Here is a 115343-nt window from a genome sequence, read left to right as displayed (position 1 = left end):
GTCGGCACGCTTCGCGCTCTCTCACAAGATCCCGATTGGGAGAGCAAAGTGGCTGCTCTCACGGAAGGTCTATTTGGTTTGACCAGGGATGAGCAAATACTGGTTGATGACGCGATCAATTTTACGCTTGACTTTTTCCGGTGGAAAGGCAATTCAAAGGCGGTAAAACCGACATTCAGCCAAACGGAGGGCGATCGCCTACTCAAAGAGTATCTCGATGTGATGATCTACACGCTTGAGGGATCATTTGGAAAACCTTTTACTACCACGATTTTCGAGCATGGTGATTCTCCCCTGAGAGTTGTTGCGGTGAAACTGTCCGAGACGGGTGAGTCAGGTATTCCCAGAATCACGATCGAAGGCTCTCAACCTGCACTGGATTTGGCTTTGCAGAAGGCAGATGAATTTCTCAAAGAGCGTCGCTTGCCAAATGTATTCATACAGCGCAATGTCAGAGCTTACATCGGGAAGACCATTTACGTGGTGAAGCCGGATCAGCAGCGATATTGGACAAGAGCAAGCGCCTTGAGAGACGCTGATGAGATCTATGTAGACATCATGCAGGCATGGAGGCCATCTTTATGAGCCTCCACGATCTCATTGGCCCCCAACCACTGCAACCAATCGAGCTATCGCGAGCGCTTGGCCCCGATGGGGTGAAACGACTCCTGGAGCTAATTCGTGATGCCTACTTCGATCTCGTCCAATCAAGAAAGATCAACCGATCCATGGACGAGAACCAGATAACCGAGGAGTTATGCATCCACATTCAGAAATGCCAGCGTCTGAGCGGAATCTTGCCCTCGGTTTATGTTATTCACGAAAAGCAGGATAGGACCCAAGCGAAGAATACAGGGAAGGCTCCTACTGTGGACTTTTGTTTCCGCGGGGAATGGCGGGATGATGTCTATTTCGGGGCTAAATGCAAAATAGTCGAGGCAGATAACAAAAAGTTGTGTGAGGAGTTTGTCTCGAACGGTGTCATGAGATATGTAGCAGGCAAATATGGGCAGGCGTTTCAAGAAGGCGCCATGCTCGGGTACATTCGCAGTACCGAATGCGAGGCTGTTGCCGCCGAACTACGCACTCGGATGGAACAGCTCGATGGTTCTCCATCGCTGCATCGGTCAGACCTCCTATTGCCCTTTCAAGATTACCATACTTCATGCCATCAGCGAGTGGTCGGTATCACGCCTCTTTTTACGATTCATCACCTTTTGTTCTTGTTTGCGACTTGAGCCCATTTTGCACCAATAGCCAGAGGCGTGTTTTTGGCAAATGAAAGCTCGGCCAGGAATACCCGGCGCCCATCGTGGATCATGGCGCGGCGCGTGAGCGGACGCTGGCCGCGTATCAACGGGCGACCCAGGTCGCAGCAACGGCTACGAAGCCTGCCCGGCCCAGGCTAACGCACTTGCAAGCGCCGGATGCAAAAGGTCAAAGGACGTACGATGTTCAAGATGGCACCCTGCACCACAGGCATGGGCAAAGTCGAAGCCACAAGCATCGGCTGGCGTCTGCGCCTGCCGCCGACGACCAACGGGGTGTACAGCAACGCGCAGCTCGATGATTACCAGGGACGCCCGCGACGCGCCTTCCCCTGGCGCCCGCCGTTGACGTTGACGATCCGCGCGCGCTTTTCGCACGAAGCCGGTGAGCTGCGCGGCACGGCCGGCTTTGGCTTTTGGAACAGCCCCTACCCCACCGCAGACGCCAGACTGCCCGCGCTGCCACGGGCCGTCTGGTTTTTCTACGCCTCCCCGCCCTCCAACATGGCGCTGGCGGCCGGCGTGCCCGGTCATGGCTGGAAGGCCGCGGTGATGGATGCGCAGCGCCCGCTGTTTTATCTGCTGGCGTCCGCGGCGCCGGCCGGATTTGTCCTGATGCGCTTTCCGCGCCTCTACCGCGCCCTGTGGCCGCTCGGTCAACGTGCGCTGGGGGTTGCAGAAGCCGAGGCGCGGGTTAGCCTGACCGCCTGGCACACCTACACCGTGGCATGGGGCGCGCAGCAGACGCGCTTCCTGATAGACGGTGCGGAGGTGTTGCAGACGCCCAGGTCGCCGGCCGGCCCGCTCGGCCTGGTCATCTGGCTCGATAACCAATACGCTGTCGTGACGCCGCAGGGGCGCTTCCGCGGCGGCCTGCTCACCACCGTGGCCGAGCAGTGGCTGGATGTCGAAATCAGTTAGCCGCGGCGGGCGGTACATCGGCCAGTTCAGCGTAGATACGCACCGTCCCCTCCTCCAGACTCCAGATCTGCGTGGCAAACTGCTCGATGAAGTAGCGGTCGTGAACGATCGCCAGCACCGTGCCGGTGAACGCGGCCAGCGCCTGCTCGAACCGGCTGCGCGACGGAATGTCCAGGTGATTGATCGGCTCATCCAACAGCAGGAAATTGCAGCCCAGCGCCACCAGGTGAGCCAGGGCGAGCCGCGTCCGTTCGCCAAAGCTCAGCAGATGCACCGGCGTAAAGACCGCATCGCCCGCGAAGAGAAAGTAGTGCAGAAAACTACGCACCTCGGTCTCGTTCATGGCCGCTACCCGGCGTATCGTTTCCAACGGCGTGCTGGCCGGGTCGAGCAGTTCCTGTTCCTGGGCAAAGTAGCCCAAGCGCACCCCCGCGCCCAGGCGCACATGACCGGCGCTGGGCGTCAACTGCCCCTGGATGATGCGCGCCAGGGTCGTCTTACCGCTGCCGTTAGGCCCAATCAGCGCCACACGTTCGCCGGCGCGCAGGGTCAGGTTGACGTCGTGAAACAGATCGTGGGCGCCAAAGCGTTGGCCCACGTCGGTCAACACCAACACCTCACGGCCGCTCTCTGGCTGCGCACCAAAGTCGAGTTTCATCTGCCAGGTCAGCGCCGGCTTCTCGATGCGCTCCTCTGAGTCGAGCAGACGCTCCAGCCGCCGGCGCTGCACCGTCATGCGGCGGGCAATGCCCAGGGCAATTTTGCGTGTGGCGAAGTCAATCGTCCCGTGCTCGATGTTGCGCGCGTGCGATTCCTTGTCCGCAATCGTCGCGGTCATCCGTTGGATGAACTCCTGCTGCTCCCTATACGCGGCCAGGTGTTTGGCCCGTGCGCTTTCTTTGGCCAACATATAATCGGTGTACGCACCGGGATAGGCGGTCAGGCGATGGGTCTGCTCGTCAATCTCCAGGATGGCGTTCACCGTGTGATCCAGGAAGGCGCGGTCGTGCGACACGATAATCACCGCGCCATCATAGCCAGCCACGAACTGCTCCAGCCATCGCAGCGCGCCGATGTCCAGATGATTGGTCGGCTCATCCAACAGCAGAAGGTCGGGGTACGTCAGCAGCAGGCACGCCAAGCCCAGCCGCGTCTTCTGGCCGCCGCTGAGAATCTGCACGGGGGTGGCCGCTTCCAGCGCGTGCAGGCCCAGGCCGGTCAACACCACCTGGATGCGTGTCTCGATGCTGTAGCCGCCCAGGCGCTCGAAATCAGCCAAAGCCAGGTCATAGGCAACCAGGATGGCGTCAAGTTCGGCGCCGGACGCCTGTCCCATGGCCGCGGCCAGGGTTTGGACCTGCTGCTCGGCCGCGCTGAGCGCGGCGCTGGCCTGCCTGAGCATATCGTCAACCGTGGCATCAGCGGTGTAGACCAGTGCCTGCGCCAGGTAGCCGACGCGCACTGTGCCGGGGCCCAGGCGTACGCTGCCGCTGTCGGGCGCCTCCTGGCCCAGGATGATGCGCAGCAGCGTGGTTTTGCCGCAGCCGTTAGGGCCGATCAGCCCGACGCGCCCGCCGCGGTTGATGGTGAAGGAAATGCCGGTGAGGATGACCTCGCCGGCAAAAGACTTACAGATATGACTCACTTGCAGCATCACAGCCCCCCTTGCGAGGGTGTCAATTCCCGCCCGATCGCGATCTCATGCCGCCGAGCTGGCCCGCTTGCAGAAGAGCTGATACTCGTCGCGGCTGCCGTAGAGCGCGCGACCCGCGCTGGCGCCGGCCAGTTCCCAGCCTTCGGCGCCGAGCTGATTGAGATAATCGTGCAGCAGCGGCTGATCTTCCCAATTGGCAATCTTCTCGCCGTTACGGTAGCGCGGCCGCCAGCCCCTGTATTCCTGGAACGAAATCACCAGGTATTCCCAACGCCGGGGCGCGATGGTGGCCTTTGGCGCCAGGCTTACAGGCTCTTTCGCCGCTGGTTGCGCGGCGGCCGCCGGCTGCGCAACAGCCGGTCTACTGGCGGGTTGCCGGCCAGTTGTGTCGCGCGGCGGGGGCGCGGCCACCACAGGCGTCGGCCCTGATGCACCTCCGCCCAGCAGTTCACCCAACAGGTCAGGGGTTTGTTTACGCTCGGTCATCACGTGTGATCCTTTCTACCAACGCCTGGTAATCCTCCGCGCCCGGTGAATGAGGCGCAAACTCGAAGATACTCTGCCCGTAGCCCGGCGCCTCCGACAGGCGCACGCTGTAGCGCACCGGCGCGCAGACCTGTTCGCCGTAATGGCTCTGCAGTTGCTCCAGGATTTCCGCTGACTTGCGCACACGCCGATCGAAAAACGTAGGCAAGATATAGGCCAGGTGCAGGGCCGGATGATACTTCTGGATGGCGGCCAGGCTCGTGCCGAATTCGATCAGCCCTTGCAGGGTCAGCACCTCCAGCGAGACCGGCGCCAGGACCTCGTGCGCATAGAACAGGGCATTGACGGTCAGTGCGTCCCAGCCGGGCGCGGTATCCAGGATGGCGAAATCGAACTGGTCTTCGTACACCGTCAGCGCCTCCGCCAGCACCTGTTCGCCGCCGAAGTCGCGGCGGGTGATCTGGCGCTTGAGTCCGGCCAGGGCACGACCGCCGGCCAACACCGCCAGGCGTTCACGCGCGGGAAGTAGCGCCTCTGCCGGAGTCGTCTCCCCAGTCACCAGGTCAGCCAGCCCCAGCATGGCCTGCACGCCCAGGGCCTTCGTCACCTGGCCCTGTGTATCCACATCCACCAACAGGACCCGCTGCCCGGCCAACGCCAACCCGGCTGCCAGGTTGACGGCCGTGGTCGTCTTACCCACACCGCCCTTGGAGAGGGCAACAGCAATTTTACGCATGCAGGATGCCTCCAGTTGAACAGTTACGGATAATTTTAGGGCTTGTCAAGAAACAACTTCCTGTTCTTGTCCGCATTTCGGTCAGGAAAATGCGGGAACCTATTCTTTGACGAGCCCTTAGTATACCACAAAGCAGGCCAACCCTTCAACAGCCGGCGACTGGAAGTCGCTGCAACCATCGCAAAGCCTGCCTGCGCAGGCTGGAAACGACAGCCGACGAAGGTCGGCTTCGCAACCGTAGCAGCGGTTTCAACCGCCGGTCGCCGGTCGCCGGTCGCCAAAAACAAAAACAGCCTGCGGGGTTTTGGAAACCCCACAGGCCGTTCTGTCAATTGTCTTGACAACTCAGCCTACCCGGGATAGAGACAGGATTGGTAACTGCTCAGGCGGCCCCCCTGCCCCCAATCCTGGGGGGAAAAGCATTCGGCTCCCCCAGGATTGGGGGGCAGGGGGGCACTTTTGTCTTGCCCACCGCAGGCCAAAAATCCTGTTCATCCTGTTCATCCTGTCCAGATCGGCCTACAAGGCATGTCTCATCTGTTCTACGGCGCGACGTAGTCCTCCGTCTCGCCGTAGCGGAAACCGCCGGCCGGCCCGTCGCCCACGCTGTTGAGCGCAAACGGCGCCTCGCTCAGGGTGATGCGCATCCACTGCGCCTTCGGCTCCGGTTTCCAGGCCCGGAAGGCCGGCGTGGTCAGCGTGTAGGCGCCCGGCCCCAGGGTCAGCGCCAGGTTCTGCACCGCCCACTCCGGCGCCGTGTTGTTACCGCCGCAGTTCATCGTATCGTCCCATGCGGCGTCGCGATTCCAGTCGAACCAGACATTGACGTAGCGCGTGCGCCAGCCGCCGGCCACCGTAACGGTGTAGGTAAAGCTCGTCAGCCCGCAGTGCGGCAGGTTGATGCTGGACGGTGTCACCCCCTCATCGTACTCATCCCGGTTGGACAACCCCGGCGGCGTCGGCGGGTCCAGATTGGGCCAGTCCGGGCCATCTTCGTCGGGAATCAGGTCTGCGTCATTTTCTTGGCTGACCCATGCGCCCAGCCAGGCGTCGGATCGTGGGTAGCGGTGCATGGGGCCATACGGCGCGCCCAAGTCCGGATCATACACCGTGGGGAACGCGGCGGTCACCGCGGGCGGGCCGGTGTAGGCCACCATGCTGGCGCCGTAGTGATTGGTGGAGTCGGGCGCATCGCCCACATCCCGATAGAGCGGCGCGGCCAGGGGGAACCACCACCACCAGCGGGAGGGCCACCACCACCAGGCGCCCCACCAGTTCCACCACCACCACGGGCGCCACCAGCCCCACCAAATCCAGTTCAGACCCCACCACCAGGGGCGCAAGGACCACGATGACCACCAGGGCCACCAGTTCCAGCCCCAAGACCACGGCCACCAAGCCCAGCCGCCCCACCAGTACCAGGGGCCCCACCACCAGGTGCCCCACCACCAGGAACGCCAGCCCCACCACCAGGGCCACCAGAAGCGGCCGCCCCACCAGGGCCACCAGCCCCAGCTGAACCACCAGGGCCACCAGAAGCCGCCCCACCACCAGGGCCACCACCACCAACCCCAGCCTTGCCACCAGGGGGAGCCCCATCCGCCCCAGTTGAACCACCACCAGGGCCACCAGAAGCCGCCCCACCACCAGGGCCACCACCAGCGCCACCACCAGCCGCACCACCAGCCCCATTTGAAGGGCCAGTACCACCACCAGTGCCACCAGCCGCGCCACTTGAACCACCACCAGGGCCACCACCAGCCGCCCCACCACCAGGGCCACCACCACCAGCCCCAGCCAAACCACCAGGGCCACCACCACCAGTTGCCCCACCACCACCAGGGCCAGCAGAAGTTACCCCACCAACCCCACCACCAGCCGGACCACCACCAGCGCCATTGCCACCACCACCAGCCGCCCCACCACGGGTTGGACGGCCACCACCAGCGCCACCACCACCAGCGCAGTCCGAACCAGCCCCAGGGGCCATACCACCAGCCCCACCAGCCGTACGGCCGATAGAACCAGGCGCCCACGCCCCACCACCAGGGATACCAGAACCACCACTGTTCGCCGGTCGGATCGTTGTACGTGGTCGGGTTGTTGCCCACGTAGGTGTACAACGGCATCACCGAGCGCAGCTCCAGCGGATGCTGCCAGCAGGCCGGGCATTGCGACAGGATCAAGCCTTCGTAGATCGGGTCGGGCTGCAGGAAGCGCCCTGCCGTCGGGTCATAGGTGCGCGTGCGGAAGTCGTAGCGATTACTGGTGCGGTCGAGCGGCCGGCCGGTGAACAGCAGGTTGTTCGGCGGCGCCGCGATCGTGCCCGCTTCGCTGTATAATTCGCCGAACGCCGTGTACTCATAGCGTTTGACCACCGCCCCCACCTGGTCAATGATCTGGCGCGTGGAGCCGAGCGCATCGCGCAGGAAGAAGTGAACCGTGGCGCTGCCGGGCACGATGCGCGCCACCTGCTCGTCAATCTCCTGGCCGAACAGATAACTGGCGCTCAGCGTGGGCATGCCGGTCGCGTTGCCATACTCGGCCACCACATTCGGCCCATCGTACAGATAGCCCGTGCAGTTGCTGCCCCCGCCGTTGCAGTCCAACACCTTATTGCCCAAGGCATCGTAGGCATAGGTGCGTGCGTCGCCGGCCAGCGGATTGGCGTAGGCGGTCTGACGGCCGCCGGGATCATAGGCAAACTGCTCCATCACGGCCGGGCCGAGCACCGACTGGCGCATCTGCAGATTGCCGCGGCCATCATACAGGTGCTGAATGATCTGCGTCGGCGGCCCCCCGCCCTCGTATTGTAACGTCTGCGCAATCTGATGCGCAGCGTCATAGAACGTATCGGTGCGCACACAGGTCGTGCCAGGGATACAGCCGCCGCTGATCTCCTCCCGGCGCACGCGGTTGCCCACGTTGTCGTAGGTGTATTGGGTGTCATAGGCGGTTGGGCCAGGCGGAATCACCTGCACGCGCGTCTCGCGCGTCAACCGGCTGTGAGTCAACGGGTCGTAAGTGTATTGCAGTTGCGTCGTCTGGCTGCCCTGCTCCACTGTCTCCTGCAAGCGGTTGCCGTTGGCATCATAGGTGTAGAGCAAGCGTGAGAGCTGCACCGTGCAGCCTGCATCCTGGCAATGACGCACCTGGCTCAAGCGGCCGGCGCCGTTGTAGCTGTAGACTGCATACCCCACCGCCGCGCCGTTCTTCCTGAAGACAGACTGCGTGACGCGGCCTTCCAGGTCGTAGGTCTTGCCCTCTGTTGTGGTCAGCGTGCCGCCGTTGTCGCTGCGCACCATCTGAGTCAAACGATTCTTCGCGTCCCAGGTCATATCCACCTGCGCGGGCGCGGTCAGCCCCGGCAGTTGATAGGTCTTGCGCGTTGGGTTGCCCACCGCGTCGTACTCATAGCCGATCATGGCTGCCAGCGTGGGCGAGATCACCTGCGCGGTTTGCACAACCCGGTTGCGCGCATCGTAGGTGAACGTGGTCTCCGTGGTCAAGGCGCCGCTGCCGTTGAAGTGCCGGGCCGCCGTGACATTGCCGACCGCATCATACGTCTGCTCATCGTGGCTGCCATCGCTGTAATCGGTGCGCGTGATGCGGTTCTGATTGTCGTAGGCGTAGTGGGTGATGCTGCCGTCTGGCGCGATCTTGTCGGTCAGGTTGCCGAGCAGATCATACTGATAACCCGTCAGCCGGCTGAGTGGATCCGTGCTGCTGGTCAGGCGCCCCAGGTCATCATAGCCATAGACCCACACCCCACCGTTGGCATCGGTCATCTGGGTGCGGCGCCCGCGGCTGTCATACTGGAACAGGGTAATGTACCCCCCCTCCACCTCCTGCACCACGCGGCCCAACGCATCGAGCGTGGTCTGGATGCTGTTGCCTAGCGGCGCGATCATCCCCGTCTGCCGACCGGCCGGGCTGTACTGAATCTGCGTCGTCTCCGGTGGGCCACCGGTCGCACGCGTGGCTTGGGTCAAACGGCCGTCGGTATCATAGACAAACTGCGTCGTCTGTCCCACCGCGTTGATGACAGCCGTCGTATGGCCGAGTGCATCGTACTGCAACTGCGTCATGCCGCCCAGGGGATCGTTCACCTGGGTCATGCGATGGGCGTAGTCATAGCTGAAGTTGGTGGTTTGGCCGCGCGCGTTCGTCAGCGCGGTCACGTTGCCGCCAGCGTCATACGCATAGGTCGTCGTCTGGCTCAGGGCATCGGTCTCGCTGAGCTTGCGCCCTGCAGCATCGTAGGCGAAAGTTTCCGTGCGGCTGAGCGGGTCGGTGACCTGAATGATGTTGCCCGCCAGGTTGTATTGGTAGACATTGGATTTGCCGTCCGCGTTCGTCACCTGTGTCACACGGCCGATGCGATCCAATTGAAAGGTCGTGGTCTGGCCGACTGCGTTCGTGATCGTGCGCGCCCGGCTGGCATCATCGTAAGCCAGAGTCGTCGTCTGCCCCTGCGGCGCCACCACCTGCACGGGGCGGTCGTGACCGTCGTAGGTCACCTGGGTCATCTGCCCGGCCGGATCGGTCATGCGCACCATGCGATTCGCGGCGTCGACCATGTACTGGGTGGTGTGGCCGGCCGCGTCCTTTACTGCCAGCTTGTTGCCGCGACCGTCGTAGGTGTACTCGGTCGTGCGGGCGTCAGGATCGGTGGCCGCGGTGAGATTGCCCAGCGCGTCGTACACCATCTGTGTCACGCCGCCCAGCGCGGCCGTGATGCGTGTCTGGCGGTCGAATGTATCATATTGGAACGTGGTGGCGCCGCCGCCTGGCTTGGTCTCACTCACGCGGCGGTTGAGGTTGTCAAAGGTGAAGGTTGTGGCATTGCCGCCCGCGTCCATCGCCTGTGTCAGATTCCCATCGCCGTCATAGGTATTCTGCGTGACCGCACCCAGCGTATCCACAATCTGCAGCGGCTGGCCGCGACCGTTATTGATGAACTGCGTCGTGTGGCCCAGCGGGTCGGTGGAGCTGAGCAACTGGCAGGTCGTGGCGCTGTAGGTGTTGCTGGTCACCGCGCCCTGCGCATCCTGCACCGACGTCTGGTTGTTGCACAGGTCATAGGTGAAACGAGTCTCCAGGCGCTCGGTCGCGGCCGGGTCCGGGTGTGCGGACTGGATGCGCAGCAGGCTGCCGCGGCTGTCGTACTCGTAGTGATTGCCGTCTCCGCCGCCCAGGTGCTGCAGGTTGCCGCGACTGTCATAGTCGTACAGGATGACCATGCCGGTGGCGCTGTTGCTCACCTGGCTGATGCGGCTGCTGGTGGGCGCGTACATCACCGTGGTCATGCGGCCCAGGGGATCGGTCACGTCGGTCTGGCCGACCGCATAATTGTAAGTTTGCGGCAGCAAGGTGTCCGGCCGCTGCAGCGAGATCAGGCGCGCCAGGCCATCGTACTGATACTGGGTCATTTTGCCAATCGCGTCAGTGTCGGTTTCCAGGAGATCAACACCGGTGTAGCCATAGGTGCGCCAGGCCGCGCCAAAGCGATTGACGCTGGCCAAATCGCCGCCGCCGCCGTAGTTGTAGTTGACCTGGCGGCCGGTATGATCGCGAGCCTGGCGCAGGGTGCCATTCGTGTTGTAGAGAAATTGCAGCGACATGCCGGAGGTGCTCTCGGCTTGGGTCAGGCGTCCGCTGCTGGGTGCATAAGTCAGCATGTAGCCATTGCCGCTGCGGTCCATCACGCTGGCCAGGTAGCCCGGCGCAACCAGATCGGCCAGCGGGCGGAACTGATAGATCAGGCCATCACGCGTGCGCAACTGCGGGCCGGCCGGGTCGGCGATGATCTCGCTGAAGACGCCATCGGCCTGATAGCCTGTCCACAGTTGATAGGCCGGCAGCACGTCCGTGCAGGGCAGTGCGAACGCCGCGGCCACGGTCTGCACATCCACGATATCGGTGCGGTTATCGGCCGGCAATTGCACGTCGAAGAAAACATCGAAGAAGGAGTCGCCAAGCTGCGTGCCCCAGCGTTCGGCGTCCAACTGCACATCGAGGACATCAATCGGCGTTGCCGTGCGGTTGACATCCTGGCGACAACTGTTCAGGTAGTCAATGGTCTCGCCATCGCCCTTGTGCAGGCGCAGACCGTTGCTGGTTGTTTCCAGGTAGACGTTGAGGCTGTGTGTCCATTTGCGCCCCATCGGCGCGAGGGTCGGCGCGGCCTGGCTATTGTAGGCCACCTGCAAGCCAAAGGTGGGGCCAACGCCGTTGAACTGGAAGTGCGTGTCGCTCAGGAGCAGGTTGCCGTTGGTGACATTGGCCCCATCCATCATCTGGATGGGGACGTCGGCCGGGTTGCCGTTCTCCTTTTGGCCCATGCCCAGGCCATTGCGGCCGGCCGGCGGCAACAGAGTCGGCAGCGTCGGTGCGGTAGGCATGGCGCGCACCGCTTGATCGGCCTGCGCCAAAGGGGTCATCGTCAACGTCAGAATCACGAGCCAGGTCAAGACAAGATAGATGCGGCGAGTGCGTTGAGACATGCGAACCTCCGAGAATCAATCCAGACTTCAGTAGAACCATCGGAATGAGCGGCACATCGGTGGGCATCGAGACGGCGAGCAGGGAGCACGAAGCGGGAGACCAGAGCTTGATGAGTGCGGGGAACAGGAAGGTATCAACCAGCAAGCGAACGGTCGAAGAGAAAGACAAGAAAATAATCAGTACGAGCGCAAATTCTGACGGCGGGCCACAAGTGTCTGTTACACGTATCTTTTCAATAATCCGGGGCAGGGGCATGGCCTTGCGCCTGCCCGCGTGGGCGACCGCAAGGGTGCGCTCCTACAAATTGAGAAGATACTGTTACACACCAGATGTGCTACAATGGCGTTCGCAGAGGCGTTAGCAGAAACGCCTGAGGACCGTAATAACCCGAAAGGAGCCACATCGAGAAGCAATGGCACCATGGTGGAAGAATCAACGTGGCGAGTGGTTTGTGATCATCCAGGGCGTGCTCTTTGCCCTGGTGGTGTTTGGCCCCAAAACAGCGCCGGGACTGCCGGCCTGGTCAGGCCGTTGGGCGGCCGGCCTGGCGCTGACGGGCGTGGCCCTGGTGATCGCAGGCGGTCTGTTGAGCAGCAGCGCCGTCTTGCGGCTTGGCTCCAACCTCAGCGCGCTCCCTCATCCGGTGGAGGGCGCCAAGTTGGTTGCCTCCGGGCCGTACCGATTCGTACGCCATCCGATCTACGCAGGCATCATCCTGGCGGCGCTGGGCTGGGGCCTGGTCAACCGCAGCACCCTCGGCGTGTTGTACGCGCTGGTGCTGTTCATCTTCTTCGACCTCAAATCCCGTCGCGAAGAATTCTGGATGCGGCAAAAACTGGCGAACTATGGCAACTACCAGGCACGCGTGTGCAAGCTAATCCCGTTTATTTACTAGCCGGGTGGGCAGCTGGGCAGGTGTATCCAAAATCTGCGGTTACCAGGCTGATGTCCACGACATTGACCACGCCGTTGTTGTCCAGATCGTAGAGCGGATCGTTGCTCAGCCAGCTCAGCGCGCTGGCTTGAATGTCGGCCACAGTGACTGCCAGATCATGATTGAAATCGCTTCTCAGTAGACACAAGCTCTCCACGGCGCCGCTATCACAACGCGCCGCTCCGTCGCCATCGCCATCGCGGGGGCGGACAATTCCCGTTTGATCAGTCGCTTCACAGGCGGCGCCGCCACTGCCGGGCGCGGCCGGATTACCGCGGTCAAGCAACCGGCTGCCGGCCAGCGGGGCATGGGTCAGGGTGGCGCCGCCGTGGTTACCCAATGGCCCCACTTTGGCATCGAGCGGACTGGCAAGCGTCCCAATCTGATCGCCGGGCGCCGCGGACAACGCGCAGCCGTTGTTGATGCCAATCACGTTATAGCCGAGCGACGTGGGTGAACCGTTGCAGTCTGGAATCAGGTCGGCCACGCCATCGTGATTGCCGGCAAGCACCGTGTTCTTCAGGGTCAAGGTGCCGGCAGAAATATGAATACCTCCGGCCCCGTTCCCGCCGCTGAGGTCCGAGTTGCCCTGGTTGGCCGTGATCGTGACGTTGCTCAACCTCACATTGCCAGCCATAAAAATCGCACCGCCAGCATTGGTGGCCCGATTGCCACTCAGAGTGCTGTTCTGCAACAACAGCAGGCCGCCAGCGCCGATGTTGATGCCGCCGCCAGATGCACTATTGATGGCGGTGTTGCTCAGGATGGTGCTGGCCGTAATGGTCACCGTACCTGAAGCGTCAATGCCGCCGCCGTTGCTTGAATCGGACGTGTTGAGTTCAATCGAGCTGCCGCTGATCGTCAGGTGCGAGGTATTCAGGCCAAAAATGCCGCCCCCGGCCGGACTCACGCTGTCGCGCACGACGCTGTCCACCAGCAGCAGGCGGGTGTTAGCCAGCAGCATAAAACCGCCGCCCGCCCCGGACAGCATGGCATCGCCATGACGTATCGTCACACCGCTGATCTGCATCGTGCTGCCGTTGGTCACGAGATGAAAGACCCGATCCAGCGCGCCGCCGTCAATGACAGTCGCCGCGGCCCCGGCGCCGATTAGCGTCAAGCTATCACGGATGTCAAGGTCGCCCGTGGCAGCCAGGTTTTCAGCAATACCAGGAATCGTGAGCGTGTAGGTGCCGGCGGGCAGCATAATGGTGTCCGCGCCGGCGAGGGCGTTGGTTTCCTGAATCGCCGCGCGCAAAGTACACTGGTCGTTCGGCTGCGCACTGGAATCACAACTGCCATCGCCGGCCACCAGATCCACCGCATCGTTCACGCTGTTCACCGTAAAAATCGCGGCCGGCACGCTGACCACCGTGCTACGCGGGGAATCATGCCAGCCAAACAAGGCGCCTAAAAGCGCCATCACCAGCAGACCGATCTTCATGGTATTCTCCTTTTATTGTCTGACGATTGCTTGAACTCACGCGATCTGGTAGGGCGGGCCATGGATAGTGCGCTGCCCGGCCGTCGCATCGGAGATGACAACCGTGAGGGGAGTCGCATGTGCCGCCACGCGTTCTTCGGGAAACCAGCGCCGCCCATCTTTCACCACGATCAGGAGACCGTGTTCATCACCCATGGCCGTGAATGTTGCGGTGGGATGCTGACGATACACCGGAAGGTGTATGCTTGTCTGTAATCTCTCTACAAGGTGCAGAACATTATCCACCGCCAGGCCGATCTCGCTGATGCTGAGCAGGCTGGTCGCGCCGAACGCGCGCGTCGCGGGGCTGGGCAGGTCATGGCGGGCAATGAACTCGCCGATGTTGCCGTCGCGGTCGGCAAAGTAGATGGCATGGGCGTTCCAGGCGCTGAAGTCGAATTCGTCCGCGCCGCTGGCGTCGGTGAGGAGCGGCACGCGCGCCGCCAGCCAGGCTTTGGCCTCGGTAAACTGCCCCTCGGGCATGTTGAAGGCGAAATGATAGGGTGCGGGCGTGGGTGTCGCCGCGGCCGCAAAGATCAACGTTGATGAGCCAACCTGCAGCGCAACCTGGTCAGCGTCAGCGGTCAGCAGGGGAAAACCGAGCAGGTGGTGATAGAAGTCCCGCTGCTCCTGCAGGCGATGGGTCAGCAGACGTAACTCGTGAATGATCATGCGTAGCTCCTCTTGCCACCTCAGACGGTCGTTGCCAGGTCCACCAGCATCGCGTTCAACAGCCTGAGCAGCGGCGCAACTGGCGCCAGGATGCCGGCGCCCTTCTTGCCCGCGCTGATTTCGATCTGATCGAAGAGGATGGCCGTTTCATCTACGAACACGTCATAATGCCGATCGAGCAGAGCCAGGGGCGAGATGCCGCCTTTCTCCAGGCCGGTGATGCGTTCCGCCTCCCTGTGCGGCGCCATCTGCATCTTCTTCTCGCCCGCGGCCGCGGCCAGCTTCTTCAGATCGAGCTGGCTGTCGCCAGGCAGCAGGACCAGGATCGGTTTGGCCGCCGGGCGATCTGGCATGACCACCAGAGTCTTGAATGTTTGCTCCGGCGGCAGGCCAATCACCGCGGCCACCTCCGCCGCCGACAGGTGCTCCGGCACGTCGTAGTAGAACGCGGTGTAGGGGATGTTGTGTCCCTCCAGCACGCGCATCGCCAGCGTTTTCTGATTCCTGGACATGATGCCCGCCGCCTACCGTCCCAGCAGGGTGCCCAGGCTGACGCCTGCCAGCACGCCCAGCAGCCCCAGGCCGGCGACGAGGCGCGTGCGCGACGCGCTGCGCACGTCGGTCATCACCTGCGGCCCGCTGAACTGTTGCGGCGGCGCGTACTCTGGCCGCAACAGTTCGCCCAGGATGAAACCGGTGGCCAGGCCGCCGATATGGGCGTAGTTGTCCACCACGCCGCTGGTGATGCCGTACACCAGATTGATGCCGACAACCACCAGCATGCTCTGCAGCATCTGTTGGCCCGGCTTGCCGAAGAGCGTGCGATAACGGCGCAGATAGGCGATGAACGCGCCAAGCAGCCCAAAAATGGCGCCCGAAGCGCCGGCCGCAAGCGAAGTCGAGAACAGGTAGCTGAACAAATTACCGTAGAGGCCAGCCAGCAGATAGATCGCCAGGAAACGCCCGCGACCAAAGAGCCTCTCGATCTGAGGCCCCAGTTGATACAGCGAAAAGCTATTCATCAACAAGTGGAAAAGACCAAAGTGCAGGAAGGCTGCGCTGAGCAGGCGCCACCATTCCCCGGCGCTGATGAGAGCGTTGTACTTGGCGCCGAAAAGCAGCATGAACTGCCCATTTACGGTCGCGTTGCGTTCACCGAACACCATCACGCCAATGACTTCCAGGATCAGCCAGATGGCGACATTGACGCCAATCAGGACATAGCTCCACAGCGGTGGGTGGGTTGGCAAGGAAATTCGCCGCAAGCCAGACACGTCACCGCTGGTCGGTGGCGGAGGCGGCGCTTCTGAGAATGGAAATGTCATGTTCACAGCTCAACCGGTTTCCAATGGACGCGGCACTTTTCGGCCGCGATGATCGCCATGATCTGGCGCGCGGTGTCAGCCAGGTGATCTTCCTGGTTGACCACCACATAGTCGAATTCGTTGACGCGCTGTAGCTCCTTGCGCGCCGTGGCAATGCGCAACCTGAGTTGATCGTCCGATTCGGTCTTGCGCCGCTGCAGGCGCATCACCAGCTCCTCTTCGGACGGGGCGGTCATGAACACGGTGATAGCGCCCGCCACCAAGCGGCGAATCGTGGCCGCGCCCTGCACGTCAATGCGCATGACCACATCGCGGCCGCTGGCGAGCGCGTCACGCACATGTTTTTTCGGAATACCCTTATAATCGCCGTAGACCATGGCGTATTCGAGCAGTTCGTCGTTGTCAATCATCGTGGCAAAATCAGCCATCGAGATGAAATGGTAGTCCACGCCGTCGGTTTCATACTCGCGCCGCGGTCGCGTCGTCGCCGTCACCACAAAATAGAACGGGGTGCCCATTTGCTTCATGGCATCCAGTGTCGCATCCTTGCCCACGCCCGATGGCCCGCTGATGATGATCAGCATCGGCCGCGGCCGCCGCAAATTGTGATACCATTCCATCAGTTCGTCGCTTACCATAGGTTTCCTTTGGAATCTCCCCTGGAATCTCCCCTGGAATCTCCCCTGGAATCTCCCCTGGAATCTCCCCTAGAATCTCCCCGATACATGGGGCCACGCGGGGGCCGGCGGAGGTTGACAGCTTCCCGGTTGCGATTATAATCTCACCGTCCGTGCAAAATCTGACCCAAAACGAGTTGATAATGCCAATTTACGAATACCAATGCCACCAGTGCCAACGGCGGGTCAGCCTGCTGTGGCGCACCATGTCCGCTGCGGCGGCCGGGCAGCCGGTCTGCCCACGCTGCGGCGGCACCCATCTGAGCCGCCTCATCTCCAAAGTGGCGCTTCTGCGCTCCGAAGAAAGCCGCCTGGACAACCTGGCCGATCCCAGCAGCATGGGAGACCTGGACGAAAATGACCCTAAGTCCCTGGCGCGCTGGATGCGCAAGATGAGCGGCGAAATGGGCGAAGACCTGGGTGATGAGTTCCGCGAAGTCGTGAATCGCCTGGAGGCCGGAGAAGACCCGGAGGAGATCGAAAAGACCATGCCCGATCTGGCTGGGCCGGGCGGCGGCGACGATTTTGGGGTCATGGACTAGGGGCTTGCCCACGGCCAAGTTCCCGTTCTTTCCCGGTAAAGCGCGGGCAAGAACGGGAAGTTATTTCTTGGCAAGCCCTCGCCTAAAATTTCTCGAACCGTTCGACGCTGAACACGAACACGATGGCTCCCCCGACCGCCACTTCGACCGGAATGGGGATGTGCAACTCGCCCGGTTCCATCACCGGCGGCAGCGGGTTGACATACTGCTTACGCGTGTGTGAACCTTCGCGAATCAGACCCAGGGCTTCTTCCATTCGCTCATCGTCTACACCCAGGATGATCGTCGAGTTGCCCTCACGCAGAAAGCCACCGGTGGTGCTGATAACCGTGGCGCTGTAGCCTCGCTGCACCAAACGATCCAACAGGCCTCGTGCATCATCGCTCTGCACAATCGCCAACAAGAGTTTCATACGCGTGCCTCCTCTGGAAAACCGGGGAACTGACTGCGATCACTCCGGGCAGGTGAACTTCGACCTCGCGGCCCCGACGGCGCCCCGTCGGGCCAAACGCTCACCGTCCAATCTGCACACACGCTCCCCACTCTCACGGTCATCCCAGGTGCGCCGCCACCTCCATGCGCAGGGTCGCCTGCAGGGCCTCGACCGGCTGGGTTGCGTCCAACAGGCGCCAGCGTGCCGGTTCAGCCTGGGCCATGTCCAGGTAGCCACGGCGCACGCGCTCATGAAAGGCCAGCGTCTCCTGCTCCATGCGATTCCACTCCTCGCCCGCGCCGACCCGCTTGCGTCGCAGCCCCACCTCCACCGGCAGGTCAAGGCAAAAGGTCAGATCAGGCCGCAAACCACCGGTGGCAAAGTCAGTAATGAGGCGCAGCGTCGCGAGATCGAGATGGCGCCCATAGCCCTGGTAGGCGAGGGTGGAATCGGCATAACGATCGCAGAGGATCACACCGCCACGCGCCAGGTGTGGACGGATGATCTGGCCCACAACCTGCGCGCGCGCCGCCGAAAACAGGAGAATTTCGGCCTGCGGCTGCATCTCCTGATGAATCGTATCCAGCAGGATGGCACGCACGCGATCCCCGATGGCGGTCCCGCCCGGCTCCCGCGTGGCCAGCACCAGCTGACCCTGCGCACGCAGCCACGCCGCCAGCAGTTGAATCTGCGTGGTCTTGCCGCTGCCCTCCGGCCCTTCGAACGTGATGAACAGGCTCAAGGCTTACTCTCGATAAATGCGCACGCGGCGCTGCGGCTCACGGCCAAAGCTGTTCGAAACCAGGTTGGCTTCGCGAGCCATCTGATGCTGCTGGCGGCGCACAAAGGACGCCTGCGGGGTCAGATCTACCGAAACCGCGCCGCCCAGCACGCGTTGAATGGCCTGGCTGGTCTCGTCCACGGCCACCGCGAAGGTGTCCACCGGTTGTGCGGGCAGACCAAAAACGTCAGCCAGGCAGGTTTCCATCTGCGTCACCGTGTTGGAGCGCAGCACGTAGACGGCGATTCCGCGGCGTTCAGCCTCGGCAATCGGCTGCGGCTGCTTGCGGTAGTAGTTCTTGAGGGTGATCACCATGTCGGCTTCGCGCAGGTCTTCCACAATCTGCACCGGCACATGCAAATTTTGTGCGGCCTGACGCAGGCGCTGCTGTCCTACCCCATAGGCGTAGATGCGCCGCGTACGCAGATTGCCACCATTTTCGGCGGGCCGCGTCAGGGGCATGGACAGCGGCGTCGGCTTGCCAAAGACCGTCATCTCGTTATCGTCGCTGCCGCCGCCATCGCCGCGACTGGTGGACGACCATTGCGACTGACGCACCAACGAGCTGCTGGTGGCGCTGGTCTGCATCCGCTCGACATGAACGGTACCCTCGGGATCGCGCCAGCGTAACTCGGCTGGCAAGGCGCGGGCGCGCAGCAGCGCATCCACCGCGGCCCCCACGTCATGATGAATGAGCAGGCGCTGGCGATCCTGAATCTCGACCAAAATATCAAAGGTGGGTGGCGCGCGCCGTTCCAACACCGATTTCTGCGTCCCGCGGCGCCGAGCCTCTTCATCGCTCAAGGTCACGCTTTCGATGCCGCCCACCAGGTCCGACAGGGTTGGGTTGAGCAGCAGGTTTTCCAGCGTGCCGCCATGCGCGGTGCCGATCAACTGCACGCCGCGTTCGGCAATGGTGCGCGCCGCCACAGCCTCCTGCTCGCGGCCAATCTCGTCAATGATGATCACCTCGGGCATGTGATTTTCCACCGCTTCGATCATCACCTCGTGCTGCAACGAGGGCGTGGGCACCTGCATGCGTCGCGCCCGGCCAATGGAGGGATGCGGAATATCGCCGTCGCCGCCGATTTCGTTCGAGGTGTCCACGATCACCACACGCTTCTTGTCGGCCAAGACACGCGCCGACTCGCGCAGGAGCGTGGTTTTGCCCACACCAGGACGCCCCAACAAGAGAATACTCTTGTCGGACCTGATGATGATGTCCTCGATAATGTCAATCGTGCCGTACACCGCGCGGCCCACCCGGCAGGTCATGCCGATGATGTGGCCCTGGCGGTTGCGCAGACAGGAGATGCGATGCAGCGTGCGTTCGATACCGGCGCGGTTGTCTTCGGTAAACTCACCGATACGCGACACCACGTCTTGCAGGTCAGCGGCGCTGACCTCTTCCTCGCTCAAGACCACCTCGAACTCGATGAAGCGTGCTTCGGGCAAACGGCCCAGGTCAAGCACCACCTCCAGCAGTTCGTCGCTATGATTCTGAGTGCGTAACGCCTCCTGAATCCGCCGCGGTAGCACGGCCAACAGCGCATTCAGATCATCCGTAATTTTGTGTTGACTCATCCTTCGTTCGACTAGTCCTACAGTCCTACAGTCCTACAGTCCCACAATGATCGTATGTGCAGCATAAAAACGCTGCTTGCCAATCCCGGCACCGGCATCAGCACCGGCTCTGTTTCCCGGACCCGCACCACCAGGTGTTTGACCAGCCTGGTGCGACGCAGGTAAGGGTGAAAGTTGCGCTCTTCGAGCATCGTTCGCAGTCCGCCTTGATAATCACGCAGTGCCAGATAGATGGGGCGCGCCTTGTGCGCGGACCGCACGGCCGTCAGGCACCAATCCACGAGGCGACCGGCCGTCTGCGCATCGCCGTCGCCACTCCACAAACGTAGCCAGTGCCCGGCCGGGCCAGACACTATCTGCACCGCCGCGGCCAGGGCATCAGCGCCGCCGGCCACATAGCCCTGGGCATGCAGGCCCGATTCCCACCAGGCCGGGAGGAAGCCTTTGCTCTCACTCGCCGCGGGGCCTTCGGCATGCTGCACCACAGGCGGGGTGGTGGCATGGTACAAGCGTTGAAAAGCCCAGGCGTCCGCATCCTGCTGCCGACGGATGCCTGCGTCCGCGTCGGCCGGCCTGGCACTCGGTCCTCCATCCAAGCGAAAAATGGTTTCTTGGGTGTAGGGCACAAAGCCCACCTGGCGCAGCACATCGGCCTCACGCCCGTCCGCCGGCACACTGGCAAAGATGCGCTGCACACCATGATGACCCGCCCCCAACGCCATGCGGGTTAGGAGGCGCACCCAAATCTCGTCTGCGTCTGGCTGCTCGCTGGTCAACGCTGGCGCCAGGGCCAAAATATCGCTTTCGGGCCGTTCTGGCCGCTTGAGAACCTGCACAAAGCCCTGTAAGGGCGCACTGTCCCCAGTTTCCTGCAGGACGTAGGTGGCAATACCGATGCCGCGCCAGGGAAACGGCGACATCATGGCCACAGTCAACGGGTCGCGCGGACGCGTCAAAGCATGCACCATGTCCAGGCGTTCGATGCTTGGCAACAAACGCTGAAGCAACAGACTGTGACGCAGGCCAAATTGCTCGACCACCCCGTTGACGGCTCCTCTGGCTTTTCGCGGTAGAATGGGTCCCCAGTTTATCAAGCTGGAATTTTACACTGCTTTACGTCGCGTCGCAAGAATAGCGGTTGCGACGTTTGGCCCCGTGCAAGCGTCCCAGATCGAAGAGCACGCGGGCCTAATCATCACCCTCGTCCTCTTCGCCCAAAACCACATCGTCCTTCATGAACTCACGCAGCACGACCGTGGCATAGGCGCCCTTGGGCAACGTGAAGCGCACCCAGAGTCCTCCACCAGCGGCAGACAAGTCGGTTGCATCCAGCTCGACGCGATCGAGCAACAAGCGGCCCAAGCGCCGGCCGCCATCCACATCCGCCTTCTTGAAGGCAGACGGCGGCAGTGCAGCCTGCGCCAGGATGCCGGCTTCGAGAGCCGCGGCTGCCTCGGCGGCCGCCTTCATTTTGGCCCCAAAGAGCGGACCGGTAAAGCTGATCTCGCCGGCCTGAAAACGCGGCTGCTCGCGTTCCAGGTCTTCGACAACGAACAGGCCGCCGGTGCTGTGCTTCTTTGCCACGTCGCCGGCCAACAGATGAGAGAACGCGCCCAGGGCGATGCGCTGCTCCAGATAGCGGTTGAACAGATCAGATTGAAACGCCGAGATCAGGAAACGGCGCAGCCAGCGTTGGCGCGGGCCGCGCCCCAAGAGCACCTCATGTCCACGCGTCGCGTTGTCGCCGTCCTGGCCGAAGCGTTGAGCGCCAAAGAAGTTGGGAATGCCGCGGACGTGCAGCGCAGCCGTCACCGCCTCGGCCCGCGCTAAGGCGTCCGGCAGGACGTCCGCGATGAAAATGGCAAAACGATTGCCCAGCAGATGTCCGGTGCGTAGTTTGTTGCGGTGACGGCTGACCCAGTTGACCTCGAAGGGCAGTTCGGCGGCAATGCGTGCGGCGGCGTCCTCGGCCGGCACCCGCAGGAGCGAAAAGGTCTGCGTCGTCAGCGCCTGACGGTCTTTCAAGCCGGCGAAACCGATATCGTCCACGTGCAGATCAAAGAGGCGGGCCAGGGCCAGCGCCACATCGCGCGTGTTCCAGCCACGCCGCGTCAGGTTGACGTAGAGATGATCGCCGTCGCCACTTGCGTCATACAACGGGATCTCTGTAACCACAAAATGCTCAGGCGACTGCTTGAGTGTCCCGCCAATACCGGGCAGGTCGGATGTGATGGTTGGTAATGTCATTCGTTGCTTACACCAGGCTAGAATCGTGACTGGCATGATTGTAGCGCAGAGCGCCAGCGAACGCAAAGCCGGGCGCGGCGTCAGCCGGCGCGCCAACTCGATGCAGCCAGCGCGCGCTCAATGCGCATCGGCATGATTGAGCAGCTTCAAAAACTCGTTGCGCGTCTGCGGATTGTTGCGAAACGCGCCACGCATGGCGCTCGTCACCATGCGCGCGTTGGCCTTCTTGACCCCGCGCATGGCCGCACACAGATGCACGCCCTCGCAAACGACGGCAACTCCCAGGGGGTTCAGCACTTCCTCGATCAAATCGGCAATCTGCATCGTCATGCGCTCTTGCACCTGCAACCGCCGCGCGTACATCTCCACGATGCGCGGAATCTTGCTCAGGCCCAACACCCTGCCACGCGGCAGGTAGGCCACGTGCGCCTTGCCCATGAACGGCAGCATGTGATGCTCGCACAGGCTGTAGTAGTCAATATCCTTGACAACCACCATTTCATCGTAATGCACCTCGAAGATGGCATCGTTGATGAGTGCCGCCGGGTCCACGTGATAACCGGCCGTCAGCTCTTCGTACATTTTGGCGACGCGCAGCGGGGTTTTGACCAGGCCCTGCCGTTCGGGATTTTCGCCAATCGCGGTCAAGATGCTGCGTACCGCCACCTGGATATCGGCATCAGCCCAGCCCGGCTCATCCTCGATCAATTCAGTGCGAAAGGCGTCGAAATCGTCTACATTGACTTTCATGGGATTCATGTTGTTTTGCTCGCTTTCTGAAACCGTGATCTGTGGCTATTTGACCGCCAGCAGATGCACATCGTCACGGCGCAAGATGTCAGTCCGCTGGCGAAATGGCGCCGCGATGGCACTGAGGGTTTGACCCGTCTCTGGATGAAAGAATTCGGGCGCCAGGTCCGCCAATGGGCACGCCAGGTAGGGCTGTGTCAGGATATCGGGATCAGGGATGTGGCGCTTGCCTACAAGAAGAATGTCGAGGTTGAAGAGGGCAATGTCAAGGTCAATCGTGCGCGCCGCATTGAGATTGGCGCTGCGCGCGCGCCCCAACGCCTGTTCGATGGTGAGAAGCTGCTGTTTGAGGGCGACCGGCGCCAGGTTGGTGCTCAGCAGCACGACCAGATTCAGGTAATTGGGCTGGTCAGGGTCGCCCGCGGGTAACGATTCATACACCGGCGAGACCGCGACCATTTCACCCAGGGCTGCCAGGCGTCGCAGAGCATCGGCCAGATGCTGCTCCGGCTCGATGTTCGACCCCAGGCTGAGAAAAACGGTGTTCACGGCCGGGCGGGCAGCGGCAGCAGATCGAAATCGGCCCGCGTGCGCTCGATCTCAACGCCCACCGAACGGGCAAAACGCAGCGCGCCCGGCTTCTCCACGCGCACCTGCACCCGCTCGACGGCAAACTCGGTGAGGATCAAACGCGCAATCTCAGCCGCCATCTTTTCGACCAGGAAGAACTGCGACTGTTCCACCAGCGCGATGACGCGCTTGCTGGCCGTCTTATAGTTGACGGCATCGCCAATGTCATCGCTGTTTCCAGCCGGCCGCAGATCGGCAAACATCGTCAGATTGATGAGCACATCCTGCGGATGGGTGCGCTCTTCGGGATTGATGCCGATGATGCAGCGTAGGAGCAAATCACGTACTTCCACCCGGTCCAAAGCCATCATCCGCCCTCTTTCTTGAACAGTGCAAATTCCACGATGCCAAAGCGGGCGCGGCGCACCAGGCGCAAGCCCCGGTCGGCAAACAGCGCCTGCACACCATCGGCATCCCAAAAATGGATACCGCCCCGGCGCGCCAGACCCTGCAAACGCCGCGGCCACGCCGCGCCGCTGCTCAGCAGATGCATCGAAAAGTAGGGTGCGCCCGGCTTGAGAACCCGGCTGGCCTCGGCCACCACCAGCTCTGCCATCTTGAACTCGTTGAGAGAGCCGCCGCAAACAATGCCATCCAGTGAATCGGCCGCAAACGGCAGCGATTCCCCTTCGGCGCACAGCAGATGAACCGTCGCGGCCAGTTGGGCCTGGCGCACCTTGCGCGCCGCCGCCTGCAACATGCGCGGGGAGCTGTCCAGCGCAATGATTTCCCGATCAAGACCGCGCGGCCCCGCCAATGCCCGCGCGTAAAGACCGTGTGAACAGGCCAGATCCAGGAAGACTCCGCCCTGCGCATCGGCCAGCCACTCGTTCAGCAGGGCCAGTTCGCGCTCAAGGCCCAAGGGTTGCCCGCTGAGCAGACTGAGAGAACGACGCCGCCACAGGTCTTCATAGCCCCAGGCTACCGGCGCCCAGAAATTCGTGCGCTGAGCTGCGGTCAGAAAATGGGGGCCGCCCGGCAGCAGGTTGAGCACGCCGTTTTGCACGGGGTAGCGGGAGCCGCACGACTCGCAGCGCACGGCCTCGGTTTCGGTCCGCCACTGACGTTCCGCACACTGTGGGCACACCACCCAGTGTAGTATTTTTTCATCCATTGCCCGCCCCTCGATCCGCGTCCTGGCTCAGGGAGCCACGCTTCGGTGAACTCACCGCCATTATACAGGGCAACTTACGCCATGCCCAACTGGGCCTGCTGCTGCAGGACGGAGGCGAGCGCCTTGCGCGCCCGATGCACCCGCATCTTCATCGCACTAAGGCCAATGCGGGTGTTGGCCGCCATGTCCTGATAGCTCAAACCCTGCAACTCGCGCTGCACGATAGCCTGCCGATGCGATTCCTCCAATTTTGACAACGCGCTGTGAACCACGCTCGATTGTTCCTTGTGCAGATACGCCTGCTCAGGCGTGGGCGCATGCCGGCTCAGCAGTTCGCTATCCACCGGCTCAGTCTCGGCGAGATCACCCCACTCGATGTCAGCAGCCTGCGGGCGGCGGCGGCGTTTTTCAATGGCATCCAGACAAGCATTGACGGCAATCCGATAGAGCCAGGTGCTGAACCGCGAACGGCCTTCGAAACGGGCCAGCGAACGGTACACCTTGACAAAGATTTCCTGCGCCTGATCTTCGGCTTCCTCCCGACTTCCCATCATCCGCAACGACAGGCCAAACACCTTGCCCTGATAGCGTTCCACCAAAACCTCGAACGCCTTTGCATTGCGCTGCGGATCACTCACAAACAGTTGAACCAACGTGTCATCGCTCAACTGACTCAGATCATGCTGTTGACTATTGCTCGCCATTTTTTTATCTCCTACGCGTGCCTTGTGCCCCGAAGGTTATGCTTGCAGGGCACTTCACTCTTGTTCTACCCTCATACAAGTATTATACCGTGTTGTTCTTTGTTTGTCAAATGTTTGATTAAGGAATGTATAGCTCAAAAATGCCCCATGCAGCCGGCCAGCCCCAGGCGACCGCCACCTGCTGCACAGTGATGACTTGACCGCCATCCACCATCCAGGCGGGCGCCAGAGCCTGGCTTGTCGCCGGCGCTCGACCAGCACATCGGTCAAGTCAACCGCACCATTACATAGCACAGGCCCCAGCAGTTCCAAATGTAGCCTGGTTTTTTACCACAGAGATCACAAAGAACGCAGAGAAGTTGCCGATTTGCGTCTGATCTGCCGTTTCTTTGTGTTCTCTGTGCTCTTTGTGGTTGAATGTGTGCTACATTTGGAACTGCTGCACAGGCCCGCGCTTGATTGCGCAACGGCACAGCTTGTGCTACAATGAGAAAGGCTGCATACAACGAGTTAGTTTACACGCCCAAGATGACAAAACAGATAAACAAGGGTTCGCAAAAGAATTAGTTCCTGTATTTTGCCGAGAAAACGCTGAGAAACACGGGAAGTCATATTTTTACGAACCCTAAGCGCGCAGTGTACGACCTGGATTTCTCCAGGTAGTGATGGCAACACCCGCGACCACCTCATGCGGAGGGTTGGATGAACCGCCTAGAACAATTACTCAGACGAACAGATCACCTGGTGCAGCGCGGACAGTTGCGCCGCGCCTCCGATATGCTGGAGGAGATGCTGGCCACCCATCCCCTCGGTGAAAAGGGGTGTGAGATCATCAGCGCCTACCTGGGCGACATCTACCTTTCCTTGTATGAATTAGATCGCGCTGAAGCTAACCTCAAACATGCCATCGAGCACAACAGCGCTGCGGCCGAGTATCACTACCTGCTCGGCATCATCCTCTCGGCCGGTATGCGCTGGCCGGAAGCCATTGACATGCTGTGGCATGCGCTGGAACTGTCACCGCAGGATGACGAATATCTGCGGGCAGTGGGCTGGGCCGTTTTCAATTCGGGCGATGAGACACAGGGTCGCGTCCTCCTGCAAGAAGCTCACCAGGCCAATCGCTCCAACATGGTCACGCTGACCGATCTCGCCCTCGTTTACACGCGTGCCTTTCAGTTCCACGACGCGCTCCACTGCGCGCGGCGCGCGCTGGAGCTGGACCCGCAAAGTTCCCTCGCACAGGACGTGCTGCGCGTGGTACAGCGCTTCAAACTTGAGTACGAACGCCTGACGCGCCAGGGCAAGATCAAGGGTCAAGTCATCGAGGCCTGAGCGAAAGTCGTCAGCATACGATCAAGAAAATAAAAAATCGCCGCCAGCACATTGATTGCTGGCGGCGATTTTTGGTTCATAGCCCGATCTGTTTACTTGCCGTCGGCCGCGCGCCGGCGAATGAACGCCGGCACCTCCTCCAGCTTGTCGCGGCTGAAGGAGCGCGAGGGGAACGGAATGGCCTGGGTGGTGCTGCTGGGCGCCAACGGTTGCGCCTGGCGGGCATCAGCGCGCAGAGCCTGGGCCGTTGTGGCCGGCCGGCGCTGAGCGTGAGCCGCCTCGAAGCCGGTGGCGATGACGGTGATCCGAATCTCATCGGTCATCGTCGGGTCAATCACCGCGCCAAAGATGATGTTGGCCTCCGGATGCACCCCGGCACGCATGATCTCGGCCGCCTCATTGACCTCGAACAGGGTCAGGTCGGCCCCGCCCGTCACGTTGAACAGGATGCCCTGGGCGCCGTCAATGGAAACATCGAGCAACGCACTGTGAATGGCCTGCTCCGCCGCTTCCCTGGCCCGATTCTCGCCCTTAGCCCGGCCGATCGCCATCAACGCGGACCCGCCCTCGGACATGATCGCGCGCACATCGGCAAAATCCAGGTTGATCAGCCCTGGCACCGTGATCAACTCAGAAATGCCCTGGATACCCTGGCGTAGCACATCATCCGCGGTGCGGAACGCGGTTTCGATGGAGGCCTTCTTGTCCACAACCTGCAGCAGCCGGTCGTTGGGGATCACAATCAGGGTGTCCACGTGCTCCTTGAGTCGGGCGATGCCCTCATCGGCTGCGCGCATCCGGCGCGAGCCTTCGAACGAGAAGGGTTTGGTCACCACGCCGATCGTCAGCGAGCCCATCTCACGGGCCACGCGGGCAATGACCGGCGCGGCGCCGGTGCCGGTACCACCGCCGATGCCGGCCGTGATAAACACCATGTCCGCGCCCTTGACGAGGGCCTGAATTTCTTCGGACGACTCCTCGGCGGCCTTCATGCCGATTTCAGGGCTTCCGCCCGAACCGAGGCCCTTGGTGAGCTTGTCACCGATCCGCAGGCGCTGCGGCGCCTGCGACAACATGAGCGCCTGGGCATCTGTGTTGACAGCAATGAACTCAACCCCTTGAATCCCGGCGTCTATCATCCGATTGACGGCGTTGGAACCGCCACCACCAATGCCCAGAACTTTGATCTGGGCCATGTTCTCGACATACCCCTGTTGCTGCGTCTTACGTGCGACTGAAGCGGACATCGAATTTGCCTCCTTGCTACGACCTGTAACTGCCTGATAGGCTGTTCTTGTCACGAATTTCACGAATTTTCACGAATTGAGCTCCTGCCTTCGTGTTCATTCGTGCAATTCGCAGCAGGAGAGCCCTTACTTTTTACGAAAACCGACAAGATTTTCGCCCGATTTGCCGGGAAAACCGTTAGGGTCTGCGTAGTTACGAAAAACGTAACTAAGAAGCCTAACCTGGTATCAAATTGCGCAACCAATGCATCACTCGTTCCAGCCAGGGCATCGCCGCGGTGCGCGGACGGCTGCCGCCATGCTGACCCGCGCCCCATAAGAGCAGCCCCACACTGGTGGCATACATCGGGTTGCGCAGTTCCTCGTTCAGGCCACTGATATTACTGCGCGGCGCGCCGATGCGCACCGGCAACTGCAAATACTGACGGCTGATCTCCGCCCAGCCGGGCAAGAGCGCCGTGCCTCCGGTCAGCACAATGCCGGCCGGCAACAACCCATCATAACCGCTGCGCTTCACCTCGCGCAGCAGTGACTCCAGAATCTCTTCGGCTCTCGCCTCCAGCACTTCGGCCAAAAAAGCGCGTGGCACGCTGGTTTGACCCTGGTCGCCGAAAGGACTGACCTGCACAATGTCGTCGGGCGCCAGCGAAGCCGGCAGAAGATGACCATAGCGCACCTTCAGTGCCTCGGCGATCTTGAACGGTGCATGCAGCATCACCGCCACATCCTGCGTCAGGTTGTTCCCGCCCACATCCACGACCACGGCATGATAGAGCGCATTCTCCAGAAAGAGCGCCACATCGGTTGTGCCACCGCCCATGTCGGCCACCACCACGCCCATGTCACGTTCAGCGGCCGTCAGCACCGCTTCACCGGCCGCCAGCGGCCCCAGCACCAGCTCGTCCACCTCGATATCGTGAGCGGTGACGCAGCTCACCAGGTTGGCAATGGCCGAGGCCGCGCCCGTGATCAGGTGCGCATCAACCTCCAGCCGAAAACCATGCATGCCGATCGGGTCACGGATGCCCTGTTGCTCATCCACCGTCCACGAGCGAGGCAGGGTGTGAATGATCTCCCGGTTGTGCGGAATAGGCACGGCGCGTGCTGCCTCCAGCGCCCGGCTAATGTCGTCCTGGCTAATGCCACGCTGCCCCCGGCTGACCGGCGCCACACCCCGACTGCTGAGCGACGCGATATGACTGCCGGCCACGCTGACGTACGCGCTGCCGATGGATTGCCCGGCGGCCGCCTCGGCCTGCTCCACCGCCTGACCGATGGCTGCCGTGGCTTCAGCGATGTTGACCACCACACCGCGCCGCAATCCGCGTGACGGCGCCTGACCCACAGCGATGATGTGGATCGTATCATCGCTGGTCAGTTCGCCGACCAACACATAGATTTTGGTGGTGCCGACATCAATGCCGGCAATCAGGTTGCTCAACACAACTCCTCAGCCGCCGCGCAGGCGGGCGATCTTCCGTTTGCGATGAGAATTTTTCAACTGTCCAGTTCCGAGCAAATTCTGAGCATACAGACAGCACCAAAGCAGACACCTATTTAATTCTCATTCCTTAGCGCACATAGGGTCGCTCAGCGACGCGCAGGTCAATTTGCGCCGGCGTGCGTCCCATCTTTTTCCATTCGGCCTGAATGGCCTGCAGCACAGCCACTTTACGATTCAGATCCCCCTTCGTGCCGAAGATGACGCTGGCGCCGTCCGCTGTCCGCAAATTCAGGCCGTTCTGCGCATCGAAATAAAAGGTTTGCGTACCCGGCAACAGGGTAGCCAGCGTCAGCAGCGCCTGGACCACCTCCGTCTGCATGTGTACCACCGGTAGCCCGCCAGGGCCGATCACGGGGGGCTGCCCCGCCGGCTGCGGCACGATCGTCGCCTGCTGCAAGTCCACCAGTCGCAGCAGCGGCCGCGCCGGCGCCGTCGGCAACGGCGGCAGGGCAACTCCCTGCTCATCCACCCAGGCCTGTCCCTGGTTTGTCTCCCAGGCGATACGCGGACGGCGCTCCGTGATGACCAAATGCACCTGGTTGGGCAGTTGCAGCCGGGCATCAACGCCGATCACATAGGGCAGTTGACGCAGGATCCGGGCCGCCAGCGTCTGCTCATCGAGCCAAAAGACATTGTAGCCCTCGATCCCGGCCGCCTGGTAGATCTCGTCGGCGCTGAGCAGGCTCGTACCCCGGATGTCGGCGCGGTAAACATAGAAATTGTCAAAGGTCACCATCACATAGAGCAGGCCCGCCAAAGCGCCGATGAGCAGAAACGTCGGCCATTTGGTGATCTGCCAACCGCTGCCGCGCCACATCTCCCGCCGCAACTGCACAGCGCCCCCCACGACGCTGGAGCGAAAACGCCGGCGCCGGCGAAAACGGCCCGCCGTTGCCACCGGCGTACGCTGCCGGGCGATCTTGTTGCCAGGCATAATCCCTCACCGCGTTGTGACGTTGCGCTGCCGATCGGCATGCCGCGCCAGGGCCAACTCAAGCAAGCGCTCGATCAGCGCACCGTACGCCAGGCCGCTGGCTTCCCACAGCTTTGGGTACATGCTGATGCTGGTAAAACCGGGCATGGTGTTGATTTCGTTAATGAACAGGCGCTCACTGCCGCGATCGAGCAGCAGATCCACGCGGGCCAGGCCGGCCCCGTCCAGCGCCAGGTACGCGGCGCGAGCCAGGGCCTGCGCCTCCTGGGTCAAGGCCGGGGTCAGCGGCGCGGGGATGAGCAGTTGTGAGTTGTCCAGCAGATACTTGGCGGCATAGTCATAGAATTCGTTGCCCGGCACCACCTCGCCCGGCAGGCTGACAAGCACATCGTCATCGTTGCCAAGCACGCTCAACTCGATCTCGCGGCCATCCACACCCTGCTCCACCACCAGTTTGCGGTCGTAACGCGCAGCCTCGTGCAAACCGGCCGCCAACTCGAGGCGGTTGTGAGCCTTGCTGATGCCCACACTGGAACCCATGTTGGCCGGCTTGACGAACATCGGGTAGGGCAACTGCGCCTCCAGTTCAGCGAGTACGGCGTCTGGCTCCGCTTCCCAGCGCCGGCGCAGCAGGCCCACATAGGGCACTTGCGGCAACCGCTGCGCCGCGAAGACCGCCTTGCATACCAACTTGTCCATGCCCAGCGCGGAAGCCAGCACCCCGCAGCCCACGTAGGGGATGTTGACCAGATCGAGCAGGCCCTGCACCGTGCCATCCTCGCCCATGGGGCCGTGCAGCACCGGAAAGATGATGTCAACCTGCGGCGCCATCGGTGACGACGCGCCGTTCACCAGTTGCACGGCCGTCTCCCCCGCGAGGAAGGCGAAATCAACGCGCGGGGGCGCCGCGTCCTGGGCCAACTGCGCAGCCGGCAGAGGGCTGGCATACTCGCCCGCAGTCAACTGCGCCATCGGGTCGCCGCCTCGCAGCCAATGCCCGTCGCGTTCGATGCCGATCGGCACCACCTCGTAGCGGGTCTTGTCAATGGCAGCCATCACCGAACGCGCTGAAACGAGCGAGACATCATGCTCGCTCGATTTGCCACCAAACAATACCCCGACACGTAGTTTGCGCCTACTCATGGCGACTCCTCATCTCCCCTTCACACACGTTGTCTGTCAATGGTTCGCGGCCTGGGGGTATCTTCTCAATTTGTAGGGGCGCACCCTTGCGGTCGCCCACGCGGGCAGGCGCAAGGCCATGCCCCTACCCCCCAACCAGCAAAATCTCCGGCTGCAGGCTGATGCCAAACTGCGCCTGCACACGGCTGCGGGCCAGGTCCATCGCGGCCACGACATCGCTCGCCCGTCCCGTCCCCAGGTTGACGATGAAATTGGCATGCAGCGGGCTGAACTGCACCCCGCCCACCTGCACCCCTTTCAGGCCGGCCGCTTCGATCAGGCGCCCGGCATAATCCCCCGGCGGGTTCTGAAACATAGAACCGGCGCTGGCCTCCACCGGCTGCGTCGCACGGCGGTGAGCCAGAAAACGCGCCGCTTGCTCAGCCAGGGCCGCGCGGTCCGCCTCCTGCAGATGAAAGGTGGCCGTCAGCACCACCGCGCCGCGGGTCTGTGCGTCCGCCGGGCGCTTGAGCCGGCTGAACCGATAGGCATAGGCAAAATCAGCCAACGCCCACAGCGTCAGGTTGCCCTGCCCATCCAGCACCTCGGCCGAGACCAGGTTGTCGGCCATGCAAGCGCCGTGTGCGCCGGCGTTACCAATCACCGCGCCGCCCACGGTTCCCGGCACACTGACCGCCCATTGCAGGCCGCCCAACCCCTGGCGAATGGTGCGGCGAGCCAGTCCGGCTAACGGCGCGCCGCTCTCAGCGGTCACCGTCGTGCCAGTCACGGCAATCTGGCGGCAGTGATTCACAATGACCAGGCCACGCACGCCTGCATCGCTGACAAGAATGTTGCTGCCGCCCCCCAGGACAAAGAAAGGGAGACCGGCGCCACGCGCCAGGTTGACCAATCGGATCAAATCGGTGATGCGTTCGGCAATCACCAGCAAATCGGCAGGTCCGCCGAGCTTGAATGTCGTATAGTCCGCAAGTGGGACATCAGGGGTCACCGTGAAACCAGTCTCCTGCGCCCGCGTGACGAATGCGTCACGTGATCCGGTTTCGTTTTTTGCGTGTAGCTCAAAAATCATTATACACCAAGTCCGCAAAAGGTCAATTTACCCATTTGTGGATAAGTCCTGAGAGCGGCGAACGTTCGTGCCGTTATGCTCTTTGACTATGCGCAATACCATCTCTCCCACCAGGTAGCCGTCCCCCGCGCCCAGGGTCAGGAGCAGATCACCGGGCTGCATCTCCTGCGCCAGGTAGTTGGCAGCCTCCTCCAGGTGAGCGATGTAGCGCACGGCTGGATGCACGATGGCCGCGGCCAGGCCGGCGCCGCTCACGCCCAGGTGATCGGTTTCACGCGCCGCGAAGATGTCGGTGACGAGCACCTGGTCGGCATCACCGAAGGCCCGGCAGAAGTCGCCCCACAGGGCCAGGGTGCGGCTGTAGGTATGCGGCTGAAAGAAGGCCCACACACGGCCCGCGCCCGCCAGGTGACGCGCCGCGGCCAGCGTCGCGCGAATCTCAGTGGGGTGATGGGCATAGTCATCGAACACCCGGATGCCATTGACCTCACCTTTGGCCTCGAAACGACGGCCCGCGCCCCGATAGGCTGCTAACTGAGCCAACGCCACGGCCGGCGCCACCCCCAAACATTGACAGGCGGCCAACGCGGCCAGGGCGTTGCGCACATTGTGCATGCCAGGCGCCTGGAGGCGCAGCGTGCCCATCAGCTCCGCTCCCTGCCACACCACGGCCCGACTACCGCCATCAGCCAGCAGATCAACCTCTGTTGCGTGTAGTAAAGACCCTGACGTGAGACCGTAATGCACCACCTGCCCGCCGTCAGTTGCGTACGCGGCCGCCAACTGCTGCGCGCCAGGGTCATCCGCGCAGGCCACCAGCCACCCGCCCGGCCGCACCTGGCGCATGAAGCGGTCGAACGCCTGGGCGAACAGAGCCGCCGTCGGGTAGCAATCAGGATGGTCCCATTCGGCATTGGTGATGATCGCCACCGTGGGATGCAAGCCCCAAAACATGTGGTCATACTCATCGGCCTCGATGGCAAAGACCTGCCCGGCGCCGGCGGCCGCATTGACGCCCAGGTTGCGCACCAGCCCGCCCACGATGAAGCCTGGCTGACGCCCCGCGCCGATCAGGATGGTCGCCACCATGCCGGTCGTTGTGGTCTTGCCATGCGTACCGGCCACGGCGATCAGCGTCTGCTCGTGGAGCAATGGCCCCAAGAAGTCCTGGCGCTTGACGACCGGGACGCCGGCCGCCTGCGCCGCGGTCACCTCAGGGTTATCCGGCGGCACCGCCGAGGAGATCAAGACCAGGTCAGCGCCCGCCACCTGCGCCGCGGCGTGCCCCACGAAAGCCGTGGCGCCCAGGCTGCGCAATTCGGCCAGGGTCGCGCTCTCTTGCCGATCCGAGCCGGACACACGAAACCCCCGTTGTAAAAGAACCCGAGCAATGGCCGCCAGGCCGCTGCCGCCAATGCCGATCAGATGGAGCCGGGGCGGGGTTTTGCCCGGCGGCTGTCCCAGCCAGGTGCGCCAGGCGCTGCGTTCGTTCGTTGGCATGGCCGCCCTACTTCCGCACCCGCAGGATGATCAGAAAAAGAAGCAGCGCCACCAGGGCCGTTACCGGCAACGTCGGGGGCAGATGTGCGGGCGCGGCCTTGGCAAAATCCGATAGCTTCGTGGCATCGAGTATGCTCTTGGGCAGTGGATATTTGTAGAGAGCCATGTAATGCCACAAGGTCCCGGCCACCAGGATGCCGTTGACAAGTCCGAAAACGATATTGAAAAACAGTCCTGAGCTGCCGCGCCGCGGCTGGCCTCTGAAGATCAGGGTTTCGCCGGAGTAACCGGCGAAGACGATCAAAATGAAAACCGCCTGAAAAGTGACCATCAGGGCCAGGTTTTGGCTGTCGCCGCGAAAAACGGCCTTGACCGCGGTCGTCAGCGGGCCATCCAGCAGCTTCAGGGCCACCAGCGCCACCAGGATCAACACAGTCGAGCCAAGCTCCTTGTTGTAGCCGCGCACGATGCTGATCATCACGAAGAAGATCACCACGATGCCCCAGAGCGCTTCAATCGGTCCCATGAGTTATCACCCTCAACGCAGCTCGCCGACCGCCCAGTACATCAAAACCGCCACCAACAGGATGATCCCGAACAGAATGTTGTCGGCCGAGAATGTGACGCCAATGCTCGTCGCCACCTGCGCGAAGGTTTCAGTGGCCTGCCGCGTCAATTCCTTACCGTTCATGATGACCTGGGGAGCCGGCACGGCCCGCGGCAGGTCGGGCAACAGGACCAGTCCCAGGATGTACGCGTTGAACAACCCCATCAGCGCGCCGCCCATTGACGGCGGGCTTCTTTTCGACGTCAAAACAATGTTGCCTGCCCGATAGGCAAGAAAGATGCCTGCCAGGAAAACAATGAAGATGAACGCTTCCTGCTGCTGGAGGGGAATCAGACGCCAGTCTTTCAGTGTATTCACCGCGGCCTTTGCATCGGGCATGCCAGGAATGAGCACCTGTAGTTGAAATCCAACCGCCTTGACCTGGCGCGCAATGGAATTCAAGGAATCTACAAGACTAACGCCCAGCGGGGTCGAAGGCAGCGAAGCAAAAAAGGCGAGAAGCACGGTAGTCGCCGCTTCCCGCAACGTGCCCCGACGATAACCGGAGGCCATGGCAATGGCGATCAAGAAAATGGTGACAAGGGCAATGCGTATGCCCTGGACATCGGTCTCAGCCATGCGATGCTCCCAATCTCAACAGCTCATCCACGATGGCCTCTGCCGCCTGCGGTCGCGCCAGGCTGGCGGCCTGCTGCGCCATCTGCCCTAAACGGGTGCGATCCTGCACCAGGTCGAGCAGCAGCGGCGCCAGGCGGGTGCTCAGCTCGCCATCACCCAGTTTGACGGCCGCGCCGCGCTGCACCAGGTAATCGGCGTTGGCGTCCTGATGCTGCCCGGCATACGGGTAAGGCGCCAGGATGGCCGGCAGCCCCAACAGGGGAAATTCCCCCAGGGTGGAGGCGCCGGCGCGGGCCACCACCAGGTCGGCCGCGGCCAGGGCCAGGGCCATGTCATCGTGCAGGTAGGCGAAGCCGTGGTAGTGCGCCCGCACCGACTCTGGCAAGGCCGCTGCCTGCGCCTCGACCTGCGGCCAGTCGAGCGTGCCGCTGATGTGAACGACCTGCATCTGCCCGACCAACGCGGGCAGGGCGGCCAGCAACGCCTGATTGATGCTGCGGGCGCCGCGACTGCCCCCAAACACCAGCAAGACCGGCAAATCCGGCGCCAGGTTGAAATGAGCGCGGGCGCCGGGCCGGTCGGCGGCTGCCGCGTGCAGTTCTGGCCGCAACGGATAGCCGGTGACAACCGCCTTGCCGGGGAACCACGGCGCCACTTCAGGAAACGAGACCGCCACCCGCGCGGCCAGCAGGCTCAAGGCTCGAATCGCCAGGCCCGGCGTCAGGTCGGGCAAATAGATCAGAACAGGCACGCCCATGCGCTTGGCGGCCCACGCGACCGGGGTGCAGACGTAGCCGCCGGTCACAAAACAGACCTGCGGCTGAAACTCACGCAGGAGCGCGGCGCTCTGCCGCGCCCCGTGCGCCATGCGCAGCAGGTTGGCCGCGGCGGTCCAGGGCGCCCGTCCCCGCAGTTGACCGGTGGCAATGGCCCGGTAGGACAGCCCGGCACGCATCGCCAGGTCGCGCTCCACGCCGTCCTCACTGCCGACGTAAAGGGCGACGGCGGCCGAAGAGACGGGCGGCGGCGGCCAACTGGCGACGCGGCGCGGCGCGGCGTGGGGCGGCGCGTCCGCCGCTGACGGCGGCACTGCGCGGCGCGGCGCGGCCGCTGCTGATGACTGCGCCGCGCGGGGCTGGTCGCGGGATGTGGCGTCCGCCGGTGCGGCGTCGAGTCGTGCTTGCAGTGCCTGGAAGACGGCGAGGGCCGGATAGACGTGGCCGCCCGTACCCCCGCCAGAAATCAAAACGCGCATTGACCGCTGCCCCTTTCCAATTTTTGCCCTGCCCTGTGCCCTGGGCGATACTCATCAAAATGCCGATGGCTGACATGTTGATCACCAGCGACGACCCGCCATAGCTGACGAAGGGCAGCGTCACGCCGGTGAGCGGCCCCAACCCAGTGGCCGCGGCCACATGCACGATGGCCTGATAGACCAGCCAGATGGTAATGCCAAACGCCAACAGGAAACCGAAGCCGTCCGCGGCCTGCGAAGCGATGCGCAGCCCGCGAAAGGTCAATCCCAGGTAAAGCGCCACCACGAACAGAGTGCCCGGCAAGCCGAACTCCTCACCGATGACCGACACGATGCCGTCAGTCCAGGGTAGCGGCATGTTCGTCTTGAGATCGCCATTGCCCAGGCCGCGGCCCAACAGACCGCCGTTCTTGAAGGCGTCGCCAAACTGCTGCGCCTGCTCGTTCGTGCCCTGGCTGGGATCACCGCCCGCGCTGATCATCTGCGTAATGCGCTCGCGCGCATGGGGATAGCGCGTAAAGAGCAGGCCGCAGGTGAGTAAGAAGATCGCCACACACACGATCACCTGACGCAGCGTGGCGCCGGCGATGAAGAACATCGTCATCGCAGTGATGGTAATCAGCAGCGCGGTGCTGAGGTTCGGCTCCAGAATAATCAACCCGGCCACGATGCCCAAAACGACGCTAAAGGGCAGCAAGCCATAGGAGATCAGTTTGATCTTCTCCCCCTTACTGGTGAGCCAGGCCGAGGCGTAAATGATCATGATGAGCTTCGCGGCCTCGCCGGGCTGCACCGACCCACCGGCCAGGGTGCGCCTGGCGCCGTAGATATCCTCGCCAAAGAGCAGCACGGCCACGAGCAGGAGCAGGATCGTGCCCAACAGGGGAGTCGCGTAGCGTTCGAGCAGATGATAATTCACCAGAGCACAGGCCAACATCGCCACCGTACCGACCACAATCCATTGCAGTTGGCGCTGCGCAAAATAGGTGGGCGACAACTCGAAACGCATCACCGACTGCTGGTAGCTGGAGCTAAAAATCATGATGAAGCCAATACCAATCAGAGTTGCTGTCAGAACCAGCAACCCGTAATCGAGCAGAGCAACGTTTTTGGCTGTCTTCATGTTATAAAATCCCTCACAACCCGTCAACCAACGCCCGGAAGTGCTCGCCACGCGCGGCAAAATCGCGATAGGCATCGTAACTGGTGCCGCCCGGCGACAGGAGCACCACATCCGAGGGTTGGGCAAGGGTCGCGGCCAGGGCCACGGCCTGCGCCAGGCTGTCCGTATGCTGAACCGACGGCGCGGCGCCCGGCGCAGCAGGATGCGCGGCGGCAAAATCGGCCAGGGCACGTTCGATCAGGCCGGCCGCCTCGCCAAAGGTGACGACATGGCGCACCCGGCCGCGACCAGCCAGCGCCAGCAAATCCCACGGCAGATGCTTATCGCGCCCCCCGGCCAGCAGAATGATCGGCTCGTCGAAGGACTGCAGCGCGGCGATGGTCCGTTCGGGCGCAGTGGCAATCGAGTCGTTGTACCATGCCACCCCGGCATGCACCCGTACCAGTTCCAGCCGATGGGCCACGCCGCTGAATGTCGTTGCCACCGCGGTCATGGCCTCGACGCTGGCGCCGGCCGCCCCGCTCAGGCAGAAGGCCGCCAGCAGATTGGCGATGTTGTGCCTGCCGCGCAGGCGCACATCCGCGACGCGACACACCCGCTGCTCGGCCTGCCCTGGCAAGCGCAGGCGCAGCTCGTCGCCGCGCAGGGAGGCGCCGACTGGCGGCTCGGTCAGCAGACTGAAGCCCAACACCTGCACGCCAGCGCCTGGCAGGCCGCGCCCTGCAGCCGTCGCGTAAGCCGCATACCAGGCCGCGGTGATCTCGTTGTCCAGTCCAAGCACCGCGACATCGCCGGCGCGCTGATGCAGCAGCAGGTTACGCTTGGCCGCCGCGTACGCGTCCATCGAAGGGTGGCGGTCCAAATGATTGGGCGTCACATTGAGCATGCCGGCCACACGGGTGCTGACCGGCTCGCCCAGGCATAGGGCGGGGTCGAACAGCTCCAGTTGAAAACTCGACAACTCCAGCACGATGCGGTCATTCGCGGCGATGGCGTCCAGTTGATCAATCAACGGGGTGCCGATATTGCCGCCGACCCAGGTCGTCAGTCCGCTGGCCTTGAGCATCGCGCCGGTCAAGGTCGTCGTCGTGGTCTTGCCGCTGGAGCCGGTGATGCCCACGCTGAAGGCCGCGGTCTGCTGCAAGGTCAACAGCGAGTCGTTGCTGAGCGGGATGCCGGCCGCCCGCGCCGCCTGCACGATCGGCAGATCAGGCGAGACGCCGCCGCTGAGGCACAGCAGGTCGGCATCGTCCAACAGCGCCAGCGGATGGCCGCCCAGGGCCAGCGTCACCGGCAGGTCAGCCACCGCGGCCTGGGCTGCGGCCAGAGACGCGGCGCCGGCCGGCTGCAGGTCACTGATGGTGACATGCGCGCCCCGGCCAACCAGGAAGCGCGCCAGGGCCGTGCCTTGCCGGGCCAGGCCCAAAATGACGATGCGCTTGCCTCTGAACCAGGACGAATTCATCATCTCACCCATATGTCAACGGCGCCCAGACGCTGGCCTGCCAATAACCGTTGGGGGCCACGCGCTGGCTCCAAGTCGCGTCCGTGCCGGTGCTCAGGCGCTGAGCGACGCGATCGGCCAGGCGGCGCCCTTCCAACGGGCTGACGCGCCAGGCGCGATGTTCGATCCAGACCTCCAGCGCTTCTTGCAGCGTGCCATCGGCCAGGCAGGTCAACGGGCTGGCGGCAATCTCGATGGCCAGCAGGTGCAGGCACGCGTCCAAAGACCCGGCAGCGGGCGTCGTCAACTGCGCGCTTGCGGCCGCCAGCGTGACCGTGGCCAGGCTCAAGGCTCGCTCAGTCTGCGCCTGTTCCAGGGCCAGGTGGATTTCCTGGCTGACCGGGCGCAGCGCGAGGGCAATGGCTTGACCGGCCGTGGCCGGCAGCGACTGCGGGCTGTTGATATGAAGTGCAATGTGTGCCATAGCCACCTACTCAGAGTAACGCCAGGGCAATGCCCAGCATGCCGCACAGAATGCCCACCAGCCAAAACCGCTGCGTGACCTGCGTCTCTGACCAGCCCGTCAGTTCAAAATGATGATGCAATGGGGCCATTTTGAACAGGCGCCGCGGCTGGCCGTAGAGGCGCCGCGAGAGCTTGAACCAGAGCACCTGCAACGTCACGGAAACCGTTTCTGCGGTGTAGACGGCGGCCACCACCGGCAGCAGCAGCCATTGGCCGGTCATCAAGGCCACCACGGCCAGGGTCGCGCCCAGCGCCAGGGAGCCGGTGTCCCCCATGAACAGCTCAGCGGGGTGCGCATTGAACCACAGAAAGGCCATGATGGCGCCCACCAGCGTGAAACAGAAGGCCACCAGCCACACCTGCTGCTGCAAGAATGCGATGACGCCATAGCAGGTGAAGGCGCTGGCCGCCAGGCTGCCGGCCAGCGCGTCCAGCCCGTCGGTCAGGTTGACGGCGTTGGAAAAGGCCACCACGATGAACACCGCCGCCGGAATGTACCACAGGCCAATCTCAATCTTCTCCCGAATGCCTGGCACGGCCACGCTGCGCAGGTCCAGGACAAAATGCAAAAAAAGCACGACCAGGGTCGCCAGGATGATCTGCGCCAGCGCCTTCCAACGGCCCAGGATGCCCTCGCCTTTGCTGCGACGGCCGCGCACCCCTTCCAGATCGTCAACCGCGCCCAGCAGGCCAAACAGCAAGAGGACCGTCATGGGCACCAATACGGAACGGCCGATGATGTTCCAGCCGAGCAGATTGGCGATGTTGAGGGCACTGGTAATGACGATAACCGGGATCAGGATCATCAGGCCGCCCATGGTGGGTGTGCCGGTCTTGACCTGGTGTGTCGTTGGTCCCTCGATGCGAATCTGTTTGCCGATGCGGTTGCGGACCAGCAGGTTGATCAGCGGCCGGCCCCAAATGACGGCCAGAAAAAAGGCGATGGCGCCCAGCGTCAACGAATAGGCCATTTTCCTACACGTCCTCGCTTTCCGGCCGGCTGAGAGCGGCCACAATTTCCTCTAAATGCAGGGCACGCGAGCCTTTGACCAGGATCAAGTCGCCGCTTTGCACCATGCTGCGCAAGACGGCCACGGCGCCGGCGTTGTCATTCACCTGGGCCACATTGCCCGGCGCCATGCCGGCGCTGAGCGCCTCAGCCGCAATCAGGCGAGCCAGCGGCCCCACGGCGACCAGTTTCCCCGCGACATCGGCCGCACGCTGGCCCACCTTGCGATGCCCAATCTCCGTCTGATCGCCCAGTTCGCGCATGTCACCCAGAACGGCGATGCGGCGAGCGCCAGATGGCACCGCCAGGTCGGCCAACAGGTTGAGCGCGGCCAGGGTGGCGGCCGGGCTGGCGCTGTAGGTGTCATCAATCACCATGCTGCCACGCAGGCCGGGCGCCACCACCAGGCGTAGCTGCGCCTGCACATCTTGCAAGCCTTCGATGATTTCCTGCCAGTTCAGTCCCTCCACCAGGCCCACGGCCGCGGCACGCAGCGCCGTGTGTACGCTGTGGCGCCCCAGCATGGGCACCTTGACATGCAGATGGTCGCCCTCGTAGTGCAGGGCAAAACGGATGCCCTCTTGCCCTTCGCTGCTGATCTCATCAGCCCAGAGATCGGCGCGGCTGTCGAGGCCGTAGGTGAAGACCCGCGCCGCGCTGCGCGGTGCCAGGGCCATCACCAGGGGGTCATCCTGGTTGAGAATGGCCACGCCAGAGGCCGGCAGGGCTTCGATCAGTTCGCCTTTGGCTTGGGCAATGCGCTCCAGGCTGCCAGCGCGCTCCAAATGCACTGGCCCCACATTGGTAATGACGCCCACCTGGGGCTGAGCCAGGCGCGCCAGCAGGGCAATGTCGCCCAAGTAGTACATGCCCATCTCCAGCACCGCGCGCCGGTCGGCCGGCGTCAGGCGCAGCAGGGTCAGGGGCACGCCAATTTCATTGTTCTGGTTGCCCACACTCTTGAGCGTGGGAAAGCGCCGCGCCAGCACGGAGGCTACCGATTCTTTGGTGCTCGTCTTGCCCACGCTGCCGGTGATGCCGATCACCCGCAGGCCGCTGACCGCGCCTACGTCCGCGCGCCAGGCCGCGGCCCAGGCTTGCAGCGCCTGCAGCGAGTTTTCCACGCGCAGCAGCAGCGGCCGGCCCGTCGGGGGTGGGCTGAAAGATGAGGCTGAGTGCTGGAGCACGAATGCTCGGGTATCCACGATCCAACACTCAGCATCTGGAACCACGTCCTGCTCCACGATAGCCGCCACGGCCCCCCGGTGCAAGGCGTCGGTCACAAAGGAATGGCCATTGGTGCGTTCCCCAGCCAGGGCCACGAACACCGCGCCCGGCTGCACCTGCCGCGAATCAACTACGACGGTCGAGATCGGAGACCGGAGATCGGAGACCGGAGACCGGAGACCGGAGACCGGAGACCGGAGACCGGAGATCGGAGACCGGAGATCGGAGACCGTCGCGGGGGAAGGGGTGTTCAGGCTGATTGCTGCCGGGTTGGCCAACACGGCGAGCAGGTGTGACAAGGTCAGTTGCATGAGCGATTCATCCGTCACTGGGCGGAATGTTGAGAAGGGCAAACAGGCGTCGCGCCAGCCGTTGGAAGGTGGGAGCACTGGTGTGCCCTGCCCAAACCGACAGCCGCGTCTTGTCCAGCTTGACCAGCACCACGAAACGAGGGTCGGCGGCCGGTGCATAGCCGACATAGGTCGAAATCGTCAGGTCAGAGTCGTAGGCTGTACGCCCCGGAATCTCAGCCGTGCCGGTCTTGCCGGCGATATGATAGCCAGGCACGGCGGCTTGATTGGTGCCGCCGTTCTCCACCACGCTGACCAGGATATCGGTCATCAGGCGGGCGGTCTGGGGTGAGATGGCAATGCGCACCGGCGACGGTTCGATCTCGAACCAGCGCCCGTGATCCACGATGGCCTTGACCACATGGGGGCGCATCATGACGCCGTTATTGGCGACCGCCGACACCGCGCAAATCATCTGCATGGGTGTCACGCTGATGCCCTGGCCGAAGGCATTGGTAGCCAGATCGGACGGGCTCCACTGCGCGCTGGACTTGGGCCTCTTGACGATGCCGCGCACCTCACCGGACAGATCAACGCCGGTGACATTACCGAAACCAAAGCGCTCGACATAGGAATAGAATGTGTCGGCGCCCATGGCCAGGGCCACCTGCGCCGAACCGATATTCAAGGAACGCTGCAGGATCGTGGGAATGGCGACCTCGCCATGCGCCTGGCGGTCCGAGTTGCGAATCTCGCGTTCGCCTACTTCCAGGACGCCCACATCCTTGAACTTCTGATCGAGTGTCACCTTGCCCGAATCCAGGCCCGCGGCCATGGTGACGATCTTGAACACTGACCCTGGCTCATACAGCAGCCCGGTGGCGGGATCGCTGAATGGGTCATGCTGGTCGGGCGCGGCCTGCACCTCATAAAACGTATTGGGCGAGTAGCCGGGTGCAGACGCCATGGCCAAAATCTCGCCCGTCTTTGGATCCATCACAATGATGGTGCCGCCGGTTGCGCCGTAGTAATCAACGGCGAACTTCAGTTCATCCTCCACGATGGCCTGAATGCGGCGGTCAATGGTCAGCACGAGATCGCGGCCCACCGGCGACGGAATATCCAGGCTAAAATCAGGAGATAAAGCACGCAGGTGATTCTCCAGATTGGTGACGGCCATGTCGCCATTCTCGCGCAGGAAGGCGTCGTACTTGGCTTCGACGCCGTAGCGGCCAATCTGGTCGGCGGTGGCCAGGCCGAGCACGAAGGCGGCGTCGGTATTCTCTGGGTAGAAGCGGCGTGCGAGTCGCTCCACGCGCAGGTAATCCGTGTTCCAACGCTCGATCTCTGCGGCAGCCGCCTGACGGGCATAGAACTTGAGCACCGTCACGCCCTGGCCATGGTTGCGCAGGCGCCTTTCCAACTCAGCCGGGGGCATTTCCAGCCAGGGCGCCAAACGTTGCGTCAGCGACATGATGGTCGTTTCAGTAATGGCGCCGGCGATCGCCACCTGGTAGCGCACGCCATCGGTGGCCAACAGGTTGCCGGCACGATCCACCATGTTGCCGCGGTGGGGCGGCAGCAGGCTGCCGTATTGGTTGTGACCTTCTGCCACCGGTGCGGCCGCCGCCTTGATCACCTGCAGGCGCACGAGCTGCAGACCAATCACCGTGAGCACCACAACGATGATGGCAAAAACGGCTCTCACCCGTGGCAGGGAGCGTTGCATCAGGGAATCCATGATAATTGGCCCCTTCTACTACTGGCCTGTTGGGCCAAATGCCGTTGGCAGGCCGGACACGACAACATAGATGCGACGGTCAGCCGGGACAAAGCCAGCCGCCCGCGCCCGCGCCTCCAGCGCGTCCATATTGGCATACTGACTGATCTCGACGCGCAGCTCGGCGTTGGTGATGAGCAATTGCTGGTAGCGCGCTTGGGCCGTATAAATCTCATGCTGAGCCGCCGCCATCTCGCCGTTGGGCAAGAGCAGGGCGAAGAAAGCCAGGCATACCACGAAGAGCGCGGCCAGATAGAGCGCCGTTTGCTCGCCGGTCGTCAGACGGCGACGGCGGTTGAAGATGGTCTGCGGTCGCCACAACGTTCTTGGCGTCGGATATAACATAGGGGTCTCCTCTTGTTTTTCTACTCTGATCTCAGGCGATTTTTTCTGCCACTCGCAGATGCGCGCTGCGGCTGCGCGGGTTGCGGCTCACCTCAGCCTCCGTGGCCGCAATCGGTTTCTTCACGCTCAAGCGCAGACGGGCACGATGCCCACACACACAGACCGGCAAACGGGGCGGGCAAATACAGTCGCTGGCTTCGCGCTGCATGAACTGCTTGACAAGGCGATCTTCCAACGAATGAAAGCTAATGACAACCAGGCGCCCAGCGATTTGCAGCAGGTCAAGGGCCTGGGGCAATACCCGCTCCAACGCGCCCAACTCATCGTTGACCGCGATGCGCAGCGCCTGAAACGTGCGCGTCGCGGGATGAATGCGTTCATGACGACCACCCGTCGCCCGGGCAATCACCGCGGCCACCACCCTGGCCTCAGACAGCGGGCGAGCCGTCACCAGGGCACGCGCAATCCGACGCGAGAAGCGCTCCTCGCCGTAGCGGAAGATCAGATCGGCCAGTTCAACTTCGTCCAACGTATTGACCAGGTCGGCTGCCGAACGGCCCGCGGCCGGGTTGAAGCGCATGTCAAGAGGGCCTGCGCTCAAGAAACTAAAGCCGCGGTCGTCACCGGCCAATTGATACGATGACAGTCCCAAGTCGAGCAGGATCGCCGCCGGCGCCAGCCGGTACGCGCCGGCCACGATGCGCATCTGATCGAAATTGGCCTGCGCCAGAATGGCACGCTCGCCAAAGGGCGCCAGGCGCATACGCGCACGGGCCACTGCGGCCGGGTCGGCATCCAAACCCAGGAGGCGACCTGTGGGGGCTATCGCCTGCAAAATCGCTTCGGCGTGACCGGCGCCGCCTAATGTCCCATCAATCACATCGGCGCCCGGGGTCAGGGCCAGCGCAGCCAGGGTTTCGTTGAGCAGGACCGGGACATGACCCTCGTCAGCCGGCGGGTACGCGGCCACCCCTAAATGCTCAGCGCCCGAAAGAGCGACGTCATCTCGTTGTCCTGCATCAGGTGCGCACGGCGATCCTGCCACAAGGTAGGCGCCCACAGTTCCAGGTGCGTACCGACACCGGCCACCGTCACACTATCGGTGATGCTGGCAAACGCGCGCAGGTCGGGTGGAAGAATGAAACGGCCCTGGGTATCCAGTTCCACATCGGCCGCCTCCGCATACAACCAGCGGCGCAGCTCCCCAATAGCCAGATCGGTCAGCATGGGCTTATCCTGCAGGCGCTCGGCCAGGCCCTGCCATTCGCTCAACGGCAGGACGATCAGATAGTCACCCATGCCGCGGGTCACCATCCCGCCAGGCGCCAACGCGGTGCGGTATCGGGACGGAATGGTCAGGCGACCTTTGCTATCAAGCATATGTTCGGTGCGACCGACGAACACTTGTTCTTATTCCCCACTTTAGTCGATTTTTGGCCTAATTTTTAGGGATTTTTCCCCACTCTTCCCCACTTAGCCTTATTATACAGGGAATTTTCAATTTGTCTAGTCCCCTGAGGGGTGACTTTGGTCATGTTCGTGAAATTGGGCAACAGCGGGCATGGCCTTGCGCCTGCCCGCGTGGGCGACCGCAGGGGTGCGCTACGACGCCGGGACACAAAGATACGGAAGTGGCGGTTTACGTCCCGGTATGAGCCATGGAGATGGGAAAAAGAAGGGGCCTTCATGCATCAGCATGAAGGCCCCGCCTGGTAGCGCATAGGGGATTCGAACCCCTGTCACCGCCTTGAGAGGGCGGCGTCCTAGGCCCCTAGACGAATGCGCCGTGGACAGTGACATTATAACGAGGACGGGAATGCTGTCAAGTTTTAGTTTCAGGCCAGAAAATTGCATCTATCCCCTGGCAATGGTACACTAAGGGCTTGTCAAAGAATAGGCTCCCGCATCTTCCTGACCGAAATGCGGACAAGAATAGGTGGTCTTCTATGCCATACAGTCCAAACAACCCGCTCATCGTCCAGAGCGACCGCAGCGTGCTGCTGGAGGTGCAAAATGATCGCTATGAGGCGGCGCGCGATGCGCTGGCACGCTTTGCCGAGCTGCAAAAAAGCCCGGAGTTCATCCACACCTACAGAATCACCCCACTGAGCCTGTGGAACGCGGCCGCAGCCGGCCTCAGCGCCGATCAAATCCTGGCAGATCTGAGCGAGTATGCCAAATTCGACGTACCGGAAAACGTCATCTTTGATATTCGCGAGTCCATCGGACGTTATGGCCGCGTGCGCCTGGAGAAAAACGAGGACGGCCTGCTCATCCTCACCTCCGCCGACGTGGCCCTGCTCACCGAGCTGACGCGGCGCAAGGAACTGAAGCCCTATCTGCTGGGCCAACTCGATGCCAACACGCTGCTGGTGGATCCCGCGCGGCGCGGGCACATCAAGCAAGCCCTGGTGCATGTCGGCTATCCGGCCGAGGACGTGGCCGGCTACGTGGAAGGCGCACCGCTGGAGATCAGCCTGCTGCCGGCCAGCCGCGCCAGCGGGGACGCCTTCGCCCTGCGCCATTATCAGCAGGATGCGGTAGATACCTTCTATGCCGGCGGCTCGGCGCGGGGCGGCAGCGGTGTCATCGTGCTGCCCTGCGGCGCCGGCAAGACCCTCGTCGGCATGGCCGCCATCCAGAAATTGCAGTGCAACACCCTGATCCTCACCCCGAGCACCGTGGCGGCGCGCCAGTGGATTCGCGAGTTGCTGGACAAAACCACCATCACCGAGGACATGGTGGGCGAATATACCGGACTCACCAAGGAGATCAAGCCGATCACCGTGACCACCTATCAGATCATGACCTGGCGGCCGCGGCGCAAGCATGGCGAAGAGTTCGTCCCTGAAAACGAATACCCGCACTTCGGCCTGTTCGACCAGCGCGACTGGGGCCTGATCATCTATGACGAGGTACACCTGCTGCCGGCGCCGGTCTTTCGCATCACCGCGGAGATCCAGGCACGCCGCCGCCTGGGGTTGACGGCGACCCTGGTGCGTGAGGACAATCGCGAAGAGGATGTCTTCTCCCTGGTTGGCCCCAAGAAGTATGACGTGCCCTGGAAGGACCTGGAGGCACAGGGCTGGATCGCCACGGCCGAATGTCATGAGATTCGCATTTCCCTGCCGGACGATGAGCGCATGGCGTACGCGCTGGCCGAAGATCGGGACAAGTACCGCATGGCCGCCACGTCTATGTCTAAGATCGCCCCGCTGGTGCAATTGCTCTCTAAGCATCGCAATGATCAGGTGCTCGTCATCGGCCAGTACATCGAGCAGTTGGAGCGTGTGGCCGAAGTGGTCGAAGCGCCGCTCATCACCGGCAGCACACCGGTGCGCGAGCGTGAGCGCCTCTTCCAACTGATGCGTGACGGCGAGCTCAGCCGGCTGGTGGTGTCGAAGGTCGCCAACTTCGCCGTTGACCTGCCGGAAGTCAATGTGGCGATCCAACTCAGCGGCAGCTACGGCAGCCGCCAGGAGGAAGCACAGCGCCTGGGGCGCATCCTGCGCCCCAAGAAGAATGGCATGTTGGCGCACTTCTACACGCTGGTCACCAAAGACACCAACGACCAGGAGTTTGCGGCCAACCGTCAGTTGTTCCTGACCGAGCAGGGCTATCGCTACGAAATTCTATACGCCCATGAAGTCCCGGACTACCAGCCCAACCTTGTAGCCACGCCCGGCGATCACGCGGGCAGCCGGCGTTATGAGCGACCCCATGCCTGACGCCGGCGGCACTGTGGCTGGCAACCCGTTCAGCGCCGCGCTGCTGGCCCGCTTTTCAGAATCGGCCCTGGCGCAGGCGAAAAACTATCTGATCATCGGGGGAGTGTTCGATGGCGAGTTGACCGTGACGCCCGACGCGCAGTTCTTGCAGGCGAACGTGCGGCGCAGCACCGCGCGTCACTATCACGTGACCATTCAGGCCAACGCGAGGGGCGAGGTCAACTGGCTGTGTACGTGCCCGTTTGCTGCGCAGAACTGCGAACACACGGCGGCGGTCTTGCGGGTATGGCTGCAAGAGCCGCAGCGCTTCACGATCTCGCACGATGACGCGCCCATCTACCTGCCGGCTGCCGCGCCAATGGCTGTCACGGTGACGCCGCCAGCCGCGCCGGTTGCCGCGCCGGCGTCCGTGCCTGCGGGCGCGGCGCTGCGTGTCACGCCAGACTTGCTGCTCTATGTGCGCCGCGACAAAGCTGCACCTGCGCTCAGCAAACTGGTGGAAACGCTGGCAGAACTGCGCAGCACGAACGGTGAGCACAGCATCTACCAAATCACCGGCCAGGGCTTGCAGGCGGCGTTGCAGGACGGGCGTACGATCGCGGAGATTCTAGCCAGCCTGACTGACGCCAGTGATGAGGCGCTGCCTGAGGCTGCCCGGTCACGTCTGCAAGGTTGGGCGGATGCGCAGGATACCTTTCACCTGTATGACAATCTGCCCGTGGTCGAGTTTGCCGACGATTTCGCCTTGCAGGAACTCCTGCGGGCAGGCGGTATTCGGCGGTATCTGCTGCACATCTTTTCCCCGCGCCTGGTGGCCATCCATCCCCGTCATGTCAATGACCTGGTGGCTGAGATGGAACGGCGCGGCCTGATGCCCAAAGTCGAGTCGTAGAGAACGCGCCGCGAGAGTGTAAGAATTACCATGCTTCTCAGCCTGACCGAAGCCTTGAGCAACTACAAACTGCACGTCTTGACGCGCATGGCGCGCACGGCCGAGATCGAAGTGCCCGACCGGCGCAAAGAGACCCTGGTGAACGCCCTGGTGCAGCGTCTGTACACGCCGACCGCGATCAACCGTGCTATGGCGCACATGAACAGCCGCGAGATTGCCTGCCTGCAACGGCTGCAAGCTGTGGATGGAGAGGTGCGCAGCACGGGGTTGAAACTCGCCATGGTGCGTGCCCGATTGGTGGAAGAATCTCCCAACCACGCGGCGTACAGCCGCTACAATCCACCGCCGGCCGATTCCTTCGAAACCGTCATCACCACCCTGCTGGAACGCGGCCTGGTCCTCACCCGCGGGCCGCTCGGAGGCGGCACCCTGTTGGATCTGGAGCCGGGCGCCGTACTGTGGATTCCTATCGAGGCACGACGCCATCTACCGCCCTTGCCTGAGAGCAAAGCGCACACGGTGGAGATACACAGCACGCGCGAAGGCTCGGCGCGCACGTTTCAGCGCGACCTCTACCTTTACTGGAGCCATCTGCGGGAGAAACCGCTGACGCCAACCCAGGCCCTGTGGCTGCGCAAGTCCGATCTGCGCGCCGTCAATGAGAAGTTGCTGGTCAAGAGCAGCCTGGGAACCGGCAGCGGCGAAAAAGACGCCCGTCGCCTGTTCTTCCTGCGACGCCTCTTACAGGAACTGGACATGCTGAGCCACAAGCGCAACCAGGTGGTGGCCAATGAAAAAGCCCCCTTCCTGGCCCTGGAGCCTGCCGAGCGGGTCAAACGTTGCTTCGAGTTGTGGAGCAAGGGCCGTTTTTGGAATGAGATTTTTGGCGTGACCGATGTGAACTTGCGCACGAACGACACCGCGATTGCTTTGGCGCACAGTGGCATCGTTACGGCCCGCGAAACAGTGCTGCGACAGCTCGCACGGCTACCGCACGAGGGGTGGGTGTTGACCGACACCCTCGTGAATCGCCTGCGTGACCAGGAATACGAATTCCTGATCCCCCGTAACCGCAACCACAACCGTCTGGCGCCGCTCCAGAACTACAGCTTTGGCGTTCCCAGCAATCCCTACACCAATAACCCGTATGGCTGGCTGTTCGACCGCATCTACGGCGAGGAGTCCGGCTGGTACCGCATCGAAGCGGAGTTCGCGCGCAGCGTGGTGCGTGAAGGACTCTACTGGCTCGGCCTGGTGGACCTGGGCTATGAGCCGGAGACGCTCAGCAATGACAAGTTGGGCGAACCACCCCCCGCCTTTACCGCCTATCGCTTGACCGACATGGGGCGCTGGCTGCTCGGCAGCGGGCCGATGCCACAGGTCAACACCGACAGCGGTCGGGTCATTGTGCAGCCCAACTTCGACGTTTTTGCCCTCGACCCCGTGACGGACATGGTGCTGGCCGATCTCGATCAATTTTGCGATCGCCTGAGCGCCGAACGCGCCGTGCATTACCAGATCACACGCCAGTCGGTCTATCGCGGCAGCCGTCGTGGTTGGGATGTGCCGCGCATCATCGAATTCCTGAATAGTGTCAGCAAGTCGCAATTGCCACAAAACGTGGAACGCGACCTGCGTGAATGGGCCATCGCGATGCAGCGCGTGGTGGTGCATGCGCACGTTTCTCTGCTGCAAACAACCAGCCCTGCCTTGTTGGATGGGGTTCTGCACGATCACCGCGTGGCCGGCGCGCTGCAAAGCCGGCCCAGTCCGGATGTCGCCTTGCTCGTGTGCAGCCCTACCCATGTTGACCAGGTTTTCAACGCGCTGCTGGCGGCCGGGCACTTGCCGGCCCGCACCCGCACCGATCTGGCAACGCCTGTACCATCGCTAACCGTGACACCCGCTGGCACGGTCAGTTTTCAACACCGCCTGCCCAGTATCTATCTCATCGCGCAGGTCGAACCGTTTTGTGAGCAGACTGACAGTGAAACCTGGCAGATCACCGCCCCGGCGGTGCATAACGCCATTGACAACGGCTGGACCGCCGCCTCGATCCTGGATACCCTGCGGACGCTGAACATCGGCCCGTTGCCCCCGCGTTTCGATCTCAAGATCAAAGCCTGGGCAGGGCACTTTGGCGAGGCCCGCCTGCAAACGCTGACCCTTCTCCAGCTCGGCGCCAACAAAATCCTGGACGAACTACTGACCGATGCGGACGTTGGCCCGTTGTTGACGCGTTTTGTCACCGCCGATCCCTCGCGCGCGCTGGCGGTGGTTGATGCGGACAACGTCGAGCGCCTGTGCGAGCTGTTGACAGAGCGCGGCGTGGTCTTCAAGGGAAAAATCGTCTGACCGCAACTCCTGCCCCCCTCGTGCGTACTGTATACTGTGCTTGACCTGCATTGGTGACATGCAGCGGGTCAAACACACAACGCCTGAGCCGGATGGCTTCAAGAAGGAGTGTAACCTATGGGTTGCGGACGTGCATTGCTGTGTATTCTCTTACCGCCCCTCGCGGTCCTCGATAAAGGGTGCGGTACGGTTCTGTTGGTGACGCTGCTGACGATCGTGGGCTGGGTTCCCGGTGTGATCGGCGCCCTGGTGGTCAATTCGCAGTCGTAAGCAAGTAGAGTTGGCAACTCTGGCAGAGTTGGCGGCTCTGGCACAAGCTGAGTGAGTAGAGTTGCCAGCTCTGGCAGAGCTGGCAACTCTCTTATTTTCTGGAGATTATATTTATGTCAACCTCACAGCAACTTCATTTCGATGCCATTGTCTGCGACGGTCATTGTGACACGCTCGGCGATGTGCTGGCCGGCACGCGGCGCCTGCACGACCATGCCAGCAGCGGGCATGTGGATCTGCCGCGCCTGCGGGCGGGCGGCGTGACCGCACAGGTGTTTGCCTGTTTCGTGCCGGTCAGTGAATATCACACCGGCGCCACCCGCCATGCGCTGCAGCGCCTGGATGCCTTTCACGAAACGCTGGCCGCGGACGATCGCGATCTGCTGTTGGCAACGGGCGCGGCCGACATTCGCCAGGCCAAAACCAGCGGCAAAATTGCCGGCCTGCTCGGTCTGGAGGGCGCCGAAGCCCTGGCCGGCAGCCTGGAGGTGCTGCGCTGCTTTCATCGGCTGGGCGTGCGGGTCCTGGGGCTGACCTGGAACTTTCGCAACGAGGTGGCAGACGGCGTGCATGATTCGGGCACGACCGGGCTGACCCCTTTCGGGGTGCGCGTCATCGAAGAGAGCAACCGCATCGGCATGGTGATTGATGTCTCGCATCTGTCGCCGGCCGGCCTGACCCACGTCCTGGCGGTCAGCCAACAGCCGGTCATCGCCTCGCACAGCAATGCGCGCGCCCTGTGCGATCACATCCGCAACCTGACCGATGCGCAGATCGAGGCTATCGCGGCCAAAGGCGGCTTGATCGGCGCGACCTTTGTGCCCATTTTTCTAACCTCACCGGAGGAGAACGCCACCCTGGGCCATGTTCTCGATCATCTCGATTACCTGATCCGGGTAGCCGGCCCTGACCATGTCATGATCGGCTCCGATTTCGACGGCATTCGCTTTGCGCCGCCGGGCATCGAGGACGCCAGTCACTACCCCGCCCTCACCGCCGGCATGTTGGCACGCGGACATGACGAAGCCACCGTCCGCAAGGTGCTGGGCCTGAACTTCCTGCGCGTGCTGGAAACCGTGAGCGGGCGCTAAGCGCGAGGAACCATGAATGATCTGCCACAAACCGTGCCGATGCCCAGGGTGTTCGTCGTCTTCAACCCGGTCGCCGGCCATCACCACGCAGCCACAACGCAGCGAGCGATCGAAGACCATTTCAGGGCGTTGGCCTGGCCGCTGGAAATCTACCAGACCACCGGCCAGGAGGTAGTGGCCGCGAGGGTGCGCGAGGCGTTGCAGCGCGGCTGCAACCTGGTTGCGGCGGCCGGCGGCGACGGCACCGTGTCGGCCGTGGCCGATGGCCTGATTGGGACCGGGGTGCCGCTGGCTATCCTGCCCTTGGGCACCGGCAATGTGCTGGCGCGGGAGCTGGGCGTGCCGCTCAACCTCGCCAGCGCACTGCAACTCCTCGACGGGCCGCAGCGCCTGCGCCAACTGGACGCCATGCGCGCCTGGGATCGGCTCCACCTGCTCAATATCAGCACCGGCATCAGTGCCCTGGCCATGGGGGATATGCACGCGGGGGAAAAACGCCGCTTTGGCCGGCTGGCTTATGTCTGGAGGGGTCTGCGACGCATCCTCGGCGCCCAGCCGTATCGGTTCACCCTCAGCATTGACGATCATACCTTCCACGTGCGCGCCTCGGAAGTGGCTATCCCCAACGCCAGCACCATCGGCCTGGCCCAACTGAGTTGGGGCGACCACATCAAAGTGGACGACGGCCATGTAGATGTCTGCATCCTGCGCACCCGCCATCCCGTGGACTATGCACGGCTGGCCTGGCACGCCCTGCTCCGGCAGCAGCGGCGCGACCCGGCCTTTCGTTCGATTCCCGCGCGGCGCAGCATTGTGATCGAAGCCAATCGTCCACTGCCGGTGCAGGGCGACGGCGAAGTGATCGGTCAGACCCCAGTGCGCATCGAGGTTCTGCCGTCGGCCATTCCCGTGATCGTGCCAGCAGCGGTGCGCGGCGGTTGGGGCATTCCACTGTGGCCGCGGCTCTGAACGCAGGGCCTGTCCACGCGCAGATTGCCGTTTCTGCCCTATCTGTGAAATCTATTGCAAAAAGGATTGTCAACGCGGGCAATCAGGAGTATAATAAAGACAGGCAGGAGCGCAGCGCAGATGCATGTCCTGCCCCTACCCCGTCTGATAAAAGAGGATTCGTACCATGCGAAACATAATTTGTCTACTCCTGGGCCATCGCTGGCACCTGGAACGGCGCGAACAACATTACGGCATTGTAGAGACGATCACCGTGTGCGATCGCTGCGGTGATCACTGTCTCGGCACCTTCGACGCGGAAACCGGGCAGCGCAACCTGCTCTTCGGCACACCTCCGGCCCGCCCTTAACCCTATCGGCACAACAACCAGCTTTACGAGCGGCAGCAGGCAACCAGCAATGGTTACCCACTGCCGCTCGACGCGTGTGGGGGGCAATTCGATCCCGCCTCTCTCAGGCAGGCGCCGCCCCCGACAACGCCATCACCGGCGTCGCGGGGGGAATCTGTTCTATCTGTTCCATCTGGTCCTCGCGGCGGAACTGGCTCATGTAGAGATCGTAATAGACGCCCCCCTGCGCCAGCAGTTCATCATGCTTGCCCCGTTCGACGATTTCGCCCGCGTTGAGCACGAGCACCTGGTCAGCGTTGCGAATCGTGCTTAGGCGATGGGCGATGACGAAACTGGTGCGTCCGGCCAGCAGCTTGTTCAGAGCCAGTTGAATCTGGCGCTCGGTACGCGTGTCCACGCTGGAGGTGGCCTCATCCAGAACCAGGATGCGCGGATCGCTCAGCGCGGCGCGCGCAATGGCGAGAAGCTGGCGCTGGCCCTGGCTGAGACCGCTGCCGCGCTCGCCCAACAGCGTCTGATAGCCATCGGGCAGGCGCTCGATGAACTGATCCGCCTGCACGAGGCTGGCCGCAGCCATCACTTCCTCATCGCTGGCGTCCGGTTTGCCATAGCGAATGTTGTTCATGACGGTGTCGCTGAACAGGAACGTGTCCTGCAGCACGATGCCGATCTGTTGGCGCAGGCTGGCGGCCGTCACATCACGCACATCCACGCCATCAATGCGCACCGCGCCGGCGGTGACATCGTAGAAGCGCGGCAGCAGGTTGATGATGGTGGTCTTACCCGCACCAGTGGGGCCGACAATGGCGATGGTCTGGCCCGGCTCGGCCAGCAGGCTCACATCTCGCAGCACGGGGACGCCCTTCTTGTAGGCTGCATGCACCCGATCGAACTCCACGCGGCCCTGAATGGCCGCCAGCGGCTGGGCGTCGGGCTTGTCAACCACCTCCAGCGCCTGGTCGAGCAGGCCAAAGATGCGCTCGCCGCCGGCGATGGCGCTCTGAATGTTGGTCCACAGCACCGACACCTGCTGAATGGGCTGGTTGAAGCGCTGCACATAGTTGAGGAAGGTGATGATCAGGCCCAGGGTCACGGTGGTGCCCAGCAGATCGTTGCCGCGCAGCAGAGCAAGACCGCCCACGCCGGTGACGATGGCAATGGCAACATAGCCCAGCGCTTCCAACGTCGGCGCCAGTGCGCTGGTGAAAGCCACCGCGCGAATGTTGGCGTCCCGGTTGGCCGCGTTGGTCACCCGGAACTGGTCAATGTTCTCCTGTTCGCGGTTGAAGGCTTGCACCTCGCGCACGTTGGCAATCGTCTCTTGCAGGTCGGCGTTGACGTTGCCGATCTCCTTACGGCTGCGACGAAAAGCCTTGCGCGCCTGGCCGGAGAACCAGAGCGTAGCCACGATCATGAAGGGCAGTACGGCCAATGAGAGCAGCGCGTAGGCCCAGCTCAGGCTCAACATCTTATACATGATCCAGAAGATCAGGAGGATACCGCTGGTGACATTGACCAGGGCAAAGCTCATCACCTGTTGGATCGTGTCGGTATCGTTGGTGAGGCGGCTCATGATCGCGCCGGCCTCATGCTCGGCATAGTAGTTGAGCGACAGGCGGTGAATCTGGCGAAAGAGGTCATCGCGCAGTTTACGCAGCACATGATTGCCGACCCACGACATGGCGTAGAACTGCAGGCCGCCGGTGATCGAACCGCCGATGTACAGACCCACCACCAACAGGATCACCCGCCCCAAACCGGCCACCGTGTCTGCGCTGCTGCGCGTGGCGGCCGGGGTCGTGTCGAACCAGCAGGTGCTCTCAGCGGCCGTGGCCTGCTGGGCCGGAAAGCCGCCGTCCCCCTGTGCGGCGCCGGTCAGGCGTGCGCTGGCGGCCGGAGTCAGATAGCAATCCACGGCCTGACCGATCAACTCTGGCGCAGTCACCTGCGCCCAGGTGCCGGCCACAACCAAAACGACCACCAGCAGCAGAACAGGCCAGAAGGCCTTGAAATAAACGCCGAAGCGACGCAGTGTCGCACCGACGCGTTGTGGTTTGAGCGTCTCTTGCTCCAGGATGGCACGCGGCCCCCCAGGTCCTCCCATCATGATAATGTCTCCTTATTCCTCGGTCAGGGCTACGTCGCTGACGAGTTGCGAATGATAGATGTCGGCGTAGATGGGGCTGTTATCCATCAGGTCTTCGTGCTTGCCACGGGCCACGATGCGCCCCTTTTCCATGACCAAAATTTGATCGGCGTTGACCACGGTGCTGATGCGCTGGGCGATGACAAAGCTGGTGCGGCCGTGCATCAACCGGGTGAGCGCCTGTTGAATCTGGAACTCGGTCTGCAGGTCAACCGAACTGGTGGAGTCATCCAGGATCAAGATCCGTGGATTGAGCAGAAGGGCGCGGGCGATGGCGATGCGCTGCTTCTGACCGCCGCTCAAGGTGGAGCCACGTTCGCCCACCGGCGTTTCATAGTCCGCGGAGAAGCTCATGATGAAGTCATGCGCCGAAGCCGCTTTGGCCGCCGCCGTCACCTCGGCCAGGGAAGCCTCCGGGCGACCAAACGCGATATTTTCGCGGATCGTGCCGCTGAAGAGATTGGTCTCCTGCAGCACAATACCGATCTGCGAGCGCAATGAGTCGAGCGTTACCTCGCGCACGTCGTGCCCATCAATGCGCACATGCCCGCTGCTAATGTCGTAAAAGCGCGGCAGCAGGTTGATGATCGTTGTTTTGCCGCTGCCGGTGGCGCCAAGCAGCGCGATCGTCTCGCCGGGTTTGGCGTCGAAGCTGACCTGGGAGAGAACCGGCTCACCGCTATCGAAGTAGCGGAAGGTCACATCTTCGAACGTGACATGGCCCTGCACCGGGGGCAGCGCCGCCGCACCCGGCTTGTCGGCCACATCGTTCCTGGCGTCGAAAATCTCGAAGATGCGGCTGGAGGAAGCGCTGGCCTGCGACATCTGGCTGATGATGAAGCCCAATTGACCGATGGGGAAGAAGACGTAGACCAGGTAAAGGCTGAACTTCTGCCATTCGCCGAAGGTGAGGGTGCCATCAATGATCTGTTTGCCGCCATAGTAAAGCACCGCGGCCTGGCCCAGGTTGGCAATCAAAAAGACGACCGGGAAGAGAAACGCGAAGGTACGGGAAACCTTGATATTCTGTTCCATCAGGCTGGCAGCCGCGACGTCGAACTTGCGCTCCTCATGCGGCTCGCGGGCAAAGGCCTTGACCACCTTGATACCGGTCAGGTTCTCTTGCAGAATGGTGTTGAGGCGCGAGAGGCGCTTCTGCACCTCGCTAAACAACGGCTGACTGATGGCGCCGAACACCATGAAGAGGAGGAGCGCCACCGGCAGCACCGGCAGGATGATCAACGTCAGCTTCAGGTTGGTGACCACCAGAATCGTGAGGGTGGCGGTCAGCAGCACGAACGCCTGCATCGCCAGCAACAGACCTTGCCCGATGAAGAGGCGCACTTTCTCCACGTCGTCGGTGGCGCGAATCATCAACTGACCGGTCTGGTTACGGTCGTGATAGCTGAACGACAGGCGCTGAATCTTGGCGTAGAGGTCGTTGCGGAAATCAAAGGCAATGCTCTGCGACACCCGTTCTGACGTGTAGGCCTGCGCAAAGGCGAACATGCCGCGCATGATAGCAAAGGCGACAATGAGCACGATGGCGTTGACGAGCACCTGTTCGCCGCTGTTGCGGTAGGTATCCAACTGCTCAGGCGTCCAGCCCAGGCGCTGCAGGGCGGTGCTCAGAAAAGCCGCGGGCGTCTGCGCCAGTTGCTTGGCGATGACGCCATTGGTCACAGCATCAATGATATTCTGCACTAACTGCGGCACAGCCAATTGCGCCGCAGTCGAAATGAACAGGAACAGGTACGCCGCCGCGGTCAGGCGCTTGTAATGCCCCAGGTATTTGATGGCGCGGCCCAATCCTCCTTTGGCCGGCATATCCACCCGTTGTTTGTGCCGTTTGGCAAGTCGTGTTTGCACTCGAAACTCCTTTTTATTCTTCTTTGCGCTCAGGCGCCGCGCCCGGCCCGTTCGTGGCAAAATCCGGGGCCAGCCTGGCTAAGCAGCGATTGGCGCAGACGCGCCAGCAGTTCCAGGAGCGTGGTGGTATCGGCCGCGCTCAGGTCGCCGCACAATTGATTGAGAAACGCCACGTGGCTGGGCGCCTGCTCGCGAATGCGGCTGCGTCCCAGGTCGGTCAGGCGAATGGTGAACGAGCGCCGGTCGTGCGCGTCCAGGCGGCGCTCGATCAGGCCCTGGTCTTCCAGCCCGCGCAGGAGCGAGCTGACGGTGTTCTTGCTCACGGCCTGATGATAGCTCAAAACCGAGGGGGAAAGGCCTTCCTGGTTGCCGCGCATTTCCTCCGCGTACAGGCGCATCAGCAGCCCCCAGCGCGGCCCGGAAAGCTGGCTGTCGCGCAGCCGCTCGGAAAAAATGGCATCGTACAGGTTGTTGACAATGCGCACCGAGCGCAACAGCTCCACACCGCTGATCGTCTCGATGCCGTGCTGCTGCATCAACTCCCGAAAGTCGCGATCATGAAAATGAATGTCCGCTGGTTGATTCATGGCTCCTTCCCGTGTCGTGTTCCAATCGAACAGCATTTAGTAACAGATAGAACTATTCGACGGCGAACTATTTTCTTCCCGAACGAGCACAAACGATGTGACGCTTCTTCCAATCTGTGGTATCATTTTCGCGTCCCGCTGAGGGGTTTTCACACAGGGACACAGGGGGTTCAGAGAGGACTTTTTGGTGTCCCTGTGTCCCTGTGTCCCTGTGTGAGTCGTTTTGTGTGAAGCAGGAAAGGAAATGGGATGGTAACAGCAATCATTCTGATCAATGTCGAGCATGGCCGCGTCAATGATGTGGCGGCGCAGGTGTTGGCGCTGCCGGGCGTCACCGAGGTCTACTCAGTGGGCGGCCGCTTCGACCTGGTGGCGGTGGCGCGGGTCAAGGACAACGATGCCATCGCCGGTCTGGTGACGGAGCATATGATCAAGCTGACCGGCATCCACAGCACGGAAACGCTGATTGCGTTCCGCGCCTACTCGCAGTATGACCTGGAGCGGATGTTTGCCATTGGCCTGTGAAGCCGCCGGCGCGCTTGCTCAGGCCAGTTCGATCAGTCTCACGAAGCCGGTGCTGACGCTCTCGAATGTGCCGCGCACATAGGCTTGACTGCCCCAGGCCAGGATGATCTCGCCGGCGCTCGCCAACGCGGCGGCGCGGCGTGCTCGTTCCCGCGTGGGGTTCGCATGGCCGGCCGTCGCCAGCGGGCCGACCGCCAACCCCACCGCGGCGCCCTGCCGGCTGGCGATTTGTGCGCCGCGGACAGCGCGCTCTACACAGGCGGAGAGGTGTTCATCGGTCTGTGACGCGACCGCGCACACCGTATCGGCGTCCACCGGCCAGCAGGTTGCGCCGGTCAGCGTTTGCGCCAGGGCCGCGGCGACCTCTGGCGCCGGCCCGCCCAGCCAGAGCATCACGCCATCGTTCATTTTCCGTATTTTCTCAATTCAATTTTGAACTCTTTGCTCTGGTTGGAGGTGTTTTGGCGGATGCCGTCGCCGAGGGAGACGCGGCTGTTCTTCAGCTCGATGACACCTACGGCGATGCCGTTGACGTAGAGCACCAGGTCGGGCCGCCGCGCGTAGTTGCCCCGCAGCGTGACTTCTTCCGCAATGGCGAAGTCGTTCTGCTCCGGCTGCTCCCAGTTGATCAGCTTGACCGTCTCTGTGACCTGGCCGGCCTCGATCTTGGCCGGCACGCCGTAGCGCAGCAGGCTGTAGATCGCCTTGTTGTTGTCGTAGAGGCTGCGGTTGGGGTTGTCCGCCTCGGTGCGCAGCTTGTAGAGCGCCACGTTGATCTGCGCCGGCGCGTAGCCGTGCTTGCGCAGGTGAGCGGTGAGCAGCCCTTCCTCGATGTTGCTGTTGTCGTCGCGGTCGGTCCAGTCGCCGAGGTAGTGGTAGCCGAGCTCGTCGCGGAACAAAGCGATCACCCGGTTCTGGGTCGCGCGTTCGGGTTGGCCGATGGTGCTCATGGCAGCGGTCCTTGTTGCAGGTTGGTCAGCCGCTGGCGGCCTTCTGCCGTGATGCGGTACGCTTGCAGCCGGCTTTGGGACTTATCGGGGATCATGTAGGCCACCCACCGGGCAGCCACCAACCTGCGCATCAGTTGATTCAGATGACCTGAGACCTCTCTTTGTCCCAGTGCATCGGAGAGCGCCGATTTGGACATGGGACCGCTGGTGGCAAGAAGACCAAGCACGCGCATCTCCAGCGATGCCGACTCTGGCTGTGACTCTGGCTGCGACTCTGGCCGTGACTCTGGCTGTGACTCTGGCTGCGGCTGTGACTCTGGCCGTGACTCTGGCTGCGACTGTGACTCTCGGAGTATCGCTTCTGGTCGAAAGGCAAAGACGATCCACAGTCCCGTTTGCTCGTAGCGCAACTCTGGCGCAGGCATTCCGGCGGCTTGACAGGCTGCCAGGATCTTTTCGATACCACGTCCCCAGGCTTCGATCATGCCTGCCCGAAAGAAGGCATTGGCCACATCGGGGTTATACGGCTCGGACGAATGCTTTTCGAGCAGCCGCGCAGCCGTCCAGCCGAGGGGCAACTGCCCTGGGTTCCAGAGCATAATCTTGTCTGCATAGACGCTGATCTGAATAGGTGTGGCGCTGCCGTAGTCCTTGTGCATCACCGCATTGAGCACCGCCTCACGCAACGCCTCTTCGGGCGCCGGGTAGGTCTCCACCCGCTGGATGCCTTCGTAGGAGATCAGCGCCTTCAGATACTTGTTCAGCAGGCGGTCCATGGTCTCGCTGACCTGGGTGAAGAGACTGCCGTGGATCTCATCCTGAAACAGCAGATCGGCGTTAGTGCGGAAGTAGCCGATCTTCACGAAGGCTCCAGTAACAAAGCGTTCCGGGTCGGGGTGAAAGAGCAACACGGCGGCCCGCTTCAGATAGGCGCCATCCGTCAGGTGCAGCTTGTCAATCAGGTTGGCATCTGTCTCCTGCAATATCTCGGCTGACAAACGTCCGCTGCGCTCGGCGCGCCTACGAAAATAGGCCAGCGACCGGCCATCCAGATCGGCCAGCGTGACATAGGGCACGGGTACGCCGTACCAATGCCTCCCCTGTTTGCGCAGCAGAAACTTGTCCAGCGCCGCGCCCTTTAGTTCCTGCTTGGTGCTGCCGCTGCGGTAATGGTATTCGCCCTTGTAGCTCACGGGATAGGGGTAGGGTTCGACCACGATCTCCAGATATTCCCGCTGATTTTCCGCGTGCAAATTCACATCCACGATGATGCCCAGGATGTCGCGCACCTTGTTGGGAATATCAACCAGCAATTTCTGCATCATCCCCTGCTTCTCTTCGTCCGATCCGTCGGATCTGACAAGCCCCTTAGGCCGCCCGCGTCCCTTTGCATTCCGGGTAGCCCGTGCAACCCCAGAATTGCTCGCCCGCGTGCGGGCCTTTGCGCGCCGTGCGCAGGGCCATCGCTCTGCCACATGCTGGGCAGGCTGGCGCGTCATTCGCCGCCGGGGCAGTCCCCTGCTGCTTCCCCCGTTCCGCAAGCCTTGCCGCGGCCAGTTGTTCGCTGTAACCGCCCTCGGTGATGAACGATCGTTCGAGCGCGGCGATCTGCTGATCCAGCAGGTAGTTGGCCTGGTGGATCAGGCAAATAGTCGTGTTGGCGACAATGGCAGGGTCCTCGTGATCCAGCCAGGCGGCGTAGGCCTTCCAGTGGGCGGCGGGATCGGACGGGTTAAACGAGGCCGCCTTCTCCTGTTGCCACCCCACCGCCCGCACCGCGCGCGCCTCGCGGTCATCCTTGCCCCACAGCCGCTTGCCGCGCTGACGCAAGAAATCCTCGTAATCCAGCAGCAACTCGTCCAGGCTGGCCCGCGCCACATTCACCAGCCGCAGTTCGGTGTGGCTTGAAGTGGCAGCCGCGCGACTGCCCTCGGCGATGTTCTGCCGGCCGCTGCGCGCTGCCTGCACCATCTGATCCACCGTGCGGGAGCGCTTGTCCAGGAAGCGCTCGCAGAAGCGCACCGTGGCATCGTAAATCACCGTCGTCACTTGAAATGAGCGCAACTTGCGGTAGCCTCCGCTTGGTCGCAGCCGTTTCCCGTCATGCGGGGCCGCGCGGTCCGCCGGCCCATCTGATTGATCCATCTGCTCCACCTGCTCTTCTTTCATACGAGTCGCACCCTCCCGGTGAGCAACTCCTGCATCATCCCCTGCTTGACCTGCCGCGCCTTGACCAGCTTTCCCTCCAGCGCGGCGATCTCCGCGTCCATGTCGGAGAGGATGGTGGCGATGGCAGTTTGTTCGAGGACTGGTGGCAATAGCAACTCGTAGTTTTTCACTACGTTCCAGTCGGAGCGCGGCATGTGCGTCCCGTATGAGGAGCTTGCGACTTCAATAAACTTGTCGGTTTGAACCATCTGAAACAGGTAAGCGGTGGAAATAAGATTCTCATTTGGCGCGAATACCCAGATCTCAGTCGAGCAGACGCCGGCACAATCAGCCCACCAGTATTTCCTCAAATAGGCGCGGAGTTTTCCGAACAAAACATCGCCTGCACGAAAAACTGACTTCAGCGAAGACTGTCCTCCAGTACTCGAACTGCCCAAAAGTGCACCAGTTGCAGAACCGATATGTTCCAACTCGACGCAGAACTCCTGAACCCCAGTTCTTTTTGGATCAATCCGGTCGTGTCGAGGAGCGACAACATCCCCAAACCGCTTCACCTCCCACTCCCCACTGAACCCCGGCAGCCGCCTCTTGCCGGTGAGCAATTCCTGCATCGCGCCTTGTTTGATGCCGCGCTTCTTGGTGATGAGCTGCTCCAGCGATTCGATGAGGGCATCCGCATCGCTCAACGCCTCGGCGATGGCGCGTTGTTCGGCGAGGGTGGGCGGCAGGGGCAACGTGATCCGCTTCACCACATCATTCATCAACTTAGGATTTCCGAGATTCCGCGAGACATGCCGGGGTGCTATCCTGCCGAGGACTTTTGAAACAAATACGGCATTGTCTGCTCTCAGGCGGATCGTGCCGCAAACGTTCGTGCAATTGAACCTACCGTTCCGATGGAATACTGTTCCAGCATTGGCACCATCAGTTGTCCAAGTGATGTATTCACCGTCGAAATCAAACGTGTCGATATATCCCATCACACCGTTATTTGATGTCTGCGACGAATACACAGGGTAGTTTGGGTTTCTGGACGCAGCTATCTCCTTGTGACTAATAACCCGCCCACGCCCAACGTCAGAAATCTGTTCAATAGTCTCGACGCGCCAATCCTCCGGAATCACCCCGACCTCGGTCTGCTTGTAGCCAGGCTTCACTTCCGCGCTCATGGATGCGCCTCCTTTGCGGCGCTGTTGGGTACCATAAGTCTCACTTAAATAGTCAGACGGTGTCTGACTTATTGGATAACCCAGGTACTCAATTTGTGCGACAGTGTCGCACAAATTGCCGCCTTGTTCATACTCCACAAAGTCGTGCCCGATCATAACTCTCAACTCAGCGCGCAAATCCCATCTTCGCCAGATGCGCGTTCACCCTGGCTTCCAACTCGGCCACGCGATTGACCTGCTGGGGCATGGGGGTCTCGTAGCGTTCGGCCAACTCCCGCACGCGCTGCGTCAGCGCCTGGCTGATGCGATCCATCTCGCCGTGGATGGCGGCGGCCAGCGCGGCCAGCCATTTGTCGTCCACCACCAGGGTCTTGATCTCGGCCCCGCTCAGTTTGGGATAGTGGGCGTAGGCTTTGGCGTCCAGCTCGGCCTCGGCGTCGCGCAACTGCTTCTTCAGCTCGGCCTCGCGGTTGCTCAAGGCCAGCCACTTGTCCAGCACATCGGCTTCCGCGCCGGCCTCGTCATTCGTGTTGTAGATCGCCCGGGCCTCGCGCAGCCGCGCGCTGACGTTAGCCCGGTTCACCTTCTCCAGCTCGGCGAAGATGCCCTCCTCGCCGCCCTCCTCCTCTTCCAGCTCGGCCAATTCCGCGGCGGCGCTTTCCAGTTCAGCCGCCAGCCGGTCCAGGGCCGCCTGCCCGTAGAGCGTGACCCTGGCGCTGGCGGCGTCGCCCACCTTCAGCAGCAGCGAACCAGAGCCGCAAGTGGGGTCATAGACGGTCGTCGCGTTGCTGGTGCTGGCGTCGCGGATGCCGATGATCTGCGCCATGATGCGGCTGACTTCGGCGGGGGTGTAGAACTGGCCTTTGCTCTTGCCGCTCTCAGTGGCGAAGTGGCGCATCAGGTATTCGTAGGCATCGCCCAGGATGTCGTCGCCATCCGCGCGGTTCTTCGAGAAGTCGAGCGCCGGATTCTCGAAGATGGCGATGAGGTTGGTCAGCCGGTCCACCATCTCCTTGCCGCTGCCGAGCTTGGTCGCGCTCACCAACCTAGTCCTTGTATGTCCCGGCATATCGGACAACCAGGTCTTTGAGGGTAAACCTGATTTCTCAGCCTGGTGAGGGGCAGTGTGTGCGGGTCAGGATGATGTTAAGTCATTTTTGGTCACTGCTCACCCTGCAAGTTGATTTGGACAGGATGAACAGGATGAACAGGATTCTTGCTCTGTGGCGTGCAAAACTACCGCCACGAGAGTTCGAATATCCTGTCAATCCTGTAAATCCTGTCTGAATTCCAAACAGACCCAGCAGTTACCATTTTTGTCTGAAACTACTGCCCGCTGAGGTCCCCACCCGTGGTGGGGAGACCGAGTGACGGCAAGATCTTGATGCGCACAGGCAGCGATTCGCCCAGCAGGTTGCCGCTGGCATCATTGACAACCGCCCGGAAGTCGTAGTCGCCCGGCGGCAGGTCCGCCGGCACGATGAACTGCCAGGAGCCATCCGGGCCGGCCGTGGCGGCGCCCAGCGCCTTGTCGCCGGCGTAGAGGATCACGGTGCTATTGGGCGGTGCGGTCCCCGTCAGGCGTTCGCCGGCCGGAAGCTGACCGCCCGGCGGCAGGTTGATCGTGGGGGACGCCAGCGGTTGGGCGTCGGCCGCAATCGTGAACGGCAACGGATCGGCGAAGACTTCGCTGCCGTCGGTGTCCACGGCCGCCAGGCGCAGGACATGATCACCGGCTGCCAGCGCGACCGGCGGCACGAAGCTCCAGTTGCCCGCCGCGTCAGCCGTCACTTCAGCGAGCAATGTCGCGCCATCGTAAATGCGCACCCTGGAGCCAGGTTCGGCCGTGCCACGGAAAAGGGGCCGGCTGGTGTGCAGCGGTGAGACCAGCGCACTGGTCAAGACCGGCGCCTTGACACGACCAGCGATCGGTGTCGGTGTTACCGCCGGCGTTGTCGTCGTTCCTGGTGTCGCGCCTGGCGTACCGCCGCTGCCTGGTGTGACGCCTGGCGTTCCGCCGCTGCCTGGTGTGACGCCTGGCGTACCGCCGCTGCCTGGTGTGACGCCTGGCGTACCGTGCCTGCCTTGCCGTTGGTGTGCACGCGCGGTGATGGCATGGGCGCCGCTGGTCAGGGCCGGAAGGGAAGCGCCAGGCGCCGTCCGGACCGATAGTGACCTGGCCGATCTCCTTGCGCCATCATGGCGCAGGGTGCCTGGCGCTGCCCAGGTCGCCCAGGTTGCGGCGGTCACCGCGCCGCGCCGGCGCGGTGATGGGCGCCATGCGGCGGGCCGTCGCTGCGTCGCGGCATCCACGATGCTGATGTTGAGCGGCTGCGAGGTGGCCTGCACATTGCCGTTGGCGTCCACAACGCGGGCGGTGATGGCATGGGCGCCGCTGGTCAGGGCCGGGAAGGGGAAGCGCCAGGCGCCGTCCGGACCAACCGTGGCCTGACCGATCTCCTTGTCGCCATCATGGATGCGCAGGGTGTCGCCGGCGCGGCCGCTGCCGGCCAGGTCGCCCAGGTTGCCGGCGGTCAACTGCGCGCCCGGCGCCGGCGCGGTAATGATGGGCGCCATGACGGCGGGAGTCGGTGTCGCGGCAGGCGCCACGGTGATGTTGCGCGGCTGCGAGGAGGCCAGCACCTTGCCGTTGGCGTCCACGATCCTGGCCAGCAGCGTATGCTGACCGGGCGTCAGGTTGGTCAGCGGCAGGCGCCATTGACCGCCGGCATCAGCTTTGGCGTCACCGAGCGCCGTGTCACCGGCGAACAGGCGCACCGTGTCATTGGCGCGGGCGGTACCGGCCGCGTCACCCAGCGCAGCGGCTGTCAGTTGGGCATTGGCGGCCGGCTCAGTGAAGACGGGGGCCGGCGGTGTGCGATCGAACCGTATCGTCAGCAAACGAAAAGCGCAGCCAGCAGCAGCGCAGCCAGCACTTGCCAACGATCGAAGAGCGGCGTCCAGAACCATCCACGTTGGCGAAACATCGCTTAGACCTCCCCCAGCCTGGCTTTGGCCTGGCGAATCCAGCCGGCATAGTCGGGGCGACGCCAGGCGGGCGCCGGGCAAAGGGCTTCCAACTGTGCCTCTGTGGCATCGGCCAGCGCGCGCAAGGTGCAGATGCCGCCATCGTACAGGCGCCCTTCGAAGACGGCGCCGATGCCCTCCATGGACTCGAAATCGTCCGGTTGGGAGCCGTCCCAGCCACGACCGACCGTATTGCTGTCCTCAGCCAGGCGACGGGCGTCTGCCTTGATGGTGCCCAGGTCAATCTTCTGAAAGTCTTTGATACCGAAGATGCGGCGCAGCGTGTCATCGTCTGCAGTCGCCAATTGCCAGAAGCTGCCGATGCCTGCCGCATAGAGTTTTGTTTCATAGACCTGGCCGATGCCCATGACTTTGGAGAGGTCCTGCGGGCAGGACGCCGCGCGTGCTCCTGCTGGCTCGCCCTGATCGCCCAACTGAGCAAGCGCGCCCCCGAAGGCAATGCCACCGGCGACCAGCCCAGCCTCCACGCCGGGGGGCCTGCCGCCCGCTGTCACATCGGCGTCAGGGAGATCGCTGAGCGATCCTGCCGCGCCAGACGCAAAACCTGGGCCGCGGCTCCCGGTCAGGTCGGCGTCATACTCACCAACGTCGGCCGCCTCTGCCCCGGAAGCAAAGCCGGCGCCCTCGCCGGCCACCAGGCCAGATCCGGCGCCTGGCAGATCGAAACCGGGCGTCTCCTGTGCAAACGACACCCCGCGGCTGCCGCCAACATCCAGGGATGCCTGTAAGTTGGAAATTTTATCCCCGGCCGCGGCCAGTTCATGCTGCAGGGAGGTGCGCCGGGCTTCGTTGTCAGCGAGCTGGCTGCGCAGACTTTCTGATTCCGACATGGCGCTGTCCAACGTGTTGTTGCGCGCCTGGAAATTGGCGCGCAGGTCGGCCAGTTGATCCCGTAGCGCCACTTCATGCGCGCGCGATTCAGCCTGGGCGGCTTCCAGGGCGCGATAGGCGGCGTCACGCGCTTTCAGCGCGGCGTCCAGCGAATCACGGCGGGCGCTGGTCTGGCTGAGCTGCTGCCGTAGGCTCTCGCTTGCGCCTTGCGCGCTACCTAGCAGGGCCTCGCGGGTCTGCATATCGCCGCGCAGGCGTTCCAGGTCGTCCTGCAAGGTGACTTCGTTGGCACGTGAGGCGGCCAGGGCGGCCTCCAACGATTTGTAGGCTGCCCCGCGCGCTTGCAGTGCAGCATCCAGCGAATCACGGCGAGCGACCGCGCTGCCAACCTGGCCGCGCAGGGCCTCGATTTCGCCAAGCGCGGAGGTCAGGCGGGCATCAAGGTCCTGGCGCCCGGCCTGCAGGCCGCTCACCTGGGTCGTGCTGTCACCCAGCGTGGCCTGTAATCCCGCGGCCCGCTGCTGCGTGGCCTGCAATTCTCCTTGCAGCGTGGTGGTGCGCGCTTGGGCCGTGCTGAGGTCGCCGCGTAACGCGTCTGCCTGTGTGCGCAGGGTCAACACGTCGCGGTTGCGTTCCTGTAGGTCGGTCTCGGCCCGGGCCAGACGTTCCTCGCATCCGCGGCGCTGGCGCCTGAAATAGAGCAACTCCAACAGCCACTCGATGAGAAAACCGAGCAAGATGCCGAGGACGAAGGCGGCCAACGGACTGAAATTGAACGATAAAGACATAGCTCCCTCCCTTTATTTCCCCCATTTTTGTGCGTTTCTGTCTGTGCCTGGGCCGATGCGCCATCAGGGGACAGACGGCTGGCCCCGGTTGCCAGGCGGACGCTGGACACCAGTATTATAACACTGCACAACAAAAAAGATACATTGCGGAAACCTGCGCTGCGCTCCGTGGGCCGGTCGGTTTGGCAGTAGGCCGCCATGTAACTGGCGTGAGTGGTGGCACGTTCAATGGGATGAAGGTTGAACTGATGAACGATCATAAAATTCACCCGCGCAGGGCGACCCTGTCCATTCGCTTCATTCTGGCCCTGGGCGTTGTGTGCGCACTTCTGTTGTTGGCGACCGGCCTGTGGCGCTATGGGGGGCCAACGGGCTTATGGCGGCGCGCCCAGGCAACGTTCGGCGAGCCACTCCCGCACCCCCAGTGGGTGCCAACGCCACTGCCCATCACGCCCGCAGGGGTCGCCACTCGCCCGCCGCCGGCGCAGATCACAACCGCGCCGCCACAGCCCACAGCCACGGCCACACGCTCTGCCGTCACCGCGCCGCCCCTGGTTCTGACCACGGATGCCACTGTGCCGCGCGTCGCGCCAACCCGGCCGCCGTCGTTTCAGGCGGTTGCGCCGCAGGTTGAGCTGCGCGGGCTGCGGCACGAATGGCAGACCTGGAACAACTGCGGCCCTGCCACGCTGGCGTTTTATCTCAGCTACTTCGGCAGCCCGCTGCGCCAGGAGGATCTGCGCCGGGCGCTGCGCCCCAACCCAGAGGACAAGAACGTCAATCTGGGCGAAATGGCCGCCTTTGCCCAGTCTCAGGGCCTGCAGACGCTGGTGCGCACCCACGGCGACGCGGACCGCATGCGCCTGTTTCTGAGCAATGGCCTGCCGGTGCTGATCGAAACCTGGCTGGAACTGCACCCCAACGATGGCATGGGGCACTACCGCTTGCTGACCGGCTATGACGATGCCGAGCAGATGTGGATCGTTTACGATTCGTACGTCAGCCAGGGGCTTAAGAAAGGCGACCCGTACCAGGGCATTCTCTTGCCCTACGCGGATGTGGGATCGCTATGGCGCGTCTTCGATGACACCTATCTGCTGGTCTACCGGGCCGAGCAGGCGCCCCTGGTGGCGGCCATCCTGGGCGCGGACGCCGACGAGGCGCTTGCCCGCCAACGGGGCCTGGCCCTGGCGCAGGCCGCGGTGGACGCGCAGCCGCAGGACGCGTTCGCCTGGTTCAACCTGGGGAGCGATCTCACGGCCCTCGGTCAGTTTGCCGCGGCCGCGGCCGCATACGATCAGGCGCGGCAACTGGGTCTGCCCTGGCGCATGCTGTGGTATCAGTTTGGGCCGTTTGCCGCCTATTCTGAGGTTGGGCGCCACGCGGAAGTCCTGGCGCTGGCCGATGCCACCCTCAGGACCACCACCGATGTGGAGGAACTGCACTACTGGCGCGGGCGCGCGCTGGCCGCGCTGGGCGATCCGGAAGGCGCGCGCCAGGCGTTTGCACGGGCCGTGGCGCTGAATCCGGGTTACGCGGCCGCCGTAGCCGCGCTCAAGCCCTGAGTCGGGCAGGGGACGGGCGACTGCAAGTCACGGCCACCGTCGCGAAGTCAATCTGCAAGGCGCGGCCGAGGCTGCGCGGCCAGGCCAGATGGAGTCTTACGAATCATGTCCAGCAGAAAAACCGCCTCCCCTTTTGCATCCATTGCCCGCAACACCCTGATCGTGGCGGCCGCCTTTGGCCTGGCCGCGGCCGCCGGGCTGCTGCGCAACATCATCCTCGGGCGCCAATTCGGCATCGGCGCCGACCTGGATGCCTATTACGCGGCGTTCAAGCTGCCCGATCTGCTCTTCAGCATCGTGGCCGGGGGGGCGTTGGCTACCGCGTTCATTCCGGTGTTTGCCGATTTCCTGGCTGCCGACGACCGCGCGGGCGCCTGGCGCCTCGCCAGCGCCGTGACCAACCTGGTGGTGCTGGTGGTGACCGCGTTGGCGGTCGTGGCCGGCTTGGCGGCTCCGTGGTTAGTCGGCAGGGTGATTGCCCCCGGCTTTACGCCCGCGGCGCAGGCTGAAACCGCCGCGGTGATGCGCATCCTGCTCGTCTCCACCGTCATCTTTGGTGTCAGTGCGGTGCAGGGCAGTGTCTTGCACAGCTTCAAGCATTTTCTGCTGCCGGCCCTGGCGCCGGTCGTCTATCCGCTGGGCATCGTGGCCGGCGCGCTGTGGCTCGGCCCGCTGTGGGGCACGCGCGGGCTGGCGGTGGGCGCGGTGATCGGCGCCTTGCTGCACCTGGCGATCAAATTTCCTGCGCTGCTGCACTATGGCTTCCACTGGCGCCCCGTGCTCGATCTGCGCACGCCGGCCATGCGCCACGTCCTCTGGCTGCTGGGGCCGCGCCTGCTTGACCTGGGCGTGTTTCACGTGACGCTCATCATGATGACCAACCTGGCCTCGCGCCTGGGGACGGGCAGCGTCAGCGCGCTGGAGTGGGGCTGGGACGCCATGCAATTGCCGGAGACGCTCATCGGCACGGCGTTTGGGCTGGTGGCCTTTCCCACCCTGGCCGAACTGGCCGCCCGGGGCGATCTGGCCGGGCTGCGGCGCACGCTGAGTCAATCTCTGCGCGTCGTCGTGGCGCTGACCGTGCCCGCGGCGGTCGGGTTGATCGTGTTGGGGCGCCCGCTGCTGCAACTGCTCTACCAGCGCGGCGCGTTCGATGCCAGCAGCACGGAGGCCGTTTACGTGGCGCTGCGCTTCTACGCGCTGGGGCTGGTGGGTCACGCCAGCCTGGAGTTGGTCGCACGTGCGTTTTTCGCCCGCCAGGACACCCTCACACCCCTGCTGCTGGCAACAGCCTCCGCGCTGGTCAACATCGTGCTGGGCCTGCTGCTGATGGGGCCACTGGGCTTTGGCGGTCTGGCCCTGGCCAACTCCATCGCGGTGACGGCCGAGGTGCTGGCCCTGACCTTTGTGCTGCGCAGGCGGCTGACCTCCGCCCTCTGACCCTGCTCTTTTTGGCCTTTACTGGTTATGGGCTATAATCAGGAAAGGTTGCCCGGCGCACTTTGTGCAGGAGACAACGATGGGTTGGGTTGATAGGATTGTGTGACGCTCACGGCTGGTCTTGCCGGATGAGCATCTGTGATTGGCAATACTGGAAGGAATCCTCCGTTCATGGCATCAAGTAATGGTCGCCGCTCGCACCTCAAGTGGCTCGTTCCCGGAATGCACGTCAAGCGCTGGCTGCTATTGCTCATGCTCGGTAGTATTGTGCTCAGCCTGGGCTTCGCTATTCTCATCCGCAGTGCCGCAGACAGTCATACGTTTTCACCGATCGTCTATTTTGGCATGTTGCAGTTCGCAGACCGCCCGCTGCGCGCGCTGGTCTTCTCCGGCATGGGGCTTGGGCTGATCGGCCTGGCCCTCTACAAGTTGAGTCAGGCCCTGGTCGAGCCGTTCTTGCGCCCTGGGCAGGGCCATGTGGCCGACATTGTCTATCAACACCGCCGGCGCCGGGGTGGGCCTAAAGTGGTGGCCTTTGGCGGCGGCACCGGGTTGTCCACGCTGCTGCGAGGACTCAAGAAGTACACCGATAACATCACAGCGATCGTCACCGTGGCCGATGATGGCGGCTCCTCTGGCCGTCTGCGCCAGGAACTGGGTTTGCCGCCGCCTGGCGACTTTCGAGCCTGTATTGCGGCGCTCTCCGACGCCGAAACCCTCACCACCCGCCTCTTCGAATACCGGTTTAGTGAAGGCATGGGGCTGAACGGCCATTCCTTTGGCAACCTGTTCATCGCCGCGATGACCAACATCACCGGCAGCTTCGAGAGCGGCCTGGCCGAGGCCAGCCGGGTCCTGGCGGTGCGCGGGCAGGTGATCCCTTCGACGCTGCAGGATGTGACGCTGTGCGCCGATCTGCGTGAGGAGTTGGAGGATGGCGCCGAGGGCTGGCGTCGTGTGCAAGGCGAATCGGCCATTCCTGGCTTAGGTCAGCGCATCGAACGCGTATTCCTGCAACCCGAGGATGCGCGCGCGTACCCCGCGGCCGTCAAGGCGATCCTCGATGCCGATGTGATCGTGGCGGGGCCGGGCAGCCTGTTCACCAGTGTGCTCCCCAACCTGCTGGTGGATGGTATCGCGCGCGCGGTGAAGGCCGCACAGGCGCCGCGCATCTACATCTGCAATGTGGCAACTCAGCCCGGCGAAACAGCCGGTTTTGGGGTGGGTGAGCATGTCGAGTCGCTCAATCGGCATGTGGGTGAGGGCGTTTTCATGCATGTTCTGGCCAACAATAACACGCGCATGCCAATTCCAGCGCCGACCGCCCATTTCGAATGGGTCACTCCCCCAACGGATGACCTGCCCGGCGTTTCAGTCTACCTGGCAGACCTGGTTGATCGGCAGCGCCCGTGGCGACATGACAGCGAGCTATTGGCCAGCGCGATCATGCAGATCTACGCGCAGCTCACCAATTCGCAAGCTCGTGCGGAAAAAACTGCCCTAAATCATAGCGTGCCAGCGCCCACTGTGGTACAATTACGCTGAAGTGGCAATCAGCGGCCATGTAGCCAGGTCACACCCTGGCTATTCTTGTGTTCAGTATTGATTATTTGCAGCCGGCAACGGCAACAGACTTTGCAGGGAGGAATCTGCATGAAGACTCGTATCGGCATCAATGGTTTTGGTCGTATCGGACGCCAAGTGTTCAAGGCACTGCGTGACACTTACGGCGAAACGCTCGAAGTTGTGGCGATCAACGACCTGTTCGACGCCAAGACAAACGCGCACTTGCTGAAGTATGACTCGAACTACGGCAAGTTCGATGGCACCGTGGAAGTGGGCGACAATGCCCTCATCGTGGATGGCAGGCCGGTGACGGTGTTTGCCATGAAGGACCCCGCCCAGTTGCCGTGGAAGGACCTGGGCGTCGAAATCGTCGTTGAATCTACCGGCGTCTTCACCAAGGGTGAACAGGCGGCCGTCCATCGCAACAACGGCGGCGCCAAGAAGGTCATCATCAGCGCGCCGGCCACCGGTCCGGATATCACGATCGTCCTGGGCGTCAACCAGGACAAGTACGATCCGGCCGTCCACCACATCATCTCGAACGCTTCCTGCACCACAAACTGCCTGGCCCCGGCGGCCAAGGTGGTGTTCGACAACTTCGGCATCGTCAGAGGGCTGATGAATACGATTCACTCGTACACCAACGATCAGCGCATCCTGGACCTGCCGCACAAAGACCTGCGCCGCGCTCGCGCCGCCGCTCTGAACATCATCCCCACATCCACCGGCGCGGCCCGCGCCCTGTCGCTCGTGATCCCTGAGCTGAAGGGCAAGTTCGATGGCATGTCGCTGCGGGTGCCCACGCCCACGGTGTCGGTTGTGGACTTCGTCTGCCTCCTGGAGAAGGAAACCACCACGGCCGATCTGATCGCCGCGTTCAAGGCGGCCGAAGCTGGCTCGCTCAAGGGTATCCTGGGCGTCAGTGAGGATTCACCGGTTTCCATGGACTTCAAGGGCGATGCACGCTCCAGTATCGTGGACGCCGAGTTCTGCCAGGTGCTCGGCGGCAACCTGGCCAAGGTCCTGGCCTGGTATGACAACGAGTGGGCCTATTCCATGCGTGTGGCGGACCTGTGCAACATGCTGATGCAGAAGGGCCTCTGATCTAAGCGGGGCGTGATAGGTCGCGGAGGGCGTTGTCACGCCGCAGGCGTGACTTACGGCCGGACGACGTTGCGCTTGAGTTTGTATTCCCGGCGGGTCACTGAACCCGCCGGGTGTTTATCGAGGACAGACCATGGACAAAAAGACGATTCGTGATATCGAGGTGAGCGGCAAACGCGTGCTGGTGCGGGTTGATTTCAACGTGCCCATCAAAGATGGCGCGGTCAATGATGATACCCGCATGCGGGCCGCGTTACCCACGCTGACTTACCTGCTCGACCACGGCGCAGCGCTGGTGCTCATGTCGCACCTGGGGCGCCCCAAGGGCGGCCCTGATCCCAAGTACACCATGCAGCCGCTGGTTGGACACTTGAGCGAACTGTTGGGCCGGCCGGTGCAGTTTGCCGATGATTGCGTCGGCCCCACCGCGGAGGCCGCCGCGCTTGCACTCAAGCCGGGCGCGGTGCTCCTGCTCGAAAACACCCGTTTCCATCCGACCGAAGAGAAGAACGATTTGGAACTGGCCCGGCAGATGGCCCGGCTGGGCGACATCTTCGTCAACGATGCCTTTGGCTCGGCCCATCGCGCCCATTCATCCACCGAAGGGGTGGCGCGTTTCTTGCCCGCGGTGGCCGGTTTTCTGATGGAAAAGGAACTGGCTTTCCTGGGCAAGGCGTTGGACAAGCCGCAGCGGCCGTTCGTGGCCATCCTGGGCGGGGCCAAGATCTCGGATAAAATCGGCGTCATCGAGGCGCTGCTGACCAAAGTGGACGCGCTGCTGATCGGCGGCGGTATGGCCAACACCTTCCTCAAGGCGCAGGGCTTCGATCTGGCCGATTCCCTGGTGGAAGAGGGCAGCGTGGAAATGGCGCGCGGCCTGATCGCACGCGCCGGCAGCAAGCTGCTGCTGCTGCCTGTGGATGTCGTCATCGGCGACAAATTCGATCCCGCCGCTGCCAGCCAGACTATGCCCGTCGCCAACATTCCGGCCGGCTGGCGTGTGCTGGACATCGGCCCGGCCAGCGTGGCGCTTTTCAAGAACGCCCTGCTGCCGGCCAAGACGGTGGTGTGGAACGGCCCCATGGGCGTTTTCGAGTTTCCACGCTTTGCGGTTGGCACCTTTGCCATCGCCGAGGTGCTGGCCGGCCTCAGCGCAATCACGATCATCGGCGGCGGCGATTCGGCCGCGGCGGTCGAGCAGGCGGGGCTGGCCGACAAGATGACCCACATCTCCACTGGCGGCGGCGCCAGCCTGGAATTCCTGGAAGGCAAGCAACTGCCCGGCGTGGAAGCGCTGTTGGACCTTTAGCCGTTGCGCAGTTCGTTTTTCGTTGAGGTGAAAAAGTATGCGTAAACCGATTGTTGCGGGCAATTGGAAGATGAACAAGACGGTGGCGGAGGCGGTGGCCTTAGTCAACAGCCTGCGCCCCCTGCTCGATGAGATCCCGGCCGTCACCAGCGTGGTCTGCCCGCCCTTCACGGCGCTGGCGTCGGTCAAACAGGCGCTGAACGGCTCACGGGTGGGCCTGGGCGCACAGAATCTTTACTGGGAAGAGAAGGGCGCGTTCACCGGTGAGGTGGCGCCCAACATGGTGGCCGAACTGTGCCAATATGTCATCCTGGGACATTCGGAGCGGCGCCAGTACTTTGATGAAACGGACGCCAGCGTCAACCGCAAGATCAAGGCAGCGCTGGCGCACGGCCTGATTCCGATCGTCTGCGTGGGCGAGAACCTGGAGCAGTACGAGGCCGGCGCTACCGACGCCGTAGTGCGCGGCCAGGTCAACGGCGCGCTGGCCGGGCTGAGCGCTGAGCAGGTGGCCGGCCTGGTCATTGCCTACGAACCGATCTGGGCCATTGGCACCGGCAGGGCTGCCACCGGCGCCGCGGCCAATCAGATCATCAGCATCAGCGTGCGCGGCCCGGTGGCCGATCTGTTTGGTGAGACGGTGGCGCAGGCGCTGCGCGTGCAGTATGGCGGCAGCACCAATGCTAAGAACATGGCGGAGTACATGCAGCAGCCCGATATTGACGGCGCGCTGGTGGGCGGCGCCAGCCTCAAGGCGGAGGATTTCATCGAAATGATCCGCATCACTGCCAACGTGCGCGGCTAAGCGCTCTGGCCGAAACCGGGTTCTTATGAAAAGAACCCGGTTTTTCTTTGCCTGCTCACCTGTTTGCACGTGCGCCTGATCCTGGCTACAATGGCGCACACAACAAGACCGGGGAGGGGTGACGCGTGAACGACTGGATTCCACTGCTCTGGACAATTGGCTCACTGGCGGCCCTGTGGATCGTGGCCCGCTGGATCAGCAGCCACATTCAGGCCCTCGGCTGGTTGATCGCCGGTAACGCCGACGGCGCGGTGGTCGCGCTGTGGGCAATCCTGTTTCCTGGCATTCTCGTCCACGAGTTGAGCCACTGGCTGGTGGCGAAACTGCTCGGCCTCAAAGTCAAGCCGCCGGACCTCTACCCCAGGCGCCGCGGTAAACACATCCGCCTGGGTTCGGTGACGGTCACTTCAGGTGGTCATCTGCCTGACAGCGTGGTGGGTATGGCCCCTTTTCTCTTGGGCAGCCTCGGCGTGCTCGTGCTCGGCACCCGTGTCTTTGACCTGACCGGCATGGTGCAAGGCATCACCCAGGAAGGCTGGAGCGGTGCGTGGCAAGGGCTGATCGCCGTACTCGGTGTGTCTGATGCCTGGCTGTGGCTTTACCTGACGTTTGCCATCAGCAACGCGATGTTCCCCAGCCCCAGTGACACCGAACCGGTGCGCCCGGTGCTGATGTTTGGCGGTCTGCTCATCTGCCTGGCGCTGATTGCCGGCTGGACGCCGCAATTGGCGCCTGATTGGCTGGCCGCGATCAACGCCGTGCTGCTGGTGCTGGCGGAGGCGTTCACGTTTACGCTGGTGGTGGACATCGGCTGCGGGATGTTGATCATTGCGCTGGAGTTCGTGCTGAGCACGTTGCGCGGTCAGCGCGTGGTGTTCGAATCATCAAGAAATTCAAGCCGGCGCCGGGGGCGTTGAGCGGCTCGGCGCGGGAGATACCGGATAAATTCGGCGCTACGGAGATGCGGGAGGCATGGCGCTGGCTGGGGCGGCTCAGAATTCCGGTTGCAGGAGACCCACTCGGCGCAGCCGCGCAAAAACGGACGCATCGTGCGGCGCTTTGCGCAGCGAACGGGTGAGATCAAGACCGGCGTAGTGCAGGTTTCTGTGCATGCCGTCGCGCCAGAGGGTCGAGTGGGTTACATCATAGACCACTCCGTCGTAGGCGATGTACGCTGGCCGTCCTGCTTGCCCGTCGAAGCGACGCAATTCCATCGCGCTGAACTGCAGTTCGCTCTCATGCCCGGCGTTCAGGGTCATGTCGCCGGTGCGAGCGCGGTGATGAACGAGAGCCGCGCCGGGCCGTCGTTGGTCACCGCGTGCAAAATCCCGGCCGGCGCCAGGATCAACTCGCCTGGGCCGCAGACGACCGTCCTCTCGCCGATGGTGAACGCGCCCTGGCCTTCGAGCACCAGGTAAAACTTATCCTGATGCACATGCTCGTGCAGGCCCTGGCGCTGGCCGGCATCGAGGCAGTTCAGGCCAACCAGCAGGCGCGGGCTTTGGAAAAACGTGTGCTTGAACGGTTTCTCTGCCCGGCTGGCAGCGTGACCTAATGGTTTGATGAAGTTTGACATGGTTGTGTACCAGAGACAAGATGCGCTAACCTACTCGCTTGACCATCTTTTCCGGCATCTGCAAGATCACCCAGGCCGGTCGCGTCGAATCCAGCGGCTGCGGATCCAGCGCGTTGCGCGCCGCGGCCAGGAACAGACGTATTTTCTGCTCCGAGGCCGGCAAAATCAGGCCGGGCGAGTCAATCTCGTGATGCGTGCTGAGGGCGCGATTGGTCATGGTGTGAATACGGAAGTAGACCGGGATGTTGGGCGATGCATTGGGGATACGCAACGTAAAATGGTCGGATAACGCGGTGGTGGCGGCCAGCACTTCGCCTTCCCAGGCCACCACTTCCACGCTGCACTCTGCGACAGGCTGTCCCTGTCGGTCAATAAAATAGCCTTCAATCTCTTGCACAATGGGTCTCCTTCTGGTGAATTCGTCCCTGCAGTCTGGCTTTCAACCAGGGCTGACTGGTTGGCTCAGCACAAGCGCGGCCGTCTCGCACAGTAAGGCCACACCCACGGGCAATGCCCGTTCGTCGAAGTCGAAGCCCGCATTATGATGCGGATGCGGGTGGGGGCCGGCGCCCAACAGGGCAAAGCAGCCCGGCACGCGCTGCAGAAACTCACTCATGTCTTCGGCAATCATCAGGGGCTTGATCGGCGTGACCTGGGTTGCGTCTGCCAGCGCCTGCGCGGCTTGCCGCATGGTTGCGGTTGCGCGGGGATCGTTGACCGTTGCCGGCGCGGCGCAGCCCGCCTGCTGCAGCGCAAAGGTGGCGCCATAGGCCTGGCAAATGCCATGCACGAGCGTTTCGATGCCCTGCCACACCTGCTGCCGAATGTTGGCATCGAAGGTTCTGACGGTGCCGGTCATCGTGACGTCACCGGCCAGCACGTTGAATGCCTGGCCGCCGTGAATGGTGCCGATGGTCAGCACCGCGGTCTCCGTGGGATCAACCAGGCGGCTGACGATGGTCTGCAGGGCCATCACCACCTGCGCCGCCACCACGACGGCATCAATGCCCTCGTGGGGCATCGCGCCATGACTGCCGCGGCCGATGATCGTCAGGCTGAATTCGTCAGCCGCGGCCAGCAGAGGGCCGGCCTGAATCGCAACCTGTCCAAAGGCCAACTGGTTCCACAGATGCAGGCCGAACGCATAGTCTGGCGCCGGCTGCTGCAAGACCCCGTCCTGGATCATGGCCATGGCGCCGCCCAGGCCTTCTTCGGCCGGCTGAAAAATCAGCTTGACACGGCCAAACAGGCGCTGGCGTTGCCGGCTGAGCAGCGTCGCCACGCCCAGGCCGATGGCAGTGTGGCCGTCATGCCCGCACGCATGCATGACACCCGCGTGCTGCGAGCGGTAGGGCGCGTCGCTGATCTCCTGAATCGGCAAGGCATCCATGTCGAAACGCAGCAGCACCGTCGGTCCGTCGCCTGCGCCATCTACGATGCCGACCACGCCGGTGCGCCCGACGCCCTGCTGTACTTCGATGCCCAGGTCGTTTAGATGGCCGGCCACAATGCTGCTGGTGCGCGTTTCTTGGAAACCAAGCTCGGGGTGCTGATGAAAGTCGCGTCGCCAGGCGATCAACTGGGCAAGCATCGCGTCGGCTTGCGTGCAAAAGTCAGACATCCGGCCCTCTCCAGGTAGCAGATATCCTCATTGTAGCATGGCGCGGGCGCAAGATCAAAATCCAATAATCTCACGGCTTGACGAGCTGGTAAACCGTGCCTCTGCCCAAGTCCGCCACATACAGTTCACCGGTTTCGTCTTCGCCAAACGAGCTGATGTTGAGATCGGTGGCAAAGACACTGACCGGAGGCTGCATGCGATCGCTGGCGCCGACAAGCGCCCAGACGCTGCCGCTGCAATAATCACCGTAGAAGTAGACGGCGTCCAGGGCAGGGATGGCAGCCCCTCGATAGACGTAACCGCCGGTGATGGAGCAGTTGCCGGCGCTGTGGTCATGCTCGGCGACCGGCAGCACCAATCCTTGCCGGTTGCACCCCGATCCCGATTCGAAACAGTGCAGGCCCTCCATGATGGGCCAGCCGAAGTTCAGCCCACCGTTGGGATAGCCCTTCTGCTCGGCCGCAACCCGATCAATCTCCTCGTAAGCGTCCTGACCCACATCGCCGATCCACAAGTCGCCCGTGGCCCGGTCGAAACTGAAGCGCCACGGATTGCGCAGGCCCAGCGCCCAAATTTCGGGCGCCATGCGCTGCCCGTTCCAGGTTTGGTTGACCCACGGATTGTCGGCCGGCGTCACGTAGGGCTTGCTCAGATCGCTCATCACATCCAGGCGCAGCATTTTGCCCAGCAGCGCGCGGGGGTTTTGTCCGTTCTTGAAAACATCATTGGCCCCGCCGCCGTCGCCGGCGCCGATCCACAGGTTGCCATCAGGCCCAAACGCAACCATGCCGCCGTTGTGATTGGGCGCCGGCTGATCAATGCGCAGAATGCGAAATGCGCTGGCCGGGTCGGCGCGGTTGGGGTCATCGGTGACGCCATAGCGTTCGACGATCGTGTCGCCCTGACGGTTGGTGTAGTTGACGAAGATGAGGCGGCTGCTGGCAAAATCGGGCGCGAAGGCCAGGCCCAGCAGGCCCTGCTCACTGGAATTGCTCCCCACACGGCTCACAATGTCAAGGAAAGGCGGTTCCAGCAGTTGGTTTCCCTGCCAGATGCGAATGACGCCGCGCTTCTCCACGATGAACAGGCGGCCGCTGCCATCCCCGGCGTGCGTGATGAAGACCGGCTCGTCCAGCCCTGTGATCAGCGTTTGCAGGCCCAGCGTCAGGTCGTTGAGGCGCCCCGCAATCATGGGTAGGGGATTGGTTGTCGCGGTAGCAGCCGGCGGCGCAGCAGGGGTGGCCGGCGGCAGCGGCGTCGCAACGTCGGCTGTGGCAACGACAGTGGGCGCAACCGTGGCTGCAACCATGACCGTCGCGGTCGGGAGTAGCTGTGCCGTTGCCACAGGTGCGGGCGTATCTGTGGGCGCAGGCGTCTGAGCGCCGCCGCAGGCCGTCAACGTCAGGCTGATGCCAAAAACCAACAAGGGCAGGACCACGAGGCGCGACGTGAAGCGCTGCTGTCGCCGGGTCAGGGGGTGGATAGCATCGTAAATTGGGTAGAACATCATGATCTCCAGTCATTGCTTGAAGCACGGTGCGTGCCGGCCAGGCTCACGGCATGAGACGGCCAGGCAACACCAGCGCTAAGATTCCCAAAACACGGGGGATGATACCGGACGCCAGCCATTTTGACAAAGCCGCGCGGCCTGCTACAATTTCAACCCCCACGCGGTCGGTTTGACCGCCGATTTCCCTGCCCGGTTGCACGCCGGTCACCATGGGAGGAACCGATGTCCAAAACGTATCATATCCACACATTCGGCTGTCAGATGAATGTGGCCGATAGCGGTCACGTGGCCGCCGAGCTTGACCGCCTGGGCTACGTGCCTACGGACCAGGAGGAGAGCGCCGATGTGCTCGTCATCAACACCTGTGTCGTGCGCAACAGCGCCGAGGAGAAGGCAGTCGGCAAGCTGTGGGCCTGGAAGCCGCTGAAGAAGAAGCGCCCGGATACCACCATCGCCCTAATGGGGTGCCTGGTCGGCGTCAAGCCCGCGCCCGAACTGCTCAAACGTTTTCCCCATGTGGATGTCCTGCTGTCGCCCTCTGATCCACAGCCGTTGGTGGATCATCTGCGCAATCAATGGCTGGCCGAGGAGCTGGCCGCCATCGAAGCCGGGCAACTGGCCCGCCGCTACCACGTGCAGGATGAAGATGGGACCACAGCCGTGGCGACCACGCATTGGCAGAGTGTCAAGCACATTTCTGCGCACGGCCAGGCGCCCATTGCGGCCCATGTCCCCATCGTCTACGGCTGCTCGCACGCCTGCACCTTCTGCATCATCCCCTTCCGCCGCGGGATCGAGCGCAGCCGTCCCATTCACGAAATCGTGGACGAGGTACGCGGCCTGGTCGCCCAGGGTGTGCGTGAAGTCACGCTGCTCGGTCAGATTGTGGACCGCTACGGCTACGACAACCGTCCGCTCTCCACACCCTCTCCCGACCTGGCCGATCTGCTCTATGCGGTACACGAGGTTGAGGGCTTGCAGCGCATCCGTTTTCTCACCAGCCATCCGAATTACATGAGCGACCGTATTCTCGAAGCGGTACGCGATCTGCCGAAGGTCATGGAGCACATCGAGGTGCCGTGTCAAGCCGGCAATGATGAGGTGTTGGCGAGCATGAAGCGCGGCTATGCGGTGGCTGACTATCGGGCGTTGATCCAGCGTATCCGGGAGCGCATCCCGCATGTGGCGATTCACACCGATGTCATCGTGGGCTTTGCAGGCGAGAGCGAGGCGCAGTTCCAGGACACTTACGACCTGCTGGCGGAGTTGGAACTGGACAAGGCGCACCTGGCGCGCTATTCTCCGCGTCCCGGCACCGTTAGCGCGCGGCGCATGGTGGATGATGTGCCTGACGAGGAAAAACATCGGCGCCTGCACGCGTTGGAGGACCTGCAGGAGCGCATCCAGGGCGAGAAGAACCGGCGACTGCTCGGTGAAACGGTGGAGGTGCTGGTGGAGGATCAGCACAAGGGCAAATGGCGCGGGCGCTCACGCCAGAACAAACTGGTCTTCTTCGAGGATGCCGGCGACTGGCGCGGCAAGCTGGCGACGGTGCGCATCACCTGGGCCAGCGCCTACTCGATGCAGGGCGTCCTGGCCGCGGCCGACTCCTGGGCGCCGATCATCCTGGCGCCTGTGCCCTTGTTCGCCTGAACTCCGTTGTTTGTGCTACAACTTGTGGTACAATAAGCACCCAAGGCATGAGTCAAACGCCGAAGACGAGAGTTGCCAACCCTGCAAAGTTGGCAACTCTCAGGTACGCTCCCAGCCCCTGTTGCGCGTGAGGTGATGACTATGACGATCAGACAACGTATCCCGCTGGCGATGGCCGCGGACAAGACAGTCTACCCAGAACGTGATGGCAAACCGATGGCCGAAACTGACCTGCACCGCGAGATTATGTTCTGGATCATTCATCTGCTGCAGCGTTTCTTCGCGGGGCAGCGGGTTTACGTCAGCGGCAACTTGCTCATCTATTACGAGCAGGGCAATCCGCGCAAATCGGTCGCGCCGGACTGCTTCGTGGTGTGGGGGGTGGAAGCGCGGCTGCGGCCCATCTACAAGTTGTGGGAAGAAGGCCAGGCGCCGCAGGTGGTTTTCGAGGTGACGTCCAAGTCCACGCGGCGCGAGGACATGAAGGACAAGATGCGTCTGTACGCGCAGTTGGGGGTGGAGGAGTATTATCTCTACGATCCAACGAGCGACTATCTGAAACCACCGCTGGTTGCATTTCAACGCGTGGGCGACAGTTTCGCGCCGATGCAGCCGGACAATGGCAAGATGCGGCTGGGCGACCTGACCTTTGTGCCCGGCGAGGGCGAGTCGCCGGAGTACGTCAGCCCCCTCTTGGGGCTGCGCCTGGCGCTGGATGAGGAAAATCGTTTGCAGTTCTATTCGGTGGAAAGCGGCGAGCGGCTGCTGAGCGATTTCGAGATCGGTCAGCAGGCGAAAGCTGCGGCGCGGCTGGCTGATCTGCGGACGGCCGAGGTCGAGGCCAGAAAGCGCGCGGCCGAACAGCGGACGGCCGAGGTCGAGGCCGAGAACCTCAGGCTGCGCGCGGAGTTGGCGCGGCTGCGCGGCGAGTTGGCATAAGCGAAACGTCGAAGATGAGAGGCGCCAACTTTTGCAAAAGTTGGCGCCTCTTGAAAAGGACTCAAAAGAAAAGGACGCCAACCTTGATGGGCTGGCGTCCTTTTCTTTCTGTCACCTGATTCGCTTACAGCGTGACCGTACCGGCCGCGCGGGCGTCGCGGTGGAACTGACCCCACATATGGCTGGCGACCAGTTGCACGTAGAAGCTGGCCGCGGCGCTGATAATCCAGGCGGCGATCCACCCACAGATCGGGATCAGAGCCAGGATGCCACTCACCACGGAGACGACGATCCCCAACACGATCCCAACCACGACGACTACCAGGATGGCGGTCAAGTAGCCAGAAACGTTGCGCCGGATGTCAGCGAACAGTTCCTTGAACTTGAACATCTCGCTCAACTGGTTGGTGAGAGCAAAGCGTACCGTCGCTGCCGGCAGGATGACGAGCACGGCCAGCGAGTAGAACAGAGTCAGGCAGACGAACAAGATGCCGCCGCCGCCCAGCAATGCGCCGAACGAATCCTGCGCTGATTGCGAATCACCCATGGCCGCGCCCAGACCGCCGCCCACGACCGCAAACAGACAGCCGATGATGAACAAAGGCAAGAAGTAGATCAAGACGCCGACCACGTAGACCAAGCCGCGCACAAACTGGTTACCGAGGTTGTCCCAGCTGGGCAAGGGCCGTGCCTCATCCGCGACCACATTCTTGACCACGTCCAGCCCATAGCCGGTAGCTGCGAGGCTCAGAATGGGAACGGCGCTGATAACCGCACCAACGAGCACCTTGTTGGTCCAGTTTTCATCTTCGATCTGGAAAGTAAGCGATTTCTGAATGTCCAATGGATCCTCCTTGTCCGTCCTGTCCGTGGCAAGAGCATTCTGCCAGGGCGGTTATTGTGCTGAAATGGCGCCTGAGGCCACGCCCATGCTGATGGCGATGGCCGCAACAATTACGCCGATGACGGCGAAGACGATCCACTGGGCCACGATGGCCACAATGACGGTGATGATGGCCTTGTTCTGGTCCAGGTTCATGCTGGCGCGCGTGGCCAGATAACCCAGATAGAGCTGATAGAGCCCCAGCACCAGGCTGACAGGGGCAAAGAGGCAGCCGAGGACCGGGATGTTACCCACAATGCCGGTGACAGCCAAAATGGGCGCGGTGTAGAGGGAGCAGGTGTAGAACACCTCGTCCTGGGTGCCGGTGCCGCCCTGCTGCTTACCCATCCAGTTGATCACAAAGGCAAAGACGAAGAAGCTCAAGAGCGGCGCAATCAGCGCGCCCAAGAGGGCGATAATGGCGACCAGTGGACCACTGAAGATACCAACGATGAAAGCGACGACGCCGGCCAGGCCGGCCGCGACGCCAACGTAGGTCAACGCCTCACGCTGACCGCCATGCTTCTCGAACTCCTCGAAGGTCTCAGTACGGGGCTGCGTGAGCACTTTGATGCTCTGACTGATCATCTCACTGAAGTTGACACCCTGAATCATGACAATTCCTCCTACGCACGTGATGAGAAAAAAGAAATTGGGGAGACGCGTGGGGATAGCAAGTTACTTGACGGATTATAACAAACTTCGACGCGCCTGGCAACCCAAGCGCCCGTTCCTAAAAGGGCAGTCCAAGCGCACGGGTCAGGCTGGCGCGGGCGCTGTCAATGAGGGCGATGAGGGTCAGGCTGGTGGCCAGGCCAGCCGCCAGCGGCATGAGCAGGTGACGCCAACGGGTGGCGCGATTGGCGCGGCGCAGAACCAGCAGCACCATCACCGTCAACACCAGGGTCAACATCAGCACGGTGCCCAGGGAACTGACGATCGCTAACGGCAGCAGGATGGCTTCCACCTCGCTCTGCAGCGCCAGCACCAGCAGCGCGCCGATGCCCACCAGTGAGGCCAGCTCACCCACATGGTCGAGCGACCGCTGCGGGTCCGGCTGCGCCCAGGCGGTCAGGTTGAACACCGGCCACACCAGGCTGACCACCGCGAAGCCCTGCAGCAGCCCAGTGCTGACGCGCAGGATGTTGTGCGGCTCGTACAGGTGGGGCATGCCCGGAAAGAGCGTCAGGTAGGAGTTGACGCCATCGAAGGCCCAGATGCCCAGGAAGAGCAAGAGCACCGTCAGCACGGACGGTGACGGGAGCTCACTGGCTCGTGCCCGTCCCCGCAGGAGCAGGTAGAGCAGGCCGGCAACCGCGCCCAGGTATTGCCCGGTACAGCGCGCACACAGCGGCATCTGTCGCTCACCGATCAGAAAAGAGCGTATGGTGATGCGGTGGCAGACGGCATAACCCACCTTGTCGGCCTTGTCGAGCAGACCGCCCGGCGCCAACAGAGTGATGCCGATGATTGCGATCAAAGCCAGAGCGAGCAGCAGCCAGTCGCGGCGCGTGTCAGGAGGCGACGGGTCGGGAGGCTGCCAGGAAGTAGGCGTGACGGTCATCGTTTTGTCTCCAAACGGGCGTTGATCTACCAGGGGCGCGGGCGCAGCTTGGGTTTGACCACCTTCGCCGCTGCGGGCGCAGGCGCAGGTGTGACTTGGCCAGCCAGCAGATCGGCCAGGTGAACGGCCCGCACCCGGCAGCCCTGGCGGTCCAGTCCACCGTTCAGGTGCAGCAGGCAGCCGGGGTCACAGGTGACCACCACATCCGCGCCGCTGGCCTCAAGGTGCTGCACATGGCTGTCAAGAATGGAAGCCGATACTTCCGGCAGATTGAGCGCAAAGGGACCGCCAAAGCCACAGCACTCGTCGGCTTCACGCCAGGGCGCCAGGGTCGCGCCCTGCACTGCGCTGAGCAGCGCCGGCGCCTGCGCCGCGCCGTGCAGATCGTGCAGGAGGTGGCAGGCCGGCTGATAGGCGATCTTGCCGGCGTAGGACACGACCGGATCGCTGACGTGCAGGTAATCCACCAGAAACTGGCTCAGTTCCCACGTGCGGGCGGCCAGCGCGGCGGCCCGTGGGTCGTCCGGCAGCAGATGGGGATATTCGAGCTGGATCATGGCGGCGCACGCGGGCGAGGGCACAACGATCAGCCCGGCGTCGGCGAACACAGCGCAGAACTGGCGCGCCTGTTGGGCGGCGTCATCGGTATAGCCGGCCTCCAGGGCAAAACGGCCACAACATTCCTGCGCCGGCCGAAAGTCAACCGTGCAGCCCTGTTTTTCCAACACGACCACCACGGCCTCGCCGGTGTCCGGGTAGAACAGGTCAATCAAACAGGTGACGAATAAATCACACGATGTCACCCGGCCACCCCAGGGTCAGTCGCCAGGTGAATCTGGCCGCCCACCAGGGAAGTGACCTGCACCAGGGCGTGAACCGGCGCACCGAACCGCTGCAATTCCTGGCGTCCGTTCTCGAACGTTTTCTCGATCACCGCGCCGAAACCCACGATGTGAGCGTTCGCCAGGAGAGCCAGGTCGCCCAACGCGGCCAGGGTGGTGCCGCGTGCCATGAAGTCGTCCACGATGAAGACACGGGCGCCGGGCGTCATGATGTGTTTACCCAGGTAAAGTTGCACCGGCCGTTCCTTCGTGCGGCTGTAGCTGTCCACCACGTAGAAACCGTCCACACCCATGGTGACCGGGCGGCTCTTTTTGGCGAAGACCACCGCGGCCTGCTGCGGCCACTGGGCATTGTTGACGACAATGGCCATGAACACGGCCACGCTGATACCGCTGGCTTCGGCTGTGAAGATCACATCAATGGCCTGGCCGGAGACCAGGTGCGCCAGCGCATCGCCGCAGTATGCGCTGAAGGTGTAGTCAATGCGGTGATTGAGCAGGGTGTCCACGCTCAGGATCGAGTCGCTGACCACCCGCCCGTGCTCCAGCACCATCCGCTTGATCCGTTGCACAATTGTCACCGCTACCTCGTCTCCTGTCTGGTTGTGATGACGCATTATACCATCGGCGCAGGGAAGACCCAAGTCACGCGGCGATACCACAACTGGCGGATGCGTGGTACAATAGGTGTGAATCTAGCTTTCCAGGTCACGTTCCAGGTCACGTTCCAGGTCACGTTCCATGCCGCTTCTCGAAATCAGGCTACTGGGTTCCTTTCATGTTACATTGGATGGTCAACCGCTCACGGAATTCCGCTCAGACAAGGTACGCGCTCTTCTGGCCTACCTGGTCATGGAACACAACCGCCCATTACGCCGCGCGCACCTGGTTGACTTGCTCTGGAGTGGCTACACCCCGGACACCGCGCTCAACAGCCTGGCCAAGTCGTTGACCAATCTGCGCTCTCTGCTGGCCGCTGTGGCCTGCCTGAAGATCACACGCCACACGGTTGAGTTCGATGCCACCGCCGAGGGGGTGTGGTGCGACGCGCTGGCGTTTGCCCATGCCCTGGAGGTGTGCCAGCAGCACGCTCACCCCAACCTGGCCCGCTGCGCCAGGTGTCGCGCCCAACTCCAACAAGCGACATCTCTCTATCAGGGCGAGTTCTTGCACGGTCTCAGCAGCCATGATGAGCAGCCGTTTGACGCCTGGCGAGAGAAGACCCAGGCCCAGTTTCAGGGGATCTTCGACACGATGCACCGCATCCTGCAAACGCCGCTGGCTCCTCCACGTCACAACCTGCCGCGTACCCTCAACCGCTTCTTCGGCCGCGAGCAGGAGATTGCCGCGCTCAGTGACCTCCTGCGCAGCGGCGAGCTGCCCTTGCTCACGCTGATTGGCGAAGGCGGCGTGGGCAAGACGCGTCTGGCGTTGGCTGTCGCCGCCCAGGTCAAGGAGGAGTACGGTGATGGCGTCTGGTTTGTGCCGCTGACCCCGTTGCCGCCTGCAATGGATGGCCTTGACGAGCCGCTGACGCCCAACGAAGACCGCCGCGCCGTGCAGGTGTACGATCGCATCGCGGCCGCCATTGCCAAAAGTCTCGGCCTGGCACTTGTGGGCACTGACCCACCGCACCTGCAGCTCATCCGCCAGTTGCGGCAACGGCATCTCTTGCTCATCCTGGATAATTTCGAACACCAAATTCTGGGCGCGAGCTGGCTGCCCATGCTTGTCAGCCAGGCGCAGCACGTCTACGTGCTGGTCACATCGAGACAGCGGCTTGGCTTGCAGGCTGAGCATGTCTTACGCGTGCATGGACTGCCGGTGCCGCCCCGGCGCGCGCCGTGGAACCGATCGCAGACCGATTCCGCCGGCGAGGACCTGGCCCAGGTCAGCAGCGTGCGCTTGTTCATGGCGCGGGCGGAGCGCGTGGGCGTCACGGTGCCACTGAACCCAGAGACTCGCGCCGCCATGATTTCGATTTGCCAGGCCCTGGAGGGCCTGCCCTTGGGGATCGAACTGGCAGCCACGCTCCTCGAGCACCAGTCACTGGCCGCGGTGGAAAGCACCCTGCTCAGCAGCCTCGCCAGCCTGACCACGAGCGAGTCAGATATTTCTCCGCATCATCGCAGCCTGCGCGCGGTGTTCGAACAGTCGTGGCATGGGTTGAACGCAGCCGAGGCACGCCTGCTGGCGCGTTGTTCGGTCTTTCGTGGCGGTTTCACCGAAGCCGCGGCCGCCGCGGTGGCCGCCGCGGCGCCGGGCCAGTTGACCATGCTGGAACACCGGTCATTGCTGCGTCGCGCCGATGAAGGCCGCTATGACATGCACGAAATGATGCGCCAGTTTGCGGCCGCAAAGCTGCTCGCCGCGGGCGAGGCGCAGAGCATCGCATCAAAACACAGCCAATACTACCTGGCCCAACTGATGCCCACTCAGCACCGGCAAGACCTCGAGCTGTCCGACTGCCAGCGGGCACTCCCGGCCGCAGTCCTGGCTATGCTTGTCACTGAGATTGACAACATACGGCAGGCTTGGCAGCAGGCCGTGGCGGAAAGACGCTTTGCCGAGCTTGGCCAGGCCGCCGATGGCTTGGGGCATCTGCTTGGAAAAGTCGGCCTGCTGAGCGAAGGTCAAGCGTTGTTCGATCGAACCTGCGTGGAACTGAGCGCCGCCGGCGCGCCGGCGAGCGTGCTGAGCGGCCTTAACATCCAGCAGGCCATGCTTTGCGACCGTCACGTCAAATATGCTGAAACTGCCGCCGCTGCGCAGCGGGCGCTGGCGTTTGCAACGACCGATCTGGAGCAGGCCCGGGCCTATCTTTGGTGTGGGACTGCGCAATGGAAACTCGACAATCTGGCGGCCGCCAGCACCATGCTGCAGCAGGCCTTGCAGATCTTCCGGCGTTATCAGCACACGGATGGTGAGGCCAATTGCTTGCATGAGCTGGGCAGCGTGGCCTATCGCCAGGGTAATTTGGCCTCAGCACAGGAACGATGGGAAAAAGCACTGGCGCTGAATCTGCAAACGGGCTGTAAGCGCCGCGCCGCGGGCACGTTGAACAACCTGTCTTCAGCTTATGCCGACTGCGGCGCCTACCAGCAAGCCGATGCCTGTATTCGCGAGGGCTTGCGCCTGCTCGCCGAAGCCGGTGGGCATCCCGTGATCCAGGGGTATCTGTTAGCCAATGAGGCGCGGGTGAGCTTGCTGCTGGGCGACTATCAAAACGCCGGCTTGATCTGCGCGCATGCGCTTGAACACAGCCGCAACATCCAAAACCAGGAACTGGAGTCGTGCATGCTGGCCCAACAGGCCTGGCTCGCCTACTACGCAGGCGCCGATGCGCAGGCCTGTCAACTGGCAGAAGCGGCGGTTGTCTTGAGCCAGGAAATCCGCTATGTTTATGCAGCCGGCATGGCCCTGCCGGTTCTGGGTCATGCCCAGCGCCGCCAGGACAACTTGGCGGCAGCCAGCGACAGCTACCGGGCGGCCGTGCAGATGTGGGAACAGCATGCGCTGGCCGCGCCCGAATTCGCCCTGGATTCACTGGCTGGGCTTGCGCTGATCTCCTGGGAACAGAGTCAAGTGGAGGAGGCCCGGCGTCAGGTCAACGAGATCCTGGACACCCTGGCCCGCGTCTCCTGGGACCAGGAGATGATCGCCGAACCGGTGGTCATCTGCCTGGCCTGCTACGACGTCTTGGTCGCCACCGGCGATCCGCGCGCCGACAGGGTGCTGCAGCAGGCATGGCGCTTCGTGCGCGAGCGAGCCGATCGCATCAGCGACCCGGCCCTGCACGATCGTTTCCTCGATGGTACCGCAGTCCATCGCCAGATCATGGCGCTGATCAACTGAACCGAACCTGAAACGCTGCGCAATCTGCAAGGTTGGCAGCACCTGCCATGCTTTATGAGGTGGTCATTTCGATGTTGCTCCCAGCGGGCGCTGCTCCAACCCTGCCTGAGACTGGGTATCTCCCCGTTCTTCATGTTGATTGCCAGAGAACTGACGCAGCCAGGCCTGTGGCGTGTCGCGGATTACCGGAGGTGAACCATGAACAAAGGACGTAAGCGGCCCTTGTGGCTGGCGCTGGTGGCGCTCCTGGTGCTGGGCAGCATTGCCCTGGGCCTGCAGGTGGCGCCGTTCTCCCCATCAACCTTGATCGCCGCACTCGACCGTGTCGTTACGACACAATTGGATCGCCTGACAGCGCCGGGCGCACAGCCCCATGCCTTGTCAGGGCCTTTTCCTGGCCAGGGCGATGACTCAGCCCCGTCGCTTGGCTCCTTTACCGTCTTCGTTGCGCCTGCTTTCCAGCCCTTGATGGCAGGCTATCCAGGCTACGATAGCGCCAGCGGGACGTTGACCAGTCCCACGCTATTCGATCCCACAACCATCATTGGACGCAGCAATCCCCATTTGGACGGCAGCGCGCCCGACACCGGCGGCACGCCGGTTGGCACAGCCGGCATTATGGTGGCCGACTCCAATTTCGCCATCGTACCTGCGGGCTTTCAAGGCCCGCCTGGCACGCGCGAGGTGCATACCCGCATCGCCGACTTCAACATTGCCGCGCTGGGCGGGCTGGTCATGGTGCGGGCTGGTGACTCCGCGCCGGGCAGGCCGCACAGCGTGGGTGAGGTTGAATCCCTGAGCGGCGCCAGCGGCGATCCAAACCTGGATTTTCCGGCCGAGAGCTTTTTCGACGTATTCGTCGAGGTAGACTTGCCGCCCACGGGTAGTTTCCCAGGGGGCACCCTGTTCAACAACACCCCACTGCTGGTGTTCAATGATAGCCTGCAGGCGTTTCCCCCACATGTGGTGTACATCCACGGCCAAACTCCGGCCGTGCCAATTCTTTTTCTCAACGATGATCCGGGCAACGCCTGGCTGGCAGGCGACCTCTTCGGATGGCTGAGTCTGGCCGGGCACGGCATGAACTACAGCAACACCCCCCAGGACGTGCAAGAGTTCTCGAATATCATGCGCTTCCAGCCCAGCATGCCGATGGCCTGCCAGACTTTTCATCCGGCCGACCACAACGGCGATGCCCAAGTGAACCTGGCCGACATCGTCTTGATGGCTAACCGCTGGCCGGCCAACGCCGATATTCAGACGGTGCAGACCACCGCGGCGGGCTTTGGCGCCGGCTGCCTGGTCAATCCCGCACCGCCCCTGGTTGTGCAGGCCGGCGACGATGTCTTTCGTTCACCGCCCGGGCAATCGGTGCTCTTTCTCAACCTGCCGCTGGGATTCTTCGGCCCTGGCTCGGATCCGTTCGTGGGCACCGTGCAGTTCGCAGGCGTGCCCTTTGCTCCGCCCAGCAGCCAGCCGTTTCAGCCTCAAGGCCCGTTTCCCCACGTGAGCGAGACCGCCCAGCACGTCCTGGTGGATGCACGCCAGGCCTCTGCGCAGGGCGACACCGTGATCAGGCGCTTGCAGGACGCCATGCTGCATGACCCGGGCACGCCGGCTGCCACGCAGGCCGTCCCCATCGAAATCGTGGCTCTGAATTTGATCAGCGTACAGCCGATCGTCGTCACCTATAACGGCGGACAGAACCCGCAGCCCTGGTCGGTGCAGATGCAGGTTCAACCCAACACGCCGCAGACCCCCGGCGCCATGACCATTACCCGCACCTATGAGCAGGGCGGCGTCTTTACCAGCGAGCTGCCTGTAACCAGTCACCTGACCTTCAGGAACCAGGCCGGCCCGGAAGTGGTCGGCCCCATCGCACGTACAGAGACCTTCTACACCGGCTTTGGCACCAATTCACCGCTAGGGCCGGGCTACGACACCGGCGCGCCGGCGCCGTGGTTCGTGCCGTAACACCGGCGGATCGCGACCAAAAAAAGAGTGGAAGGTTGGCAGTCCGTGGACTTACCATCCTTCCACTCACAGATTCTGGAGCACCCCACCTTCACCGCCGGGCCTGCCTCACTGCACGGTGACGAACGGCGCCAGTTTACTGTACGTAGCCTCACCAATACCCTTGACCTTCTTCAAGTCCTCCACGCTGCGATACGGCCGCCCTTCCACAATGCGCTGAGCCATCGCCGGCCCAATGCCGGGTAACTGTTCCAGGTCACTGAGGCTGGCTGTGTTGACGTTGATCTTGACGCCTGGCGCCAGGGGATTGGACGCGGTCGTGTCGGAAAGGTTAGTGGACCCCAGGGTCGGCGTCGCCACTGGCGCGCTAACCCCCACCGGCGGCGGGGTGATCTCCGCCACCTGGCTGGGGACATGAACCTGCGCACCATCGTAGAGCGGCTGCGCCAGGTTGAGGCTCGTCTGATCGGCCTGGGCATCGAAACCACCGGCCGCCGTGATCGCATCCCTGACGATCGCATCAGGCGCCAGCACATAGACATCAGGCCGCAGCACCGCGCCGCTGACATGCACGCGCAGCGGCGCGGGCGTTGGCGTCTCGGTGGGCAGCGGCGTCATGGTGGCCGTGGGCGGCAGGACGATCTCGATCGGCGTCTGCGCCGGGCGGCGCACCAGAAAGGCAACGCCGCCCAGACTGAGCAGCCACAGCAGCGCCAGCGCCAGTGTCTTGAAATTGCGTTGCAGCCAGTCGTTCATGCGTCATGCCTCTTGCAGGTAGCTAACGCAAACGCCAGCCCAAATTTCGCGTCAGGCGCGTCATCCGACGCAACGATGCTCGTCGTGCCCCCCGCAGCCCCGCCCCGCGCAGGTCGCTCTTGCGTGCCTCAACCGTGCGCGGGGCTTATTCTTGTACTCAGGCCTTGATCAGGGGCGCAGAAGGGGTTGCCGGCTCGGCCACGACCGGCAGAGAGTCAACCATGCTGCGTACGATTGTCAAGAGGTCAATCGGCACCGGGAAGATGATCGTCGAGTTTTTCTCTACGGCAATCTCAGTCAACGTCTGCAGATAGCGCAGTTGGATGGCGATCGGTTCGTCTGACATGGTCCTGGCGGCGTTACGCAGCTGCACCGCAGCCTGGAATTCACCCTCGGCGTGAATAATCTTGGCGCGCTTCTCGCGCTCGGCCTCGGCCTGTCGCGCCATGGCCCGCTGCATCGTCTGCGGCAGTTCCACATCCTTGACTTCTACAATGGAAACCTTGACGCCCCACGGTTCGGTGGCCTCGTCAATGATCTGTTGCAGTTTGGCGTTGATGCTCTCGCGGTGCTGCAGCAGCTCGTCCAACTCCGATTGACCGAGCACGTTACGTAGGGTTGTCTGCGCAATGTTCCAGGTGGCCCGGCGATAGTCCTCCACGTTGACCACCGACGCCGACGGGTCAATGACCCGGAAATAGACGACCGCATTCACCTTGACGGTGATGTTGTCTTTGGTGATCGCTTCCTGCGCGGGCACATCCAGCGTGATCGTGCGCAGATCTACCTTGACGAAACGATCTACAAAGGGGATGATCAGGAACAGGCCCGGCCCCTTGGCGCCGATCAACCGCCCCAGGCGGAAGATGACGCCACGCTCGTACTCCTGCACAATTTTGATGGCCGACGAGGCCAGGACGAACAGCAACAGAACAATGAACCCAACAGCGGAATACATAGTGAAACCTCCTGAGAATTGGGGCAGACAAAACTGCCCGGTGACTGAAACAACGATCTACGCGGACGACACGTCCGCGTCCCACTCATTCGTCGCGCGCCGCAAGAGGCGCATGCCGTTGAAGATGACGATCAACGAGGCGCCCATATCGGCAAAAACGGCCATCCACAGCGTCGCGGCGCCCAGCAGGGCGAGCGCCATGAAGACAACCTTGATACCCAGGCTGAACGCGATGTTTTGGCGGACGATGTGCCAGGCGCGCCGGCTCAGCGTTACCAGCGCGGGTAATTTGCGCAGATCATCCGCCAGCAACACCACATCGGCCGTCTCCAGGGCTTGATCGCTGCCTGCGCCGCCCATCGCTACCCCAACCGAAGCACGCGCCAGGGCCGGCGCATCATTGACGCCATCCCCGACCATCGCCACGCTGCCATGTTGAGCCAACAGCGCTTCCAGCGCGGCCACTTTCTGCGCCGGCATCAAATTGGCCCTGAACTCATCCACACCGGCCTGCTCGGCAATGGCGCGCGCGGTGCGCTCATTGTCCCCGGTCAGCATGACCGTGAGCGTAATGCCGGCGCGTTTCAGGCCGGCTAACGCCTCGCGGGCATCGGGGCGCACCGTGTCGGCAACGGCCAGCAGCCCCAACACGGGACCAGGCACGCGCCCCACCAACATCACCGTCTTACCGGCCGCCTCCAGATCGGCCACAGCCTGGGCCAGGCCAGAGGGCAGCGCCTGACCTTGTTCCGCAAAGAGCGCCACATTGCCCACCAGCACAGATTCTCCATTGACCAGCCCACGCGCCCCGCGGCCGCTGAGCGCCTGCACGTTCAGCGCAGGCGTGACGCTGAGGCCACGCTCGGTGGCCGCGGTCACCACGGCCTGCGCCAGCGGGTGCTCAGAGCGGCTCTCGACGGCCGCCGCCAGGCCCAGCAGCGCGTCTGACGTTATCCCCGCGTTCGGATCGAGCACCACGTCGGTCAGGGCGGGGCTGCCCTGGGTCAGTGTCCCGGTCTTGTCGAAGGCGATGACGCGCAGGCGGCCGGCAGTTTCCAGGGAGGCGCCGCCTTTGATCAGGATGCCTTGCTTGGCGGCCCGGCTGATGGCACTGACAATGCTGACCGGTGTGGAGATGACCAGCGCGCAGGGGCAAGCAATGACCAGCATGGTCAGGGCGCGGTAGAGCCAGCCGTGCGTGCCATCGGGCAGATTCCAGAACGGTTGGGCTGCCAGCAGCGGCGGCCCCAGCGCAATCAAGATCGCGCCCAGCACGACGGTCGGAGTGTAGATGCGCGCAAAGCGGTCAACCCAGCGCTGCGTGGGCGCTTTCTGGGCCTGCGCCTGCTCCACCAGGTGGATCAGGCGGCTGATGGTGTTGTCTGCAGCCAGGCGCGTCACCCGCACCTCCAGCGCGCCGCTGCCGTTGAGGGTGCCGGCAAAAAGCTCCCCACCCAGGGCCTTGTCCACCGGCACACTCTCGCCGGTGACAGAGGCCTGGTTGACCGCCGAACTGCCCGCGATGACGACGCCGTCCATCGCGATGCGTTCGCCCGCCTTGACCAGAATTATGTCGCCCACAGCAAGATCGGCCACCGGCACGCGCGTCTCTTGCTGCGCGCAGAAGGGGCAGATGCCGCCGCTGTAGCCATCCTGGCCCAGGTGTTCCTCGCAGTCCAGGCAGCCGGTCAGGCGGGTGGCGGTGGCAGGCGCCAGGTTCAACAGGCTGCGGATGCTCTGGCGGGCGCGATCCATCGTATAGGCTTCCAGGGTCTCGCCCAGACTGAAGAGGAACATGACCAGCGCGGCTTCCCACAGCTCGCCGATGACCAGCGCGCCCACAGCCGCCACGGTCATGAGGAAGTTCATATCCAACTCACGATTGATCCACAGCACGTTGAGGCCCCGCCGTGCCACGAACCAACCGCCAGTGACGGTCGCCAGGACGATGATCCCGTTGACCAGCCAGCCGGCCGCGCCGCCCAGCGTCAGCACGCCGGCCAACAGCAGCAGCAGTCCTGCCAGCAGCGTGGAGACATCCCGCGGGTGCCCGGTGAGGAAGCGCACGAAGGTTGACGCCGGCGCGACCGCGGCCGCCGCGTTCGCCGCGTTCGCTGGCTCCTGCACGCGGTAGCCGAGGCGCTGGACACGACCGGCAATGACCCCCTGGTCAACCGCGTCGGCATCGTACTCAACCCACATCTTACCAGCCGTGAAATTGACAGTCGCCTGCAGCACGCCATCCAACTGTCCCACCCCGCGCTCCAGCTTCAGCGCACAATCGGCGCAGTCCATGCCCGCAATGACCAGCTCGCGATGGCGATAGCGCTGCTGCACGGTCGCACCGGCGTCACGCGCGTGCTGTTCCACCGCGACCGCTGTGACCCGCGCCGGGTCATAATGCAGGCACAGCTGGGCCGTCCGTCCATTGCTACGATCGAGGTGCGCATCATAGACGCCATCGCGCCGGCGCAAGGTGTCCAACAGGCGTTCGGCGCAAGGCTCACAGTCCCCGTTGGCAGGTAACAAAACCGGGAGGTCGAGTTTGATCTTTTGCATGAAATTACCCGTGGCGCACGTGATCGAGACCCTGCTCGAACAGGCGCAAAATGTGGTCATCGTCCAGGGCATAGAAGATGTGGCGGCCGGCGCGGCGCATACGCAGCAGGCGCATGTCGCGCAAATAGGCCAGTTGATGCGAAACAGCCGATTGCCCCATGCCCAACAAGGTGCTCAGGTCGCTGACGCACAGCTCCGGCGTCCCCGTCAGGGCCGCCATCAGCCGCACGCGCGTCGGATCGCTCAGCGCCTTGAAAAGGTCGGCCAGGCGCACAGCCTGTCCTGGGGCCAGCAGCGGAGCTTCCTGCCCCAGGGGATGACTATCTTGCCCGTTGTTCGTGTCAGCATCCATCCGTCATGTCCAGCGTTCGCAAACATATGAATACCTGTTCATATGTTAGCACAGAAACCGTGGTTTGTCAATCTTTTTTAGAGCTGCGCTTTGACCCGCCTGTGACCGTGTGTTACAATCGAAATGGCGCATGCAAGACGCCACCGTTGCTGATGGATCGGCAACGAGACGCTGCCACTAAAGATAGAGACCCATGCCTGACCTGACTCTGCTCACCAAACTCCTCTCGACATTCGGCGATGACGCACCGGCCTGCGACGCCAGTCTGTGCCTCAATCAGCGCTTCAAGGCGGCCAACTGCCACCTGTGTGCAGACGCCTGCCCGGTGGCGGCCATCACCGTGCAGGGTGCAAATGTGCGCATCGCGCCGGAGACCTGCGTTCACTGTGGCATCTGTCTGTATGTCTGCCCCACGGGGGTGTTTGCGGCCCCAAACCAAGCGCAGGCCGACAAGCGGCTGCTGGACGCGGCCGCGCCCCTGGCCGGCCGCGCCCTGGAGTTGACCTGCCCGGCCAATCGCCAGGTGGACAGAACCGCCGCGCCGGTCGAGGCCGTGGTGCAGAGCGGACGCTGCCTGGCCGCTCTTTCGTTGGCTGAACTGCTCGATCTGGCGCAGCCCCGCCAGCGCAATCTGTGGTTGAATGACAGCGATTGTGCAGCCTGCCCCCTGGGTCAGGCGCTGCCGGTCATCCAGGAGACGGCCACGCAGGCCAACCTGGTGTTGGCCGCCTGGCACCACCCCATCGAACTGCGCACGCAGATCACCGAACCGGATGCGCTGACGACCGTCCACCGGGTAGCTGTTTTTTCCGGCCAGCAGCCGTCCTATTCGCGGCGTGAATTCCTGACCTTTGTGCGGCACACGACGACGCAGGTGATGAGCACGGTGGCGGTCGAGGCGTTGGCGCCGCTGAACCCGATGACAGGGTCGCCGCAACCGCGTGACGCTGAGCTGTCCTATCAACGTCGTCATCTGACCGCCTCGGTGGCGCGGCTCGGCCCGCCCCCAGCGCGGCCATGCTGACGGACAGCCTGCCCTGGGTCACGGTGCAGATCAGCGACGCGTGTACGGCGTGCAGCCTGTGTGCGCGCTTCTGCCCTACGGCCGCCATCCGCTGGACGACGCAGACGCCAGCGACGGACGCGGCCGCCGCCCAGCCTGTCACCACTTTCGATCTCAACTTTATCGCCGCCGATTGTGTGGACTGCGGTATCTGCCAGGCCGCCTGCCCAGAGGATGCCATCACCCTGCCGGACTCAGTCAACCCGGCGCAGATCGGCCGGCGGCAGATGCAGACCCTGCGCCAGGGCCACCTCGGCCCCTGCAGAATCTGCACCATCGCGACCGATCTGGCGGTGCGTTCCACCTGCCACGTGTGCAACATGTCGCTCACCAAGAAACGGAAACGATTGAAAGGATAGACCATGCAGCGACCTTCACTTACGCGTTTTGCCTGGCTCTCGATTGCCGCGGCCATCGTGACCATCGGGCTGAAGATGGCCGCCTATCGCGTGACCGGTTCGGTCGGCCTCTTGTCCGATGCCCTGGAATCGCTGGTCAACCTGGCGGCGGCGCTGATGGCGCTGGCCATGCTGACGGTGGCCGCGCGGCCGCCCGATGAGGACCATGTCTATGGGCATGACAAAGCGGAGTATTTCAGCAGCGGCGTCGAAGGGGCGCTGATCCTGGTGGCCGCGATCAGCATCGGCGTGACGGCGTGGAACCGTCTTCTAGCCCCACAGCCCCTGGAAGGCCTGGGCCTGGGCCTGGGCATCTCCCTGCTGGCGTCGCTGATCAACCTGGGGGTGGCGCTCGTCTTGCGGCGGGCCGGCCAACGTTACAGTTCGATTACGCTGGATGCAGACGCCCAGCATCTTATGACCGATGTGTGGACATCGGTCGGCGTGTTGGCCGGCATCGGCGCCGTGGCCCTGACCGGCTGGGAGCGCCTCGATCCGATCATCGCCTTTGCCGTGGCGCTCAACATCATTTGGTCGGGCGTGCAACTGGTACGGCGTTCGGCGCTCGGTTTGCTCGATACGGCCTGGCCTGCGCCAGAACGCAGCGTGGTCGCCAACATTCTGGATCGTTACCAGGCGCAGGGCGTGCAGTTCCATGCCCTGCGCACGCGCCAGTCAGCCGCACGGCGTTTCATGTCGGTACATGTCCTGGTACCCGGCGACTGGACCGTGCTGCGAGGCCATCAACTGCTGGAGAAATTGGAGCGCGAGGTGCGCGAGGCGCTGACCGGCGTCACCATCCTGACGCACCTCGAACCGCTGGAGGACCCGGTCTCCTGGGAAGATACGCAGCTCGACCGCCAGACTGCATGAGGTAGACAGATCAATAAAATTACAACACCCCTGCGTCTTCGCGTTGAATCGTTTCCTCGCCGGATGTTTGCACCTCGGCCTTCTGCGTCGCGTAGTCGTCTGCGCTGACGAAATCTCCGCCCGTCACCTCCTGGCTTTGCAGGCGGCGGTTGGCATCGAAGGTCAGGGTCATCTCCAGGCGCGCGAAGCAGCGTCGCGCGCCACCCACTAACGTTTTGCGAACGACGTGCTGTCCGTCGTCATCGGCGCTTGGATCGTTGCGCATGTCCACACGCACCCGGATGACTTCACCGCAGCGCCGGCAGCGCACATAGAACCAGGCGCCGGCATCTTCTGGCTTGCGTTCGCCGCCGCCGGCAAAGAGCGCTTTCAGGCTATCCAGTAATCCCATCCTTCACCACCTTGTCAAACATTCCCGACCAACATGTCGAGCAGGCGACCGAGGACGCGTTCGCCATCGGCGCGCAGGCCGTTGTGTTCGTATTCATTCGTCACCCACAGCTTGAGGCCAGCCACCTGGCGCGCCGTTTGCTCGGCAAAGGCCAGTTCGACATACATGTCATCGTAATAGGAAACCGCCGCGACCGGTACGGTGTTGGCAGCCAGCGCAGAGGGGTCGTACAGCGGCGGCCAGCCGTCGTACGCGGCCAGAATTTCGGCTGCACCTTGCAGCGGCCGCAGGTACGCGTAATCCTCGAACATCCACGGGTAGATCATCTCGCCGGTGAACATGAGCGGCGCCTGGCCGCTGGCCGCGGCGTGCAGATCGAATTCGGGAAACTCCGCCAGCATCCGCTGCGCGGACCAGGCTGAGGCCGCGCCCTGGCAGTAGCACGGCTCGTGCAGCAACGCGTAGATCGGGTTCGTTTCGAAGGACTGCATGGCTTCCAGGCCGCGCAGAAAGACGAAGTTGATCTCCGGGCCGTTGACGCCGGTTACGAACGCGTTCTCCAGCAGGTAATGAACATTTTCGAAGCCATCGCTGGCGCCAAAGCCCATGCCGATTTGCTGAAAACGCCGCGCGCTCAGGCGGCCGCCGCCCGGCAAAGGCACGATGTGCCTGAGCAGATAATCGGCGATGCGCTGGCTGTGCGCCGCATCTTGCGGATAGCGTTCGAAGAAGCGGCGGTTCTTGCCCAGCGTTCGGCGGTAGGTGGCGCGGTAGATGTCGTCCACGGAGCGATCCAGGGGCGCCAGACCGCCGGTGATGAGCGCGCCGGCCAGGCCCTGGGGCGCGTGCGAGAGGTAGGTCAGCACGCAGAAACCGCCGTAGCTCTGGCCCAGGGCCGTCCAGGGGGTGTCAGGCCCGGCGAGCGCGTGGCGAATCAACTCGGCGTCGGCCACAATGGCATCCGCGCGGAAGTGCTTGAGATAGTCGGCCTGCGCCTGCGGCGATGACAGCCGCGCCAGGGTTTGGAACGTCACCGGTGTGCTGCGACCCGTGCCGCGCTGATCGAGCAGGAGGACGCGATAGTCCTGCAAGGCCCGTTTGAGCCAGCCGCTGTTGTTGAGCGGCCGCGGGGCGCCGAAGCCCGGGCCGCCCTGGAAGAAGACAAGCCAGGGCAGCGCGGCATCCTTCTTGGCCGCGGCCCTCACTTCCCTGGCAAAAATGGTGATCTGTTCGCCCTGCAGTTGCGCGTGATCGAGCGGGACACGAAATTCATGCTCGGTCAAGACAAGGCCGGGAATCTGGTTACTCGTAAGAATCATTGAACAAAATCCTCGATGCAAGTGAAAAGAACCATACCAGCAGCCGTCATCATTCGGGTACAGATGGCGACCCTCATCGCTTCTGCTCCCAATCCTCGAACGACTCACGGAAGCGCGGTTCGTTCGGCTGCAGCTCCAGCGCCTTTTCGTAGGCTTGTCGCACTTCGGTATCAGGAGACTTCAGCCAGGTCAGCGCTTTAGCCAGATCGAAATAGCACCACGCGTTGCGCACACGATCGTCAGACAACTGAATGGCGCGGCGCAGCAGCTCGACTGCGTCCCGCGTCAGCCGCTGCTTCGTCGTTCTGTCTCTCGACGCCGAAGTCATGGACAACTTCAGCTTCGTCTGCGCGTATTCGTGAACAGCTTTGGCGCTGTCCTTGATCATGTCGTAGTTTGATGCAAACACGCTGTGCGCGTCGGCAAACCGACCTGATCTTTTGTACAGCACAGCAAGTTCGATGAGATCATCAATTCTGGTAGGCGATGGCACTTGAGAGAGCAGGTCGGCCGCCTTAGAAAATTCTGATCTGTCAAGATAGTGTTTCGCCATGGCGAGGAAGGGTAAATGCGCATCCATCATCGGCGCGCCAGATTGAACGCTGGCGAAAAGTCTCTCTGCCGCGTGAACGTTGCCCAGGGAAGCATGGTATTCTATCAATTGCGCCACGAGCGCGCCTGAATTCACCGCCTGACTTACCGCCTGCTCCAGGTTTTCAACGGCTCTTTGACGCTCACCCGCGGCCCACAGATGGGCGCTTTCGCGCAGGGCATGGATGACCACATACTGCGGATGGGCCGGCAGAATGACGCGAAAGTAGGTGCGGCTCTCATCGAACTCGAAGATCGGGCGCGGCGAACCGTTTTCGTTCATCTTGCGATAGATCTTGGGGATACCTGTCCCGCGGCCTTCAGCGAGGCGAAGCTCCTTCAGGAATTCGCCTATGCGTCTGTTGCGACTGGGCACCGGGGGCACGGTTGCGCCCACCTGGAAATGGCGCATTTCGATGCCAGGCGCTGGCCCAGGATAGCTGATGATTTCCATCCGGTCAGGGTACAGGTAAACCTTCACCGGCTCCGGCACCCCTTCGTAGCTGCGATGATACACCGCGTTGACCAGGGCCTCTTCCATCGCTTCGTATGGAAAAGCGACCGTTCTGTGGGCCTCGGCCTGCCGGGGAATCTTCCGAATCATCGTGGTGCTCAGGGCATCCAAATAATCCAGCGCCTGCCTGATTTGCGCCGACAGCGGCCCGCGGAACAGCCTCTCTTCGATGAGATCACCGCCGGCGCCATCTCCAAACTGCACCACCTCGATCCTCGCGCCTGGGAAGTAAATCTCCGGGTCATTGACAAAGAAAAGGAGGGCGACATTCCTGGGCGCATCGAAACCGTTCACCTGGGCCGAAATCCGCATGTAGCGATATAAATCTCGATCTGCAACCTGGGCGCCCGGCGATACGAGATCGCTCTTGATGTCGGACAAGAAGTGGCGAACCAGCGTCGGCGAGATCACGTCAACCGTATGCCCCAGGCTGCGACGGTCGTCGAAGGGAACTTTGGCCGTCATTGCCATGAGCTGCGTGAGACTATCGCCTTTGGCCTCGACGGTCTCGGCGCCTTGCCTGACATAGTACCTGCGCTCGCCGCCACGAGTTGTCTCCGGCGCCTGATAGGGCCGCACATCGCCGGCCGGCGCCCAGATGACCAGGATCTGCCTGTCCTGGTAAACCTCAGGCGCAATCACCGGCTGGTATTCGGGATCAATTTTTCTGCAGTTTCCGCGAATCTGTTTCTGAATCTCGTCGAGGTTGAAACCTTCGAGGCCGCGCGGGGGCAAGACCGGCAAACCGCCTTGCTCATCCACTCCGATGACGATATAGCCGCCGTTCAGGTTGAAGAAGTCGTTGGCAAACGCGCTGATTGTTCGTACCGTCTGTTCCAGGATGGGCGCGGACCAGGTTCCTTTGAATTCGCGGCGCACCGACTCCACCGAACGGGCGTTGATCAGATCATCCAGATTGATGGGTAGAATGCTCATTGGTTGAAACCATTTCGTGACAGAATGCTTGCAGTTATTGTACCACGACATGACGTGTGTTACAATCATTTCGAATCACTTATGAAAGACTGGAAACAAGCATGACTCAAACATCACGAACACCCGGCATTGACCCGGCGCACGACTACCTTCGTTACGATGAGCAGCCGCTCGACGCCATCTTCAACCCGCAGAGCGTGGCGCTGATCGGCGCGACCGAAAAAGCCGGCAGTGTGGGGCGCACCATTCTCTGGAATCTGATCAGCAGCCCCTTTGGCGGCACCGTCTTCCCCATCAACCCCAAGCGGCCCAACGTCCTAGGCATCAAGGCTTACCCCAATATCCGCGAGGTGCCTGATCCGATTGACCTGGCGGTCATCGTCACGCCCGCGCCCACCGTGCCCGACATCATCGGCGAGTGCGTCGAGGCCGGCGTGCGCGGGGCCATCGTCATCTCGGCCGGCTTCAAGGAGACCGGCCCGGAGGGCGTTGCCCTGGAGACGCAGATCATGGCGCAGGCGCGCAACAAGATGCGCATTGTCGGTCCTAACTGCCTGGGCGTGATGAACTGCCTGACCGGCATGAACGCCACCTTTGCCAACGCCATCGCGCGGCCTGGCAAGGTCGGTTTCATCAGCCAGAGCGGCGCGCTCTGCACGGCCGTGCTCGACTGGAGCTTCAAGCAGAATGTGGGCTTTACCGCGTTCGTCTCCATCGGCTCCATGCTCGACGTGGGCTGGGGCGATCTGATCCATTACCTGGGCGATGATCCGCGCACGGAGAGCATCGTCATCTACATGGAAACCATCGGCGATGCGCGTGGCTTTCTGTCCGCCGCGCGCGAGATTGCCCTGACCAAGCCGATCATCGTCATCAAACCCGGTCGCACAGAAGGCGCGGCCAAGGCGGCCGCTTCGCACACCGGCTCCCTGACCGGCAGCGACGAGGTGCTCGAATCGGCCTTCCGCCGCAGCGGCGTCCTGCGGGTGAACAGCATTTCCGATCTGTTCTACATGTCCGAGGTGCTCTCCAAGCAGCCGCGCCCCACCGGCGGACGCCTGACGATCGTCACCAACGCCGGCGGGCCGGGGGTGCTGGCGACCGACGCGCTGCTTATGGGCGGCGGCGAGCTGACCGAGCTGTCGCAGGCCACCTACGAAGAGCTGAACAAAATCCTGCCGCCGGCCTGGAGCCACAACAACCCGGTGGATGTGCTGGGCGACGCCAGCCCGGAACGCTACGCGCAGACGCTGGAGATCGCGGCGCGCGACGCCAACAGCGACGGCCTGCTCGTCATCCTGACGCCGCAGGCCATGACCGACGCCACGCGCACGGCAGAGGCATTGACGCCCTTTGCCCACTCCACCGGTAAGCCGGTGCTTGCCAGTTGGATGGGCGGCGCTAACGTGGAAAAGGGCGAACAACTCCTCAACCAGGGCAACATTCCCACCTTTCAGTACCCGGACACCGCCACGCGCATGTTCAACTACATGTGGCGCTACAGCTACAACCTACGCGGCCTGTATGAGACGCCCGTCTTGCGCAGTGATGCCGAAACCGGCGGTCAGAATCGCACGCGCGCCGGCCAGTTGGTGGACGCGGTGCGCGCGTCGGGGCGTACGATCATGACCGAGACCGAATCCAAGCAACTCCTGGCACTGTACGACATCCCGATTGTGCCGACGGAGATTGCCGCCAGCGAAGCGGACGCCATCGCCTGGGCCGACAAGTTCGGCTACCCCGTGGTGTTGAAGATCTATTCGGAAACGATCACCCACAAGACCGATGTGGGCGGCGTGCGCCTGAACCTGCAAAATGCCGACGATGTCGGTTACGCGTACCGGGCCATCGAACGGGCCGTGCGTGAGCGGGTGGGCGCGGAGCATTTCCAGGGCGTCACCGTGCAGCCGATGATCAAGCTGGAGGGCGCGTATGAACTGATCATCGGTTCGAGCGTGGACCCGCAGTTTGGCCCGGTGCTGCTCTTTGGCACGGGCGGACAGTTGGTAGAGGTCTTCAAGGATCGTTCGCTGGCGCTGCCGCCGCTCAACACCACCCTGGCGCGGCGCATGATGGAACAGACGCGCATCAGCCGTGCGCTGAAGGGGGTGCGCGGGCGCCAGGCGGTGGACATGGCCTCGCTGGAACAGATCCTGGTCAATTTCAGCCAGTTGATCGTGGAACAGCCCTGGATCAAGGAGCTGGACATCAACCCGCTCCTGGCGATGGAGCCGAAGGACGATGGACGGCCCTCGCTCATCGCCCTGGATGCCCGCGTGGTGGTCTACGGCGCGGAGACGGCGGCCAGGGACCTGCCGCGGCTGGCCGTGCGCCCGTATCCCAGCCAGTACGCGGCCTGGTGGACCTTGAAGAACGGGCAGAAGGCGATCATCCGGCCCATCCGGCCAGAGGATGAGCCGATGCTGGTCAAATTCCATCAAACGCTGTCGGACAGGAGCGTCAACATGCGCTACCTCAGCCCCATGCTGCTGGGCGAACGGGTGGCGCACGAACGGCTGGCACGGCTCTGCTTCATTGACTATGATCGTGAGATGGCGCTGGTGGCGCGCGGCGAAGATCCAGACAGCGGCGAACGCGCCATCTTTGGTGTGGCGCGGTTGCAGAGGGTGTTTGGTTCCGACGCAGGCGTTTTCAACCTGCTGATCAACGACCGCTACCAGGGGCAGGGCCTGGGCACGGAGCTGATGCGGCGCTTGATCGCCGTCGGTCGCGCCGAGGGTCTGGGGCGCATCCAGGCCGAATTTGCGCCCAACAACTACCTGATGCGCAGCATCAGCCAGAAGCTCGGCTTCACCCTGACCGAAACGCCCGGCGCGGCCATGGTCAGGGCGGAATTGACCCTCTGATTCATTCACCCTCACCTCGTCCCCCGGACGAGATGTTTTCACATCACAACTGATTGTAGCGGAAGCAGCTCACGACATGATCGTTGACCATGCCGGTGGCCTGCATGAACGCGTAGCAGATGGTGGAGCCGACGAACTTGAACCCGCGGTGCAGCAGGTCTTTGCTCATGGCGTCCGAAACAGGCGTGTGCGCGGGCAGGTCGGCCAGATCTCGCCAGGCATTGCGCAGCGGCCGGCCATCTACAAACCGCCAGATGTAGGCGTCGAAACTGCCGAATTCCCGTTGAGCCGCCAGGAAAGCCTGTGCGTTCCTGATCGCGGCCGCGACCTTGAGCCGATTGCGCACGATGCCCGGATTGGCCAGCAGCGCCGCGACCTCGGCGGCGCCGTATGCCGCAACCGTGGCGACCTCGAAGTTGGCGAAGGCCTGCCGGAAGTTGGCCCGCTTGTTCAGAATGGTGGACCAGCTTAGCCCGGCCTGCATCCCTTCCAGGATCAGCATCTCGAACAACTTGCGGTCGTCGTGGACCGGTACGCCCCATTCCTCATCGTGATAGGCCAGGTAAAGCGGGTTGGTTGCAGCCGCCCAGGCGCAGCGTGTGAGCATGATTCCTCCTCGTTTCGTATCGCGTGATCGCGCAGCCGATCGGGATCAGTATATCATGCGGTCAACCAACCACCAAACAGCATTCTTGATTGACTCGAACGGCAAAAGGGTGCTAAAGTAGCATTGACAAAGGCCAATCAACCGATTAGACTGACAGCGCCGGCGTCGCTATCAGCCGGCCTGGAGCGCAGATGGCCGCAGTCTGGCCTTCGTGGCGCGGGAAGATGGTCATTTCCACATCTACCGCATCGCGGCCGACGGCGCCGGGCTGCAGAAACTGACCGATGGCCCGGCCGATGAGGGCCTGCCGGTCTGGTCGCCAGACGGCAAATGGATTGCCTTCCGCTCCAATCGCAACGGCGTGTGGGCCGTCTATGTCATGCCAGCCACCGGCGCCGAGATGTACCTGGTTGCCGCGGGCGATCTGCTACCCACCTGGCTCAGCGAAAAGATGACCTGGCGCCGCTGATCCGGTTCGGCGGTCGTACCACAGCAGTTCCAAATGTAGCACACATTCAACCACAAAGAGCACAGAGAACACAAAGAAACGGCAGATCAGACGCAAATCGGCAACTTCTCTGCGTTCTTTGTGATCTCTGCGTTTTCGGAGAAAACGCATCTGTGGTTAAAAACCAGGCTACATTTGGAACTACTGGTCGTACCAGCCGCTAGGGCGTCCAGGCTGCGGCGACGAGCATAATGTCACCCAGATCAACCACCCCATCGCAGTTGATGTCGTGCTGCGGCAGATAGCCCGCATCCAGAAAATCGCCCGCGACCCGCTCCACATCCACGATGTCGGTCTTACCAGACCCGTTGACATCGGTCACGCCGCTGGCGCACCACAACTCCAACGCGCCCATGTCGTACTGCACTCCACGCGGCCGGGAGATGTTGTCCAGGTCAGGGCTGCTGCCCGCCGCGCACGCGTCCAGCGCCGGTGAGCCGGGCTTGAGGTGATAATCCCCGCGCGCGGTGGTGATGAACAACGGATCGCTGCTGACGTTGCCCGCGCCGGTCAGCACACTGGTTTGCGTGTCGTTGCAGGTAGCGGTGGTGGTGAGACCGCCGCCGGTCACGAAGCCCAGCAGGGTATTGCCCCAGACGACGTTGTTGTCAAAGGTCCCGCCGGTGGTATTGGCGTAGAAGATGCCATACTGGCTGTTGTTGACAATGGTGTTGTGCTGTGCGTCGAAGGTCGAGGTTGGCCCCGCGCCGCCCTCGTTGTAGACATGAATCGTGCTCTTGTTGACGCCGCTGGCCACGTTGTCGCGCACCATGCTGTTCTGCAGACTGACCGTGGCGTCGTACAGCTCCAGCGCCGAACCGGTGGCCGCGGTGTTGGCGATGAACGCGGTGCGCGCAATGCTGCCCGTGCTCTCGCCCTGGAAGAAGATGCCGCCGCCCAGGTCGGCCGCGCTGTTGCCGCGCACCTCGGTGCAGTAGGTGTTGGCCGCCAGGGCGTTGGGATCGCAGGCCGTGGCCTGCGGTGAACGGACTTCGTCGCCAGAACCCTCGGCAGGCCCGCGCAGCAGGCCCATCGTCGGCGCAATCGTCACCGACGAGGTGTTGACCGCCGCGATTCCGCCGCCATCGCTGCCGGCCTGGTTGCCCACGATGATCGTGTTGTCCACCAGCAGATCACTGTTGTCGAGGTAGATGCCGCCGCCGTCGCCGGCCAGGGCCCGATTGCCGCCGCCGGCGAAGCCAACCTGGCCGCCGTCCAACTCGACCCGCGTGCTGTCCTTGGCGTAGATGCCGCCGCCGTTGCCGCTGGTGGCCGTGTTCACCCAGATCTCGGGGACGTTGGCCGTGTTGTAGTCGTCGAACCAGGCCGTCGCGCCGCTCCCCAGGTACAGGGCGCCGCCGTGATTGACCGCGGTGTTGCTGGTCATCTGAATCCAGCCATAGGCGTTCACAAAGGTATGCAAGGCGTAGATGCCACCGCCGTTGACGCCGGCCTGGTTGCTGTTGATGTTCAGACGGTAGCCGTCGAGCGCCCGCAGCACCAGCGGCGCGCTGCTGGCGTCATAGATGCCGCCGCCGTTCGTGGCGGAGGTGTTGGCTGCCACATAACTGGTTTGTGTCGTGGCCTCCACGTTGAGCAGGCCGTCGCTGCGGTAGATGCCGCCGCCCGGTCCACTTGCGGCCTGGTTGTAACGGATGTCCGGGTTGGTGATCGTCACCGCGCCCGAATCCATATAGATCCCGCCGCCGCCCAAGACCGCGGTGTTCGATTGAATCACCGCGTTGCTGATCGTGACGGCGCCCAGGTGGAGGCTCAACCCGCCGCCGGGACCGATCTGGGCCTGGTTGCTGTTGAGCGTAGCGCCGCTGGACAGGGTAAGGCTGCTGGCGCCGTACACGCGGATGCCGCCATATGAGTGACCGGCCACGTTGCTGTTGACCTGGCTGGCGTTCACGGTGACGATGGCGCCGTCGCCCAGAATGTACAGGCCGCCGCCCAGGCCCGAAGCGCCGGCGGCCTGATTGCCGTTGACCGTCGCGCCGTTCTGCACGTTGACGGTCGCGCTGGTGTCCACCATGATGCCGCCCCCGCGCTCCACGGCCTGGTTGTCGTTGACCAGCGCGCTGTCCACGGTGACGCTGGCGCCGCCGGTCACGTAGATACCGCCGCCGTCCACGCTGGCGGTGTTGAACTGCACGCCGCTGTCATCGTTCATAGTCAGGCTGGTGCCCGCGCCGGTCAGATAGCCGCCGCCGCCATCCACTGCGCTGTTCCCTGCCGTGCTCAGGCTCCAGCCGATGTCCGCGCTGTCGTTCATGACGATGTCGCCGCCGTTCAGCGCGTAGACGCCGCCGCCGTTCGTGGCCGCCGTGTTGGAGCGCACGCGGCTGGTATCTTCCATTTGCAGCAGGCCGCCATCCAGGTACACCCCACCGCCCAGGCCCGCGGAGGTATTGGACTGCAGATAATCGCCGATGCGGCTGTCATCGCGCAGGATCAGGGTTCCCCCATCGAGCGCCGCGCCGCCGCCGTTGCTGACTGTCGTTTCACTTCCGAGAATGCGGCTGGTATTGATCAACTCCGCAGTGCCGCCGTAAATGCGCAGCCCGCCGCCCAGGCTGGAGGCAGAGCCGGAGGAGAGGTCGGTGTTGTCCAGGACCAGGTGCGCACCGGAGCCGACGTAGACGATGCCGCCCAACGTGGCTGTGCCGTCGGTCAAAGTCAGATTGGCGAGGGTCACGCTGCGGCCGGCGCCGATCTGCGCCACGCCGCCGTAGGTGGCGACCGCGTCGTTGGCATCAACGGTCACGCCGCTCGTGGCCCCGGCGCCGCAGTCGTTCGTGGCCGCGGTCAACACCAGGTCCTTGTCAATCAGGCCCAGCCGCTCCGGGTAGGTGCCCGGGCTGATGTAGATCGTGGCGCCGGAGGAAGCAGCGCTGATGGCCGAGACGATGGTCGCGCACGTGCAGGCCGCGCCGTCGAGGCCAACGAAAGCCATCGCCTCGTCCGCGCCCGCATCGTAGGCGCCGTCCAGGATCTCCTCGCAGTTCCAGCACACCAGGCTGAAGTGTTGGTCGGTGGTGTCGCCGTTGTAGTAATAGCCATCGCCGTTGAGCGCCGTCGCCGTCACGCGGATCGTGTACGAGCCGGAGCTGGGCGTCTGTACGAAGACGTTTTCCACGTTGTTCAGCGAATCGGCGCTGCCGCCGGTGGTGCTCCAGCCGCCGCTGAAGACGTTGCCGCGCCAGATTGTGCCGCCCGCGCTGGTCACGCGCAGGTCCAGGTTGTTGACGCGGGCCGGGTTGGCGTTGGCCGCGCCCGGCGCATCGGACCAGACCAGGCTGACGCGCAGCGGCTCACCGCTGTCGTTCGGCCGGATGGTCCGTTCCCAGATGCTGCCGGCGCTGGTCAGGACCGTCGGGTTCTGGTAATACTGCACCACCACGGTGGGGTTGAGCACACGGTCCATGTTCAAACGCCCCCAGCCCTGGTGATTATCGGGCCGGTTGCCCAGCGCCGTGCCCCAGCCGTTGTCGCCGCCCGCCAGGTTATCGGTGGCGTTGACGAACGCGGCCTTGACCGTCTCCGGATAAGGATCGCCAGCGCCGAAGCGCAGCCGCCAGAACTCGAAGAAGAGCGCGGCGGCGCCGGTCACGTGCGGCGTGGACATGCTGGTGCCCGAGCAGTAGCTGTGCTGCGTAGAATTGCCAGGCGAGGTGGCGCAGGAGAGATTGGTCGCGCCGCCGGCCGTCACCACACGGTTTTCGGTGCTGATGATGTTGACGCCAGGCGCGGCCAGGTTGGGCAGCAGGCGGCCGTCGAAGGCCGGGCCGCGGCTGCTGGACGCGGCCAGCGAGTTGATGTTGCCCGTGAGGCCGCCGGCGGTGTTGGAGCGCCGGCTGAGGCTGCTCGCGACGGTGATGATGTTCTTGGCCTCTTTCGGTTCTGTGATCGAGGACATGCACGGCCCCGCGCCGCAGTCATCGCCCGCATTGCCAGCCGAAAAAACGGTCAGGAACGGGTCGCGGATGTTGACGTTGGTGCGGTCCGCGTCGAGCACCCAATCGTCCTGGTTGGACGCGTTGAGGGTGTAGCCGGCCGGGCTGCCGACGTTCCAGGAGTTGTTGCTCAGATCGGCGTTGGCCGCGGCGTCGCGCACACGCACCGTCACCGACGGATTGACGTTGTCCTCCGCAATGGCATCCATCGCGTACAGCGTCGCGCTGGGCGCCATGCCCAAGCCGTAGACGAAGCCATCGGGATCGGCCGTGGCGCTGCCGCCGTCGCCGGCCACGATGCCCGAGACGTGCGTGCCGTGGCCTGAACCGGCGCCGTCGCCGTTCACATCGGGCGCGCCATCCGAGCCAGGCTCGTTCGGTTCGTTGTAACCGCCGTAATCGGTGCCGCCCGTCACGTTGAGGTCCGGGTGATCCCAGTCCACACCGGTATCTACGATCGCCACCGTGACGTCGCGGCCGCGGTAGCCGATCTCGTTCAGCCAGGTGGTGTAGCCGGTTTCCGGCTCTCCCCCGGGCGCGTTGTCGGCCAGGATCTGATTGGAGCGCTCGTCGTCAATCTCCGACCGGCCCACGATGTCGCTCGCCATGAGCTGCGGCTGGCGCGCCAGCACTTCCAGCAGGCGGGCGGGCAGGCTGAACTCCCAAACCTCCAGGGCCATCACCTCACCGGGCGCGTGGCGCGGCGCGCGGCTGAGGATGACACCGCCCGCGTCCTGGATCAGGCGCTCGATGCTCGCCAGGTTGCCATCGTCCAGCAGCAGCGCCTGCACACGCGGCAAGCCCGCTTGACCCGCCTCGGCCGCGGCCTGCGCCAGGCGTGCGCTGAGCCGGAACGCGGCGGGGAACTCGCCAACCCAGCGCACATTGGGGTTGCCGGTCAGGCGGGCCAGCGAACGGGCGTCGCTCCAGAGCAGGAAGGCGTTGTACGGGTAGTGCTGGAGCACCGCGCCGGTCGCGCTGAGGGCGTCCATGTCCTGCTCGTCGGCCGGGGCGTAGAGCTGCACCAGGCTCAGGCCTTGACCGCGATCGTTGCGCGTGCTGGCGGTCAACCCGGCGGGCATGGCCGGCGGGCCGTCGGTCACAGGATCGAAGCGCCAGGCGTCGAAGCTGATCAGGCCAAAACCATCTTCCTCCTCGAAGGGCAGACCGCTGGCCTGCAACTGCGCTGAACTGCGCATCGTCGAGGGCCAGCCAGGCAAACGCGCCGTAATCGCGCGCTAGGAGCGCGCCGCTCAGCGCCTCATCCAGGCGCCGGTCGCCCAGCTCGTCATAGGTGACGCGCACCGCATGGCGACCGGTCGCCTGGCGCTCCTCCGGCGTAACCTGGGCCGCGGCCTCGATCAGGGCGCCGACGCCGGCCACGTCGTACGGCCGGCTGTCGCCATCTACATCGGTCGCCTGGCCGCTGTTGCAGTGGTCCACCGCGGGCGAGGTGCGCACGAGGTGATAGTCGCCATTGGCCGGGTCCCAGAAATCGGGATCGCTGACCAGGTTGTTGCTGCCGGGGTAATCGTACTGCACGATGGAGCAGTCAATCGTCACGTCGCCGCTGCCGAGGACCAGGCTGCTGTCGCTGTTGGCCCAAAGGATCAAGTCGTCGCCGTCCAGGCGCGTGCCGGTGTCAATGCCGAAACTCCTGGACTGGCCGCTGTTGCCGGCAAAGGTGCTGTTGCGCACGGTGGCGTCGGGCGCGCCGAAGTCGTTGAGCAGGCGCAGCGTGAAGTTGGACGTGGCCGTGTTGCCGGTCGCCATCACGTTGTAGAGGAGGACGTTGGCGTCACCGCGCGCGTAGAAAGCGCTGCCCAACGAGCCGCTGTTGCCCTCGGCATAGACGCCGTTGAAATCGAGATCGGCGCCGCTGGTCAGGTAAACAGCGCCGCCGTAGCTGTTGGCGGTGTTGTTGGAGATCTGGGTACATTTGCTGCTGCACGCCTGGGCTGCGTTGCGGTCCATGTCCAGGGTCGTCGAGTCATCCGTGGCATAGACGCCGCCGCCCAAACCGGTAGCCGTGTTGTCGCTGATGCTGCCGTTGTCCACGTAGAGGTCCGAGGCACCGGCCAGGTAGACCCCGCCGCCGTTGCCGCTGGCGCTGTTCTCTGCGATGGCCGCGTTGGAGCCGCGCAGGTTGATGTAGCTGCCGTTGACCGCGTAGATGCCGCCGCCGTTGCCGGCGGCGGTGTTGGTCAGAATCATCGCAACCTCCCACGCGGTGCTGTTCAAATACACCGTGCAGTTGTCAAGATAGAGACCGCCGCCGCCGCCGGAGGCGGTGTTGGAGAAACCACCGATAACGGAGTCGCCGATGTTGATGGCGCCGCCGGTGCAGTGGATCCCGCCGCCGTCGTCATACACGGCGTGGTTGTCATACACTAACGTCTGCTGTTCCAGGTTGAGCACGGTCGACGCCGACATGTGAATCCCGCCGCCGCTGGAGGAATCGTTGTATCTGACAGAGGTGCGACGCAGGGTGACTGTGTTTTGGTTATCGATCTCCAGGCCGCCGCCGAAGTCCCCGTCGACCTCGCCGCCCTGCAGCATGAAACCGTCGATGATCGTCGTCAGCGGGACGGCGCCGCCAAAGACCTCGACGACCGTGTCGTTTGCGCCAGTGGCGTCCAGGGTCGTCCTGGTGCTGCCTGCCGCCGTGCATGTGCTGTTCCAGCCGCCGCTGAGCGTCAGCGACTTGGCGTTGATGTTGATGGTGGCGTCCGCGCCGGTGAAGGTCTTCCCCTGCACGAGGATCGTGTCGCCCGACGCGGCCGCGTTGACCGCACCCTGGATCGTGGCATAGGTGCAGCTATCGCCGACGGTCAGGGTGGCGGCCGGGCGCTGCGGCGCGGCGTCACCGGGCGGTGTGGCCCATTTCTCGTCATCGGCCGGCGTGGGGCGCAGCGCCTGCTCGCGACTGACCGCCTCCTGACGCAGCAGTTCAGCGCGGTTGGCTGCGTCTGCGGCGGCCTGCTGCAGCTCCTCTTCGCGGGAGATGGGGCCGACCGGCGCCGGCGCAGGGCGATCAACCGGCGGCGCAATCTCCCGCGCCAGGCGAATGGCCGCAGGCAGATCGAACCGAGCCAGTTCCTGGATGAGCGCGGTCAGGGCCGCCTGGTCGTCAGCATTGGTGGCCGCCTCGATCTGCTGCCAGAGGCGTTCCTCTTCGGTGAGGACCGGGTCAGAATTGCCCGGCAGGTTGGCCTCCAGGGCCAGCGTGCTGCTGGTGGGCGGTGTTTCTTGTGCATGAACAGACAAGGCGATGGGGGCGGCCTGCGCGGCCGGCGTCAGAACGAGGGGCAAAACAAGCATGAGAACCGACAGCCAGCGCCAGGCGAGCATCATTCGTGATGGCCTGGCGCCTGTTGAATGAACTGTTGACATGGGTTATTCTCCTTTGATGGCATGAGCACAGGGTTTCGGTCGCACAACCAGGGGAGCACTTAGGGAGACTGAACGGCCACGAGTGGATGAAGCGATGTCGGAGGTGGCGCCACATAATAAAGAACTAACGAGGGATGCAGACTTGCGTTTATGTCATGCAAAAGCGCAAAGGAGTGGGCAGCAGGAGATTAGCCCCCATGCCCCTGGAGCACAATCGGGAATGAAAATGTGGCTGGTCTAGGAGTCTCGAACCTGTTCGAGAAGTTGACCGGCCAGGACAACGCCGTCACGCCGGAGACGTGACCTACGGGTGAACTCACTGGCCCGCGTCTTTTGCCAATTGCAGCATGGTGTCCATCATCTGTCTGAAGTACGGGCACTTGTTGTAGACAGTTTGTGGGTCCAGCTGATCGAACAGATCCTTCCCGTCGGTTAGCTTCTTGTATTTTCGCCGCAATCTGTCTTTGTAGAGCCGATCAAGTAGTTTTCCAGGCGGTTCATCGAAATTTACGGTCTCAGGGTACGTGATCTTGGCCGGTAGAGCCTTTCTGATGACCGTGGGAAACAGTTCAGAGTTACTTAGAAGCCAGGCCTCTACTTCATGCACCGCAAAGAATACCTTGAAGCGCTCACGGCCGACCCTGCTTTCAAGCTCTTTGGTTGCCCAGAGCAGACGTTGATCGGCAGACTCCAGATGATTTGGGTAGATCGAAGGCCCATAGAGGTCTAGAAGGGCTATCACTGCGATGATCTCGGCGGCCTTCGGGCTTTCCAGGTACATCTGCGCCCGGTCCGGCAGATCGCTAATCAATTCAGGCCAACCATCGAAGCGCACAATTTGGACCCCTACCCGCTGGTTGAGACGAACGTCCAGCCAACGTTTCAGGAAGGCAGGGATGGCTTTTTGTTCGGTGTAACCCTCCACGAGCAGCACGAATTTCATGCCAACGCCTCCAACTCGCCGCTTCGATACATCCGGCCCAGTGTATA

Annotated in this window: 98 protein-coding genes and 1 tRNA gene (2 of these 99 cut by a window edge); 30 read left to right on the top strand and 69 right to left on the bottom strand. The window is 63.0% G+C overall.

The window, feature by feature from the left end; translation table 11 throughout:
* The 3 genes from IPM84_06315 to IPM84_06305 all read left to right on the top strand — a co-directional run.
* On the top strand, window positions 1-585 hold the final stretch of the coding sequence (locus tag IPM84_06315) for an N-6 DNA methylase (GenBank protein ID MBK9092383.1). It extends 2496 nt beyond the left edge of the window; only the last 585 of its 3081 coding nucleotides appear in the window; its start codon lies off the left edge, out of view; the stop codon is at window positions 583-585.
* Window positions 582-1238 carry a hypothetical protein gene (locus tag IPM84_06310; protein MBK9092382.1) on the top strand — a complete coding sequence of 219 codons (657 nt, stop codon included), beginning with the start codon at window positions 582-584 and terminating at the stop codon, window positions 1236-1238. Before IPM84_06315 ends, IPM84_06310 begins: the two co-directional genes overlap by 4 nt.
* A 213-nt stretch (window positions 1239-1451) precedes the next feature.
* Window positions 1452-2189, top strand: coding sequence for a hypothetical protein (locus tag IPM84_06305; protein ID MBK9092381.1), 738 nt, complete (start codon window positions 1452-1454; stop codon window positions 2187-2189).
* Here the strand turns inward: IPM84_06305 and IPM84_06300 are convergent.
* The 4 genes from IPM84_06300 to IPM84_06285 form a co-directional block, all read right to left on the bottom strand.
* The gene (locus tag IPM84_06300) at window positions 2182-3843 is read right to left on the bottom strand and encodes an ABC-F family ATP-binding cassette domain-containing protein (GenBank protein MBK9092380.1); all 1662 of its coding nucleotides are present in this window, start codon (window positions 3841-3843) and stop codon (window positions 2182-2184) included. The genes IPM84_06305 and IPM84_06300 overlap by 8 nt on opposite strands.
* A 45-nt stretch (window positions 3844-3888) precedes the next feature.
* Window positions 3889-4329, bottom strand: coding sequence for a DUF4177 domain-containing protein (locus tag IPM84_06295; protein MBK9092379.1), 441 nt, complete (start codon window positions 4327-4329; stop codon window positions 3889-3891).
* The gene (locus IPM84_06290) at window positions 4316-5065 is read right to left on the bottom strand and encodes a ParA family protein (protein MBK9092378.1); all 750 of its coding nucleotides are present in this window, start codon (window positions 5063-5065) and stop codon (window positions 4316-4318) included. The genes IPM84_06295 and IPM84_06290 overlap by 14 nt, the downstream gene beginning before the upstream one ends.
* Before the next feature lie 542 nt (window positions 5066-5607).
* Window positions 5608-11571 carry an RHS repeat-associated core domain-containing protein gene (locus IPM84_06285; GenBank protein MBK9092377.1) on the bottom strand — a complete coding sequence of 1988 codons (5964 nt, stop codon included), beginning with the start codon at window positions 11569-11571 and terminating at the stop codon, window positions 5608-5610.
* A gap of 413 nt (window positions 11572-11984) precedes the next feature.
* Between IPM84_06285 and IPM84_06280 the strand changes: the two genes are divergently transcribed.
* Complete coding sequence (locus IPM84_06280; GenBank protein MBK9092376.1) at window positions 11985-12467, top strand: isoprenylcysteine carboxylmethyltransferase family protein; 483 nt, start codon at window positions 11985-11987, stop codon at window positions 12465-12467.
* On the opposite strand, the gene IPM84_06275 is transcribed toward IPM84_06280, so the two are convergent.
* The 5 genes from IPM84_06275 to IPM84_06255 are packed head-to-tail and all read right to left on the bottom strand — an operon-like array spanning window position 12457 to window position 16606.
* A complete protein-coding gene (locus IPM84_06275; GenBank protein MBK9092375.1) occupies window positions 12457-13950 on the bottom strand; it encodes a hypothetical protein in 1494 nt (497 codons plus the stop codon). The genes IPM84_06280 and IPM84_06275 overlap by 11 nt on opposite strands.
* A gap of 36 nt (window positions 13951-13986) precedes the next feature.
* Window positions 13987-14661 carry a hypothetical protein gene (locus IPM84_06270; protein ID MBK9092374.1) on the bottom strand — a complete coding sequence of 225 codons (675 nt, stop codon included), beginning with the start codon at window positions 14659-14661 and terminating at the stop codon, window positions 13987-13989.
* A 20-nt stretch (window positions 14662-14681) separates the two neighbouring features.
* Window positions 14682-15173: an aminoacyl-tRNA deacylase gene (locus IPM84_06265; protein MBK9092373.1), complete on the bottom strand. Its 492-nt coding sequence runs from the start codon at window positions 15171-15173 to the stop codon at window positions 14682-14684.
* Between the two features lie 12 nt (window positions 15174-15185).
* Window positions 15186-15986 (bottom strand): rhomboid family intramembrane serine protease, encoded by an 801-nt coding sequence (locus IPM84_06260; protein MBK9092372.1) that lies wholly within the window; start codon window positions 15984-15986, stop codon window positions 15186-15188.
* Window positions 15987-15988: 2 nt separating this feature from the next.
* Entirely contained in the window at window positions 15989-16606 is a 618-nt protein-coding gene (locus IPM84_06255) for a guanylate kinase (protein MBK9092371.1), read from the bottom strand.
* A 200-nt stretch (window positions 16607-16806) separates the two neighbouring features.
* On the opposite strand from IPM84_06255, the gene IPM84_06250 reads away from it, so the two are divergent.
* Entirely contained in the window at window positions 16807-17205 is a 399-nt protein-coding gene (locus IPM84_06250) for a zinc ribbon domain-containing protein (GenBank protein ID MBK9092370.1), read from the top strand.
* A gap of 82 nt (window positions 17206-17287) precedes the next feature.
* On the opposite strand, the gene IPM84_06245 is transcribed toward IPM84_06250, so the two are convergent.
* From IPM84_06245 to IPM84_06200, 10 genes are all read right to left on the bottom strand, one after another.
* Window positions 17288-17617, bottom strand: a complete 330-nt coding sequence (locus IPM84_06245) for a cyclic-di-AMP receptor (protein MBK9092369.1) — start codon at window positions 17615-17617, stop codon at window positions 17288-17290.
* Window positions 17618-17756: 139 nt separating this feature from the next.
* Window positions 17757-18380 carry a dTMP kinase gene (locus IPM84_06240; protein MBK9092368.1) on the bottom strand — a complete coding sequence of 208 codons (624 nt, stop codon included), beginning with the start codon at window positions 18378-18380 and terminating at the stop codon, window positions 17757-17759.
* A gap of 3 nt (window positions 18381-18383) precedes the next feature.
* The gene (locus IPM84_06235; GenBank protein MBK9092367.1) at window positions 18384-20003 is read right to left on the bottom strand and encodes an AAA family ATPase; all 1620 of its coding nucleotides are present in this window, start codon (window positions 20001-20003) and stop codon (window positions 18384-18386) included.
* Between the two features lie 17 nt (window positions 20004-20020).
* Entirely contained in the window at window positions 20021-21043 is a 1023-nt protein-coding gene (locus tag IPM84_06230) for a hypothetical protein (protein ID MBK9092366.1), read from the bottom strand.
* A 148-nt stretch (window positions 21044-21191) separates the two neighbouring features.
* Window positions 21192-22250 (bottom strand): tRNA pseudouridine(13) synthase TruD, encoded by a 1059-nt coding sequence (locus IPM84_06225; protein ID MBK9092365.1) that lies wholly within the window; start codon window positions 22248-22250, stop codon window positions 21192-21194.
* A 117-nt stretch (window positions 22251-22367) separates the two neighbouring features.
* Complete coding sequence (folE, locus tag IPM84_06220) at window positions 22368-23009, bottom strand: GTP cyclohydrolase I FolE (protein ID MBK9092364.1); 642 nt, start codon at window positions 23007-23009, stop codon at window positions 22368-22370.
* Window positions 23010-23045: 36 nt separating this feature from the next.
* Window positions 23046-23549 (bottom strand): 2-amino-4-hydroxy-6-hydroxymethyldihydropteridine diphosphokinase, encoded by a 504-nt coding sequence (gene folK / locus IPM84_06215; protein ID MBK9092363.1) that lies wholly within the window; start codon window positions 23547-23549, stop codon window positions 23046-23048.
* Complete coding sequence (gene folB, locus IPM84_06210) at window positions 23546-23941, bottom strand: dihydroneopterin aldolase (GenBank protein ID MBK9092362.1); 396 nt, start codon at window positions 23939-23941, stop codon at window positions 23546-23548. The genes folK and folB overlap by 4 nt, the downstream gene beginning before the upstream one ends.
* Complete coding sequence (locus tag IPM84_06205; protein MBK9092361.1) at window positions 23938-24744, bottom strand: methyltransferase domain-containing protein; 807 nt, start codon at window positions 24742-24744, stop codon at window positions 23938-23940. Before IPM84_06205 ends, folB begins: the two co-directional genes overlap by 4 nt.
* Window positions 24745-24818: 74 nt before the next feature.
* On the bottom strand, window positions 24819-25448 hold the full coding sequence (locus IPM84_06200) for a sigma-70 family RNA polymerase sigma factor (GenBank protein ID MBK9092360.1): 630 nt from the start codon (window positions 25446-25448) through the stop codon (window positions 24819-24821).
* 702 nt (window positions 25449-26150) lie between these two features.
* On the opposite strand from IPM84_06200, the gene IPM84_06195 reads away from it, so the two are divergent.
* The gene (locus tag IPM84_06195; GenBank protein MBK9092359.1) at window positions 26151-26783 is read left to right on the top strand and encodes a tetratricopeptide repeat protein; all 633 of its coding nucleotides are present in this window, start codon (window positions 26151-26153) and stop codon (window positions 26781-26783) included.
* A 92-nt stretch (window positions 26784-26875) separates the two neighbouring features.
* On the opposite strand, the gene ftsZ is transcribed toward IPM84_06195, so the two are convergent.
* The 18 genes from ftsZ to IPM84_06105 all read right to left on the bottom strand — a co-directional run bounded on the left by ftsZ (window position 26876) and on the right by IPM84_06105 (window position 46153).
* Entirely contained in the window at window positions 26876-28030 is a 1155-nt protein-coding gene (gene ftsZ, locus IPM84_06190; protein MBK9092358.1) for a cell division protein FtsZ, read from the bottom strand.
* Window positions 28031-28247: 217 nt separating this feature from the next.
* Window positions 28248-29471 carry a cell division protein FtsA gene (gene ftsA / locus IPM84_06185; GenBank protein ID MBK9092357.1) on the bottom strand — a complete coding sequence of 408 codons (1224 nt, stop codon included), beginning with the start codon at window positions 29469-29471 and terminating at the stop codon, window positions 28248-28250.
* A gap of 130 nt (window positions 29472-29601) precedes the next feature.
* On the bottom strand, window positions 29602-30468 hold the full coding sequence (locus IPM84_06180) for an FtsQ-type POTRA domain-containing protein (protein MBK9092356.1): 867 nt from the start codon (window positions 30466-30468) through the stop codon (window positions 29602-29604).
* Between the two features lie 6 nt (window positions 30469-30474).
* Window positions 30475-31611, bottom strand: a complete 1137-nt coding sequence (locus IPM84_06175) for a D-alanine--D-alanine ligase (protein ID MBK9092355.1) — start codon at window positions 31609-31611, stop codon at window positions 30475-30477.
* Window positions 31612-31735: 124 nt separating this feature from the next.
* Window positions 31736-32602 (bottom strand): UDP-N-acetylmuramate dehydrogenase, encoded by an 867-nt coding sequence (murB, locus tag IPM84_06170; protein MBK9092354.1) that lies wholly within the window; start codon window positions 32600-32602, stop codon window positions 31736-31738.
* Between the two features lie 108 nt (window positions 32603-32710).
* A complete protein-coding gene (murC, locus tag IPM84_06165) occupies window positions 32711-34183 on the bottom strand; it encodes a UDP-N-acetylmuramate--L-alanine ligase (protein MBK9092353.1) in 1473 nt (490 codons plus the stop codon).
* Between the two features lie 7 nt (window positions 34184-34190).
* Complete coding sequence (locus IPM84_06160; GenBank protein ID MBK9092352.1) at window positions 34191-34709, bottom strand: CvpA family protein; 519 nt, start codon at window positions 34707-34709, stop codon at window positions 34191-34193.
* 12 nt (window positions 34710-34721) lie between these two features.
* Complete coding sequence (locus IPM84_06155) at window positions 34722-35318, bottom strand: hypothetical protein (GenBank protein ID MBK9092351.1); 597 nt, start codon at window positions 35316-35318, stop codon at window positions 34722-34724.
* A 43-nt stretch (window positions 35319-35361) separates the two neighbouring features.
* Entirely contained in the window at window positions 35362-36624 is a 1263-nt protein-coding gene (locus tag IPM84_06150) for a UDP-N-acetylglucosamine--N-acetylmuramyl-(pentapeptide) pyrophosphoryl-undecaprenol N-acetylglucosamine transferase (GenBank protein MBK9092350.1), read from the bottom strand.
* Window positions 36625-37760: 1136 nt separating this feature from the next.
* On the bottom strand, window positions 37761-39215 hold the full coding sequence (gene murD / locus IPM84_06145) for a UDP-N-acetylmuramoyl-L-alanine--D-glutamate ligase (GenBank protein MBK9092349.1): 1455 nt from the start codon (window positions 39213-39215) through the stop codon (window positions 37761-37763).
* 1 nt (window position 39216) lies between these two features.
* Window positions 39217-39675: a hypothetical protein gene (locus IPM84_06140; GenBank protein MBK9092348.1), complete on the bottom strand. Its 459-nt coding sequence runs from the start codon at window positions 39673-39675 to the stop codon at window positions 39217-39219.
* Window positions 39676-39685: 10 nt separating this feature from the next.
* Window positions 39686-40687: a phospho-N-acetylmuramoyl-pentapeptide-transferase gene (locus IPM84_06135; GenBank protein ID MBK9092347.1), complete on the bottom strand. Its 1002-nt coding sequence runs from the start codon at window positions 40685-40687 to the stop codon at window positions 39686-39688.
* A gap of 4 nt (window positions 40688-40691) precedes the next feature.
* Entirely contained in the window at window positions 40692-42263 is a 1572-nt protein-coding gene (locus IPM84_06130; GenBank protein ID MBK9092346.1) for a UDP-N-acetylmuramoyl-tripeptide--D-alanyl-D-alanine ligase, read from the bottom strand.
* 7 nt (window positions 42264-42270) lie between these two features.
* A complete protein-coding gene (locus IPM84_06125; GenBank protein MBK9092345.1) occupies window positions 42271-43983 on the bottom strand; it encodes a penicillin-binding protein 2 in 1713 nt (570 codons plus the stop codon).
* Between the two features lie 18 nt (window positions 43984-44001).
* Window positions 44002-44367: a hypothetical protein gene (locus IPM84_06120; GenBank protein ID MBK9092344.1), complete on the bottom strand. Its 366-nt coding sequence runs from the start codon at window positions 44365-44367 to the stop codon at window positions 44002-44004.
* A gap of 31 nt (window positions 44368-44398) precedes the next feature.
* Window positions 44399-45337, bottom strand: coding sequence for a 16S rRNA (cytosine(1402)-N(4))-methyltransferase RsmH (gene rsmH, locus IPM84_06115; GenBank protein MBK9092343.1), 939 nt, complete (start codon window positions 45335-45337; stop codon window positions 44399-44401).
* A 2-nt stretch (window positions 45338-45339) separates the two neighbouring features.
* Window positions 45340-45747 (bottom strand): cell division/cell wall cluster transcriptional repressor MraZ, encoded by a 408-nt coding sequence (locus IPM84_06110; protein MBK9092342.1) that lies wholly within the window; start codon window positions 45745-45747, stop codon window positions 45340-45342.
* 330 nt (window positions 45748-46077) lie between these two features.
* Window positions 46078-46153: transfer RNA gene (locus IPM84_06105), tRNA-Glu, on the bottom strand.
* Window positions 46154-46313: 160 nt separating this feature from the next.
* Here IPM84_06105 and IPM84_06100 point away from each other — a divergent pair.
* The 7 genes from IPM84_06100 to IPM84_06070 all read left to right on the top strand — a co-directional run bounded on the left by IPM84_06100 (window position 46314) and on the right by IPM84_06070 (window position 54021).
* Entirely contained in the window at window positions 46314-48095 is a 1782-nt protein-coding gene (locus tag IPM84_06100) for a DEAD/DEAH box helicase (GenBank protein MBK9092341.1), read from the top strand.
* The gene (locus IPM84_06095) at window positions 48088-48987 is read left to right on the top strand and encodes a helicase-associated domain-containing protein (GenBank protein MBK9092340.1); all 900 of its coding nucleotides are present in this window, start codon (window positions 48088-48090) and stop codon (window positions 48985-48987) included. Before IPM84_06100 ends, IPM84_06095 begins: the two co-directional genes overlap by 8 nt.
* Before the next feature lie 30 nt (window positions 48988-49017).
* The gene (locus IPM84_06090; protein ID MBK9092339.1) at window positions 49018-51342 is read left to right on the top strand and encodes a helicase-associated domain-containing protein; all 2325 of its coding nucleotides are present in this window, start codon (window positions 49018-49020) and stop codon (window positions 51340-51342) included.
* Between the two features lie 117 nt (window positions 51343-51459).
* The gene (locus tag IPM84_06085) at window positions 51460-51612 is read left to right on the top strand and encodes a YqaE/Pmp3 family membrane protein (GenBank protein MBK9092338.1); all 153 of its coding nucleotides are present in this window, start codon (window positions 51460-51462) and stop codon (window positions 51610-51612) included.
* A 113-nt stretch (window positions 51613-51725) separates the two neighbouring features.
* Window positions 51726-52703, top strand: a complete 978-nt coding sequence (locus IPM84_06080; GenBank protein ID MBK9092337.1) for a dipeptidase — start codon at window positions 51726-51728, stop codon at window positions 52701-52703.
* A 12-nt stretch (window positions 52704-52715) separates the two neighbouring features.
* Entirely contained in the window at window positions 52716-53672 is a 957-nt protein-coding gene (locus IPM84_06075; protein MBK9092336.1) for a diacylglycerol kinase family lipid kinase, read from the top strand.
* Between the two features lie 166 nt (window positions 53673-53838).
* Window positions 53839-54021, top strand: coding sequence for a hypothetical protein (locus IPM84_06070; protein ID MBK9092335.1), 183 nt, complete (start codon window positions 53839-53841; stop codon window positions 54019-54021).
* 103 nt (window positions 54022-54124) lie between these two features.
* Here IPM84_06070 and IPM84_06065 read toward each other — a convergent pair whose 3' ends face one another.
* The 3 genes from IPM84_06065 to IPM84_06055 all read right to left on the bottom strand — a co-directional run bounded on the left by IPM84_06065 (window position 54125) and on the right by IPM84_06055 (window position 58623).
* Window positions 54125-56128 (bottom strand): ABC transporter ATP-binding protein, encoded by a 2004-nt coding sequence (locus IPM84_06065; GenBank protein ID MBK9092334.1) that lies wholly within the window; start codon window positions 56126-56128, stop codon window positions 54125-54127.
* 12 nt (window positions 56129-56140) lie between these two features.
* Window positions 56141-57994, bottom strand: coding sequence for an ABC transporter ATP-binding protein (locus tag IPM84_06060; GenBank protein ID MBK9092333.1), 1854 nt, complete (start codon window positions 57992-57994; stop codon window positions 56141-56143).
* Between the two features lie 71 nt (window positions 57995-58065).
* Window positions 58066-58623 (bottom strand): winged helix DNA-binding protein, encoded by a 558-nt coding sequence (locus IPM84_06055; GenBank protein ID MBK9092332.1) that lies wholly within the window; start codon window positions 58621-58623, stop codon window positions 58066-58068.
* Window positions 58624-58872: 249 nt separating this feature from the next.
* Here IPM84_06055 and IPM84_06050 point away from each other — a divergent pair, with 249 nt between their 5' ends.
* Window positions 58873-59148, top strand: coding sequence for an Lrp/AsnC ligand binding domain-containing protein (locus tag IPM84_06050; protein ID MBK9092331.1), 276 nt, complete (start codon window positions 58873-58875; stop codon window positions 59146-59148).
* Window positions 59149-59166: 18 nt separating this feature from the next.
* On the opposite strand, the gene IPM84_06045 is transcribed toward IPM84_06050, so the two are convergent.
* The 8 genes from IPM84_06045 to IPM84_06010 all read right to left on the bottom strand — a co-directional run bounded on the left by IPM84_06045 (window position 59167) and on the right by IPM84_06010 (window position 68103).
* Window positions 59167-59556, bottom strand: a complete 390-nt coding sequence (locus IPM84_06045) for a hypothetical protein (protein MBK9092330.1) — start codon at window positions 59554-59556, stop codon at window positions 59167-59169.
* Window positions 59553-60098 carry a type I restriction endonuclease subunit R gene (locus tag IPM84_06040; GenBank protein MBK9092329.1) on the bottom strand — a complete coding sequence of 182 codons (546 nt, stop codon included), beginning with the start codon at window positions 60096-60098 and terminating at the stop codon, window positions 59553-59555. Before IPM84_06040 ends, IPM84_06045 begins: the two co-directional genes overlap by 4 nt.
* A complete protein-coding gene (locus tag IPM84_06035) occupies window positions 60095-61423 on the bottom strand; it encodes a transcriptional regulator (protein ID MBK9092328.1) in 1329 nt (442 codons plus the stop codon). The genes IPM84_06040 and IPM84_06035 overlap by 4 nt, the downstream gene beginning before the upstream one ends.
* A gap of 43 nt (window positions 61424-61466) precedes the next feature.
* A complete protein-coding gene (locus tag IPM84_06030; protein ID MBK9092327.1) occupies window positions 61467-62243 on the bottom strand; it encodes a four helix bundle protein in 777 nt (258 codons plus the stop codon).
* Between the two features lie 20 nt (window positions 62244-62263).
* Window positions 62264-63436 (bottom strand): restriction endonuclease subunit S, encoded by a 1173-nt coding sequence (locus IPM84_06025; GenBank protein ID MBK9092326.1) that lies wholly within the window; start codon window positions 63434-63436, stop codon window positions 62264-62266.
* 166 nt (window positions 63437-63602) lie between these two features.
* On the bottom strand, window positions 63603-64505 hold the full coding sequence (locus tag IPM84_06020; GenBank protein ID MBK9092325.1) for an N-6 DNA methylase: 903 nt from the start codon (window positions 64503-64505) through the stop codon (window positions 63603-63605).
* Window positions 64506-64762: 257 nt separating this feature from the next.
* Entirely contained in the window at window positions 64763-66337 is a 1575-nt protein-coding gene (locus IPM84_06015; GenBank protein ID MBK9092324.1) for a hypothetical protein, read from the bottom strand.
* 89 nt (window positions 66338-66426) lie between these two features.
* Window positions 66427-68103, bottom strand: coding sequence for a hypothetical protein (locus IPM84_06010; GenBank protein MBK9092323.1), 1677 nt, complete (start codon window positions 68101-68103; stop codon window positions 66427-66429).
* Between the two features lie 248 nt (window positions 68104-68351).
* Here IPM84_06010 and IPM84_06005 point away from each other — a divergent pair, with 248 nt between their 5' ends.
* The 7 genes from IPM84_06005 (at window position 68352) to IPM84_05975 (ending at window position 76809) form a co-directional block, all read left to right on the top strand.
* The gene (locus IPM84_06005) at window positions 68352-69668 is read left to right on the top strand and encodes a tetratricopeptide repeat protein (GenBank protein MBK9092322.1); all 1317 of its coding nucleotides are present in this window, start codon (window positions 68352-68354) and stop codon (window positions 69666-69668) included.
* Window positions 69669-69773: 105 nt separating this feature from the next.
* Window positions 69774-71108, top strand: coding sequence for a murein biosynthesis integral membrane protein MurJ (murJ, locus tag IPM84_06000; GenBank protein ID MBK9092321.1), 1335 nt, complete (start codon window positions 69774-69776; stop codon window positions 71106-71108).
* Between the two features lie 171 nt (window positions 71109-71279).
* The gene (locus IPM84_05995; protein ID MBK9092320.1) at window positions 71280-72653 is read left to right on the top strand and encodes a YvcK family protein; all 1374 of its coding nucleotides are present in this window, start codon (window positions 71280-71282) and stop codon (window positions 72651-72653) included.
* Between the two features lie 108 nt (window positions 72654-72761).
* Window positions 72762-73778 carry a type I glyceraldehyde-3-phosphate dehydrogenase gene (gene gap / locus IPM84_05990; protein MBK9092319.1) on the top strand — a complete coding sequence of 339 codons (1017 nt, stop codon included), beginning with the start codon at window positions 72762-72764 and terminating at the stop codon, window positions 73776-73778.
* Window positions 73779-73911: 133 nt separating this feature from the next.
* Window positions 73912-75087: a phosphoglycerate kinase gene (locus IPM84_05985; protein ID MBK9092318.1), complete on the top strand. Its 1176-nt coding sequence runs from the start codon at window positions 73912-73914 to the stop codon at window positions 75085-75087.
* A 37-nt stretch (window positions 75088-75124) separates the two neighbouring features.
* On the top strand, window positions 75125-75892 hold the full coding sequence (locus IPM84_05980) for a triose-phosphate isomerase (protein ID MBK9092317.1): 768 nt from the start codon (window positions 75125-75127) through the stop codon (window positions 75890-75892).
* 125 nt (window positions 75893-76017) lie between these two features.
* Window positions 76018-76809, top strand: coding sequence for a hypothetical protein (locus IPM84_05975; protein ID MBK9092316.1), 792 nt, complete (start codon window positions 76018-76020; stop codon window positions 76807-76809).
* 75 nt (window positions 76810-76884) lie between these two features.
* Here the strand turns inward: IPM84_05975 and IPM84_05970 are convergent, their stop codons facing one another.
* The 5 genes from IPM84_05970 to IPM84_05950 form a co-directional block, all read right to left on the bottom strand.
* The gene (locus IPM84_05970) at window positions 76885-77151 is read right to left on the bottom strand and encodes a cytochrome B5 (GenBank protein ID MBK9092315.1); all 267 of its coding nucleotides are present in this window, start codon (window positions 77149-77151) and stop codon (window positions 76885-76887) included.
* Window positions 77148-77468, bottom strand: a complete 321-nt coding sequence (locus IPM84_05965; GenBank protein ID MBK9092314.1) for a cupin domain-containing protein — start codon at window positions 77466-77468, stop codon at window positions 77148-77150. The genes IPM84_05970 and IPM84_05965 overlap by 4 nt, the downstream gene beginning before the upstream one ends.
* A 25-nt stretch (window positions 77469-77493) precedes the next feature.
* Window positions 77494-77865, bottom strand: a complete 372-nt coding sequence (locus tag IPM84_05960; protein MBK9092313.1) for a hypothetical protein — start codon at window positions 77863-77865, stop codon at window positions 77494-77496.
* Window positions 77866-77907: 42 nt separating this feature from the next.
* Window positions 77908-79059: an amidohydrolase gene (locus IPM84_05955; protein ID MBK9092312.1), complete on the bottom strand. Its 1152-nt coding sequence runs from the start codon at window positions 79057-79059 to the stop codon at window positions 77908-77910.
* Window positions 79060-79159: 100 nt separating this feature from the next.
* The gene (locus tag IPM84_05950; GenBank protein ID MBK9092311.1) at window positions 79160-80596 is read right to left on the bottom strand and encodes a PQQ-dependent sugar dehydrogenase; all 1437 of its coding nucleotides are present in this window, start codon (window positions 80594-80596) and stop codon (window positions 79160-79162) included.
* Window positions 80597-80821: 225 nt separating this feature from the next.
* Between IPM84_05950 and miaB the strand changes: the two genes are divergently transcribed.
* On the top strand, window positions 80822-82252 hold the full coding sequence (miaB, locus tag IPM84_05945) for a tRNA (N6-isopentenyl adenosine(37)-C2)-methylthiotransferase MiaB (GenBank protein ID MBK9092310.1): 1431 nt from the start codon (window positions 80822-80824) through the stop codon (window positions 82250-82252).
* Between the two features lie 171 nt (window positions 82253-82423).
* On the top strand, window positions 82424-83191 hold the full coding sequence (locus IPM84_05940) for a Uma2 family endonuclease (protein MBK9092309.1): 768 nt from the start codon (window positions 82424-82426) through the stop codon (window positions 83189-83191).
* A gap of 124 nt (window positions 83192-83315) precedes the next feature.
* On the opposite strand, the gene IPM84_05935 is transcribed toward IPM84_05940, so the two are convergent.
* From IPM84_05935 to IPM84_05915, 5 genes are all read right to left on the bottom strand, one after another.
* Complete coding sequence (locus IPM84_05935; GenBank protein ID MBK9092308.1) at window positions 83316-84035, bottom strand: DUF4013 domain-containing protein; 720 nt, start codon at window positions 84033-84035, stop codon at window positions 83316-83318.
* A gap of 51 nt (window positions 84036-84086) precedes the next feature.
* Window positions 84087-84689, bottom strand: a complete 603-nt coding sequence (locus IPM84_05930) for a YIP1 family protein (protein ID MBK9092307.1) — start codon at window positions 84687-84689, stop codon at window positions 84087-84089.
* A 118-nt stretch (window positions 84690-84807) separates the two neighbouring features.
* Window positions 84808-85638, bottom strand: coding sequence for a DUF2085 domain-containing protein (locus tag IPM84_05925; GenBank protein ID MBK9092306.1), 831 nt, complete (start codon window positions 85636-85638; stop codon window positions 84808-84810).
* Between the two features lie 26 nt (window positions 85639-85664).
* A complete protein-coding gene (locus IPM84_05920) occupies window positions 85665-86441 on the bottom strand; it encodes a (Fe-S)-binding protein (protein ID MBK9092305.1) in 777 nt (258 codons plus the stop codon).
* The gene (locus tag IPM84_05915; GenBank protein MBK9092304.1) at window positions 86438-87061 is read right to left on the bottom strand and encodes a hypothetical protein; all 624 of its coding nucleotides are present in this window, start codon (window positions 87059-87061) and stop codon (window positions 86438-86440) included. Before IPM84_05915 ends, IPM84_05920 begins: the two co-directional genes overlap by 4 nt.
* Window positions 87062-87221: 160 nt before the next feature.
* On the opposite strand from IPM84_05915, the gene IPM84_05910 reads away from it, so the two are divergent.
* Both IPM84_05910 and IPM84_05905 read left to right on the top strand, forming a co-directional pair.
* On the top strand, window positions 87222-90335 hold the full coding sequence (locus IPM84_05910; GenBank protein ID MBK9092303.1) for an AAA family ATPase: 3114 nt from the start codon (window positions 87222-87224) through the stop codon (window positions 90333-90335).
* A gap of 198 nt (window positions 90336-90533) precedes the next feature.
* Window positions 90534-92309, top strand: coding sequence for a hypothetical protein (locus IPM84_05905; protein ID MBK9092302.1), 1776 nt, complete (start codon window positions 90534-90536; stop codon window positions 92307-92309).
* Window positions 92310-92417: 108 nt separating this feature from the next.
* On the opposite strand, the gene IPM84_05900 is transcribed toward IPM84_05905, so the two are convergent.
* The 4 genes from IPM84_05900 to IPM84_05885 all read right to left on the bottom strand — a co-directional run bounded on the left by IPM84_05900 (window position 92418) and on the right by IPM84_05885 (window position 96934).
* Complete coding sequence (locus IPM84_05900; protein MBK9092301.1) at window positions 92418-93065, bottom strand: helix-hairpin-helix domain-containing protein; 648 nt, start codon at window positions 93063-93065, stop codon at window positions 92418-92420.
* A 157-nt stretch (window positions 93066-93222) separates the two neighbouring features.
* A complete protein-coding gene (locus IPM84_05895; GenBank protein ID MBK9092300.1) occupies window positions 93223-94023 on the bottom strand; it encodes a slipin family protein in 801 nt (266 codons plus the stop codon).
* Between the two features lie 57 nt (window positions 94024-94080).
* Window positions 94081-96318 carry a heavy metal translocating P-type ATPase gene (locus IPM84_05890; protein MBK9092299.1) on the bottom strand — a complete coding sequence of 746 codons (2238 nt, stop codon included), beginning with the start codon at window positions 96316-96318 and terminating at the stop codon, window positions 94081-94083.
* Between the two features lie 268 nt (window positions 96319-96586).
* Window positions 96587-96934, bottom strand: coding sequence for a helix-turn-helix transcriptional regulator (locus tag IPM84_05885; GenBank protein MBK9092298.1), 348 nt, complete (start codon window positions 96932-96934; stop codon window positions 96587-96589).
* Window positions 96935-97127: 193 nt separating this feature from the next.
* On the opposite strand from IPM84_05885, the gene IPM84_05880 reads away from it, so the two are divergent.
* From IPM84_05880 to IPM84_05870, 3 genes are read left to right on the top strand one after another with little or no spacing between them, the layout of a single operon-like run.
* Window positions 97128-97958 (top strand): 4Fe-4S dicluster domain-containing protein, encoded by an 831-nt coding sequence (locus tag IPM84_05880; GenBank protein ID MBK9092297.1) that lies wholly within the window; start codon window positions 97128-97130, stop codon window positions 97956-97958.
* Window positions 97952-98356 (top strand): 4Fe-4S binding protein, encoded by a 405-nt coding sequence (locus IPM84_05875; GenBank protein MBK9092296.1) that lies wholly within the window; start codon window positions 97952-97954, stop codon window positions 98354-98356. The genes IPM84_05880 and IPM84_05875 overlap by 7 nt, the downstream gene beginning before the upstream one ends.
* A 3-nt stretch (window positions 98357-98359) precedes the next feature.
* Complete coding sequence (locus tag IPM84_05870; protein MBK9092295.1) at window positions 98360-99268, top strand: cation transporter; 909 nt, start codon at window positions 98360-98362, stop codon at window positions 99266-99268.
* Window positions 99269-99287: 19 nt separating this feature from the next.
* Here the strand turns inward: IPM84_05870 and IPM84_05865 are convergent, their stop codons facing one another.
* The 3 genes from IPM84_05865 to IPM84_05855 all read right to left on the bottom strand — a co-directional run bounded on the left by IPM84_05865 (window position 99288) and on the right by IPM84_05855 (window position 103019).
* Complete coding sequence (locus tag IPM84_05865) at window positions 99288-99659, bottom strand: hypothetical protein (GenBank protein MBK9092294.1); 372 nt, start codon at window positions 99657-99659, stop codon at window positions 99288-99290.
* 14 nt (window positions 99660-99673) lie between these two features.
* A complete protein-coding gene (locus IPM84_05860; protein ID MBK9092293.1) occupies window positions 99674-100978 on the bottom strand; it encodes an alpha/beta fold hydrolase in 1305 nt (434 codons plus the stop codon).
* 73 nt (window positions 100979-101051) lie between these two features.
* Window positions 101052-103019 (bottom strand): putative DNA binding domain-containing protein, encoded by a 1968-nt coding sequence (locus IPM84_05855; protein ID MBK9092292.1) that lies wholly within the window; start codon window positions 103017-103019, stop codon window positions 101052-101054.
* Between the two features lie 101 nt (window positions 103020-103120).
* Here IPM84_05855 and IPM84_05850 point away from each other — a divergent pair, with 101 nt between their 5' ends.
* Complete coding sequence (locus IPM84_05850) at window positions 103121-105886, top strand: bifunctional acetate--CoA ligase family protein/GNAT family N-acetyltransferase (GenBank protein MBK9092291.1); 2766 nt, start codon at window positions 103121-103123, stop codon at window positions 105884-105886.
* A 43-nt stretch (window positions 105887-105929) separates the two neighbouring features.
* On the opposite strand, the gene IPM84_05845 is transcribed toward IPM84_05850, so the two are convergent.
* Window positions 105930-106493 carry a DNA-3-methyladenine glycosylase I gene (locus tag IPM84_05845; protein ID MBK9092290.1) on the bottom strand — a complete coding sequence of 188 codons (564 nt, stop codon included), beginning with the start codon at window positions 106491-106493 and terminating at the stop codon, window positions 105930-105932.
* 211 nt (window positions 106494-106704) lie between these two features.
* On the opposite strand from IPM84_05845, the gene IPM84_05840 reads away from it, so the two are divergent.
* Window positions 106705-106962, top strand: a complete 258-nt coding sequence (locus IPM84_05840; GenBank protein ID MBK9092289.1) for a PD40 domain-containing protein — start codon at window positions 106705-106707, stop codon at window positions 106960-106962.
* Window positions 106963-107161: 199 nt separating this feature from the next.
* On the opposite strand, the gene IPM84_05835 is transcribed toward IPM84_05840, so the two are convergent.
* From IPM84_05835 to IPM84_05825, 3 genes are all read right to left on the bottom strand, one after another.
* The gene (locus IPM84_05835; GenBank protein MBK9092288.1) at window positions 107162-112159 is read right to left on the bottom strand and encodes a S8 family serine peptidase; all 4998 of its coding nucleotides are present in this window, start codon (window positions 112157-112159) and stop codon (window positions 107162-107164) included.
* A gap of 2510 nt (window positions 112160-114669) precedes the next feature.
* A complete protein-coding gene (locus tag IPM84_05830) occupies window positions 114670-115296 on the bottom strand; it encodes a DUF4276 family protein (protein MBK9092287.1) in 627 nt (208 codons plus the stop codon).
* Window positions 115293-115343, bottom strand: partial view of an AAA family ATPase gene (locus IPM84_05825; GenBank protein MBK9092286.1) — the end only. It continues 1158 nt past the right edge of the window; 51 of the gene's 1209 nt are visible here — the last part of the coding sequence; its start codon lies beyond the right edge, outside the window; its stop codon occupies window positions 115293-115295. Before IPM84_05825 ends, IPM84_05830 begins: the two co-directional genes overlap by 4 nt.

Source organism: Candidatus Amarolinea dominans, from assembly GCA_016719785.1.
GTDB classification, from domain to species: domain Bacteria; phylum Chloroflexota; class Anaerolineae; order SSC4; family Amarolineaceae; genus Amarolinea; species Amarolinea dominans.
Note: the sequence above shows the minus strand (reverse complement) of the source record. Positions and strands in the feature narration are given on the sequence as shown.

What these genes read in the sequence shown, in the direction of transcription:
- IPM84_06160 (MBK9092352.1), bottom strand. Translation starts at nt 34,709, where the DNA reads ATGGGACCGATTGAAGCGCTCTGGGGCATCGTGGTGATCTTCTTCGTG.
- IPM84_06175 (MBK9092355.1), bottom strand. Translation starts at nt 31,611, where the DNA reads ATGAGTAGGCGCAAACTACGTGTCGGGGTATTGTTTGGTGGCAAATCG.
- IPM84_06290 (MBK9092378.1), bottom strand. Translation starts at nt 5,065, where the DNA reads ATGCGTAAAATTGCTGTTGCCCTCTCCAAGGGCGGTGTGGGTAAGACG.
- IPM84_06140 (MBK9092348.1), bottom strand. Translation starts at nt 39,675, where the DNA reads ATGGCACACATTGCACTTCATATCAACAGCCCGCAGTCGCTGCCGGCC.
- IPM84_06280 (MBK9092376.1), top strand. Translation starts at nt 11,985, where the DNA reads ATGGCACCATGGTGGAAGAATCAACGTGGCGAGTGGTTTGTGATCATC.
- IPM84_06180 (MBK9092356.1), bottom strand. Translation starts at nt 30,468, where the DNA reads ATGCCTGGCAACAAGATCGCCCGGCAGCGTACGCCGGTGGCAACGGCG.
- IPM84_06255 (MBK9092371.1), bottom strand. Translation starts at nt 16,606, where the DNA reads ATGGAATGGTATCACAATTTGCGGCGGCCGCGGCCGATGCTGATCATC.
- IPM84_06265 (MBK9092373.1), bottom strand. Translation starts at nt 15,173, where the DNA reads ATGTCCAGGAATCAGAAAACGCTGGCGATGCGCGTGCTGGAGGGACAC.
- IPM84_05985 (MBK9092318.1), top strand. Translation starts at nt 73,912, where the DNA reads ATGGACAAAAAGACGATTCGTGATATCGAGGTGAGCGGCAAACGCGTG.
- IPM84_06120 (MBK9092344.1), bottom strand. Translation starts at nt 44,367, where the DNA reads ATGTTATATCCGACGCCAAGAACGTTGTGGCGACCGCAGACCATCTTC.
- IPM84_06130 (MBK9092346.1), bottom strand. Translation starts at nt 42,263, where the DNA reads ATGCAACTGACCTTGTCACACCTGCTCGCCGTGTTGGCCAACCCGGCA.
- IPM84_06035 (MBK9092328.1), bottom strand. Translation starts at nt 61,423, where the DNA reads ATGATGCAGAAATTGCTGGTTGATATTCCCAACAAGGTGCGCGACATC.
- folE (MBK9092364.1), bottom strand. Translation starts at nt 23,009, where the DNA reads ATGAATCCCATGAAAGTCAATGTAGACGATTTCGACGCCTTTCGCACT.
- IPM84_06235 (MBK9092367.1), bottom strand. Translation starts at nt 20,003, where the DNA reads ATGAGTCAACACAAAATTACGGATGATCTGAATGCGCTGTTGGCCGTG.
- IPM84_06030 (MBK9092327.1), bottom strand. Translation starts at nt 62,243, where the DNA reads ATGGATCAATCAGATGGGCCGGCGGACCGCGCGGCCCCGCATGACGGG.
- IPM84_05930 (MBK9092307.1), bottom strand. Translation starts at nt 84,689, where the DNA reads ATGATTCAGGGTGTCAACTTCAGTGAGATGATCAGTCAGAGCATCAAA.
- IPM84_05860 (MBK9092293.1), bottom strand. Translation starts at nt 100,978, where the DNA reads ATGATTCTTACGAGTAACCAGATTCCCGGCCTTGTCTTGACCGAGCAT.
- IPM84_06060 (MBK9092333.1), bottom strand. Translation starts at nt 57,994, where the DNA reads ATGCCGGCCAAAGGAGGATTGGGCCGCGCCATCAAATACCTGGGGCAT.
- IPM84_05885 (MBK9092298.1), bottom strand. Translation starts at nt 96,934, where the DNA reads ATGGATGCTGACACGAACAACGGGCAAGATAGTCATCCCCTGGGGCAG.
- IPM84_06045 (MBK9092330.1), bottom strand. Translation starts at nt 59,556, where the DNA reads ATGAACGATGGCGTGATGCTCTGGCTGGGCGGGCCGGCGCCAGAGGTC.
- IPM84_06090 (MBK9092339.1), top strand. Translation starts at nt 49,018, where the DNA reads ATGCTTCTCAGCCTGACCGAAGCCTTGAGCAACTACAAACTGCACGTC.
- IPM84_06260 (MBK9092372.1), bottom strand. Translation starts at nt 15,986, where the DNA reads ATGACATTTCCATTCTCAGAAGCGCCGCCTCCGCCACCGACCAGCGGT.
- IPM84_06200 (MBK9092360.1), bottom strand. Translation starts at nt 25,448, where the DNA reads ATGGCGAGCAATAGTCAACAGCATGATCTGAGTCAGTTGAGCGATGAC.
- IPM84_05925 (MBK9092306.1), bottom strand. Translation starts at nt 85,638, where the DNA reads ATGACCGTCACGCCTACTTCCTGGCAGCCTCCCGACCCGTCGCCTCCT.
- IPM84_05830 (MBK9092287.1), bottom strand. Translation starts at nt 115,296, where the DNA reads ATGAAATTCGTGCTGCTCGTGGAGGGTTACACCGAACAAAAAGCCATC.
- IPM84_05995 (MBK9092320.1), top strand. Translation starts at nt 71,280, where the DNA reads ATGGCATCAAGTAATGGTCGCCGCTCGCACCTCAAGTGGCTCGTTCCC.
- IPM84_05950 (MBK9092311.1), bottom strand. Translation starts at nt 80,596, where the DNA reads ATGTTCTACCCAATTTACGATGCTATCCACCCCCTGACCCGGCGACAG.
- IPM84_06020 (MBK9092325.1), bottom strand. Translation starts at nt 64,505, where the DNA reads ATGCCGGGACATACAAGGACTAGGTTGGTGAGCGCGACCAAGCTCGGC.
- IPM84_06250 (MBK9092370.1), top strand. Translation starts at nt 16,807, where the DNA reads ATGCCAATTTACGAATACCAATGCCACCAGTGCCAACGGCGGGTCAGC.
- IPM84_05900 (MBK9092301.1), bottom strand. Translation starts at nt 93,065, where the DNA reads ATGAACGACTGGCTGCAACGCAATTTCAAGACACTGGCGCTGGCGCTG.
- IPM84_05850 (MBK9092291.1), top strand. Translation starts at nt 103,121, where the DNA reads ATGACTCAAACATCACGAACACCCGGCATTGACCCGGCGCACGACTAC.
- IPM84_06270 (MBK9092374.1), bottom strand. Translation starts at nt 14,661, where the DNA reads ATGATCATTCACGAGTTACGTCTGCTGACCCATCGCCTGCAGGAGCAG.
- IPM84_06245 (MBK9092369.1), bottom strand. Translation starts at nt 17,617, where the DNA reads ATGAAACTCTTGTTGGCGATTGTGCAGAGCGATGATGCACGAGGCCTG.
- IPM84_06070 (MBK9092335.1), top strand. Translation starts at nt 53,839, where the DNA reads ATGCGAAACATAATTTGTCTACTCCTGGGCCATCGCTGGCACCTGGAA.
- IPM84_05905 (MBK9092302.1), top strand. Translation starts at nt 90,534, where the DNA reads ATGAACAAAGGACGTAAGCGGCCCTTGTGGCTGGCGCTGGTGGCGCTC.
- IPM84_05895 (MBK9092300.1), bottom strand. Translation starts at nt 94,023, where the DNA reads ATGTATTCCGCTGTTGGGTTCATTGTTCTGTTGCTGTTCGTCCTGGCC.
- IPM84_05835 (MBK9092288.1), bottom strand. Translation starts at nt 112,159, where the DNA reads ATGCGCAGTTCAGCGCAGTTGCAGGCCAGCGGTCTGCCCTTCGAGGAG.
- gap (MBK9092319.1), top strand. Translation starts at nt 72,762, where the DNA reads ATGAAGACTCGTATCGGCATCAATGGTTTTGGTCGTATCGGACGCCAA.
- IPM84_05845 (MBK9092290.1), bottom strand. Translation starts at nt 106,493, where the DNA reads ATGCTCACACGCTGCGCCTGGGCGGCTGCAACCAACCCGCTTTACCTG.
- IPM84_06010 (MBK9092323.1), bottom strand. Translation starts at nt 68,103, where the DNA reads ATGTCTTTATCGTTCAATTTCAGTCCGTTGGCCGCCTTCGTCCTCGGC.
- IPM84_06135 (MBK9092347.1), bottom strand. Translation starts at nt 40,687, where the DNA reads ATGGCCTATTCGTTGACGCTGGGCGCCATCGCCTTTTTTCTGGCCGTC.
- IPM84_06285 (MBK9092377.1), bottom strand. Translation starts at nt 11,571, where the DNA reads ATGTCTCAACGCACTCGCCGCATCTATCTTGTCTTGACCTGGCTCGTG.
- IPM84_06080 (MBK9092337.1), top strand. Translation starts at nt 51,726, where the DNA reads ATGTCAACCTCACAGCAACTTCATTTCGATGCCATTGTCTGCGACGGT.
- IPM84_05940 (MBK9092309.1), top strand. Translation starts at nt 82,424, where the DNA reads ATGGCCGCGGACAAGACAGTCTACCCAGAACGTGATGGCAAACCGATG.
- IPM84_05955 (MBK9092312.1), bottom strand. Translation starts at nt 79,059, where the DNA reads ATGCTTGCCCAGTTGATCGCCTGGCGACGCGACTTTCATCAGCACCCC.
- IPM84_05880 (MBK9092297.1), top strand. Translation starts at nt 97,128, where the DNA reads ATGCCTGACCTGACTCTGCTCACCAAACTCCTCTCGACATTCGGCGAT.
- murC (MBK9092353.1), bottom strand. Translation starts at nt 34,183, where the DNA reads ATGCCAACGAACGAACGCAGCGCCTGGCGCACCTGGCTGGGACAGCCG.
- IPM84_05965 (MBK9092314.1), bottom strand. Translation starts at nt 77,468, where the DNA reads ATGTCAAACTTCATCAAACCATTAGGTCACGCTGCCAGCCGGGCAGAG.
- ftsZ (MBK9092358.1), bottom strand. Translation starts at nt 28,030, where the DNA reads ATGTCCGCTTCAGTCGCACGTAAGACGCAGCAACAGGGGTATGTCGAG.
- murJ (MBK9092321.1), top strand. Translation starts at nt 69,774, where the DNA reads ATGTCCAGCAGAAAAACCGCCTCCCCTTTTGCATCCATTGCCCGCAAC.
- IPM84_06040 (MBK9092329.1), bottom strand. Translation starts at nt 60,098, where the DNA reads ATGAGCACCATCGGCCAACCCGAACGCGCGACCCAGAACCGGGTGATC.
- IPM84_06305 (MBK9092381.1), top strand. Translation starts at nt 1,452, where the DNA reads ATGTTCAAGATGGCACCCTGCACCACAGGCATGGGCAAAGTCGAAGCC.
- IPM84_06125 (MBK9092345.1), bottom strand. Translation starts at nt 43,983, where the DNA reads ATGGATTCCCTGATGCAACGCTCCCTGCCACGGGTGAGAGCCGTTTTT.
- IPM84_06085 (MBK9092338.1), top strand. Translation starts at nt 51,460, where the DNA reads ATGGGTTGCGGACGTGCATTGCTGTGTATTCTCTTACCGCCCCTCGCG.
- IPM84_06055 (MBK9092332.1), bottom strand. Translation starts at nt 58,623, where the DNA reads ATGAATCAACCAGCGGACATTCATTTTCATGATCGCGACTTTCGGGAG.
- IPM84_06075 (MBK9092336.1), top strand. Translation starts at nt 52,716, where the DNA reads ATGAATGATCTGCCACAAACCGTGCCGATGCCCAGGGTGTTCGTCGTC.
- IPM84_06310 (MBK9092382.1), top strand. Translation starts at nt 582, where the DNA reads ATGAGCCTCCACGATCTCATTGGCCCCCAACCACTGCAACCAATCGAG.
- IPM84_06050 (MBK9092331.1), top strand. Translation starts at nt 58,873, where the DNA reads ATGGTAACAGCAATCATTCTGATCAATGTCGAGCATGGCCGCGTCAAT.
- murD (MBK9092349.1), bottom strand. Translation starts at nt 39,215, where the DNA reads ATGATGAATTCGTCCTGGTTCAGAGGCAAGCGCATCGTCATTTTGGGC.
- IPM84_06095 (MBK9092340.1), top strand. Translation starts at nt 48,088, where the DNA reads ATGCCTGACGCCGGCGGCACTGTGGCTGGCAACCCGTTCAGCGCCGCG.
- IPM84_06065 (MBK9092334.1), bottom strand. Translation starts at nt 56,128, where the DNA reads ATGATGGGAGGACCTGGGGGGCCGCGTGCCATCCTGGAGCAAGAGACG.
- IPM84_05890 (MBK9092299.1), bottom strand. Translation starts at nt 96,318, where the DNA reads ATGGACTGCGCCGATTGTGCGCTGAAGCTGGAGCGCGGGGTGGGACAG.
- IPM84_05980 (MBK9092317.1), top strand. Translation starts at nt 75,125, where the DNA reads ATGCGTAAACCGATTGTTGCGGGCAATTGGAAGATGAACAAGACGGTG.
- IPM84_06300 (MBK9092380.1), bottom strand. Translation starts at nt 3,843, where the DNA reads ATGCTGCAAGTGAGTCATATCTGTAAGTCTTTTGCCGGCGAGGTCATC.
- IPM84_05910 (MBK9092303.1), top strand. Translation starts at nt 87,222, where the DNA reads ATGCCGCTTCTCGAAATCAGGCTACTGGGTTCCTTTCATGTTACATTG.
- IPM84_06150 (MBK9092350.1), bottom strand. Translation starts at nt 36,624, where the DNA reads ATGCGCGTTTTGATTTCTGGCGGGGGTACGGGCGGCCACGTCTATCCG.
- IPM84_06025 (MBK9092326.1), bottom strand. Translation starts at nt 63,436, where the DNA reads ATGAGCGCGGAAGTGAAGCCTGGCTACAAGCAGACCGAGGTCGGGGTG.
- IPM84_06110 (MBK9092342.1), bottom strand. Translation starts at nt 45,747, where the DNA reads ATGCTTGATAGCAAAGGTCGCCTGACCATTCCGTCCCGATACCGCACC.
- IPM84_05870 (MBK9092295.1), top strand. Translation starts at nt 98,360, where the DNA reads ATGCAGCGACCTTCACTTACGCGTTTTGCCTGGCTCTCGATTGCCGCG.
- IPM84_06275 (MBK9092375.1), bottom strand. Translation starts at nt 13,950, where the DNA reads ATGAAGATCGGTCTGCTGGTGATGGCGCTTTTAGGCGCCTTGTTTGGC.
- IPM84_06100 (MBK9092341.1), top strand. Translation starts at nt 46,314, where the DNA reads ATGCCATACAGTCCAAACAACCCGCTCATCGTCCAGAGCGACCGCAGC.
- IPM84_06225 (MBK9092365.1), bottom strand. Translation starts at nt 22,250, where the DNA reads ATGACATTACCAACCATCACATCCGACCTGCCCGGTATTGGCGGGACA.
- folB (MBK9092362.1), bottom strand. Translation starts at nt 23,941, where the DNA reads ATGATGGCTTTGGACCGGGTGGAAGTACGTGATTTGCTCCTACGCTGC.
- miaB (MBK9092310.1), top strand. Translation starts at nt 80,822, where the DNA reads ATGTCCAAAACGTATCATATCCACACATTCGGCTGTCAGATGAATGTG.
- IPM84_06195 (MBK9092359.1), top strand. Translation starts at nt 26,151, where the DNA reads ATGAACCGCCTAGAACAATTACTCAGACGAACAGATCACCTGGTGCAG.
- IPM84_05865 (MBK9092294.1), bottom strand. Translation starts at nt 99,659, where the DNA reads ATGGGATTACTGGATAGCCTGAAAGCGCTCTTTGCCGGCGGCGGCGAA.
- IPM84_06205 (MBK9092361.1), bottom strand. Translation starts at nt 24,744, where the DNA reads ATGGATGAAAAAATACTACACTGGGTGGTGTGCCCACAGTGTGCGGAA.
- IPM84_05855 (MBK9092292.1), bottom strand. Translation starts at nt 103,019, where the DNA reads ATGAGCATTCTACCCATCAATCTGGATGATCTGATCAACGCCCGTTCG.
- IPM84_06295 (MBK9092379.1), bottom strand. Translation starts at nt 4,329, where the DNA reads ATGACCGAGCGTAAACAAACCCCTGACCTGTTGGGTGAACTGCTGGGC.
- IPM84_06005 (MBK9092322.1), top strand. Translation starts at nt 68,352, where the DNA reads ATGAACGATCATAAAATTCACCCGCGCAGGGCGACCCTGTCCATTCGC.
- IPM84_05970 (MBK9092315.1), bottom strand. Translation starts at nt 77,151, where the DNA reads ATGACCCTGAACGCCGGGCATGAGAGCGAACTGCAGTTCAGCGCGATG.
- IPM84_05875 (MBK9092296.1), top strand. Translation starts at nt 97,952, where the DNA reads ATGCTGACGGACAGCCTGCCCTGGGTCACGGTGCAGATCAGCGACGCG.